Origin of the sequence: Paenibacillus rhizophilus (genome assembly GCF_003854965.1) — a bacterium.
Classification (GTDB): Bacteria; Bacillota; Bacilli; order Paenibacillales; family Paenibacillaceae; genus Paenibacillus_AQ; species Paenibacillus_AQ rhizophilus.
In genome coordinates, this window is the sequence record NZ_RQPI01000011.1 from 57,672 (window position 1) to 161,819 (window position 104,148).

Annotated in this window: 106 protein-coding genes, 2 pseudogenes and 1 riboswitch (1 of these 109 cut by a window edge); of the genes and pseudogenes, 91 read left to right on the top strand and 17 right to left on the bottom strand. The window is 53.4% G+C overall.

Translation table 11 applies throughout. The features are described from left to right. Positions 1 to 1,186, bottom strand: partial view of a beta-N-acetylhexosaminidase gene (locus EH198_RS17310; protein ID WP_124696778.1) — the 5' portion only. 752 nt of this gene lie to the left of the window's left edge; 1,186 of the gene's 1,938 nt are visible here — the first part of the coding sequence; its start codon is at positions 1,184 to 1,186; its stop codon lies beyond the left edge, outside the window. A 79-nt stretch (positions 1,187 to 1,265) separates the two neighbouring features. On the opposite strand from EH198_RS17310, the gene EH198_RS17315 reads away from it, so the two are divergent. The 26 genes and pseudogenes from EH198_RS17315 to EH198_RS17440 all read left to right on the top strand — a co-directional run bounded on the left by EH198_RS17315 (position 1,266) and on the right by EH198_RS17440 (position 32,186). Then, on the top strand, positions 1,266 to 2,117 hold the full coding sequence (locus EH198_RS17315; RefSeq protein WP_185702941.1) for an AraC family transcriptional regulator: 852 nt from the start codon (positions 1,266 to 1,268) through the stop codon (positions 2,115 to 2,117). Positions 2,118 to 2,392: 275 nt separating this feature from the next. Beyond that, positions 2,393 to 4,039, top strand: coding sequence for a sensor histidine kinase (locus tag EH198_RS17320; protein WP_124696780.1), 1,647 nt, complete (start codon positions 2,393 to 2,395; stop codon positions 4,037 to 4,039). Positions 4,040 to 4,062: 23 nt separating this feature from the next. Continuing rightward, entirely contained in the window at positions 4,063 to 4,698 is a 636-nt protein-coding gene (locus EH198_RS17325) for a response regulator (RefSeq protein ID WP_124696781.1), read from the top strand. A gap of 353 nt (positions 4,699 to 5,051) precedes the next feature. Beyond that, complete coding sequence (locus tag EH198_RS17330) at positions 5,052 to 5,792, top strand: YveK family protein (protein ID WP_124696782.1); 741 nt, start codon at positions 5,052 to 5,054, stop codon at positions 5,790 to 5,792. Then, on the top strand, positions 5,776 to 6,417 hold the full coding sequence (locus tag EH198_RS17335; protein WP_124696783.1) for a CpsD/CapB family tyrosine-protein kinase: 642 nt from the start codon (positions 5,776 to 5,778) through the stop codon (positions 6,415 to 6,417). The genes EH198_RS17330 and EH198_RS17335 overlap by 17 nt, the downstream gene beginning before the upstream one ends. A 133-nt stretch (positions 6,418 to 6,550) precedes the next feature. Next, positions 6,551 to 7,435 carry a UTP--glucose-1-phosphate uridylyltransferase GalU gene (gene galU / locus EH198_RS17340; RefSeq protein WP_179034338.1) on the top strand — a complete coding sequence of 295 codons (885 nt, stop codon included), beginning with the start codon at positions 6,551 to 6,553 and terminating at the stop codon, positions 7,433 to 7,435. 59 nt (positions 7,436 to 7,494) lie between these two features. Then, positions 7,495 to 8,184, top strand: coding sequence for a sugar transferase (locus EH198_RS17345; protein ID WP_124696785.1), 690 nt, complete (start codon positions 7,495 to 7,497; stop codon positions 8,182 to 8,184). A gap of 21 nt (positions 8,185 to 8,205) precedes the next feature. Continuing rightward, positions 8,206 to 9,150, top strand: coding sequence for a glycosyltransferase (locus EH198_RS17350; protein WP_124696786.1), 945 nt, complete (start codon positions 8,206 to 8,208; stop codon positions 9,148 to 9,150). A gap of 34 nt (positions 9,151 to 9,184) precedes the next feature. Continuing rightward, positions 9,185 to 10,504, top strand: coding sequence for an O-antigen ligase family protein (locus tag EH198_RS17355; RefSeq protein ID WP_246014389.1), 1,320 nt, complete (start codon positions 9,185 to 9,187; stop codon positions 10,502 to 10,504). Continuing rightward, positions 10,501 to 11,274, top strand: a complete 774-nt coding sequence (locus EH198_RS17360) for a WecB/TagA/CpsF family glycosyltransferase (RefSeq protein WP_124696787.1) — start codon at positions 10,501 to 10,503, stop codon at positions 11,272 to 11,274. The genes EH198_RS17355 and EH198_RS17360 overlap by 4 nt, the downstream gene beginning before the upstream one ends. Before the next feature lie 36 nt (positions 11,275 to 11,310). Beyond that, positions 11,311 to 12,927, top strand: a complete 1,617-nt coding sequence (locus EH198_RS17365) for an O-antigen ligase family protein (RefSeq protein ID WP_124696788.1) — start codon at positions 11,311 to 11,313, stop codon at positions 12,925 to 12,927. A gap of 18 nt (positions 12,928 to 12,945) precedes the next feature. Then, entirely contained in the window at positions 12,946 to 13,227 is a 282-nt protein-coding gene (locus EH198_RS17370; protein ID WP_124696789.1) for a hypothetical protein, read from the top strand. After that, positions 13,214 to 14,434: a glycosyltransferase family 4 protein gene (locus EH198_RS17375; protein ID WP_124696790.1), complete on the top strand. Its 1,221-nt coding sequence runs from the start codon at positions 13,214 to 13,216 to the stop codon at positions 14,432 to 14,434. Before EH198_RS17370 ends, EH198_RS17375 begins: the two co-directional genes overlap by 14 nt. Next, positions 14,400 to 15,539: a glycosyltransferase family 4 protein gene (locus EH198_RS17380; RefSeq protein WP_124696791.1), complete on the top strand. Its 1,140-nt coding sequence runs from the start codon at positions 14,400 to 14,402 to the stop codon at positions 15,537 to 15,539. Before EH198_RS17375 ends, EH198_RS17380 begins: the two co-directional genes overlap by 35 nt. A gap of 100 nt (positions 15,540 to 15,639) precedes the next feature. Next, the gene (locus EH198_RS17385; protein ID WP_124696792.1) at positions 15,640 to 16,740 is read left to right on the top strand and encodes a glycosyltransferase; all 1,101 of its coding nucleotides are present in this window, start codon (positions 15,640 to 15,642) and stop codon (positions 16,738 to 16,740) included. Between the two features lie 4 nt (positions 16,741 to 16,744). After that, entirely contained in the window at positions 16,745 to 18,085 is a 1,341-nt protein-coding gene (locus tag EH198_RS17390; RefSeq protein ID WP_124696793.1) for a UDP-glucose dehydrogenase family protein, read from the top strand. Positions 18,086 to 18,237: 152 nt separating this feature from the next. Then, entirely contained in the window at positions 18,238 to 19,611 is a 1,374-nt protein-coding gene (locus tag EH198_RS17395) for a sugar phosphate nucleotidyltransferase (RefSeq protein ID WP_124696794.1), read from the top strand. 150 nt (positions 19,612 to 19,761) lie between these two features. Further along, a riboswitch (cyclic di-GMP riboswitch) is annotated at positions 19,762 to 19,845 on the top strand. Between the two features lie 12 nt (positions 19,846 to 19,857). Then, a complete protein-coding gene (locus EH198_RS24760) occupies positions 19,858 to 21,690 on the top strand; it encodes a glycosyl hydrolase (RefSeq protein WP_185702942.1) in 1,833 nt (610 codons plus the stop codon). Positions 21,691 to 21,892: 202 nt separating this feature from the next. Beyond that, a complete protein-coding gene (locus EH198_RS17405) occupies positions 21,893 to 23,386 on the top strand; it encodes a glycosyl hydrolase (RefSeq protein WP_246014391.1) in 1,494 nt (497 codons plus the stop codon). Between the two features lie 52 nt (positions 23,387 to 23,438). Then, complete coding sequence (locus EH198_RS17410) at positions 23,439 to 26,105, top strand: discoidin domain-containing protein (protein ID WP_379309186.1); 2,667 nt, start codon at positions 23,439 to 23,441, stop codon at positions 26,103 to 26,105. 62 nt (positions 26,106 to 26,167) lie between these two features. After that, positions 26,168 to 27,337: pseudogene (locus EH198_RS17415) on the top strand (potassium/proton antiporter); the annotation flags it as partial. 114 nt (positions 27,338 to 27,451) lie between these two features. Then, positions 27,452 to 28,453, top strand: a complete 1,002-nt coding sequence (locus EH198_RS17420) for a LacI family DNA-binding transcriptional regulator (protein ID WP_124696795.1) — start codon at positions 27,452 to 27,454, stop codon at positions 28,451 to 28,453. A gap of 110 nt (positions 28,454 to 28,563) precedes the next feature. Continuing rightward, complete coding sequence (locus tag EH198_RS17425; protein ID WP_124696796.1) at positions 28,564 to 29,022, top strand: RpiB/LacA/LacB family sugar-phosphate isomerase; 459 nt, start codon at positions 28,564 to 28,566, stop codon at positions 29,020 to 29,022. 158 nt (positions 29,023 to 29,180) lie between these two features. Next, positions 29,181 to 30,467, top strand: a complete 1,287-nt coding sequence (locus tag EH198_RS17430; protein ID WP_124696797.1) for an MFS transporter — start codon at positions 29,181 to 29,183, stop codon at positions 30,465 to 30,467. Between the two features lie 40 nt (positions 30,468 to 30,507). After that, a complete protein-coding gene (gene rbsK, locus EH198_RS17435) occupies positions 30,508 to 31,452 on the top strand; it encodes a ribokinase (protein ID WP_124696798.1) in 945 nt (314 codons plus the stop codon). 278 nt (positions 31,453 to 31,730) lie between these two features. Continuing rightward, entirely contained in the window at positions 31,731 to 32,186 is a 456-nt protein-coding gene (locus tag EH198_RS17440; protein ID WP_124696799.1) for a Dps family protein, read from the top strand. Between the two features lie 142 nt (positions 32,187 to 32,328). Here the strand turns inward: EH198_RS17440 and EH198_RS17445 are convergent, their stop codons facing one another. Beyond that, positions 32,329 to 33,033: an AIM24 family protein gene (locus tag EH198_RS17445; RefSeq protein WP_124696800.1), complete on the bottom strand. Its 705-nt coding sequence runs from the start codon at positions 33,031 to 33,033 to the stop codon at positions 32,329 to 32,331. 51 nt (positions 33,034 to 33,084) lie between these two features. Further along, on the bottom strand, positions 33,085 to 33,570 hold the full coding sequence (locus EH198_RS17450; RefSeq protein ID WP_124696801.1) for a hypothetical protein: 486 nt from the start codon (positions 33,568 to 33,570) through the stop codon (positions 33,085 to 33,087). Between the two features lie 169 nt (positions 33,571 to 33,739). Between EH198_RS17450 and EH198_RS17455 the strand changes: the two genes are divergently transcribed. From EH198_RS17455 to modB, 10 genes are all read left to right on the top strand, one after another. Next, positions 33,740 to 34,441: a M50 family metallopeptidase gene (locus EH198_RS17455; RefSeq protein ID WP_124696802.1), complete on the top strand. Its 702-nt coding sequence runs from the start codon at positions 33,740 to 33,742 to the stop codon at positions 34,439 to 34,441. Between the two features lie 165 nt (positions 34,442 to 34,606). Beyond that, entirely contained in the window at positions 34,607 to 35,317 is a 711-nt protein-coding gene (locus EH198_RS17460) for a hypothetical protein (protein ID WP_148091509.1), read from the top strand. 223 nt (positions 35,318 to 35,540) lie between these two features. Next, positions 35,541 to 36,503, top strand: a complete 963-nt coding sequence (locus EH198_RS17465) for a helix-turn-helix transcriptional regulator (protein ID WP_124696804.1) — start codon at positions 35,541 to 35,543, stop codon at positions 36,501 to 36,503. Between the two features lie 394 nt (positions 36,504 to 36,897). Continuing rightward, on the top strand, positions 36,898 to 37,887 hold the full coding sequence (locus EH198_RS17470; protein WP_124696805.1) for an ABC transporter ATP-binding protein: 990 nt from the start codon (positions 36,898 to 36,900) through the stop codon (positions 37,885 to 37,887). Further along, positions 37,884 to 38,876: an ABC transporter ATP-binding protein gene (locus EH198_RS17475; RefSeq protein ID WP_124696806.1), complete on the top strand. Its 993-nt coding sequence runs from the start codon at positions 37,884 to 37,886 to the stop codon at positions 38,874 to 38,876. Before EH198_RS17470 ends, EH198_RS17475 begins: the two co-directional genes overlap by 4 nt. A gap of 127 nt (positions 38,877 to 39,003) precedes the next feature. Beyond that, positions 39,004 to 40,656, top strand: coding sequence for an ABC transporter substrate-binding protein (locus tag EH198_RS17480; protein WP_124696807.1), 1,653 nt, complete (start codon positions 39,004 to 39,006; stop codon positions 40,654 to 40,656). 68 nt (positions 40,657 to 40,724) lie between these two features. Beyond that, the gene (locus EH198_RS17485) at positions 40,725 to 41,729 is read left to right on the top strand and encodes an ABC transporter permease (RefSeq protein ID WP_124696808.1); all 1,005 of its coding nucleotides are present in this window, start codon (positions 40,725 to 40,727) and stop codon (positions 41,727 to 41,729) included. Between the two features lie 12 nt (positions 41,730 to 41,741). Further along, positions 41,742 to 42,635, top strand: a complete 894-nt coding sequence (nikC, locus tag EH198_RS17490; RefSeq protein WP_124696809.1) for a nickel transporter permease — start codon at positions 41,742 to 41,744, stop codon at positions 42,633 to 42,635. A gap of 316 nt (positions 42,636 to 42,951) precedes the next feature. Further along, positions 42,952 to 43,728, top strand: coding sequence for a molybdate ABC transporter substrate-binding protein (modA, locus tag EH198_RS17495; protein ID WP_124696810.1), 777 nt, complete (start codon positions 42,952 to 42,954; stop codon positions 43,726 to 43,728). 25 nt (positions 43,729 to 43,753) lie between these two features. After that, positions 43,754 to 44,416, top strand: coding sequence for a molybdate ABC transporter permease subunit (gene modB, locus EH198_RS17500; RefSeq protein WP_124696811.1), 663 nt, complete (start codon positions 43,754 to 43,756; stop codon positions 44,414 to 44,416). Positions 44,417 to 44,548: 132 nt separating this feature from the next. On the opposite strand, the gene EH198_RS17505 is transcribed toward modB, so the two are convergent. Then, on the bottom strand, positions 44,549 to 45,526 hold the full coding sequence (locus EH198_RS17505) for a helix-turn-helix transcriptional regulator (protein WP_124696812.1): 978 nt from the start codon (positions 45,524 to 45,526) through the stop codon (positions 44,549 to 44,551). A gap of 190 nt (positions 45,527 to 45,716) precedes the next feature. Next, complete coding sequence (locus EH198_RS17510; protein ID WP_124696813.1) at positions 45,717 to 45,920, bottom strand: TOBE domain-containing protein; 204 nt, start codon at positions 45,918 to 45,920, stop codon at positions 45,717 to 45,719. 362 nt (positions 45,921 to 46,282) lie between these two features. On the opposite strand from EH198_RS17510, the gene EH198_RS17515 reads away from it, so the two are divergent. Next, a complete protein-coding gene (locus tag EH198_RS17515; protein ID WP_124696814.1) occupies positions 46,283 to 47,698 on the top strand; it encodes a deoxyguanosinetriphosphate triphosphohydrolase family protein in 1,416 nt (471 codons plus the stop codon). Between the two features lie 109 nt (positions 47,699 to 47,807). Next, a complete protein-coding gene (locus tag EH198_RS17520) occupies positions 47,808 to 48,746 on the top strand; it encodes a TRM11 family SAM-dependent methyltransferase (RefSeq protein WP_124696815.1) in 939 nt (312 codons plus the stop codon). Here EH198_RS17520 and EH198_RS17525 read toward each other — a convergent pair. Next, complete coding sequence (locus tag EH198_RS17525; RefSeq protein WP_124696816.1) at positions 48,743 to 49,699, bottom strand: D-2-hydroxyacid dehydrogenase; 957 nt, start codon at positions 49,697 to 49,699, stop codon at positions 48,743 to 48,745. The genes EH198_RS17520 and EH198_RS17525 overlap by 4 nt on opposite strands. An 89-nt stretch (positions 49,700 to 49,788) precedes the next feature. Here EH198_RS17525 and thpR point away from each other — a divergent pair, with 89 nt between their 5' ends. The 3 genes from thpR (at position 49,789) to EH198_RS17540 (ending at position 52,161) form a co-directional block, all read left to right on the top strand. After that, positions 49,789 to 50,388 (top strand): RNA 2',3'-cyclic phosphodiesterase, encoded by a 600-nt coding sequence (gene thpR / locus EH198_RS17530; protein WP_185702943.1) that lies wholly within the window; start codon positions 49,789 to 49,791, stop codon positions 50,386 to 50,388. Between the two features lie 82 nt (positions 50,389 to 50,470). Continuing rightward, entirely contained in the window at positions 50,471 to 51,421 is a 951-nt protein-coding gene (locus EH198_RS17535) for a cell wall hydrolase (protein WP_246014393.1), read from the top strand. A gap of 56 nt (positions 51,422 to 51,477) precedes the next feature. Beyond that, positions 51,478 to 52,161 carry a metal-dependent hydrolase gene (locus EH198_RS17540; protein ID WP_124696818.1) on the top strand — a complete coding sequence of 228 codons (684 nt, stop codon included), beginning with the start codon at positions 51,478 to 51,480 and terminating at the stop codon, positions 52,159 to 52,161. A gap of 157 nt (positions 52,162 to 52,318) precedes the next feature. Here the strand turns inward: EH198_RS17540 and EH198_RS17545 are convergent, their stop codons facing one another. Then, positions 52,319 to 53,506, bottom strand: a complete 1,188-nt coding sequence (locus tag EH198_RS17545; protein WP_124696819.1) for an MGDG synthase family glycosyltransferase — start codon at positions 53,504 to 53,506, stop codon at positions 52,319 to 52,321. 280 nt (positions 53,507 to 53,786) lie between these two features. Here EH198_RS17545 and EH198_RS17550 point away from each other — a divergent pair, with 280 nt between their 5' ends. The 5 genes from EH198_RS17550 to EH198_RS17570 all read left to right on the top strand — a co-directional run bounded on the left by EH198_RS17550 (position 53,787) and on the right by EH198_RS17570 (position 63,753). Next, positions 53,787 to 54,371 (top strand): TetR/AcrR family transcriptional regulator, encoded by a 585-nt coding sequence (locus tag EH198_RS17550; RefSeq protein WP_124696880.1) that lies wholly within the window; start codon positions 53,787 to 53,789, stop codon positions 54,369 to 54,371. 178 nt (positions 54,372 to 54,549) lie between these two features. Beyond that, positions 54,550 to 56,904, top strand: coding sequence for a YhgE/Pip domain-containing protein (locus tag EH198_RS17555; protein WP_124696820.1), 2,355 nt, complete (start codon positions 54,550 to 54,552; stop codon positions 56,902 to 56,904). 346 nt (positions 56,905 to 57,250) lie between these two features. Next, positions 57,251 to 61,846 (top strand): glutamate synthase large subunit, encoded by a 4,596-nt coding sequence (gene gltB / locus EH198_RS17560; protein ID WP_124696821.1) that lies wholly within the window; start codon positions 57,251 to 57,253, stop codon positions 61,844 to 61,846. A 202-nt stretch (positions 61,847 to 62,048) separates the two neighbouring features. Further along, the gene (locus tag EH198_RS17565) at positions 62,049 to 62,978 is read left to right on the top strand and encodes an ABC transporter ATP-binding protein (protein WP_124696822.1); all 930 of its coding nucleotides are present in this window, start codon (positions 62,049 to 62,051) and stop codon (positions 62,976 to 62,978) included. Further along, a complete protein-coding gene (locus EH198_RS17570; protein ID WP_124696823.1) occupies positions 62,971 to 63,753 on the top strand; it encodes an ABC transporter permease in 783 nt (260 codons plus the stop codon). Before EH198_RS17565 ends, EH198_RS17570 begins: the two co-directional genes overlap by 8 nt. A gap of 49 nt (positions 63,754 to 63,802) precedes the next feature. Here EH198_RS17570 and EH198_RS17575 read toward each other — a convergent pair whose 3' ends face one another. Both EH198_RS17575 and EH198_RS25375 read right to left on the bottom strand, forming a co-directional pair. Beyond that, a complete protein-coding gene (locus tag EH198_RS17575) occupies positions 63,803 to 64,246 on the bottom strand; it encodes a bactofilin family protein (RefSeq protein ID WP_124696824.1) in 444 nt (147 codons plus the stop codon). A 35-nt stretch (positions 64,247 to 64,281) separates the two neighbouring features. Continuing rightward, positions 64,282 to 65,418 carry a M23 family metallopeptidase gene (locus EH198_RS25375; protein WP_281278018.1) on the bottom strand — a complete coding sequence of 379 codons (1,137 nt, stop codon included), beginning with the start codon at positions 65,416 to 65,418 and terminating at the stop codon, positions 64,282 to 64,284. A gap of 203 nt (positions 65,419 to 65,621) precedes the next feature. Here EH198_RS25375 and cls point away from each other — a divergent pair, with 203 nt between their 5' ends. After that, complete coding sequence (gene cls / locus EH198_RS17585; RefSeq protein WP_124696825.1) at positions 65,622 to 67,052, top strand: cardiolipin synthase; 1,431 nt, start codon at positions 65,622 to 65,624, stop codon at positions 67,050 to 67,052. A gap of 125 nt (positions 67,053 to 67,177) precedes the next feature. Continuing rightward, positions 67,178 to 68,086 carry a YitT family protein gene (locus tag EH198_RS17590; protein WP_124696826.1) on the top strand — a complete coding sequence of 303 codons (909 nt, stop codon included), beginning with the start codon at positions 67,178 to 67,180 and terminating at the stop codon, positions 68,084 to 68,086. A gap of 100 nt (positions 68,087 to 68,186) precedes the next feature. Here the strand turns inward: EH198_RS17590 and ligD are convergent, their stop codons facing one another. The 3 genes from ligD to ku are packed head-to-tail and all read right to left on the bottom strand — an operon-like array spanning position 68,187 to position 71,064. Beyond that, a complete protein-coding gene (ligD, locus tag EH198_RS17595) occupies positions 68,187 to 69,071 on the bottom strand; it encodes a non-homologous end-joining DNA ligase (RefSeq protein ID WP_124696827.1) in 885 nt (294 codons plus the stop codon). A 39-nt stretch (positions 69,072 to 69,110) separates the two neighbouring features. Beyond that, the gene (locus tag EH198_RS17600) at positions 69,111 to 70,055 is read right to left on the bottom strand and encodes an ATP-dependent DNA ligase (protein WP_124696828.1); all 945 of its coding nucleotides are present in this window, start codon (positions 70,053 to 70,055) and stop codon (positions 69,111 to 69,113) included. A 10-nt stretch (positions 70,056 to 70,065) separates the two neighbouring features. Beyond that, positions 70,066 to 71,064: a non-homologous end joining protein Ku gene (ku, locus tag EH198_RS17605; protein WP_124696829.1), complete on the bottom strand. Its 999-nt coding sequence runs from the start codon at positions 71,062 to 71,064 to the stop codon at positions 70,066 to 70,068. A 195-nt stretch (positions 71,065 to 71,259) separates the two neighbouring features. On the opposite strand from ku, the gene EH198_RS17610 reads away from it, so the two are divergent. Next, positions 71,260 to 71,469: a hypothetical protein gene (locus EH198_RS17610; protein WP_124696830.1), complete on the top strand. Its 210-nt coding sequence runs from the start codon at positions 71,260 to 71,262 to the stop codon at positions 71,467 to 71,469. Positions 71,470 to 71,501: 32 nt separating this feature from the next. Beyond that, complete coding sequence (locus EH198_RS17615; RefSeq protein WP_124696831.1) at positions 71,502 to 71,693, top strand: H-type small acid-soluble spore protein; 192 nt, start codon at positions 71,502 to 71,504, stop codon at positions 71,691 to 71,693. 118 nt (positions 71,694 to 71,811) lie between these two features. On the opposite strand, the gene EH198_RS17620 is transcribed toward EH198_RS17615, so the two are convergent. Further along, a complete protein-coding gene (locus EH198_RS17620) occupies positions 71,812 to 73,095 on the bottom strand; it encodes an MFS transporter (RefSeq protein ID WP_185702944.1) in 1,284 nt (427 codons plus the stop codon). A 50-nt stretch (positions 73,096 to 73,145) separates the two neighbouring features. Next, positions 73,146 to 73,292, bottom strand: a pseudogene (locus EH198_RS25435) (helix-turn-helix domain-containing protein); the annotation flags it as partial. Between the two features lie 84 nt (positions 73,293 to 73,376). Between EH198_RS25435 and EH198_RS17630 the strand changes: the two are divergent. From EH198_RS17630 to EH198_RS17660, 7 genes are all read left to right on the top strand, one after another. Further along, positions 73,377 to 74,372 (top strand): DMT family transporter, encoded by a 996-nt coding sequence (locus tag EH198_RS17630; protein WP_124696834.1) that lies wholly within the window; start codon positions 73,377 to 73,379, stop codon positions 74,370 to 74,372. Positions 74,373 to 74,480: 108 nt separating this feature from the next. Continuing rightward, positions 74,481 to 74,963, top strand: a complete 483-nt coding sequence (tsaE, locus tag EH198_RS17635; protein ID WP_124696835.1) for a tRNA (adenosine(37)-N6)-threonylcarbamoyltransferase complex ATPase subunit type 1 TsaE — start codon at positions 74,481 to 74,483, stop codon at positions 74,961 to 74,963. A 6-nt stretch (positions 74,964 to 74,969) separates the two neighbouring features. Then, a complete protein-coding gene (gene tsaB, locus EH198_RS17640) occupies positions 74,970 to 75,803 on the top strand; it encodes a tRNA (adenosine(37)-N6)-threonylcarbamoyltransferase complex dimerization subunit type 1 TsaB (RefSeq protein WP_124696836.1) in 834 nt (277 codons plus the stop codon). Beyond that, entirely contained in the window at positions 75,800 to 76,294 is a 495-nt protein-coding gene (rimI, locus tag EH198_RS17645) for a ribosomal protein S18-alanine N-acetyltransferase (RefSeq protein ID WP_124696837.1), read from the top strand. The genes tsaB and rimI overlap by 4 nt, the downstream gene beginning before the upstream one ends. Positions 76,295 to 76,331: 37 nt before the next feature. After that, a complete protein-coding gene (gene tsaD / locus EH198_RS17650) occupies positions 76,332 to 77,381 on the top strand; it encodes a tRNA (adenosine(37)-N6)-threonylcarbamoyltransferase complex transferase subunit TsaD (protein ID WP_124696838.1) in 1,050 nt (349 codons plus the stop codon). Positions 77,382 to 77,846: 465 nt separating this feature from the next. After that, the gene (locus tag EH198_RS17655) at positions 77,847 to 78,062 is read left to right on the top strand and encodes a hypothetical protein (RefSeq protein WP_124696839.1); all 216 of its coding nucleotides are present in this window, start codon (positions 77,847 to 77,849) and stop codon (positions 78,060 to 78,062) included. A gap of 206 nt (positions 78,063 to 78,268) precedes the next feature. Further along, positions 78,269 to 79,801: a 2-isopropylmalate synthase gene (locus EH198_RS17660; RefSeq protein WP_124696840.1), complete on the top strand. Its 1,533-nt coding sequence runs from the start codon at positions 78,269 to 78,271 to the stop codon at positions 79,799 to 79,801. Positions 79,802 to 80,239: 438 nt separating this feature from the next. Here the strand turns inward: EH198_RS17660 and EH198_RS17665 are convergent, their stop codons facing one another. After that, positions 80,240 to 82,198: an ABC-F family ATP-binding cassette domain-containing protein gene (locus EH198_RS17665; RefSeq protein ID WP_124696841.1), complete on the bottom strand. Its 1,959-nt coding sequence runs from the start codon at positions 82,196 to 82,198 to the stop codon at positions 80,240 to 80,242. A 314-nt stretch (positions 82,199 to 82,512) separates the two neighbouring features. Between EH198_RS17665 and EH198_RS17670 the strand changes: the two genes are divergently transcribed. From EH198_RS17670 to groL, 7 genes are all read left to right on the top strand, one after another. Beyond that, a complete protein-coding gene (locus tag EH198_RS17670) occupies positions 82,513 to 83,157 on the top strand; it encodes a 5-formyltetrahydrofolate cyclo-ligase (protein WP_246014399.1) in 645 nt (214 codons plus the stop codon). Next, positions 83,148 to 83,624, top strand: a complete 477-nt coding sequence (gene moaC, locus EH198_RS17675; protein WP_124696843.1) for a cyclic pyranopterin monophosphate synthase MoaC — start codon at positions 83,148 to 83,150, stop codon at positions 83,622 to 83,624. Before EH198_RS17670 ends, moaC begins: the two co-directional genes overlap by 10 nt. A gap of 42 nt (positions 83,625 to 83,666) precedes the next feature. Continuing rightward, the gene (locus tag EH198_RS17680; RefSeq protein WP_124696844.1) at positions 83,667 to 84,152 is read left to right on the top strand and encodes a MogA/MoaB family molybdenum cofactor biosynthesis protein; all 486 of its coding nucleotides are present in this window, start codon (positions 83,667 to 83,669) and stop codon (positions 84,150 to 84,152) included. A gap of 190 nt (positions 84,153 to 84,342) precedes the next feature. Next, on the top strand, positions 84,343 to 84,576 hold the full coding sequence (tatA, locus tag EH198_RS17685; protein ID WP_124696845.1) for a twin-arginine translocase TatA/TatE family subunit: 234 nt from the start codon (positions 84,343 to 84,345) through the stop codon (positions 84,574 to 84,576). Between the two features lie 130 nt (positions 84,577 to 84,706). Then, positions 84,707 to 85,456, top strand: a complete 750-nt coding sequence (gene tatC / locus EH198_RS17690; RefSeq protein WP_124696882.1) for a twin-arginine translocase subunit TatC — start codon at positions 84,707 to 84,709, stop codon at positions 85,454 to 85,456. 423 nt (positions 85,457 to 85,879) lie between these two features. Beyond that, positions 85,880 to 86,161: a co-chaperone GroES gene (gene groES / locus EH198_RS17695; protein ID WP_025688079.1), complete on the top strand. Its 282-nt coding sequence runs from the start codon at positions 85,880 to 85,882 to the stop codon at positions 86,159 to 86,161. Between the two features lie 65 nt (positions 86,162 to 86,226). Continuing rightward, entirely contained in the window at positions 86,227 to 87,855 is a 1,629-nt protein-coding gene (groL, locus tag EH198_RS17700; protein WP_124696846.1) for a chaperonin GroEL, read from the top strand. 68 nt (positions 87,856 to 87,923) lie between these two features. Here the strand turns inward: groL and EH198_RS17705 are convergent, their stop codons facing one another. Continuing rightward, a complete protein-coding gene (locus tag EH198_RS17705; protein WP_124696847.1) occupies positions 87,924 to 89,141 on the bottom strand; it encodes a site-specific integrase in 1,218 nt (405 codons plus the stop codon). A gap of 18 nt (positions 89,142 to 89,159) precedes the next feature. Further along, a complete protein-coding gene (locus EH198_RS17710) occupies positions 89,160 to 90,161 on the bottom strand; it encodes a LexA family protein (protein WP_124696848.1) in 1,002 nt (333 codons plus the stop codon). A 197-nt stretch (positions 90,162 to 90,358) separates the two neighbouring features. Between EH198_RS17710 and EH198_RS25510 the strand changes: the two genes are divergently transcribed. From EH198_RS25510 to EH198_RS17835, 27 genes are all read left to right on the top strand, one after another. Beyond that, entirely contained in the window at positions 90,359 to 90,553 is a 195-nt protein-coding gene (locus EH198_RS25510) for a helix-turn-helix domain-containing protein (protein ID WP_425464156.1), read from the top strand. Between the two features lie 12 nt (positions 90,554 to 90,565). Continuing rightward, complete coding sequence (locus EH198_RS17720; RefSeq protein WP_124696850.1) at positions 90,566 to 90,775, top strand: helix-turn-helix domain-containing protein; 210 nt, start codon at positions 90,566 to 90,568, stop codon at positions 90,773 to 90,775. 56 nt (positions 90,776 to 90,831) lie between these two features. Then, positions 90,832 to 91,017 (top strand): hypothetical protein, encoded by a 186-nt coding sequence (locus EH198_RS17725; RefSeq protein ID WP_124696851.1) that lies wholly within the window; start codon positions 90,832 to 90,834, stop codon positions 91,015 to 91,017. Continuing rightward, the gene (locus EH198_RS24765) at positions 91,014 to 91,169 is read left to right on the top strand and encodes a hypothetical protein (RefSeq protein ID WP_185702946.1); all 156 of its coding nucleotides are present in this window, start codon (positions 91,014 to 91,016) and stop codon (positions 91,167 to 91,169) included. The genes EH198_RS17725 and EH198_RS24765 overlap by 4 nt, the downstream gene beginning before the upstream one ends. A 334-nt stretch (positions 91,170 to 91,503) precedes the next feature. Next, the gene (locus EH198_RS17730) at positions 91,504 to 92,238 is read left to right on the top strand and encodes a Rha family transcriptional regulator (RefSeq protein WP_124696852.1); all 735 of its coding nucleotides are present in this window, start codon (positions 91,504 to 91,506) and stop codon (positions 92,236 to 92,238) included. Between the two features lie 11 nt (positions 92,239 to 92,249). Beyond that, positions 92,250 to 92,513, top strand: coding sequence for a hypothetical protein (locus EH198_RS17735; protein WP_124696853.1), 264 nt, complete (start codon positions 92,250 to 92,252; stop codon positions 92,511 to 92,513). Beyond that, complete coding sequence (locus EH198_RS17740) at positions 92,497 to 92,838, top strand: hypothetical protein (protein WP_124696854.1); 342 nt, start codon at positions 92,497 to 92,499, stop codon at positions 92,836 to 92,838. Before EH198_RS17735 ends, EH198_RS17740 begins: the two co-directional genes overlap by 17 nt. Further along, positions 92,828 to 93,220, top strand: a complete 393-nt coding sequence (locus EH198_RS17745; RefSeq protein ID WP_124696855.1) for a hypothetical protein — start codon at positions 92,828 to 92,830, stop codon at positions 93,218 to 93,220. Before EH198_RS17740 ends, EH198_RS17745 begins: the two co-directional genes overlap by 11 nt. Further along, on the top strand, positions 93,220 to 93,582 hold the full coding sequence (locus EH198_RS17750) for a hypothetical protein (protein ID WP_124696856.1): 363 nt from the start codon (positions 93,220 to 93,222) through the stop codon (positions 93,580 to 93,582). The genes EH198_RS17745 and EH198_RS17750 overlap by 1 nt, the downstream gene beginning before the upstream one ends. A 16-nt stretch (positions 93,583 to 93,598) precedes the next feature. Next, positions 93,599 to 94,573, top strand: coding sequence for a DUF4373 domain-containing protein (locus tag EH198_RS17755; protein WP_124696857.1), 975 nt, complete (start codon positions 93,599 to 93,601; stop codon positions 94,571 to 94,573). Continuing rightward, complete coding sequence (locus EH198_RS24770) at positions 94,503 to 95,360, top strand: ATP-binding protein (protein WP_281278019.1); 858 nt, start codon at positions 94,503 to 94,505, stop codon at positions 95,358 to 95,360. Before EH198_RS17755 ends, EH198_RS24770 begins: the two co-directional genes overlap by 71 nt. Further along, positions 95,357 to 95,689, top strand: a complete 333-nt coding sequence (locus EH198_RS17765) for a hypothetical protein (protein ID WP_124696859.1) — start codon at positions 95,357 to 95,359, stop codon at positions 95,687 to 95,689. Before EH198_RS24770 ends, EH198_RS17765 begins: the two co-directional genes overlap by 4 nt. Before the next feature lie 14 nt (positions 95,690 to 95,703). After that, the gene (locus EH198_RS17770) at positions 95,704 to 95,922 is read left to right on the top strand and encodes a hypothetical protein (RefSeq protein WP_148091511.1); all 219 of its coding nucleotides are present in this window, start codon (positions 95,704 to 95,706) and stop codon (positions 95,920 to 95,922) included. Further along, positions 95,891 to 96,439 carry a Holliday junction resolvase RecU gene (locus tag EH198_RS17775; protein WP_124696861.1) on the top strand — a complete coding sequence of 183 codons (549 nt, stop codon included), beginning with the start codon at positions 95,891 to 95,893 and terminating at the stop codon, positions 96,437 to 96,439. The genes EH198_RS17770 and EH198_RS17775 overlap by 32 nt, the downstream gene beginning before the upstream one ends. Before the next feature lie 91 nt (positions 96,440 to 96,530). After that, the gene (locus tag EH198_RS17780; protein WP_185702948.1) at positions 96,531 to 96,944 is read left to right on the top strand and encodes a replication terminator protein; all 414 of its coding nucleotides are present in this window, start codon (positions 96,531 to 96,533) and stop codon (positions 96,942 to 96,944) included. A gap of 2 nt (positions 96,945 to 96,946) precedes the next feature. Continuing rightward, the gene (locus EH198_RS17785; protein WP_124696862.1) at positions 96,947 to 97,654 is read left to right on the top strand and encodes a hypothetical protein; all 708 of its coding nucleotides are present in this window, start codon (positions 96,947 to 96,949) and stop codon (positions 97,652 to 97,654) included. Positions 97,655 to 97,708: 54 nt separating this feature from the next. Then, entirely contained in the window at positions 97,709 to 98,062 is a 354-nt protein-coding gene (locus EH198_RS17790; protein ID WP_124696863.1) for a hypothetical protein, read from the top strand. Next, positions 98,059 to 98,751, top strand: a complete 693-nt coding sequence (locus EH198_RS17795; RefSeq protein WP_246014395.1) for an HNH endonuclease — start codon at positions 98,059 to 98,061, stop codon at positions 98,749 to 98,751. Before EH198_RS17790 ends, EH198_RS17795 begins: the two co-directional genes overlap by 4 nt. 233 nt (positions 98,752 to 98,984) lie before the next feature. Continuing rightward, complete coding sequence (locus tag EH198_RS17800) at positions 98,985 to 99,230, top strand: hypothetical protein (protein ID WP_124696865.1); 246 nt, start codon at positions 98,985 to 98,987, stop codon at positions 99,228 to 99,230. A gap of 18 nt (positions 99,231 to 99,248) precedes the next feature. Next, on the top strand, positions 99,249 to 101,141 hold the full coding sequence (locus EH198_RS17805; RefSeq protein WP_124696866.1) for a DNA cytosine methyltransferase: 1,893 nt from the start codon (positions 99,249 to 99,251) through the stop codon (positions 101,139 to 101,141). Between the two features lie 77 nt (positions 101,142 to 101,218). Next, positions 101,219 to 101,584, top strand: a complete 366-nt coding sequence (locus tag EH198_RS17810; protein ID WP_124696867.1) for a hypothetical protein — start codon at positions 101,219 to 101,221, stop codon at positions 101,582 to 101,584. Beyond that, complete coding sequence (locus EH198_RS17815) at positions 101,581 to 101,985, top strand: YopX family protein (RefSeq protein ID WP_124696868.1); 405 nt, start codon at positions 101,581 to 101,583, stop codon at positions 101,983 to 101,985. Before EH198_RS17810 ends, EH198_RS17815 begins: the two co-directional genes overlap by 4 nt. Beyond that, a complete protein-coding gene (locus tag EH198_RS17820) occupies positions 101,982 to 102,266 on the top strand; it encodes a DUF3310 domain-containing protein (RefSeq protein ID WP_221621538.1) in 285 nt (94 codons plus the stop codon). The genes EH198_RS17815 and EH198_RS17820 overlap by 4 nt, the downstream gene beginning before the upstream one ends. Next, on the top strand, positions 102,263 to 102,670 hold the full coding sequence (locus tag EH198_RS17825; RefSeq protein WP_124696869.1) for a hypothetical protein: 408 nt from the start codon (positions 102,263 to 102,265) through the stop codon (positions 102,668 to 102,670). The genes EH198_RS17820 and EH198_RS17825 overlap by 4 nt, the downstream gene beginning before the upstream one ends. After that, the gene (locus EH198_RS24775) at positions 102,660 to 102,815 is read left to right on the top strand and encodes a hypothetical protein (RefSeq protein WP_185702949.1); all 156 of its coding nucleotides are present in this window, start codon (positions 102,660 to 102,662) and stop codon (positions 102,813 to 102,815) included. The genes EH198_RS17825 and EH198_RS24775 overlap by 11 nt, the downstream gene beginning before the upstream one ends. Continuing rightward, positions 102,812 to 103,240 (top strand): hypothetical protein, encoded by a 429-nt coding sequence (locus EH198_RS17830; RefSeq protein ID WP_124696870.1) that lies wholly within the window; start codon positions 102,812 to 102,814, stop codon positions 103,238 to 103,240. Before EH198_RS24775 ends, EH198_RS17830 begins: the two co-directional genes overlap by 4 nt. Before the next feature lie 70 nt (positions 103,241 to 103,310). Continuing rightward, positions 103,311 to 103,952 (top strand): DNA cytosine methyltransferase, encoded by a 642-nt coding sequence (locus tag EH198_RS17835; RefSeq protein ID WP_281278020.1) that lies wholly within the window; start codon positions 103,311 to 103,313, stop codon positions 103,950 to 103,952. Positions 103,953 to 104,148 lie beyond the last annotated feature (196 nt).

Consider the following 104,148-nt stretch of genomic DNA (forward strand, 5'->3'; position numbering starts at 1 on the left):
TGGTTCCGGGGCATACATAGAAGGGAATGCCCGCGGCGCTGAATTTTTGCGTATCGGCTTCGAACGGATGCTCTGCGGTGTACCCCCATTCCATGGCGATGATATCCTTCGGCAGATGGGGAATCAGTTCGGGGTGCTGGAGAATAATGTCTCCCCAGAACTGCATCGTTTTGCCGCGTTTTCGGACGAGCTCCGCGATTTTCAGCAGAAAGGACAAATACAGACGGCCTTTGCCCTGGGACTCCGCGGCGCTTTGGCTTCGCCCCGTGCCCAGCTCATAGGTTTCATCGCAGCCGACGTTGAACATGCCGGAGCTGAAGTAAGGCAGCAGATCGTCGTACATCTTTTCAAGCAGGCCGGTCGCTTCGGTCGCTTCAGTATAGAACGTTCCGGGTCTCATGGCGTGGCCGTTCGGGTACAGATCGGAGTCGTACATGCCTTCCGGCATCATGAAGCCTTCCGGAATTTCCGCCAGGTGGTTAAACTCCGGCCGGGACAGCCAGCCTTCCATATGGCCGAAGCTGTTCTGATTGGGAACCAGCTCAATGCAGCGCTCCCGGCAGTATTCATCAAGCTCCAGAATTTCTTCGCCGCTGATCGGGGTTTCCAGCTCCCAGACACCAGGGAAGGATTCGTATGAAAAAGGAGTTCCTTCTATATATAGCTGCAGTTGGTTCAGCTTCAGATCGGCCATAAGATCCACAATCCGCCGCAGCGTCTCCAACTTAGGAATTTTGTTGCGGCTGATATCGATCATAAGTCCTCTTGCCGGAAAATCGGGTTCGTCGGCAATGTGCAGACAAGGCAGAACGCCGCCTGTCTGCTGGATCAGCTGCTTCAGCGTGGCTGCGGCATAAAAGGCCGCTTGCGGCGAACTGTAAGTTATCAGGACTCCGGTCTCGGTCACGGACAGTTCATAGGTCTGGTCGCCCAGGTTGGGATTCTGGGTAAATATGCAGGCGCAGGGAGAGCCGGGGCGCACACCGATGGATATCTGGAGATATAGACCCAGATGCTTAGACACGGCATCCTGTACGGTTCGGGCAGCCGGAAGAGCCGGCTTGTCGGCGGGTCCGGCGAGCGCGATTTTGTCACCGCGGGACACCCGGTAAGAACCGGGCCGGAAGGTCATTTCCTTAGGGATGGGAAGCAGAACTAGGGATTGGAACGGTTTGGACAATGACATGGCACCTCGCTATCCTGTAGAATATGATCATCTTAGGCAATAAACATATCACTCCGAAAAGAGCGGAGGAATGCAAATCATGTCCATATACATGGATTATATGATCAGTCCTTATCCGATTAGAATTATCGATCCGAAAGTTGAGGCCTCCAAGCTGCGGCTGAACTCAATCCGTGTGGGCCAGGTCGGCCACCTGCCCGGAAGAACGCTGTTCCGTACGGGCGTAACGTTTACACATTGGGCCTTCGTCTATGTTGTTTCCGGCTCCGGCACCTATGCCGAGAACGGCGGTAAGCGGCAGCAGGTTCGGGACGGCAGCCTCTTCTTCTTCCAGCCGGGCCGCATCTATGATTTCGGTCCCCCGCCTTACGGGAGCTGGGACGAGTACTATATCAACTTTACGGGCAACCGGGTGAACGAATGGCGGGAGGCGGGACTTTTGACTGAAGGAATCGTCTTTCGCGCGGATGCGGCGCAGGATTTGGCGGCAGGATTTGAAAGAGTGCTGGAATGGATGGAGGGGGGAGACCCCCGGGACGCCGACAGGGCGGCGCTGCTGCTGGAAAGGATGCTTCTGGATTGCTGCGGCGCCGGCGACAGCCGCCGCCCCGATTCCGGAGACAGCATGCAGGCCATCCGCGAAGACTTGCACTCCTGCATTTATGGGGAGTTCGACGCTTCCCTGTTCGCCCGCAAGCACCATATCTCGGTGTCGACGTTAAGACGGCTTGTGCTCCGCAGCAGCGGATACCCCCTGCATGATTACATTCACCGGTTGAAGATGGGCGAAGCCAAAAAGCTCCTCCTCAACACCCCGCTGCAGGTTAAGGAAATTTCAGGTATGTTGCGTTATAACGACCCTTTTTACTTCTCGAGGCTATTTAAGAAATATATGGGAATTTCCCCTATGGAATGCCGGTGTAATGTGTAAGGCTGAAAGCTTGTCGTCAGCGGAAATTAAGCTGACATGGCTCTGACTTTAAAATGTAAAAAATTAGAAAAATATCTTTTACATACCCCGTTTTGGCACGGAATAAACAGGGAAAAATAAAAAAAATATACTAAAATTTTAATCGTGTAACCGTTAACATTGAAAAAGGTAACTTGTTATTGTCATTTTTCTTTTGTATGATGCATTTAACACAGCAGTTCCCATGGAGGTAAAAAGCTCGCATTTTCCACAAATTTGGAGAATAGGGTGGTGGGATGAATATCAAGTTATCTGCGGAAGATCGAATGATTACATTTTTCCGTTACTTTTCACTGTTCCTTACTTCACTGATGTTCTTGATAACGCGAACGGGTCTTTCACTGTTTTATAAAATTCCGATCATCATTGTTCTGGCCTTGCTGGCCCACGCGTTTACGATTTCCTTTCGGAGTTTGCGGCACAGGCCGCATGCCGTTATGGCTTCGGTGAGCATCGAGATGTCGCTGATTCTTCTGCTGGCGATTTGTACAGGCGGTTATAACAGCCCATTCAAGCTGTATTCGCTAAATCCCATTTTGATTGCCGCGGGTTCTTTGTCCTTTTATTTTTGTTGGAGTCTGCTGGCCGGCTATTTTGCCATTTTCTTTGGATTTTGCTATTTTTTTTATAAATCGGCGGAAGATACGTTTGCCTCTGTTTTGCTGGAGAACGGGAACCTGTTCCTGGCGCTTGCTCTAACGGTGACCTTTATGCAGCTGCTGTCGCGGTTCAGGCGTCAGCGGGAGGAGGCGAATGCCCGAACGGACGAAATGCTAGAGCATATCAAATCGCTGTATCACATTGTGGAAACCTCAAGCGAGCACGATTTTATGAATATCGGACAGGTCATCACCGACTATGCCGTCAAGCTGACGAAGCTGAACAAAGCGCTGTTCTGGTTTGCGGGCAATACTGGAGGACCATCTCCCGTAAGCCGCCAGACCGGCTGGCTGCCCGAGGAAGAAGATAAATTGTTCGGGGAGCTGAAGAAGCACGAGACGGAGTGGCGGCGTTTGAAGGAACCGATATTCAAGAGCTTTCCCGGTTTTGGGGATCTGCTGTTAATGCCAGTTCGGATGAGCACACGTTTTGTGGGTGTGATCGGAGTAAAGCTTGAAGCACACGAGGGGCTGGAGGGCCGAAGATGGTACATCCAGCAGCTGATGTTTCTGGCGGAGCTCAGCGCGATTACGCTGGAACGCCATGAGCTGAGCGTTACCGAGAACCGGCTTATTGTAACGAACGAACAGAACCGGATTGCGGACGAAATGCACGACAGCGTCTCTCAGAGCCTGTTCGGCATTGTATATGCGGCCCATTCCCTCAAGCAGTCCTGCAGAAAAATGACGCCCTCCCAGCTGGAGGAGCAAATCGAGCTGATCCATGATTCGGCGACCAAGGCGGCCAAGGAGCTGCGGATTACGATTTACAGCCTGAGCTCCAAGAAAAGCGGCGGCCCGACCTGGCTCGGCATGGTAAGATCGCATCTGAAGAGCTTGTCGAGACTGAATGATGTCGAGATTGATTTCAAGGTGAAGGGTGATGACTTCAGTCTGCCCTATACGTACCACAAAGCCCTCTTTCGGATTATCTCCGAAGCGACCGGCAACGCTATTCGCCACGGAGCCGCACATAAAGTCGAGGTTGAGCTGACCTTGAAGCCGAGGTGGATTGGACTGGCAATCCGCGACGATGGCGTAGGCTTCGATACCGATCTGCTATGGACCCATTCGGAGGAAAGCACCGGCGGACTGGGAATGAAGAACATGCAGCATCTGACCCGGTCTCTTGGCGGGGATTTTCAGTTGTCGAGCAATGAAAATGCAGGCACCCAAATTTTAATTTCAATTCCGGTAGGCGTAATTGAACTAAAGAACGCATAATAGATAACAGGAGGTCTTTGCATATGGAAATCGTGATAGTGGATGATCATCCCCTTGTGAGAAGAGGACTGGCAGCGGTCATTTCCATGCAGCCTAATGTGAAATTTGCGGGCGAAGCGACAAACGGCGAAGAGGCTCTGCGCGTACTGGAAGAACTCCGGCCCGATATGGTGCTGATTGATTTGAAGCTTGCCGACGAGTCGGGGCTTGATGTAATCAAGGCGGCGCGGAGCCGCGGAATTAAGAGCAAGTTTATACTGTTGACCTCATCGGCGAGCCGTGAGGATTTCCTCAAGGCGGAGGAAGTCCTGGTCGACGGATATGTATTGAAGGAGGCGCTCCCTGAAGAGCTTCTGTTCGCCATTCAACTGGTCCACAAAGGCAGAAAATATTACGATCCCGGCCTGATGGAAGACAAGATGAGGATGAGCGGCAAGAGCCCGACCGACGAATTGACGCCCAAAGAGCGGGAAGTTCTGATTGAGCTCGGTCAGGGCGCCTGCAACCGGGAAATCGCCTCCAGGCTGTTCATCAGCGAGTTCACGGTCAAGAAGCATGTCAGCCAAATTTTGGCCAAGCTTCAGGTCGCGGACCGCACTCAAGCGGCGCTTTACGCCAACGCGGTCGGTCTAACCAAATACGAGATGTCTGTCGAATAAACTCGGACAGAATCATTCATTTTCAGGAACACGGACAAGATGTCCGTGTTTTTTTGTGCGAAATCATAAACTTTGGAGCCCTAAAGACCCGGTTGCGCTCTGGGCCAATACCTCAATTTGCGGTTACTTATTTTATCGGTAACTGTTCCACAGCGGAATAGACACCTTAGTACCATATCGTATGGTACCAAAGTATACCATAGTTTGTCCTTAAGCGGTAATTTTCTTTATTCGAAAGTGAAATCGAAAGTAATGGCAGGGACCATGCCTCGAAAAATGAGGATTGATAGAATAAAAGTAAGTTATCTGAAACTTTCAGAAGTCTTTCAAAATCCTACGGAAGGAGGATCGCTGTGGAAAAGACGATTTTGGATTACCTGAATCTGATTAAGAAAAGGCTGTGGCTCATTGTATTGTTCGTGCTGATCTCCTGCAGTACCACCTATTATGTCAGCAAGAACTACGTGGTCCCCGTCTATTCCGCAACAGCGCAGCTGCTGGTGAACAACGCCGCAGATCTGTCGGAAGGCAATAATCTTAACAATCTGAATTTCAGTCTCAATCTGATCGGGAGTTACAAGGATGTCATCAAATCGCCGGCCATTATGGACCGCGTGGCCGCGGCGCATCCGGAGTTCGGGCTGACCGGAGATCAGCTGAGCTCCAAGGTTAGCATCAAATCTTCGGAAGGAAGCCAGGTCATCAATCTCGGCGTAAACGATGAAAGCTATGTCAAGGCCGCCGGAATCGTCAATGCGGTATCCCAGACTTTCATTCGTTCCCTGCCGGAGCTGATGAATCTGAGCAACGTCACCTTCCTCACACCCGCGGACCCTAAAGATGTTCCGGGGCCTGTAAACGGCGGCTTTACAATGAATTTGGTTATCAGCTTCGTCGTTTCGCTGATGGCGGCTCTTGGGATTATCCTGCTGATGGAGACGCTGAATGGCGCTCTTCGCTCCGAGAAGGAAGCGGAGCATGAGTTTGGCCTTCCGGTCATCGGCACCATCCCGGTTATCCGCAAACGCGACCTCGGCAAAGGCGGAGGCGACAAAGCAAGGGTAGGGGAGGGAGCTTATGCTGCGGTTAAGTAACAGTCTCATTGCCGAACGAAATCCGCAGTCGCATGTGTCCGAATCGTTCCGCTCGCTTCGCACCTACATCCGGCAGCTCGGGCTGCTGCAGGGCGGGGGAGGAAGAGCGCTGCTGTTCACATCCGGCGAAGCGGGAGAAGGAAAGACAACGGTTCTGGCCAATCTCGCGGTTTCCTTCGTCCAGGACGGCAAGAAAGTGGCGGTTGTGGATTGCAATCTTCGCAGCCCCGGTCTTCACACGGTGTTCGGGGTAGAGAATGGCGAAGGTTTGGCTGACTGTCTGAGCGGTCAGAAGGAGCCGGGCAAGATTAGCGTCTTCGGCAACCTTGCCAATCTGACCATCGTGACGGCAGGTTCTTCCACCATTAGCCCGCCCGATCTGCTGGGCAACGCGGCGATGGTGGAACTGCTGGAAGAACTCAAAGGAACTCATGACCTGGTTCTGCTGGACTCGCCTCCGGCGGTGGAATACAGCGATGCCCGCGTGCTCGCGCCGCTTACAGACGGCGTCGTCATCGTTGCCCGCTACGGCAAGTCCAAGCGGGATTCGATCCGCAGAGTCAAAACGCTGATGGAACAAGCCGGGACCGCAATTCTCGGCATTGCCATAAATCAAGCCAAGTAAGCTTTCGAAGCCAGTTTTGCGAAGTTGTTCGAGGATGCTTATGCTAACAAAACTTGGTGCATGCTTACGAAGCCAGTTTTGCGAAGTTGTTCAAGGATGCTTATGCTAACAAAACTTTTAGGAGGCATGGATGATGAAAAAAGTGAAAAAAGTGATTATCCCCGCAGCCGGTTTAGGAACCCGTTTTCTTCCCGCAACGAAAGCAATGCCCAAGGAAATGCTGCCCATCATCAACAAGCCTACTATTCAGTACATTGTGGAGGAAGCGATCGCTTCCGGCATCGAGGACATCATTATCGTAACCGGTAAAGGTAAACGGGCGATCGAAGACCACTTCGACAACGCCTTCGAGCTGGAATCGCGGCTGCTTGAGGATGGCAAGCTGGAACTGCTCAAGGAGGTACAACGTTCGTCCAAGGTTGAAATTCACTATATCCGGCAAAAGGAACCCAAAGGCCTGGGCCATGCGGTCTGGTGCGCAAGACGGTTTATCGGCGACGAGCCGTTCGGCGTAATGCTCGGGGACGATATCGTTACCGGACAGACGCCGTGCCTCAAACAGCTGATCGACCAGTACGAGGAAACGCAGAACTCGGTCATCGGCGTGCAGGAAATTCCCGACGAGTTCACCAATCGGTACGGCATTATCGAGCCGGATTTGCAGGACGGCCGTCTGTACCGCGTCCACAACTTTGTCGAGAAGCCGGCGCTGGGCACCGCTCCTTCCAACCTGGCCATTATGGGCCGGTACGTGTTCACACCGAAAATCTTTAAATATCTCGATTTGCAGGAGAAGGGCGCTGGCGGCGAAATCCAGTTGACCGACGCGATCCAAAAGCTGAATCAAAGCGAGCGGGTCTATGCCTACAATTTCGATGGAACGAGATACGACGTCGGGGAACGGCTGGGGTACATTTTGACAACAATGGAGTTCGCTTTGCAGAACAAGGATTTGCGCTATCCCCTCATGGATGCCATGGCCGAATGGTTAAGCAAGGCGGAACAAGCCACAAGTTGATAGATTAAAGTGTTACACATATTTTATGGGCCATTCTTTCAAGGAGGATTGAGAGGGAAATGAGCATGCAAAAAATGCCGGATGACGCTGAGCAGATTCTGTCGAGCCTTTATGTGCTGCATGCCGAAGAAGCGCAGGAAACCAATTCTTACCTGGTTATGAAACGGGTAATCGACATCCTTTTTTCCGCTCTGTGTCTCTTCTTGCTGCTGCCCCTGTTTGCCGTAGTCGCGATACTGATTAAGCTTGACGACCCGAAAGGGAAAGTGTTCTTCCGGCAGACTCGCATAGGCAAGGACGAGAAGCCGTTCGAGATGTACAAGTTCAGATCCATGATCGCGAATGCGGAGGAACTGAAAAAGAATCTGATGGCTTACAACGAGGTCAGCGGGGCGATGTTCAAAATGAAGAACGACCCCCGCATCACACGGATGGGCAGGTTTTTACGCAAAACCAGCATCGACGAGTTGCCTCAGCTGTGGAACGTGCTGGTCGGCAACATGAGTCTGGTCGGCCCCCGGCCTCCTCTTCCAGATGAAGTGGCGCAGTATACGGAGTACGACAAGCAGCGGCTGACCGTCACCCCGGGATGCACGGGCTACTGGCAGGTGCACGCTCGGAACAGCGTCGGATTCGAAGAAATGGTCCAGCTGGACCTTACGTACATTCGGATGCGGAGCACGGCGCTCGATCTTAAGATTATCGTCAAGACGGGCCTTATGCTGCTAGGATCGAAAAACGCTTATTAATTCAGAAATTAGGTGATGCCCATGTTAGAGCAAGGAGACGTACCCCGGCTGTCAATCATCATCTGCACTTACAATCGGGCCGGGCTGTTATCCAAAACGCTGGATTCCCTGCTCGGGCTCGAAATGCTGGATGAGGCGGAGGTCATTGTGGTCGATAATCGCTCGACCGACGATACGGCGTTCGTCGTGAAGCGGTTCATGGACAAGTATGAAAATATGATCCAAATGAGATATTTGCTGGAGCCGGTTCAAGGACTGTCGGCGGCCCGCAATTCGGGAATTCTGGCGGCGAAATCGACGCTGATCGCCTTTCTCGACGATGATGCGCTGCCTGTCCGGACTTGGGTTTCAACGATTGTAAACACCATGGAAAGCAAGCCGGCAGTGATGGCCATGGGCGGGAAGGTTGCTCCTATCTTTGAAAACGGGAGGCCGGAGTGGCTGATCAAGCCGTTTGAGTTCCCTTATACGATCATGGATTTGGGCAACCGGATCAAAGAGTATCCCGGCAAGTTCCACCCCTGCGGCGCCAACATGGCGATGAGGCGTGAAGTCTTCAATCTGAGCCTCTTCCCGCTGGAGCTTGGCCGCAAAGGGGAGTCGCTCTTGTCGGGCGAGGAAACCTGGCTGTTCGGGAGAATCCGGAAAGAAGGACAATCCATTCTTTATCATCCGCAGATGGCGGTGGACCATTTCGTTCCGGCGAGCCGCCTGACGGAGAACTGGATCATGAAACGGTATTACAGTCAGGGGCTGTCCAACGCTCTCGGAAGCAGCGGCCCGATGGGCACCCTGCTTCTTTGGGGGAAGACGGGGGCTAAACTTCTGTATATCGCCGTGGATTCCGTTTTGTCCGCGATATCCGGAAGCCAGGGAAGAAAGCTGCTGAACAAATGCAGGCTGGAGAGCGTCCGCGGTACGCTCCATATGCTGCGGAATCGAAATCGGGAATCGGCGACGGGGTGAATGGATGATGATAAGCGGCCACCGGGCTTCCAAATTGTATGCACTGCCGTACGGAATGCTCTTTCTCATGTCGGCTCTGTTTCTCGGTACGACAGTGATTTACAAGCCGGCTGTCGCGGTTGCCGCTGTCGGTTTGCTCCTTATGCTCGTCGTATCCCTGACCCGGCCGGATTATATCAGCTATTTCGTACTGCTGACCACGGCAATATCGATCAATTTTCTGTATGGCGGAAGCCTTTTCGGAATGGAAATATTGTCGCTGTATAAGCTGGCCATGCTGGCGCTGCTCGTGCCCTGCATCCTCGTCAACGGCCTGCGCTTCAAGCTCAGTTATCCGCTGTTGGCCTTGCTCGCGATGGTATTTATGACCTTTACGGTCTCCATCTGGCTTCCCCAGATGACATCTCAGATTGCGGTCAAGGCATTCATCGGACTGTCTCTGCCGTTCATGTTCCTGCTGATCAACTGGAAAAAAGAAGTGGCCCAGCGGCACATCTACTTGATCTGCCTGCTCCCGACGGTAAGCCTGGTGATCGGAGCGCTGCTGCAGGCGGCCCATCTTCACCCCATGCTGAATGTGGAATTCACCGGCGCGGTGCGGATTCAAGGGGCGAATATCCCGTCGCATCTGGCGATGCTCGCCTTTCTTGGAACGGTGATTCCGTTCATTGAGCTGAAGCGAAATCCGGGCCATGAGCGGTTTTATTACAGCATACTGGCCGTGAATTTCGTGACGCTGATCGGTACGGGAACAAGAGGGCCCCTCCTCGCGCTGCTCCCAATGGCTCTCTATTACTTCTTCGACATTTTCCGGCGCTATCTGAAAGGCAAAACCCGTTATTTGATTCCACTGCTGTGTTCGGTAGCGGTCATTGCCGGAGCCGTGTTCATGCAGTGGGACAATATCAAGAAGCGGTCCTTCGAAAGGCAGACCAGCGAGGGGATCGACCTGTCGGGACGGTCGGAAGCCTGGACTTACTTTTTGGATAAAGCGTCGGGTTCTCCTATTTCGGGAAGAGGCTTGGGCGCCGTGACGGTGGCCAATGACGGTACGTTGTTTATAGGCTTTGTCGTTCCCCACAACGAATATATCCGGTTTTACTTCGACGGGGGGTATATCGGCTCGATTCTGCTGTGGCTGTCGTTAATGGCTGTGTTCCTTCTGGTTTGCAGAGCTTTGGCGCCGCCGGTAAAAAAATATTACCTGCTCTTAATAGCAGCGTTTCTGGTTTATTCGTTTTCTGATAATACGCTGTCGACGGTCCAATTCATTATTCCGTTCTGTTGGTACCTGAACTGCCTGTATCGGGCTTCGCAGCCAACCGATTCCCCACAAAAAGAAGTGATACGATGAATCAAGTAAACATGTTCGATGTCAACTTTAACAATTATGATTTCATGGATCTGCTGGAGTATATCGATACCACGATCCGGGAACGAAACCATTCCTACATTCTGACCTGCAATGTGGATCATGTGATCAAGCTGCGCAAGGACCAGGAATTCCGGACGGTCTATTCCGAAGCGGGCGCTGTGGTCGCGGACGGGATGCCCCTCATATGGGCTTCCAAGATGCTGGGCAAGCCGCTTAAGCAGAAGGTCTCCGGAGCCGATCTGTTCAGCAGATTGGGGCATGCGTTTCAGCAGCGGAAATACCGGCTGTTCTTCCTTGGCTCCGCCGAAGGCGTGCCGGAACGGGCGACGAAGAACCTGAAGGCCGCATACCCGGACATCAACATCGTCGGCTGCTATTCTCCATCCTACGGCTTTGAGAACAACGAGGAAGAGAACAAGCGGATTATAGGGATGCTCAATGAAACCCGGCCGGACATCGTGTTCGTCGGCGTTGGAGCTCCCAAGCAGGAGAAATGGATCTACCGCAATTATCTGTCCTACCGAGCGCCGATTTCGATCGGTGTCGGAGCAACCTTCGACTTTCTGTCCGGATCGGTTAAGAGGGCCCCGGATTTCATGCAAAAAACGGGGCTGGAATGGTTCTGGAGGCTTAGCCAGGAGCCGGGACGGCTGTGGAAGCGGTATTTGGTCGACGATGCTCAGTTTCTGGTTCTTCTGCTGAAGGAACTGCGCAAACGGGAAAAAGCGAACGGACAGAGCTTCGAATAAAGGCATATCCGCAAGGAACTGGAGGTGTATGAGACGATGACAAGCCGCTATTCGGGCAGCAGCACCGGCCTTCCGCTGCCGGGGAATCTTCGCGCATTGGCAACAGCGGGCATCTTTACGGCGGTTTGTGCGGTTGTGCCGCTGATGATCGGCTTTGTCAGCGCGAAGCTCAGTTCCTCGAGCAGCTTGCAGCTGGCTATCGTGTCGGCACTCCTGTTTCCGGCCTTTCTGCTCGCCCTGCTGAAGCCGCGGCTGCTCGTTTCCTACACGCTGCTGGTCTGGGCCATCGCTCCCGAATTGCGCCGGCTCGCCGACTGGAGTGAAGGAGCCTACCATACCGTCTCATTGCTTAGCCTAGCCCCGCTGCTCGCGGGGGCGACGGTCGCCATACCGGTTATGCGCGAGATTCATACCATCAAGCGGCCCTTTATGCGGCTTATGCTGCTGTTCGCGGTTCCGCTCGGATACGCCACCCTGATCGGCTTGGCCAAGAACGGCGTCGGTTCGGCGTACGATCTCCTGAATTACCTGGTTCCGCTGCTGCTGCTGCCGTATTTTGCGGTAACGCCGTTTACGGCCCGTGATATCGACAAGCTGCTCGGCACCTACGCCAATCTCGCGGTTATGGTTGCCGTGTACGGCATCATTCAGTACTTGACGGTGCCCGCGTGGGATGCCTTCTGGATGCGGAATTCAGGCATGAATTCCATCGGTACGCCGCATCCGCTGGAGGTCAGAGTCTTCTCCACCCTGAACTCGCCGGGACCCGCCGCAACCTTTCTCGTGTTTGCGCTGGTGCCGATGATCCTTGAGAAGCGGTGGCGGGGGGCCTTCAGTTGGATCGGCGTTCTGCTTGTGGTCGTTTGTCTGCTGACCACGCTCGTCCGCGCATCCTGGCTTGTACTGCTGGTTATGCTTCTCGTCTATATCGCTTCCTCCTCTTCCAAAGGCAAGTGGAAGACACTGGTTCAGGTGCTCTTTGTGGCTCTCGCACTATTCTGGATCGTTCCGAAGCTTCCGGGAGCGGAGGGGCTGACCGCCCGAATGGAGACCCTCTCATCCATTAAAGAGGATCGCTCGTATAATGATCGGCTCAACCTGCTGGGAAGCATGATCCCGGCTATTAAATCGAATCCGGTAGGCCAGGGAATCGGCAGCGTCGGACAAAGTACGAAGCTTGGCAACAGCGGCGAGCTTGGCGAATACGGCATTATGGACAACGGCTTCATTGCCCTGATGCTCACCTTCGGCGCACCGGGCGGCCTGCTGTTTTTTATCGCACTTGGCGCGGTCGCCAAGCAGATATTCGGCAGAGTCGCCGGCACGAACCGGCTTCAGCTATATGGCAGGCTGGCCCTCGCGGCATGGGTCGGCGCAGTGGCCGGGCTTGTGTCGGACAACGGATTCTCCGGACTTAAGGGCTACCTGATCTGGATGCTGATCGCTCTTGGCCTCGGCGCCAGAGAGAGGATGAACAGCAGAAAGAAGGAAACGGCCCGAGCCGCGGCCGAACCTGAAGCCGTAAGCGCGCAGGTTCGGTGCGGAGAGGCAGGCTGCTTCGAAATGCCGGCCGTTCCGCAAGTCGTTACGGCTGAGACGAAGACGACAATGAATTCCTATATGGGCAAGAAAACAATGGATGCGAACGGTTAGAAAAAGGAGGAAACCTGCATGAATTCAGTGTCAAGCGTGCTTGCCGGCTGCGACCCGATTTCCGCGGTCAATACCGTCCGAAATGACGAAATCCGGAATGAACGCCGGCCGTTCGCCGAAGAGATTGTGTTCGATGAGGGAAGCGGGGATGGGGCGATGCAGATCGCGGACAGCCACGACATCCCGGATCATGTGCGAATTCATAGTCGGCTTCAAACCCTCCGGGCATTACGGACTTTAAGGTCAAGCCAGGCGGAGAAAGTACGGGAGAAGGGAGGAAGAAGCTATGTCTTATCATGACGGATTGAACATTATGTCGACCGGCCTTAGCTGGCCGTCGGTGCAGCCCGGAGGGCTCAACACGTACTTCAAATCTGTCTGTGAGCAGCTCTCTTCCCGCAACCGGGTGCAGGCGCTGATTTGCAGCAGGGAGAAGCCTGAAACTTCCGAGGAGCTGATTATTCACAACGCCGGCGATCCGAAAGAAGCGATTTGGAAGCGAAAAGACGCATTTCAGAGAAAGGCGTCGGAACTGTTTAGCGGCGATAAGGACCGGGTTGATATCCTGTACTCCCATTTTGCTCCTTACGGAGTCGGCCCGGCCGTCGAGGCGAAGAAGCGCGGCATCCCGGTAGTCATGACGTTCCACGGCCCCTGGAATGAGGAAATGAAAATCGAAGGCCAGGGCATCAAGCATCAAGTCAAGACCGCGATTGCCAAGTCCATCGAACGCAAGGCCTACCGGCTGGCGGATAAGTTCATCGTCCTCAGCGAGACGTTCCGCGATATTCTGCATTCGCTGCACGGTATTCCGCTTCACAAGATCGTCGTCATTCCCGGCGCGGCCAACATCGACCGTTTCATTCCATCCGGGAACCGGCTCGCGGTCCGGCGGATGCTGAACCTGCCGGAAGGCGCGACTACGGTGCTGACGGTCCGCAGATTGGTGAACCGGATGGGACTCTTGCAGCTGCTCGAAGCCTGGCGGTCCGTGTCGGAGCGCTTCCCGAACTCCATCCTGCTGATCGGCGGAAAAGGTCCCTTGAGGGCGGAGCTGGAAGAGCGGATCGCCGATTACGGGCTGTCGAGCAAGGTCAGACTGCTCGGTTATATCCCCGATCATGAGCTGGCTTCGTATTATCAGGCGGCCGACCTGTTCGTCGTTCCGTCGCAGGCTCTGGAGGGCTTCGGCCTGATTACGGCAGAGGCGCTGGCGAGCGGGCTACCGGTAATGGCGACGCCGATCGGCGGCAACCGGGAAATTCTGCAGAACTTCCGCCCGGAGCTGCTCTTCAAGAGCTCATCCGCCGCGGATATGGCTGAAGGGATTTCCCATATGCTGGGCAACCGCAGACTCCTTCCCAGCCGGGAAGAATGCAGGGAGCATGTGCTGGAAAAGTACACCTGGGAGCATGTCGCGGATCAAGTGGAGACAGTATTCAGAGAGGTTATGGGGAAGGGAGAGACGCTGAATGCTCAGAGTGGCGTATATCGATCACACGGCTAGATGGAGCGGCGGCGAAGTGGCGCTGTTCAACATTCTTACCCATATAGGTGAACAGGTTGACCCGCTCGTAATTCTGGCGGAGGAAGGCGCGCTGGCCGACCGCTTGCGCGACAAAGGAATCGACGTCCGGATCGTTCCGCTGGACGAGAGCATCCGAAGCCGCGGGCGCAACACCGTCAATCTTGGCGCGCCGGCCGCGGCCATGAAGCTGCTGGCCTATGGGCGGAGGCTCGCTCCGCTGCTGAAGAAAGAACGGGTTGCCTGCGTGCATACCAATTCCCTGAAATCGGCGCTGTACGGAACGGTTGCCGCCAAGATGGCCGGCGTACCGCTGATCTGGCATATCCGCGACCACATTGGCGCGCCTTACCTGAAGCCGGTTGTCGCCAAAGCCATCCGGCTGCTCTCGCGTCTGCTGCCCAACGGCGTCATCGCCAACTCGAAGTCCACGCTCAGCGCGCTTGAGCTGCCGCGTTCCAAGAAGACGCTGGTCGTCTATTCCGCCTTCGCCAAAGCGATCGGCGGCGTGGCCGGACGCGCGGACCAGAAGGACTTCAACGTCCTGCTGGTAGGGCGGCTGGCCGAATGGAAGGGGCAGCATATTTTGCTGGAAGCGGCGAAGAAGCTGCGGAGCAACGGGCGGGTCAAGTTCTGGCTGGCTGGCGACGCCCTCTTCGGCGAAGACGAATATAAGAAGAAGCTGATCGCGACGATCGAGCGCGAGGGGCTGAACAATGTAAGTCTCCTGGGACATGTCGAGGACATTCAGGGATTGATGCAACAAGCGGATCTGCTCGTGCACACTTCGATTACGCCGGAGCCTTTCGGCCAGGTGATCGTCGAAGGGATGGCGGCGGGTCTGCCGGTAATCGCGTCCAACGAGGGAGGACCGGTTGAAATCGTTGTGCCGGGAGAGACAGGACTGCTCATTGAGCCTGGAAACCCGGCCATCCTTGCGGAATCGATCAATTGGATGCTCGATCATCCCGAAGAGAGGGAGAGAATGGCGGAAGCCGGGATCAAGCGGGTAAAAGAACATTTCGTGATCGAGAACACGGTTAAAGAGATTGTCGCTTACTATAAAGGCCTGCTGGCGGGCACCTGACGAACATACGTAAGAGCGGATATCACCTGTGAAGCAAGCAGGCGGCATGGCAGCCGCTTCTTGACAAACATTGCTCCATCAAACGTTGAGGATGATTCACATGAAAATTGCGATAGCGCATGATTACTTAATCCAAATGGGCGGGGCGGAGAGAGTGGTGGAGGTTTTTCACCATATGTATCCGGAAGCTCCGATCTTCACGACGGTTTTTAACGGAAGCGGCCTGACCGAGAATCTCAAGGACGCGGATATCCGGGCCTCCTGGCTGCAAAAAATTCCGGGAGTGAAGGCCAATTTTAAAGGGGTGCTGCCGCTTTATCCCATGGCTATCCGCGATCTGGACTTCCGCGGGTTCGATATCGTTCTGAGTTCCAGCAGCGCGTTTATGAAGAGCATTCAGGTGCCCAAGCGCACATTTCATCTCTGCTACTGCCACACCCCGATGAGATTCGCCTGGGACTATGACACCTATATGGAACGGCAGTCGAATTCCGGTCTATTCAAAAGAGTGCTGAAGCTCTACATCCAACAGCTCAAAATGTGGGACCAGCGGACTTCCAAAAATGTGAACCAGTTCGTTGCCAACTCTTCCGTCGTCAAGAGCCGGATACAGAACTACTACCACCGGGACGCCGATGTTATCTTCCCGCCCATTAATACATCCCGCTTTACCAGCTCAAGCTCCATCGGCGATTACTATCTGATCGTCTCCAGGCTGGTATCCTACAAGCGGATCGATCTGGCAGTCGAAGCCTTCAACCGCAACGGGCTGAAGCTGCTCATTGTCGGCGACGGCCCCGACCGGAAGCGGCTGGAGGGGATGGCCAAGAGCAACGTGAAATTCCTCGGCCGGCTTGAAGACGACCAGGTCACCGGGCTGATGTCGCAGTGCCGGGCGTATATTTTTCCCGGGGAAGAGGACTTTGGCATAACGCCGCTGGAGGCGAACGCCGCGGGAAGACCGGTTATCGCTTATCAGGCGGGTGGAGCGCTGGACACGATTGTGCCTTATGTAAACGGTGTGTTTTTCAAACGGCAGGAGGTTGATGATTTGCTTCGGGCGATTTCCGAAGTGGAATCGTATGCGTGGGATGTCGGAAAAATTGTGAAGCACGCGCAAAAATTCGATGAACAAACTTTTATGGTGCAGTTCAAGCAGTATGTCGAACAGGCGTATGTGAACTTTCTAAAAGGAGGATGAAGATATGAATCTGGCGGTAATCGGCACCGGCTATGTCGGCCTTGTATCCGGCGTATGCTTTACACTTGGGGGTAACCATGTCATTTGCGTCGACAAGGATGAGGACAAAATAGCCAGATTGGGACAGATGAAGTCGCCCATCTACGAACCGGGAATTGAGGCGCTGATCGAAATGAACCTGAAAGAGGGGAGATTGCACTTCTCTTCCGATCTTCAGGAATCGGTACGCCGCTCTGATATCGTCATCCTCGCTGTCGGCACGCCGTCACTTCCAAACGGCGAAGCGGATCTGCAGTACATCGAAAACGCGGCGGCGGATATCGGACGGGCGATGGAAGGCTATAAAATCATCATGACGAAATCCACCGTTCCCGTGGGAACCAACGAGAAAATCCGTCAGATCATCGCCGCGAGCACCGGTTATCCGTTTGATATCGTATCGGCGCCTGAATTCCTGCGGGAAGGCTCGGCCATCCAGGATACGCTGCATCCCGACCGGATCATCATCGGCCTTGACAACCCTGCCCTTGAGCCTGTCATGCGAGAGCTTCATCAGGGCTTCACCGACAATATTGTCGTCACCGACATCCGCAGCGCGGAGATGATCAAATACGCTTCGAACGCTTTTCTGGCAACCAAAATCTCGTTCATCAACGAAATCGCCAATATTTGCGAAAAGGTCGGCGCGGATGTGACCGAGGTGGCCGAGGGAATGGGCCTCGACCGGCGGATCGGCTCCTCCTTCCTCCAGGCCGGCATCGGGTACGGCGGCTCCTGCTTCCCCAAAGATACGAAGGCGCTCATCCAGATTGCGGGGAACGTCGACTACGAATTCAAGCTGCTGAAATCGGTGGTCGAAGTCAATCAGGGGCAGCGGTTCATGATTCTTGCCAAGCTCCATGAATCGCTCGGCAGCCTGCAGGGCGCGAGCATCGGCATTTGGGGACTCGCCTTCAAGCCGAACACCGACGATGTGCGTGAATCGCCGGCAAGGGAAATCATCGAGGCGCTGGTTAAGGAAGGGGCGCATGTGAAGGTGTACGATCCGATCGCCGCAGACAATTTCCGGCAGCAGTATAATCACCCGCTGATTCACTGGTGCGCCGTGCCGGAGGAAGCGGCGTCCGGCAGCGACGCGCTCTGCCTGCTGACGGATTGGGCCGTGTTCAAGGATATCGATCTGCACCTTCTGGCCGCAGGAATGCACAAGCCGATCCTGATCGACGGGCGCAACGTCTACTCCAAAGAACAAATCGAAGGAACCGGACTGGAATATTATTCGGTGGGACGCCCGCGTATGGGCGGACTCAGCGGCTTTTCCCCAAGTGTGGCAGGCGCGGTGTAATGGTGATTGTGGATGGCCCGCGGTGGCCTGAGCCAAACGGCGAGGCCGCAGAGGAAGCAAGTTAACCGCGGCGCCGCCGCTCCAAAGGATGTCCCGTTAGGAAGCAGGCAGTTCACGGCTATATCATGACCATTTTGAGGGAGGGTATCATTATGAAACTGGTATTATTGTCAGGCGGTTCGGGAAAACGGCTGTGGCCTCTGTCCAACGACTCTCGGTCGAAACAGTTTCTGAAGGTGCTGGAAAGCCCGCTCGGCGAGCCGGAATCGATGGTCCAGCGGGTATGGCGGCAGCTGGGAGAAGCGGGACTCGCGGAATCGTCGTATTTGGCGACAGGCCGCGGACAGGTGGAAATGATACAGAGCCAGCTCGGCGGGGACGTCAAGATCATCGTTGAGCCCGAGCGCCGCGATACCTTTCCGGCCATTGCGCTCACGGCTGTCTATCTGTATTCGGTAGAGGGCGTTCTTCCGGATGAGACCGTGGCGATTCTGCCGGTCGATCCGTATGTGGAGGGCTCCTTCTTCGGCGCGGTTTCAGAGCTGGAACAGGCGCTTGACGCCACCGGCGCGAACCTGGCGCTGATCGGTGTCGTGCCGGAGCATCCTTCGGAGAAATACGGCTACATTATTCCTTCGGGCGGTGAAGCCCAGGAGAACGGGGTTATGCCAGTGAGCGGTTTCCTTGAGAAGCCGGATCGCCTGCGGGCCGAGGAATTGATCGGCCAGGGCGCTTTGTGGAACTGCGGCGTGTTCGCCTTCCGGCTGGGGTATCTGCTTAATATTTTGCAGCAAAAAGGGCTGCCTTTAACTTACGAGGAGCTGCAGAAGCAGTACAAGCTGCTCTCTTCCATCAGCTTCGATTACGAAGTGGTTGAACAGGAAGACAAGATCGTCGTCCAGCCGTATGACGGGTTCTGGAAGGACTTGGGCACCTGGAATACGCTGACCGAGGAAATGGCGAGCAACCAAATGGGCAGGGGCGTTATGACCGAGGATTCCTCGACCAGCTGCCTTGTCAACGAGCTTGATATTCCGATTACGGTAATCGGTCTACAGGATGTGATTATCGCGGCGAGTCCCGACGGCATTCTCGTCACCCACAAATCGGAAAGTCCGCGCATCAAGGAAGTGCTGAAGGGCACCGAGCAGAGACCGATGTACGAGGAACGCCGCTGGGGCCACTACCGGGTCATCGATTATGTGAAATACGAGGAAAGCAATGAAGTGCTGACCAAGCGGATATTTATCGGCGAAGGAAAAAACATCAGCTACCAATACCATCTCAAACGCAGTGAAATCTGGACATTCATCAGCGGGGAAGCGAGCATTATCCTTAACGAGAAAATGCACAAGGTAAAAGCGGGCGACGTTGTGCGCATACCGGCAGGAACGAAGCACAGCATTCTCGCTTTGACTGATGTTGAATTCATCGAAGTACAGACCGGCTCGGAGCTGGTGGAAGAGGATAATATTCGCATAACACTGGATTGGAAGGATATTGAACTGCAGCAATTTATCTCTTAAAAGGGTCCGATTGATTAATAACCTACTTATTAACCATATTAGCAGGTCTTTAAACAGGTCTTTCGACTCATTTATTAAATAAATATGAAAATCAGTCTTCATCAATAATTGCATATCGTCGATATGTACGGTAGAAGGTTAAGCCTTCCAATACGACAAAGGCAAACCTATCGCGAGGTAGGGACGCAAAGCCACAGGGCCTCTTCATTTTAGAGAGGTAGCCTGGCCACCGAAAGGAAGATCGAATTGAAAGTTCACCGCACGTATCGACTGTTCTGCATGCTGGTATCTCTGTCTTTGCTCCTGACATTTGTTCCGTTTATGGGCGGAGGAAGTGCTTCGACCGTCTCAGCGGCGGCTGCGCCCGCAGCGCCTGTCAACCCGGATGCATCACCCGAAGCGGTCAGGCTGCTGAGTTACCTGAATTCCATTTCCGGTACCCGCATCATCACCGGCCAGCACGACTACCTGGAAAGCCCGGACGAATTCAGCAACAAGCTTCAAGTAACGAGCAGCAGATATGCGGCTCTCCACGGATATGAGCTTGGCGCGATCAACGGCCAAACGGACGGCGCCGTAACATGGCTCCGGCAAAATGTCGTGAGCAGCGCAATCAAATGGCACAAGGCCGGCGGCATCGTCGCCATGACGTTCCACGAGAATCTGCCCGGAACGACATACGATTGGGCCAATGTGCAGAAGTCGTTGTCCCAGGCCGATTTCGACAAGTATGTCACGCCTGGAACCACGCAGTACCAAAGCTTGATTACTGAACTCGACAAAGTGGCGGTATCGCTGAAAACCCTGCGCGATGCGGGAGTGCCCGTTCTGTGGCGGCCTTATCACGAAATGAATGGGGGCTGGTTCTGGTGGGGCCAGAAGAGCAATTTCACCGCCCTCTGGAATATTATGTATGACCGTTTTGTCAATGTTCATAAACTGAACAACCTGTTGTGGGTGTGGAGCCCGAATGCTCCGAACAGCTGGGCCGATCCTTACGTTAAGACCTATCCCGGAGCGGATAAAGTGGATATTCTGGCGGCGGACATTTACAACAAGGATTTCAGACAGAGTTATTATGACGACCTGCTCAGTTTGGCTGCCGGCAAGCCGATTGGCATTGGCGAAAATGGTGAAATGCCCGATCCAGCGATGCTGCCCAAATATCAGAGCAAATGGGTCTTTATGATGACTTGGGGCAAAATGCTTTACGATAACAACAGCACGACTATAATCAAGAGCTTTCTGAACAACGGATTTACTTTAACCCGCGATGAGATTATTACGGCTATGGCTTCGTATACGGTGCCAACGCTGTTGCCAAGCGCAACGCCGAGTCCGACACCGTCGCCAAGCCCGACACCGACGCCAACACCGTCGCCGAGCCCAACTCCGACGCCAAGCCCGACACCGACGCCAACACTGTCGCCGAGCCCAACTCCGACGCCAACACCGTCGCCGAGCCCGACGCCAACACCGTCGCCGAGCCCAACGCCGACGCCAACACCGTCGCCGAGCCCAACGCCGACGCCAACACCCACGCCGAGTCCGACGCCGACGCCAACAAATCAGCTGACCGGCGGAGGTTCGGGTACAGGAAGCTCGACGCTGTCGGACGACTCTGACCAGACTGCGCCGCTGCCCCGCAACGGTCTGCTGGGCGAATATTTTGCCAACGAGCAGCTTTCCGGTACGCCTGCGCTGGTGCGGGAAGAATCGGCCATCGATTTCAACTGGGGATACGGAACGCCGGACAGTTCGGTCGGCCCCGACCATTTTTCCGTCCGCTGGAGCGGTAAAATCAAGCCTCTTTACAGTGAGAACTATTCCTTCTATACAAGCTCGGATGATGGGATTAAAGTATGGGTCAACGGAGTTGCCGTCATTACCAGCTGGTCCGCTCAGTACGGAGTAGAGCGGAAGGGAAGAATCGACCTGGAAGCCGGGAAACTGTACGACATTAAAGTTGAATATTACGATAATACGGGAGGCGCCAAAGCGCGTCTGATGTGGGAGAGCAGCAGCCAGATTAAGGAAACCGTTCCTTCCAGCGCGTTTTACCTTTCTGAATCTCTTTGATATATCTTTTACGGCCGTCTTCGCGGGGGGCCGCCGATACTTATAAATTACATTGCATTCTATTCATTTGAGCCTTGTCAGGCCCTGCTTTTTACAGCAGGGCTTCTAAGCTATAAGCCCCATTTGGGGAATCACCGTCTTTCCCTCATTTGGGAAGACGGCTTCTCCGGCGGCATTCCTGGCTTAAGAAAGGAAGATCGAATTGAAAAAATCCTCTAAGTATCGGTTGTTCGTTTCGGTTGTGCCTTTGATCCTGATTATGTCTCTGCTGCCGTGGATAAATTCCGAAAGCCCGCCCAAGTCAGTAATCCAGACACCGCCCGTGCCCGTTAATCCGTCTGCTTCGGACGAAGCGCGGGATCTGCTTGATTACCTGGCGGGCTTAAGCGGCAAGAGCCTGATATCCGGCCAGCACGATTATCTGGAAAGCCCGGATGAATTCAATAGCAAGCTCGAGAAGGCTACCGGCAAATATGCCGTGCTTCACGGTTACGAGCTTGGAGCCATCAACGGCCAGTCGCAGGGCACGATCGACCGCCAGCGGAATGCGGTTGTGCAAAGCGCCATCAACTGGTATAAAAGCGGCGGGATCGTAGCCATGACCTTTCATGAAAATCTTCCCGGCACCTCTCCAGCCTGGTCCAATGTCTCCATGAGTCTGAGCCAAAGCGAGTTCGACGCCTATGTTACTCCCGGCACGGCCCAGTATAACAGCCTCATTGCAGACCTGGATCAAACCGCCGTGTATTTGAAGCAATTGCAGAGCGCAGGAGTCCCCGTTTTGTGGAGACCTTACCATGAAATGAACGGCGGCTGGTTCTGGTGGGGAAAGAAAAATAATTTTTCAGCGCTCTGGGATATTATGTATGACCGATTTGTGGGTAAACATAAATTAAACAATCTGCTCTGGGTATGGAATCCGAATGCGCCCAATGGGTATGCCGACGCTTACGCGTCCTATTATCCGGGTGCGGACAAAGTCGATATCCTGGCAGCGGATATTTACAATAACGATTTTCAGCAGACCTATTACGACAGTCTGCTGAAGCTTGCGGACGGCAAGCCGATTGCCATCGGCGAGAGCGGCGAGCTTCCCGATCCTCAGGTGCTTGCCAAGAGCCAGAGCAAATGGGTCTATGTGATGACCTGGGGGAAAATGCTGACCGAGAATAACAGCCAGCAAGAAATTAACAGCTTCATGAACGCCGATTACACGTTGTCCAGAGATGATTTTATCAAATTGTTGGATAAGGAGACTGTAGCCGCTGGCAACGGGCTGCGGGGAGATTACTTTTCCAACAAGGAACTGGAAGGCAAGCCGGTTATTAGCAAGACCGACGCCAATTTGGACTTGAGCTGGCAGGATGGGGCGCCCGGGGAAACTGTGGACACGAACTTCTTCTCCGTGAGATGGCAAGGCCGCCTCAAAGCTCCGGGCACCGGAACCTATTCGATCAAAGCGGTGTCTGACGACGGTGTGCGAATTTGGATCGGAGGCAAGCTTATCATCGACAGCTGGGTGCCTCAGAACGATGTTGCCCGAGCAGGAACTATCAAATTGAAGGAGAACACTTTTTACGACATCAAAGTGGAGTACTTCGAGAATAAAGGCAAAGCCGATATCAAGCTGCTCTGGCAAGGACCGGGGCGGCCGGAAGAGGTCATTCCCCCGAAAGTGCTTTTTCTACCCGACTGAACAATGATTCCCAACCGGGAAGTCGGACTTCTTGAGAAAGCGAGGACAGGAAATGAGAGAACCAGGAAAAGCTCAACCCTTAGCCGTACTTCTAAAGCTTGCAGGATTTATCATCTTATTTCTGCTGTCTGTCTCTTTTTTTGGGAACGAAGGCGCGGAAGAAACCGGTATGCCCAAGCTTTCCACCGATTATAAGACGGCGCCCGTTGCCCCGCCGGGGAAAACAATCTGGCAGCTGGGCAGCCGGAATGAATCGGCCGGCGAGTTCTCGCCTAAGGATTCTTCGTCCGCGGCGAGCACCGTCAGCATGGATACGTCAACGCTTGACACGAGGGAGCTTAAAAAAGTTCCATCCGGTCTTAACGGCAAAAGCTTGCCCGAACTGCGCATATCTTATAGCTTGAACAAAATTCCCGCAAACGGGGTATTGTTTCAGGTCAGCATTCTCGACGCCTATAAATCGGTTCCGCAGATGGCGGCTTTCTCCAACAGCCAGCTGTCGGGGATTATTCAGATCGCGGGCGTGGCGGGAACGGGCAGCGGATACGATTTTCGTAAAACATACGAATTGTATATTCCGAAGGAACAGCTGAAGGTCGGCAATAATGAGCTCAAGCTGAAAGCGGCCCGTTCCCTGTATGCGTCGAATGCAGAGGACCAATATTCATGGTGGACGTGGGACGATCTCAGCCTGCGGTCGCTGGATTCCCCGATCAGCGAGCCGATTCACGGCAGTTATGTGCTTACAGGCACGATGGTCGCCAACAAGCAGTTTTATTTTGATACAGGCGCCACTACTCATCTGCCGTACATTATGAAATGGCTGGGCGTGGCCTATAGCGGCAATATTATGAGGACGGGCGGCGCCAGCGATGTAAGCTTTTCCCGTTCCGATTTGGAGAATTACTATAAAGTGCTTAAGGATTACAATATGCAGTCGGTTGCGCTGTACTTGTACACCGGGGATATCAAGCTAAATGCGGACGGCTCATTGCCGGAAAGCGCGAAGAAGAAGCTGACCGATTATTTTCACCAATACGGCTCCTATTTTCAGTATTACGAGGTGGACAACGAACCCGGATTGTTTAACCGCTCCAAAGCGGTCAATTTGGCGATTGCCGATTGGCTGAACAAGGAGGGCAAACAAATCGCGCCCCATCTGAAGACGGTTGCTCCGGGCTGGGCGTATTGGCCGACATACAGGGAAGATTCCTGCGGAAACCAGAGGGGAGACGTCAAGCAATGCGGCGATCCGGACGGCTGGGAACGCGATTCGGCGCAGCGGCTGGAGCTGGAGAAGGTTACCGATCTGACGAACGGACATTCTTACGGGGACTCTTACGTCGCCAAGAACGGCGGCAGCTTTACCGAGAACCTGAAGACGTTCCAAGGCTCGAATGACGGACTTCCCAAAAAAATGCTGGTCACAGAGTTCGGCACCTCCGACACCCATGTGGACGATTATCATTACGGGGCGAAGGAGCGGACGTCAGCGGTATTCGACCGGATTATGAGAGCCCATATCGGCTATACGGATATGTTCGTGCAGCACGCCGCCTTTTTCTACAACTTCAGCCTGTTTCAGTTCAAAAACGTCAATCTGAAAACTCACGATCCGGCCAAGACGGAGATTTATTACACGAAAGAAGGCGAGGATTCCCGCGTCCGCATCATGCGCAGAATGAGCTTGGCCTATGCGACTCACGGAGCCCCGCTTACCTACAGTCTTCTGAACAAAAGCATGCTCGCCGACAAACTGGTATACGTCCGGGCCGTGGATACATCCAAGCTGGCTCCGCTCGCAGGGAGCAACGCGACCTCGAACAAAGTGCTGGTGAACTTCGTCAACTTCGAGAACACGCCGCAGACCGTAAGCGTCAAAGTCAACATGCCCAAGCAAACGGCGTACGAGGGAGAACGTTTCGGAGACGGCGACACGTATGAAGAAGCGCGCCGCTACGTGACCGGGCTGCATGCGGGACCTGGTCTGACTTTTACAGAAACGCTGGCGCCGGGAGAAGCGGTTCAATATATTTTGCAGCCTTCCTCGGCAGTAGGAGAAGAGGCGCCCAAAAGCCTGACTGCCACCGCGGTCAGAGGGACCTCCGTACAGCTGAACTGGCTGGAATCTCCCGGAACCGGCTATGATGTCCTCCGCGCGGAGGGTGCGGAAAGTGAACTGAAACAGATCGCCTCTAAGATTACAGCCACTTCTTACATCGACCGTGCGCTGAAAGAGGGAGTTCTTTATACTTACGGGGTGCGGGTAACGGGCAAAACGCTGCTGTCGGCGAAGGCGCAAATTACGGCTACCGGACTTGTGCCGCTGGACCGGACCGGGTGGCAGGTCTCGGACAATTTGAACCAGAGCCCAAAAAAGCGTTTTTATATGATCGACGGAGATCCGAGTACCCGTTGGGATAGCGGAAAAAATATGACTTCCGGCGAAACGATTCAGATTGACATGGGAACCTCACATACCATGGAGGCCGTCCAAATGGACACCTCCAAGTCGCCTTACGATTATCCGAGGGTATACACCATTTATGTATCGGAAGATGCGCAAAACTGGCAGCAGATTGCTTCGGGTAGGGGAAGAAAGGACAACAGCATGTATCCTTTTGCTCCGGCAAGGGGAAGGTACGTCAGAATCGTTCAGACCGGAGCCGGCGGGAATTTCTGGTCCATCCATGAATTGCAAATATATTCGAGAGAGTAGGCGAAGACGCCGGAGCTTGAATTGGCGGTGCCGATATTCCTGGAAAGGGCGTGATCGACAAGATGACCCATCAGGCCGATTCCATCATTATGTTGCTGGCCGCCCTCATGCTGGTAGGGGTGTTGTCAACCAAATTTTCTTCGCGTTTCGGGTTGCCGTCTCTGGTTCTGTTTATCGCCGTCGGTATGATCCTCAGCCGATTTGTATACTACAATAATGTGCCATTAACTCAGTTTGCGGGCCTGTTCGCTCTCGTCGTCATTTTGTTTGAGGGCGGCATGCAGACCCGTTTCAAGGATATAAGGCCGGTTATCGGCCCCTCTTTGGCGCTTTCCACCTTGGGTGTGCTGGTGACGACCGCAGTAGTAGGGCTGTTCGCCACATGGGTCCTTGATGTTTCCTGGGCGGAAGGGCTGTTGTTCGGGGCCATCGTCGGATCGACGGATGCCGCGGCGGTCTTCTCCGTGCTGGGCGGCAAAAATATTGACAAGCGTCTAACTTCGACGCTGGAGGCGGAGTCGGGCAGCAACGACCCGATGGCGGTCTTTCTTACCGTGTCGCTGATCGAATGGATACACCAGCCGGATACCGCGGTATGGAGTTTGCTGCTGTCTTTTATATGGGAGATGGGGATCGGCCTGTTCGTAGGCCTGGCGATGGGCAAAATCACCGTTCAGGCAATCAACCGGATCAACCTGGATTCCTCCGGGCTTTATCCCGTTATGGCCTTCGGGTTTGCAGTGCTAACCTACGGCTCGGCCGCTCTGCTGCACAGCAGCGGTTTGCTTGCGGTATATACGATGGGACTTGTCCTCGGAAATTCCGAGCTTACCTATCACCGTACCATTATGAGCTTCAATCACGGATTTGGCTGGATGATGCAGATTTTCATGTTCATTCTGCTCGGCTTGCTGGTGTTCCCCCAGGAACTGGCGAATATCGCCTGGGAGGGCCTGCTGCTGTCGTTTATTTTGATGCTGGTGGCAAGACCGGTCGGCGTATTTTTAAGCCTTGTCTTCTTTAAATACTCCGTTCCCGAAAAAACGCTCATCTCCTGGGCAGGACTGCGGGGCGCCATTCCAATCGTTCTCGCCATGTACCCTCTGCTGGCAGGGCTTGAGCACGGCAGGATGTTTTTTAACGTAGTCTTTTTCGTCGTATTGACTTCGGCCGTCATTCAGGGAACGACCATCTCGCCGCTCGCAATGAAGCTTAAGCTGGCCGGTTCACAAGCGAAAGGCCCTCGCTGACGGAACAGGCGGAATATTCATATTGACAAAATAAAGATTGCTGGTATTATGGAAATGTAAGCGGTTAAACGATTAACAGAGAGTTGGAAGAGATGCGTGAAAGCGACACTTAAAGAAGTTGCAAAATTAGCCGGGGTATCCACCGCCACCGTCTCCAATGTGATCAATGAAACGAAATATGTAAGCGATGAAGTGAAGAAGCAGGTTTTTGCCGCGATGAAGGAACTGAGCTATGTTCCGAATGATGTGGCTAAAAGTCTTCGGGTTAAAGAATCGCGGCTGATCGGATTAATGATTTCGGATATTACCAATCCTTTTTTCTCATTGGTTGTAAGAGGCATTGAAGATACGCTGGCCAAGGAAGGTTACAATGTTCTGCTGTGCAATACCGATTCAAATATCGATAAGGAAAAAGAATACTTGAAGGTTCTGCTTGGCAAGAGAATCGACGGATTAATTGTGTCTTCTTCAGGCGATACCGAGCAATTTTTCAGAGAAATGGCCGATATCGATGTTCCGCTTGTTTTTCTGAACCGCTGCCCGGCTCCGTTAATTTCGGATGTCGTCACAACGGATAATGTCAAAGGGGCTTATCTTGCGACTGAGCATTTAATTGGACACGGCTACCGCAGAATCGGAATCATTACGGGACCTCTGTGCATAAGCACCGGAAGAGACCGTTTAAAGGGATTCAAGCAGGCGATGAACGAGTACGGTTTGGAAGTGGATAATAAATTGATTAAAGAAGGTCTTTTCAATGTGCAAAGCGGATACAGTTTAATTAAGGATTTCATGAGCGAGAGCGTGAAGCCCGAAGCTGTATTCATATCAAATAACTTCATGACGCTTGGCGCCTATCATTACTTTCATGATGCCGGCATAAGCGTGCCGGGCGATTTGGCCGTTGTCGGTTTCGATGATCCCGATTGGGCCCGGATCGCAAATCCCCCGTTAACCGCAATCCGGCAGCCGGACTACGAGCAGGGGGAGCGTGTCGCTCAGCTGATTATGCAAAGAATTAAAACCGGAAACCAGAGCGAACCACAAGAGATTTATTTAAATCCTTCACTCATAGCTAGGAAGTCTTGTGGATGTTGAACCAAGGGAGGAATGAGTATGGACGGATAAGGCTTCCTAAAGAAAAAAGATGATTAAATTTTAATGATCAGTTAAACGATTAACTAAAAAATCAAGGAGATGAAGAATAAATGAAAATAGCAGTAGGCGGCGACCATGCAGGTTTCTCTTTGAAAAGCAGCATTATAAGCGCAATACAATCGTTGGGCCATGAAGTTACGGATTACGGCTGTTATGATGAAAATCCTATTGATTTTCCCGATATTACACGGGAGGTATGCGGGGTAGTCCTCGAAGGAAAAGCGGATAGAGCCGTATTGGTATGCGGAACAGGCGTTGGGGCCAGTATAGCGGCGAATAAAATACCCGGAATACGCGCGGCGGTATGCCATGACATCCATTCCGCACATCAATCCGTCGAACATGATGATGTTAATGTGATGTGCATCGGCGCCAAAATCGTCGGCCCGTGGTTGGCCGCGGATCTAGTTGAGCATTTTTTGAAAGCGGAGTTCAGTACGGATGAGGACTGCCGAAGACGTGTTCAGAAGCTTCACGATATGGAAAAGTCGCTTTTCAGCGGCAATTAGTTAATCGTTTAACTGGTTATTGCAAAGAGAAAGCGATCCGGCGGTTTTCGATTATAATATATAAATGGGAATGGAATAGGACGCGTTTTCTTAAAAACCATATTTGTAAGCGCTTTTAATTAATTGAAGATTACAGAAATACAAGGGAGGACTTCAATATGGTTTATCCAAGCATACCCGCTCAGCGGTGGAAGCGAATCATTCCGATTGCCTTCTTAATGTATACCATAGCCTTTCTGGACCGGAACAATATCAGCTTCGCCTTCTTTGGAATGGAGAAGGATCTAGGCATCGGCTCAACCTATGCCGGACTTTCGGCAGGCGTGTTTTTCTTCGGGTACATGTTTCTACAGGTGCCGGGCGCACTGCTGGCCCAAAAATGGAGCGCCAAAAAATTCATCATGATTTCGCTCCTGGTATGGGGTCTCTTATCCGTAATGACGGGTTTTGTTCAGAATTTATCGCAGCTGTTGATCATAAGATTTCTTCTGGGCTTTGCCGAGGGCGGCGTTTCACCGGCAACGATGATCCTGCTGACCAAGTGGTTTCCTTTAAGCGAAAGAGCAAGGGCGAACGGTTACTGGTACCTGTGTATTCCTGCGGCATCGATCATCGCGGCTCCTCTGTCCGGTGTGATTCTTACTTATTTGGACTGGAGATGGTTGTTTATACTGGAAGGTTTGCCGCCGATCATTTTTGCACTCATATGGTGGTTCTTTATTGATGAATCGCCGAGCAAGGCGAAGTGGATTTCGAGAGAAGAACGCGAATACCTGGAGAAGACACTGGAAAGTGAAAAACAGGAGATTAAGAAAACGACAGGCAGCTTTAAGGAGGCCATCAAAAACCGGAACGTGATTGTACTGCTGCTCGTATTCTGCCTGCTGCAAATCGGGTTCTACGGGTTTGGACTCTGGCTGCCGAAATTGATTAAGTCGGTTTCCGACGGAAGCATGATGAAAACGAGTCTCCTTACGGCCATCCCTTGGATTTGCGCGATGTTCGGTTCAATCCTGAACTCCCGGCATTCCGATAAGACGAGAGACTATAAATGGCACATCGCGATCCCGATTTTATCCGGCGGCATTTGTTTGCTGTTTTCCATACTGGCCGGCAGTAACCATCCCGTCCTGTCGATTGCTTTTCTGAGTCTGTGTCTGGGCTTCATGTTCTGCTATGGCGTCTACTGGTCAGCCGTCACCTCATATTTAACCGATTCCGTATTGTCCGTTGCAGTCGGCACGTTCAATGCGATTGGAAATCTGGGCGGGTTCATCGGCCCGTATATTGTCGGCTATCTGATCTCCACCACGGGCAGCTTCATCATGGGAGAAGTATTCCTGGTTATCTGTCTGGTGTCATCGGGCTTGCTGGCCATGCTGCTTAAGACGAAAGCAACCAAAGAGATACCGGTCTCGACAAACCCGGCGGAAGTTAACGCTTAATACGGAGAGGGGATAAAAGAATGGACGGCGGTGAAAACGGATGGGCGATATTCTTGTAGTAGGCAGTATTAATATGGATATCATTAACAAAGTGGAAAGGCATCCTTCAGTCGGCGAAACCATCTCCGCACTGGAGACGGAGACCGGACCCGGCGGAAAAGGGGCGAATCAGGCGGTTGCCGCATCCCGAATGGGGAGTCAAGTCACCCTGGCCGGCGCAGTCGGAACCGACTCCTATGGCGAGGAACTGTTGGCCTTGCTAAACGGCGAGAATGTGAATACGGAACGGATCATGGTAAAGGAAGGTTTAACAGGGCTGGCGTTTATAACGGTCAATGGTGCCGGCCATAATCATATTATTGTGTCACCGGGGGCCAATGAGAAATTAAGCGAGGCCGATCTGCTGCCGCTCATGCCGGAACTGAATCAGGCAAAGGCACTAATCGTGCAAAACGAAATCCCATGGGCGGTTTCCGCCTACATTATCAAAGAAGCGCGGGCCAGAAATGTGAAAGTCTTGGTCAATCCGGCGCCCGTTGAGCATTTTCCGGTAACGATCCTTCCCTCCATTGATCTTCTGATTGTAAATCAGCATGAATCGGAAGCGCTTACAGGGCTACAGGCCAAGGATCACGTACAGGCGGTTCAGGCCGCACAGCGCCTTCTCGATCTGGGCGCAAACGCTGTAGTACTGACTTTGGGTGAACAAGGGGTCATTTATCTGGACCGGAACGGCGAGTATTTTAGAGAAGCGTTCCAAGTTAGCGCTGTCGATACAACAGCGGCGGGGGATACCTTCATCGGCGCGCTGGCCTCATCCATCGTTAAAGGTAAAGCTACCCAGGAAGCGGTCGATTGGGCATGCGCCGCCGCCGCGATATGCGTGACGCGCAAAGGAGCCATACCGTCTATACCTTATTGGGAGGAGGTTCGGGCTCTTATCGAAGAAGCCAATGCCATAGAGCGCGGGCAATCGGTAAAATAAATGAAAACCGGCAAACTTTTCGCGGTATTCATATAAAGGATGATGAAAGAAAGGGGGTTCCTCACGGGGCCCCTTTTCCTGTTGCCGCCTGTAAGGCAACAGGAAAAGGGAAACGGGTGTGACCGAATTAACAGTTCCTTCCAAGATAAGCATGGTAAAATATGCACCAATTAAATACGGTTAACGGATTGCAAAACGGAGAGATCTATGTTAAATTAAATATAGATTTAGAATAAGTCTAAATATTAAAATATTTTAAAGACCGGGAGGAATGAATCATGAGTACTGATCTGAAAACTCAAACCGAACTGCATGCCACATTGAACCGTCAAACTGCCAACTGGACACTGCTGGGAATTAAGCTTCATCATTACCACTGGTTTGTTACCGGTACGGACTTCTTCACGCTTCACAGCCAATTCGAAGAGTATTATAACGAAGCTGCTGAATATGTGGATACTGTGGCGGAACGTCTGCTGGCGATCGGCGGCAAGCCCGCTTCCACAATGAAAGAATATTTGGCTCTGTCCAGTCTGCAGGAAGCGACCGGCGGCGAGAGCGCCAAGGAAATGGTGGCGGCTCTGGCCAAAGATTACGCGCTTCTCGCACAAGAGCTGAGCGCCGGCATTACACTGGCAGAGGAGTCCGGCGATCAACCGACAGGCGATCTGTTCATCGGTATCCGGACAAATGTCGAGAAGCATGTATGGATGCTGAACGCTTACCTCGGCTAAGAACGTATAACGACCGGCTTCGCGCTGGAAGATTCAAGTATTCCCCATCCTCTTAACAGCGCCAAATGGCCGGTTCCAGTCAGAATCTGACTGGAACCGGCCATTTTATTTTGCAGCCTTCCGTATGCGGCGGGATTACGGATTACTTGATGAATACGCCGCCGAAGGGTAGAACTTCCCTCAGGAACCGTTTGAGAATGCCGTCCTCATGGTTCTCCCGTTCAAACCTCCGGTTCTGCCGGCCGGCCTGAAAGAGGACAGGGCCGCTGCCGGTCATTTTCCAGTGATAGCTCATATGCTGGCTGGCAAGATGATTTCCGTAGACGGTCAGTTCCAGCCGGGCATTCTCGGGATAAGCGATCACGCTGCCCGCATCGACATACAAAGGCTCCACCGGGTCCAGAGCCGCTTCGCATACGGTTCCTTCCGTCAGAATGCCGATGCTGCCATTTCCGGAGAATTTGACCTTGACGATATCCCGGGTCACGATCATATTTTTTACGCTAAGGACACGGGTCTGCATGGTGATTCCTTTACTATAATAGAACAGGTGCTTGAAGTCATAGAGCAGGTCGTCTTTGCCGTCCAGCTTGACCGTTTTGATCCGGTAACCTGGCGGCAGCGCCGCCGTGAACCGGCAAGGACCGGTCATATCCGCCCGGATCAGCTTGCGTTTGCGGTACATTCCCTTTACATCCATAAACCGGTCGGCCCGTCCGGATGAAGGCCCTTGATAGGCTATGATCTGCTGCGGGTGCAGCACATGAATTTCCTCATTCTCCTCCAGCGTGAACGTCAAAGCCTGGCCGCTAGAGGAATTTCCTTTCTCTTGGACTTCCGCGTTCACCGCCCGCACCCCTTCCTAATCGTCATAGGCATCTTTCGCCGGACCTGTGCATTAACGCATTCTGTCTCCTCTGCTGGAACGGCTGCGCATGCCGAGGCGAATGGCCCTGGTCAGTATAAAATAACCCGCAATCAGTCCGAGCCCTGTAAGTACGGTCACTTTAAGACGGTGCACATAGCTTTCACGGGCGGCGCGCTCGTCTCTCAGCTCATCGACTAACGCGGTAAGCTGCCGATTCTGTTCTTGCAGAGCTGCATTTTCGCTGCGGTACGTTTGCAGTTGATTTTGAGTTTGATCCAGCTGATCTATAGTTTGTCCAAGCTGATCCTTCGTCTGCTCCAGCTCGTTTACAGTCTGATGATAGCTTTCCTGCAGCTCGTCAACCTGATCCGGCAGCTCGGAGAATTGCTCCAGCCCGCGGTACAAATCGCCGAATACATTCGCTTGGGCGGCTGATGCCGGAAGGGTATAAAAAATGGAAGCTATTAGAATAAAGGCGGCCAGCAGGCGCGGCAGCGAGGGAAACTTTGATTTCATAAGTTGATCACCGCCTGACATGTAATTAGGTTTCTTCTATACTACTATACTGATTATAGCATGTCAGCATCCGGGCAGATTGCGGCAAAAGACGCCTTCCGCCCATCGTTTTGTTGTAGGGAAGCGGTATTTGCCTTATACTTTGGACCTGTAAAGGGGTTGATCTCATTTGAATAATTGGCTGAAGACCATTTTGTTTCTGGCCGGTTCGGCCCTGCTGACAAGATGGATTCCTTTTTCCAGCCTGTTTCGAAATCTGGATACGATGATCCACGAATTCGGCCATGCGCTCATTACACTGCTCCTGTCGGGGCGGGTGCTGCGGATTGAGTTGTACGCGGATCACAGCGGGGTTACTTACTCGGCCGTTCAGGCGGGATTCCGCTCTGTTTTGGTGTCGCTCGCCGGTTATCCTTCCGCTTCGCTGTTTGCGCTTCTGCTCTTTTATTTGTATGCAAGAGGCAGAAAGGAATGGGGACTTATATTGGCGACCGGCATCGCGCTTGTCATGCTTGCGCTCTATGTGCGGAGCGGCTTTGGCATGCTATGGCTGGCCGGATTTGCCGGGCTTAATATCGTAATGCTGTTCCTTGGCAAAGGGGTTCGCAAGTTCTACTATCTGCTTCTGGCTTTTCTGACGCTGGAGGAATCCGTTGCCGGCACGCTCTATTTGGTTTCCGCAGGCATCTATTCGCCATCGCGGGCGGGAGACGCCGCCAATCTGGCCCATCTTACCGGAATGCCGGCTGTGATTTGGGCGGCTTTGTTTTTTCTCTTTGCGCTGCTTTGCGCCAAGCGGGCGCTGGGTTCGTTTTTTCGTTCCGCGCGTCCTGGGCGGGAAAGAGAAAACCTTCAGGGTAGAATGAAATAATTCATGCATTTATGCAATTTATAGCGGTTGTTCTCCAAGAGCGGTTTACTTTCGGGTGAATTTGCTCTTTTTTTGTCGATAATATCAAACCGAACATACATTCCATGACAAGGAGTTGTCCGCCAATATTGGTACATTATATAGAAGACCCAAAAAAAGAAAGAGGTGGAAATCATGCATGCCAGCATTCAACCGGTTTACACGTGGAGCCGCGATTGCATTTTTTCCGGCAAATCGCAAAAAGCCATTTTGCTCATCGAATGGCGCGGCGCCGCACAGCCGATTACCGGGCGGAAGAAGTCTCATACAGTGGCCGCGCGAGATATTGAGCTGCAAATATGGCTTGAGCCCCATGTCAGCCTGACCGGGTTGCACGGCTGCCGTAAGGCGGACAGCGGAGACCGGGCGCTCCTCCTCCCGCTGGGGACAATCCGTGCCGGGCAGACTAAGTATATCGCTCTGGATTTTGATTTGGAACCCCGAGCGGCCGGGCGGTATGAAATGCTCTGGCTCCAGTGGCGGTACCGGCAGAAGACAGGTGAACGCGGACGCGAACTGCCTGTACAGAAGCTGACGCTGGAATACAGCCGCCACACCGGATGCATGGATGAGGTCTGCTCTTTTTACGTGGAGAAGCACAGGGAACTGCTGATGGTGGAGGAGTCCATTGCGGAAGCTCTGTCTCTGAGCGCTGACGGGCGGCAGACTGAAGCCCGGGAGAAGCTGCGACGTCATGCGGACAAGCTGCTGCTGCTGGCTGTACGTTCCGGAGATACCGCTCTTATGCGGGAAGCCGAGTCGCTCTATATGCAGAGCGAACGGAAGACGAGTCCATGCCTGGAAGAAAACAGCCCATCTCAATATGCAAACGGCTGAATTAATAATGAATATAGGGATTAATACCTAATCTATTATTGAGTCTTTATACTTATTATTTTTAGGTATAAACTTAGAAATACACTATTATTTGTGTTAAAATAGTAAAATAGTTCTATTACATATCCCATTATATGGAATTTGTTTGATTGGTATAGTGCATATATCCGAATCTGGCTTAAAGACGAATTTATTTTACTAATGTTGGCAAGGAGTAGTTAATATGACAGACCGATTAATTCGTCTGATGCGTGTTATTACGCTCGTTCAGGCCAAGCCCGGCATTCTGGCGCGCGAACTGGCTGAGCGCTGCGGCACCAGTGAGAGAACGATTTATCGGGATATGGATGCCTTGAGCGCCATGCATATTCCAATTACCCATATGGGCCACGGGAAGGGATATGCTTTTATCGGTAATTTTGCGCTGTATCCCCTGGACTGGTCATCGAAAGAAGCGGCCGCCTTTTCGCAGCTTCGCGTCAATATAGATAAGATTAAACCTTGGCTGCCCGAAGGCTTCGAGAGCGCCTATGAAAAGCTGATGGCGGCCGAATATAAATACAGAGCAGATAGGGAAGAGAATATGGAAAGCGCCAAAACAGAAGCCGGTTCTCTCTGGCTGGAGCGGTACGATGCCGGTACGGAACAGCCCCATTTGATTCATATTCTGAACGCTGTGCTGAAACAAAAAAGCATTCGCGTCGATTACTGCGATAATTCACAAGAGGAGAACGGACTTGAGATCGATCCGTACTACCTGGTCCCGCTGGACAATCGTTTTCATCTCATCGGGTACTGTCACAGCTTCAAGGGCATTCGCAGCTTTCACACCCATGATTTGACGAATGTTAAACTGCTGGACAGAGCTTTTTCCAAAGAGTCGTTCAATTTACAGGCGTTCACGAAGCAGAAGTGGTCCGTAGATGAAGACAGCCTTCGGGTGGAGTTCAAGGTTAGATTTTCTGACAGTGCTCTGGAAGAAATCAAGCGGGGCAAGCCGGAAATCGCACCTGTAACAATGAAACCCCAGGGCAAATACGCCTGTTTTGAAGTGTCGCTTGAGCGGGACAGGGAGTTCATTGAATGGGTTGCAAATTTTAAAGAGGAAGCGGAAATTATCGAGCCCTCCCATTACCGCGAGGTTTTCCGCTATCGAATTGAGAAGTGGCTGTCGCTGTATAAATAGCGCAGTCTTTTTTTAAAATATAAGAATTTATAAGCCGGGCGCTTATCATTTGTCTCTTATATTTCTACGAGAAACGCACTTGCGTCCTTCGGGACGCCGTCAGGCGTTTCTTCTTGAGTGTTTTTTTATGTAACTGCATGTAAGTTTATGCAAAATGAAAAAGAAGGATACGCCAAGTTTCCAAAATTTATTCTTGTCGGGGCAGATTATATATAGTAAAGTCATTAAATATAACAACTGTATTGATTTAAAGCAGCATTTCTTTCATGTGATGTTAGGTTAATGCTTTCATGCAATGTTAGTTTTTGATGCTCTCTATAGACTATTGGAGAGTTTTTATTTTATTTAAATTTGACCTTTGTTCAATTTTTCACGGGAAAAGAGGTAAGCTTCTTTGATTCAGCCTATATTGAAAATCGAGAATCTGCATACGCATTTCTTTACGGAAAAAGGGGAAGTGCCTGCGGTCGACGGCGTCGATCTCTACATCAATCCCGGAGAGGTGCTGGGCGTGGTGGGAGAATCGGGCTGCGGAAAAAGCGTCACCTCCCTGTCCGTGCTGAAGCTTGTGCCGAGTCCGCCGGGCCGCATTGTGGACGGCCGCATTGTATTCAAGGGGACGGATATCGTGCCGCTCAAAGAAAAGGAAATGCGGAAAATCCGCGGCAACGCCGTGTCCATGATTTTTCAGGAGCCGATGACCTCTCTCAATCCGCTGTTCACCGTCGGCCAGCAAATTATTGAAACGGTGCGTCTGCACCGGGGACTGTCCAAAAAAGAAGCCCGGGAGCATGCGGTGGAAATGCTGCGCAAGGTCGGCATTCCAAGACCGGAAGCCATTATTGACGAATATCCGCATCAATTGTCGGGAGGCATGCGCCAGCGGGTGATGATCGCGATGTCGATCTCCTGCAGTCCGGAGCTGCTGATTGCGGACGAGCCGACAACCGCGCTTGATGTGACGATTCAGGCTCAGATTCTGGATCTGATCCGCCGTCTCAACGAGGAGCAGGGCACGGCCGTTATGATGATTACCCACGATTTGGGCGTCGTTGCGGAAATGTGCCACCGGGTGGCGGTCATGTACGCCGGCAAAGTTGTGGAGGAAGGCTCGGTGCACGATATTTTCAAAAATCCGCTGCATCCTTACACCCAGGGACTCATCGCTTCTGTGCCGAGAATGGACGAGACCCGCGAGCGACTGTATTCCATACCGGGCAATGTGCCTATTTTGAGCAAAAATATGCAGGGCTGCCGGTTTGCACCGCGCTGTTCCCGTGTTATGGATATATGCCGCCAGTCTCTGCCGGATCTTACGCTTCAGGAGAACCGGCACAGCTGCAGATGCTGGCTGCATGACGGTAGTCAGGAGGATGCGGTATGAGTGAACACTTGCTGGAAGTTAAGGGACTCAAGAAATACTACCCGATTAATAAAGGGTTTCTGAATAAAACGCAAGGCTACGTCAAGGCGGTAGACGATATTTCGTTCGCGGTCCGCAGAGGCGAGACATTCGGCCTGGTGGGAGAGAGCGGCTGCGGCAAATCAACGACCGGACGCTCGCTGCTTCGGCTGATCGAACCGACGGCCGGGGAGATCATTTTTGAGGGGCAGGACATCCGCAAGCTTTCTGTGGAAGAATTGCGCAAACGGCGCCGGGATATGCAGATTGTATTCCAGGACCCGTTCTCTTCGCTGGACCCGCGCAACACCGTGGAGCGGATTCTGGAAGAGCCAATGATCGTGCATGGCGTCGGCGACGCCAAAGAGCGCAAGGCCGCCGTTCAGAGGCTGGCCGACGTCGTCGGCCTGTCGAAGGCGCATCTTCAGCGTTTCCCGCATCAGTTCTCCGGAGGACAGCGGCAGCGGATCGGCATCGCCCGGGCGCTTGCCCTTCAGCCGAAGCTGATCGTGGCGGACGAGCCCGTCTCCGCGCTGGATGTATCCATCCAGTCGCAGGTGATTAACCTGATGCAGGATTTACAGCGCGAATTCGGATTAACTTACATATTCATCGCGCATGATCTCAGCGTTGTAAAGCATATTTGCGACCGAGTCGCAGTGATGTACCTTGGGCGGATAGTGGAGATTACCGACAAGGATAAGCTATATTCCCATCCCCAGCATCCATATACGCAGGCGCTGCTGTCGGCGGTTCCCGAGCCTGATCCTGATTTGCGGAAGGAGCGCATCATCCTTCAGGGCGAGGTGCCGAGTCCGGCGAACGCGCCGGTCGGCTGCGCCTTTGGTACAAGATGTCCGTATGTGATGGATATATGCCGGAATACGCGCCCGCAGCTTGCGGAGACGGAAGCCGGACACCTGACCGCCTGTTATCTGTACGACAGGGAAGCTAAAACGCAATTGGTATAGGAGAAGGAAACGTCAGGACTTTGCGGGAATTCTGCCTTCTGGGCAGAGACACGGTTTATGGCCGCCCTTTCAGAGCGGCTCAATATAAACGCATTATATATATTTGTGGAGAGGGGTATTAACGAACATGAAGAAATGGGGCAGTCTGGCTTTAACACTTACGCTTGGCGCGGGACTCGTGCTCAGCGGCTGCGGCGGCGGCAACAACGCAAGCTCGAATAACAGCGCGGCGACCAGTTCGCCGGCAAGCACGGCGACCGCCGGCGCATCGACTCAGGATACGCTTGTTGTGGGACGCGGCGGCGACTCTGTTTCGCTTGATCCTGCTATTATAACCGACGGAGAATCTTTGAAAATCGATCATCAGGTATTCGATTCCCTGCTGGAGTACAAGCCGGGAACCTCTGAAGTTGAGCCTTCCCTGGCCGACAGTTGGGAGGTGTCGCCGGACGGTCTGACCTATACGTTCAAGCTGCATCCTGGAGTAAAGTTCCATGACGGAACGGACTTCAATGCCGAGGCGGTTGTATTTAACTTCCAGCGCTGGAGCGACCCGAAGAGCGAGTATAAATTCGAAGGCGATTCCTTCGATTACTATGATTCCATGTTCGGACCGGACGGCTCGCGCGTCATTAAAGAAGTTAAGGCTGTCGACGATCTGACCGTACAGTTTACACTGAATCAGCCGCAAGCTCCTTTCCTGCAAAACCTTGCGATGACTTCCTTCGGCATCGCGAGCCCGTCGGCGATCAAAGAAAAGAAAGCGAACTTCAAGAACGAGCCGGTTGGTACGGGTCCGTTCGTCTTCAAGGAATGGAAGCATAACGATTCCATTACGCTGGACAAGAACACAAGCTACTGGAAGGAAGGACTTCCGAAGCTGAACAAGGTTATCGTTCGTTCCATTCCGGACAACTCCGCACGCTTCAATGCGCTGCAAAACGGAGAAATCGACCTGATGGAGGATTTGAGCCCGGACGATTTGTCGACGCTGGAAGGCAATAGTGATCTGCAAAAGATCGAACGTCCTCCGTTTAACGTGGCCTACCTCGGCTTCAACTTCAAGAAGAAGCCTTTCGACAACGTAAAAGTAAGACAGGCTCTGAGCTATGCCGTCAATAAACAAGCGATCATCGATGCGTTCTTTGCAGGTCAGGCGGAGCCGGCCATCAATCCGATGCCGCCGTCCCTGTGGGGCTATAATGACCAGGTGAAGGATTATGAGTATGACCTGGACAAAGCGAAGCAACTTCTAGCGGAAGCCGGTTATCCGAACGGCCTGCCGGATACGGTAACGCTGTACGCTATGCCGGTATCCCGTCCTTACATGCCGGACGGCAAGAAGGTCGCCGAAGCGATTCAGGCGGACTGGGAGAAAATCGGCGTGAAGACCGTCATCGAGTCTCCGGAGTGGGCGACTTATCTGGACGACACGAAAGCCGGCGAGAAAGATGACATCTACATGCTCGGCTGGACGGGCGACAACGGCGACCCTGACAACTTCATTTACACTTTGCTTGACAAGGATTCCATTCCTGGCAACAACCGCGACTTTTATGTGAACGAAGATCTGCACAAGATTCTGATTGAAGCGCAAAAAGAAACCGATCAAAACAAACGTGCCGACCTGTACAAGCAGGCTCAGGTTATCATCAAAGAAGACGCTCCTTGGATTCCGCTCGTGCATACCACTCCGCTGCTTGCAGCCAAAGCAAACCTGAAAGGCTTCGTACCTGATCCGACAGGCACGGAATATTACAGCGAAGTTTACTTCGAATAGCTTCATAGCACACGATCTTGCCGCCGCGAATAGCGGCGGTAAGCCCGTGTAAGGAAGGTGATCCGTTCTTGAGTTCCTACTTATTAAAACGTGTCATGGTGCTGATTCCCGTCTTGATCGGCATGACGATTATCGTATTTTCCATCATACATGCCATCCCGGGAGATCCGGCGGAGACGATTCTGGGCCAGAAGGCGACAGAGCAGTCCAAACAGGCGCTGCGGGAACAACTCGGTCTCGACAAGCCCTGGATCAATCAATACGTCGATTATATGGGCGATCTGTTGAAAGGCGATTTGGGGACCTCAATCCGCACCAAGACGCCCATTGCCAAAGAAATCGTACCTTATCTGGCGGCAACGCTGGAGCTTACAGCGGCTGCTATGCTGTTCGCCACTTTTGTCGGCGTAAATGCCGGCATTTTGAGCGCCTGGAAACAGAACTCATGGTTTGACTATACCGCGATGATTATCGCGCTGATTGGGGTGTCCATGCCGATATTCTGGCTTGGCCTCATGGAACAACTTGTTTTTGCGTTGAAGCTTCACTGGCTACCCTCGATCGGAAGGATGAATCAGCGGGACCCGGTGGAGAGCATCACCAATCTATATGTAATCGACAGCATTTTGGCGGGACGCTGGGATCAGCTCTGGACCGTCATCAAGCATTTGATTCTCCCGAGCATCGCGCTCGGAACGATTCCGATGGCGATTATCGCCCGGATGACACGCTCCAGTATGCTGGAGGTCATGAATTCCGACTATATCCGCACGGCCAAAGCCAAGGGGCTGTCACAGTTCCTCGTCGTGTACAAGCACGCCCTGAAAAATTCGCTGATTCCCGTGCTGACCGTCGTCGGTCTGCAGACGGGAGCTCTGCTCGGCGGCGCGGTACTGACAGAGACGATCTTCGCCTGGCCGGGCGTGGGACGGTATATATTTGAAGCGATCAGTTCGCGCGATTATCCGGTCATTCAGTCCGGAATTCTCATCATCGCTTTCATTTTCGTTATCATCAATCTGCTTGTGGATTTGCTGTATGCCGCCATCGATCAGCGCATTCAATACAAGTAAGGAGGGAACCTTTTGTCACAGGCATCATTAAACGTAAATTCGGAAGCCGCTTCTGCCGAAAAGGTCTCCGGCCCTTGGCGCGACGCATGGAAGGCATTCCGCAGAAATAAAACGGCGATGCTCGGGCTCGGCATTATCGTATTCTTCATCTTGATCGCGCTGCTGGCGCCGTTCATCGCCCCGTATGATTACAAGGAACAGGTGCTGATGGACCGGCTGAAGGCTCCGTCCGCCGCTCACTGGTTCGGAACGGACGACCTCGGCAGAGATATGTTCACCCGTATCCTCTACGGCGCGCGCATTTCGCTTTGGGTGGGCTTTTTCTCCGTCATCGGCTCCATTATCGTAGGCACACTGCTCGGCGTGCTTGCCGGCTATTATGGCAGATGGATCGATATGCTCATTTCGCGTCTGTTCGATATCCTGCTGGCGTTTCCGAGCATTCTGCTGGCGATCGCCATCGTGGCCATTCTCGGGCCGTCGCTGCAGAACGCCCTTTACGCCATCGCCATCGTCAACATTCCGACTTACGGGCGGCTTGTGCGCGCGAAGGTGCTCAGCCTGAAGTCAGAGGAGTATATTACGGCGGCGCGGGCAATCGGTATGAAGAACACCCGCATTCTGCTCACGCACATTCTGCCGAACAGCCTGACGCCGATTATCGTGCAGGGGACGCTCGGCATCGCCACCGCGATTATCGAAGCGGCCGCGCTCGGCTTTCTCGGGCTCGGCGCCCAGCCTCCGGAACCCGAATGGGGCAAAATGCTGTCGGATTCCCGCCAGTTTATCCAGAAGGCGCCCTGGACGGTCGTCTTTCCGGGTCTGTCCATCATGCTGACCGTGCTAGGCTTCAATCTGATGGGTGACGGTTTGCGCGATGTGCTCGATCCCCGGATGAAAAATTAACGTATTCTTGTTTTTCCATACCCTTCAGATCCGACGTGCAGCTTTAAGCGAAGCCGCCGGGGTCTGGAGGGTATTTTTTTGGGAGATCAGAAGGATTAACTGCGCTCTCTGCAAGTGGAGGAAGGGACGTGCGGGAGGAAGGAGAGCTGCAAGGTGTAAGCGTTAGCTTATCTCGCATCATTCGACATTTAATAATGAATTATTTTCAAACTTAACAAAAACATATATATTATAACAAAACATATAGTCGATTATCGAAATGTGTGTTAGAATAGCTCCTAAATCATATGAATACATACAATGGAGGAATGGGAGAATGTTAAAGAAGCTTGCAATGTTAGTAATGGCGGTGGCAATATTTGCTGCCTTGCCTACGGCAGTTACAGGTAAGGTTGAAGCCGCAAGCAAGACACAAATTATCGTATCCGCCGCGGCGAGTCTTCAGGATAGTCTGGATAAAATCGCCGTTCAATACGAAAAATCTCATCCGAATATCGATCTGGTCTTTAACTATGCGGCATCCGGCACGCTGCAAAAGCAAATCGAGCAAGGCGCTCCGGCAGACCTCTTCTTCTCGGCAGGCGATAAGCAAATGAAGGCTCTTGTTGACGGAGGGCTCATCTCCAAGAACAAGGGGTTGCTGAAGAACCAACTGGTAGTTGTGGTTCCTGCCAGCTCGAAGGCGAAGCTTACCACGATCTCGCAGCTTACGGGCTCCTCGTTCAAGAAGGTGGCCGTAGGCCAGCCGGAATCCGTACCGGCCGGACAATATGCGCAGCAATCGCTGACTTTCAAACAAATTTGGGACACGCTGCAAAGCAAACTGGTCTTCGGCAAAGACGTGCGCGCCGTGCTCTCTTATGTTGAAACAGGCAATGTGGATGCGGGCTTTGTCTACAAAACCGATGCTTTGACCTCCAGCAAAGTTAAAATCGCCCTTACGGTGGCCTCTTTCGCCCATAAACCGATCAACTATCCGCTCGGCATCGTGAAGAGTACAGAACATAAGGCTGAAGCAGAAGCTTTCTATGCTTATCTTCAAACAAGCGCAGCAACCAGTGTATTTAAATCTTACGGATTTTCGCTCTATTAATAATTGAAGACTGCGGGTTGAGTACATGGACATCAATTGGACCGACTTTATGGCCCCTGTGTGGCTATCGATTAAAATTGCGGTAATTACCAGCTTGATTGTATTTATCCTGGCGGCGGCCATCGCCAAAGCGATGGCGAACCGGAAATTTCCGGGGCACAGCCTGATCGAAACCGTGATTTTGCTGCCGCTGGTTCTTCCGCCTACCGTTGTAGGTTTTGTGCTGCTGGTCGTTCTGGGAAGAAGAAGCTGGCTCGGTGAATGGTATGAACAGATGACCGGGGGAACGATACTGTTTACCTGGGGCGCCGCGGTGATTGCGTCCGTCGTTGTCGCTTTTCCGCTCGTTTACCGCACGCTGAAGGCCGGTTTTGAGGGCGTCGACCGCGACCTTGAAGACGCGGCGCGCGCGCAGGGAGCTGGAGAGCTTCAAGTGCTCCGGTATGTTACGTTTCCACTCGCGATCCGAACGCTCGCGGCAGGCTATGTTCTCGGCTTCGCCCGCGGACTCGGCGAGTTCGGAGCAACCATTATGGTGGCCGGCAATATTCCTAATCGTACCCAGACGATTCCGACAGCCATTTATGTGGCCGTGGACGGAGGGGACATGACGCTTGCCTGGCTGTGGGTCATTTCCATTATCGGCATCTCGGCAATCATGCTGATGTTTGTCAACCGGTATTCCTGAAAGGGGACGGAAACACAAGTAAACCCTCCTTAATCGGCAGCATTAGCGGCTTGCGGATAAAGGAGGGTTTGTCATTAAGAGGAGAAAACGTTCGAAGATCAAGGAAGGCTGGCGCTGTCCAGCCGTAAGGGCTTACGTTTCGTAAATGATGTTCCCGGTTTCGGATAAATCATATCCGTACAGCGAGCCAAGCTCATTGTGCAGCGCTTTGGAGCGGCATATTTCGAGCACCGCCGAGATCCACTCCCGGTTCTCCGGACGTTTCAGCATAACCAGATCGTACTTTTCCTGGATTAGCGGAATAAAATCCACGCCTTCGACCATACGGGCGGCTTTTTCATTTCCGACGCCGACATCGGCTTCGCCGCGGGCAATCTTGCCGGCAACCGTCAAGTGGCTGATTTCTTCGGTTGAATAACCGTCGATGTTCGCACCGTTCACGCCGTTCAGGCGCAATTGTTCATCCAGCAGCACCCGCGCGCCCGATCCTCTTTCCCGGTTAACGAGCCGCAGACCAGGCTGTCCCAAGTCTTTCCAGGCATGAAGTCCCTTGGGATTGCCCTTCTTTACATACAGACCGGCTGCTCTTCCCAACAAGCGGACGACAAGGAAGCTGGAACCTACGAGAAGCTTGCGGATATAAGGAATATTATATTCACCCGAATCGCCGTCAAGCAGATGGGTGCTAACGATATCCGATTCCCCGCGGTACATGGAAATCAGACTGTCAAGGCTTCCCGCGTATGAACGCAGCGGGCGCAGTGAGGGAGAGAACTTTTCCAAATGCTGTGCAATAATATCAAGACTGATATCCTGACCGGTAATGACGATATCACGCGCGGATGAACGGAATCCGCCCGGAAGAGCGAGGTTATGGGCAGGGGGCGCGCTCTGAATCGGCGCCTGCGCCGAAGCGAGCATGGAAGCCTGGCGTCCGATTCCTCTGGACTGCTGCTTGTACATTTCAAGATCCGAGGCGTCCACACGCATTTGTTTGCCGACCCGATAAGAAGAAAGTTCGCCTTTTTTAATAAGGTCATAGACCTTAAGTTTCGATATTTTAAGCATCTGGGCAACCTCTTCGGTTGTATAGGATGTATTGTCGGACATAAAATAAAGCCTCCTAAAAAGTAGGCTGCGCCGGCAGCCGTCGCACTGTGAGTGCATTAACACAAGACTACCTTATTTTTTACCCGGACGCAATTACTACGGGGCGAGAATAGAAAAGAACCGGACGCACATCAAAGGAGATGTACATCCGGTTCTTTGGCGTCTGATTGTCTAAAAGCGGACAGCCGCCTTAGGCCATCAACAAAACGGAAGAAGCCTTGAAAAGGGCTGTAACGGTAGAGCCTTCTTTGATTCCGAGTTCTTCAAGAGCATCCAGAGAGATAATGGAAGTAATCGTTTGTCCGCCGGCATCAATAACAACCTCTGCATTGATAGGACCTGATTTTACCAACGTTACGCGGCCTTCCAATTGGTTTCTAGCGCTAAGTTTCATTATGCATTCTCCTCTCAATTTGGGAAAATAAAGAGATATATAGAAAGTAATTCTTGATGTCTAATTATCAATGATTATATCAAAACATAACCAAAACAAACTTGATATAACAAAATTATACTACATAACACTTGGAAAAACAAGGTATTCTGAGTATGGATGATATATTTTGAGAAATCATATCACTTTAGCGGAAAAAAGCGGAAATTTTCCTGAATAAGAGCGCAAAAGACCGGATAACGGCATTGGGGTTTTTCTGGCCTCCAACCGGCAAAAATATAAGCGGGATTAGTGAAACTTTTACCGAAAATGAACTATAATGAAGTATTAAAGACAGATCGCCATAAAAAGGGGTGGGGGATATGACACTAGTTGAACAAAGAGAACACCGCCAATATCCGGAGATCACCCGGCAGGAGACGTCGCGGGCCGTTTACGAACGCGATTATTCCCGGCTGATCCATTCGCCTACCTTCCGCAGGCTTCAAGGGAAATCCCAAGTATTCGGCGCAGGCACCGGTGATTATTACCGGACGCGTTTGACCCATTCGCTTGAAGTAGCGCAAATTGCCCGGGAAGCGGCGAAAAGTCTGCTGCGTTCTTATCCGGAAGTGGAGACGGGACAAGCCGAAAATCCGGGACTGGTCATTGATCCGGAGGTGGTCGAATGTGCGGCGATTGCCCATGACTTCGGTCATCCGCCGTTCGGTCATAAAGGGGAAGAAGTGCTCGACAGCATACTGGACCGTATGATTGAGGAGAAGACGACGCAGAAGGCGCTGGTGACAGGAGCGGCGGCGGACCCGGTCCGCAAACTCGAAATCTATAACAAAATGAGAACCAAATATGAGCATTTTGAAGGCAACGCGCACAATTTCCGGCTTATCATGTTTCTGGAAAAGCGCGAAAATATCGACGGACTTAATCTGTCGGATGCCGTACTGCTCGGAATCAACAAGTATCCTTTTCCGGGAACGGCGCTTAAAAAAGGAATGTACCTTCATGAATGGAATTATATTTCGCATATCCGCTCGGAATGGGGCATTCCGGAAGGCAAGAAGACCCTTGAAGCCCAGCTGATGGATTTATGCGACGATATCGCTTATTCCGCCCATGACCTTGAGGACGGCATTAAGGCCGGGAAGATCGAAGTTCATGAGTTTTTCATGCATGATCCGTATATTTTAAGGCTGATTGTCGAAAAAATCATGACGCTTGAGGATTCCTTCTGGCACGGATGGACGGAGGAAGCGATACGGCCCAAGGTGGAAGAGGTGCTGAATTCGTTCCTGCGCATCTGGAAGGAGAAAATGCCGACCTGCGAAAATGATTATTCCAGGACCCGCCGTGAAGTCAAAGCCTACTGGGTCAGCACTTTTGTCGGCAGCCTCGGCGTCATTTCGGACGGTGATTGGAAGAAGGTTACCTTTATTAAGGAAGGAAAAGAAGATGAAGACCTGCTGCGTACGGTAAGCGTCCTGAAAAGTTTTGCCTGGGTGACGATGATCCGAGACCTGCGCGTACAGCGGCTGCAGAAGCGCAGCGAGTGGATTGTACGGAAGCTGTGGGGCGCTTTTGTCGACCCCGATACATCGAAGGCGATTATCCCGACCGATTGGCTGCAGCGTTTTGAAAAGGACCAGCGCCGCCCCAGACCGATCTGGACCTGGGAGCATATGGTGATCGACTATATTGCCGGAATGACGGATGCTTTTGCCGAGAAAATTTATAACGAGCTGTTCGGGCTTAAAGTCGGCTCGATCTACGACCTGGATTAAAGAGATGCTCACAATTGATTTGCTTTTGACGCCTGGCTCTGCGAAAGACAGAGAGGGCGTTTTTTATGCATATTAAGGGAATGAACGGGAAAGGCGGGACAGGTACCGGATGGATTACAAGCGGACGCCTTATTTGTATATGTACCGCAGTCATGAGAACGAGAGCGGGCTGTGTTCACTGGAGCTGGATGTTTTATTGCAGGGAGATGTTCTGTCCCCGGGGCTAATTATTGCCCGGGAAAAGATCGACCCTGGCCGAAGTCCGTTTATTTCGGGCAGAATCGACATTTTATGCGCTTCGGATTCGATGGAGACCATCGCGGCGTTTGCCGGGGGAATCGAGTTTGAAGCAGGAGAGACCTTTAAGCTGTTCTGTCCGAAGGAAGGGGGCGGAACTTATGAAGAACGCAGAGAGCTGGAGAGAACAGTCGGTCGTCATATGACCGGCGCGGCCGATATGCGGTCGCCGGACCGCGTATTCGGTTTGGTCATGCATGAGGGCTTCATTATGCTTGGCGAGTACCATGAGAGCGACAGGAGCTGGCAGCGGCGAAAACTTAAGCCGCATAACTATTCGACGGGGCTTGGCGTGGCGCTGTCCCGGTCGGCCGCCAACATCGCGGCACCGCGTCCGGAAGGTCTGCGGATTCTCGATCCCTGCTGCGGGATGGGGAACGTCCTGATCGAAGGTCTGTCCATGGGTATGGACATGACCGGCTGCGATCTAAATCCGCTCGCCGTTCGGGGGGCGAGGGGGAATCTTCGCCATTTTGGCTACCCGGAGCATATCGTAACGCTCGGCGATATGAGAGATCTGTCCGGCCGCTATGACGCGGCCGTGCTGGACATGCCTTATAATCTGTGCTCGGTTCTTTCGCTGGCGGACACAAGAGAGATGCTGGAAGCGCTCCGCCGGTTGACCGGCCGCGCGGTCATTATTTCCACGCAGCCGGTAGAGGAGAGTATCGCCGCGGCCGGTTTTGAACTAAAGGGCGGCTGCACGGTGTCCAAAGGCACCTTCAAGCGTTCGCTGTGGCTGTGCCGTTAATATTGGCGGCGGTAGTCGACCACATTGCTCAACGGAGCGCCGGAAACCAAATAAGATTTCATATTTTCGGTAAAAATATCGACGAGGCGGTCGCTGTAATGATCGGTCAAGCCGGCGACATGAGGAGTAATGATAACCTGTTTCATGTCCCACAGGGGATGATCTTCCGGCAGCGGTTCCGTTTCGAATACATCCAGTCCCGCTCCGCGAAGCGGTCCGTTCTCCAGCGCTTCGATCAATGCCTCCGTATCGGTGGTGCCTCCACGGCCAATATTAATATAGTAGGAGCCTTCCTTAAATGCGGAGAACACGGAGGCATCGAACAAATAGCGCGTCTCATCGGTGAGCGGGAGTGTGTTAATTACAAAATCGCCCCTGGTCACAGCCTCTTTCAATCGGCTGGTCGTGTACATGGCGTCGAAGCCGGGCAGCGGATCGTCAATCCGGCGCACGCCTACGGTTCTCATCCCGAACGCCTTGGCGATTTGGGCCGTTTCGCCTCCGATTTCTCCGGTGCCGACGATGACTGCCGTCTTGCCCGTTAGTTCGGTTTCGGTACCGTCCGAATTCCAGATGTGGCGGTCCTGATTGCGAATGGCCGTATGCAGGTTGCGTACGAACATCAGCATAAATCCGAAGATGACCTGGGAGATGGGTTCGGCGTGTACGCCGCTGGCGTTGGTCAGCACAATTCCCCGTTGTTCCAGCCGGTCAAGCGGCAGCTTCTCGACGCCGGCAGACCAGGCTTGAACCCAGCGGAGCGGCGTGCCTTCGCGTAGCAGGCAATCGGAGATTCCTTTCGCCCAGCCGATAACGATCTCCGCCTCGGCAAGAGCGTCAAGGTCCGGCTGCTTGGCGTCGCTGTGCACATAGGTAAAGCCGGGAGCGGCCTTGCGGATCGCTTCCTCTTGTTCATTCGTCAAAGACTGCAGACATACAATCGATTTTGCCAAAATGGTTCCCTCCCGACAAAGAATTTCTATATTCAAGCAACAAAGTATTCTATAACAATATCAAAACCGCGAAGAAAGGTGAAATGACCATGAATGATGGAATAAAGGACGGCAAAAGTGACTTGGCTCCCGAGAGGCTGTTCACAGCGGTGAGATTGTCCCCCGAACTTCGCGGAGCCGTGGGCGGCATGTGCCGCAGGCTGTCCAGGGAGCTTTCCTTTGCCAAGTGGGTCCATGAAGAGGACTACCATATTACGCTCCAGTTTCTGGGCGATACCGACCCGCGTGCCATTCCCGCGCTGGTATCGGCGCTGAGGAAGGCCGCCGCGAACTTCGGGCCGTTCACCTTGTCGCTGAGTGAAGCGGGCGTCTTCGGAGCGACGGCTGCACCGCGCGTCTTGTGGGCGGGATTAGGCGGCGAGACGGATCAGCTGCGGGAGCTGCAAGGCCGGATTGTGGAGGCCACGCTGCCGCTGGGATTTCGCGCGGAGGAGCGCGCTTACAAGCCCCATGTGACGCTGGCTCGCAAATACAGGGGAGAAGGGGCTTTCGACCCCGGACAGCTTGATGCGCTCACACGGGAAGAGGCGGCTTTGCATGCGTCCTGGAGAGTTGATCAATGGGTTCTTTTTGCAACGCGGATGCATAACAAACCGATGTATGAAATTGTCGAAACGATAAACTTTTAAAAAAAACAGAAAAAAACTTGTTCAAACCTCTCATTTTCGGTTACATATAGAAGGAATGTGCCGTAAAACTAGGAGGAATAAAATGCCAATATTTAAACAAAACCGCTGGATGATGCCGCTGTTCGGTGTTATTCTGGTGTGTTTCTCTGCGATAATTTTGCTTGTGCCCGGACTGAGCCGGAGCGGAGAGCGGGACAAGGTCCATCTGGGCCGCTTGCAGTCGCCGCGGTTTTCGTCTGCGGCGGAGACCGGCGATATGGCCGTGAAAACGGCTAACAGGACCAAGCCGGCGGCGGAATCGGACCTTGCGCCCGAAGCCGCTAAAGTCCGGCAGGTCCAGCTCAAGCTGTCCGCCGTATATCGGGCACCCCGGTCCGCCTGGAAACCGGCGCTCGCCGCTGAATGGCTGAGCGCGAAAGAATGGAACCGGAAGGATCAAGCCGCCTCGGCCGTAACGGCAAAAGGCGGGACCTTCGCAGCCGCCGCAATGAGAATCCCGCAGAGCGTCCGCGAAGCGAAGTGGAAGGCGGCGTCCGGGGCCGCGGCGGGTCAATCCGCGGTCAAGAAGGCAGTCGTATCTCAGCAACATCCCCCCGCAATACTTTACTTCTCACGGAGCAGGCTGTTAAGCCGGGAAGAGCGCCACCAGGCGACCCGGAGCTACGCGGTATCCGAAGAAGATGTGCTTCTGCTGCAGAGAATTGTAATGGCAGAGGCGGAAGGCGAACCGTACAAGGGCAAGGTGGCAGTCGCCAACGTTGTTCTGAACCGGCTGCGGTCAGCCAATTTTCCCAACACTATTAAAGAAGTGATTTACCAAAAATTTCAGTTCAGTCCGGTAGCCAACGGGCGGCTGAACCGGGTCAAGCCGAACCGTGAATCGGTCAGGGCGGTGGCTGATGCGCTTTCCGGAGTCAAGGCGGTCACCGACGATACCTATTATTTTCTTTCGCTTAAGCTGGCCCAGGATCTCACCGTGCACCATTCCCGCACTTTTTCCAAGAAAATCGGAAATCATAGCTTCTATAGATAGTTCATCTTCTTGTTACTGGGTAATCTTACTATATGAACAGAGGAGGGGGAAAAATCATGAAAGTTACCTACTACGGCCATTCCGCGCTGCTGGTTGAAGCTGCCGACGCCAAGATTATCATTGATCCGTTCCTGTCGGGAAATCCCCATTCGGGAATCGCGCCCGGGGATATCCAAGTGGACGCCGTGCTGCTGACCCACGGTCACTCCGATCATCTCGGGGATGCGGTGGAGATTGCCAAGAACAACGATTGCCCGATATTCGCGGTGTATGAGCTTGCCGAATACTGCCGGATTAAAGGCGCTAAAGTCAAGCACCTGAATATAGGCGGCGCACATACGTATTCGGGATTCACCGTAAAATATACCCCTGCTTTCCACTCCTCCTCCATACAGGAGGGCGACTACTGGATTTATCTTGGCCAGCCTGCGGGAATTCTGCTGAACCTTGAAGGCAAGACGCTGTTCCATGCCGGGGATACCGCGCTGTTCGGAGATATGAGGCTGATCGGAGAGCGCAATGCCATCGACATCGCTGCGCTTCCGATTGGGGATATGCTGACGATGGGACCGGACGATGCGCTGCTGGCTGCGCGCTGGCTGCGGGCCGCCAAGGTCATTCCGGTGCATTACAACACGTTTCCGGCTATCGAGCAAGACGGAACGCAGTTCTGCGACCGGCTGAAGCAGGAGGGCATTGACGGCTATCCGCTCAAAGCCGGTGAAAGCCTGGAGGTGTAGGAAGAAGACGCGGGCGGCGCGCAGATTTTCTTTTATCGGGCGCTGCCCTGCCGGGGGCTGAGGCATGTACCCGCTAGGGCGTCTCGGGCCGTTTAAACGGCAAAAAAGGATGACCGTCGCAAAGCCCGGTCATCCTTTTTCAATTTCGTCCCGAGGGTCAAGGCGTCAAATATACCGCTTCTTCGGTGCACGGCTGAGAGAGGGCGCTCCGGCTCCCGGCCAGATCCTTCGAATTTCCGAGCATTTCCAGCACCGTTACCGCGCAGTCCCGCGGCTGGTAGCGGTCGGGCGAGAGCCGGAGGCGGCGCTGTTCCTCAAGCTCCGCGTACTCGCGCCGCAGGAGCCGGAACCACTTATCGACGACCCTCTCGGAGTCCAGCACCTCGGCAAGCCCGAGTTCGACGAAGTATTGGGAGTTTTTCTCTTCCTGCCCGGGAATGGCCTGGTAGAACAGCATCGGAATGCCTTTGGCCAGCGCTTCGGTGCAGGTCATGCCGCCCGGCTTCGTAATCAGCAGATCGGCGGCTTCCATCAGCTTGTTGACGTCGCTGCTGTATCCGAGAATGGTAACGTTCGGATGCCGGAGCCGGGGATCGCTGCGCATTTTTTCCACCATTTTATCATTGCTGCCCATGCAGAAGACGAGCTGAATCTGATCCATCTTGGCCGTCAGCGCGTTCATGATCTCTTCGCCGAACATCAGGCCCCAGCCGCCGCCCATAACAAGCACCGTAGGCATATCTGCGAGTCCAAGCTCCTGGCGGAGCGTCTCTTTGCTCGATCGTTCCCAGAACTTGGGGTGGACGGGGATGCCCGTTACCGTTACCTGGTCGGACGGAATGCCGCGCCCCGTCAAGATCGACTTGACCCGCGAGGTGGAGACGAGATAGCGGTTCACCTCCGCGTTGACCCAGCTGCCGTGCGCGTCGTAGTCGGTAATCAGCGTGTATAGCGGCACGTTCAGCCCCAGACGCTTCAGCCTGGAAACGACGGCGGCGGGAAGAGGGTGAGTACATATAATAAGATCGGGCTTAAGCTGCTCGATGACTTGCCGGGCATGAGTATAAAAAACCCGGTGCAGCGCCAATTTGGTGAATCGGTTCAGTGATCTGTGATATTGCGTCTTGTACAGCATGCCGACCAGCTTCGGCTGGCTGCTGACAGTCTTGCGGTAGGCGGAAAGAATCCACGGAGCCACCGTCGGGTTCAAAAATTTGCCCAGCTCGATGACCCGGCACTGGACTGCCGGATTGAGGCGCTTAATTCCTTCAGCCAGAGCATAGGCTGCCCCTGTATGGCCAGTGCCAAAGCCTTCCGAAAACAGCAGTACTCTTTTCTTTCGCATAATGTCACCCGCTACTTTCCATATCAATAGAATTGCAAAGTCTGTTACATCCACTATACGCTATATTCGCTCAGAAATTCTGTTCTCTTTTCACATTATACAAATAAGACGTAAATAGAAAGTTAAAACACTGCAAAAAATTAAAAATAAAACATTTGGGAACGTATTGCAATCCGGCGGTCAAAGTGGTAAATTAATCAGTGACTAAATGACCATATTCGTAAAATGGTCAGAATGATTGAACAGCATTTCGCAAAGCGGCGGAAAGGACGTGCAAAGAGTGGCAGTGGTGGACCGAAGGCAGCAGGTGATCAAGGCGGCGGCGAAATCTTTTTCACTATTCGGGTACAAGGCGACAACGATGGATCAGGTGGCGAAAATCGCGAACGTCGGCAAGGGCACCATCTATACTTTTTTTTCGAACAAGGAGCAGTTGTTTGACGAGATTCTTCACACGGTTATCCTCGAAATGAAAAATATCGCCGAACGGGAGATTAGGCGCGACAAGCCTTTCTTCGATAACCTGCAGCGGGTGCTGGACGCCCTGCTTGAATTCCGAAGCGAGCATGAGCTGTTTATCAAGCTTTCCCAGGAAAAGCGCGAATTCGGCACGCCGCAGGCGCAGGAAGGCCTCGACAAGCTTGAGAGTGTCATCCTCAGTTATATAGAACGGGAGGTGGAGTACGCCATCGGGCTGGGAGAAGTGAAGCCGTGCGATCCCAAGGTCGTATCGGTGGTTATGCTGAAGCTGTATATCGTGCTGACCTCCGAGTTAAACAAACTGCGCGAGCCTCTGGACAAGGAGCAGATCAAATCGTATTTCCGGCTGTTTCTGGCCGAAGGGCTGGAACAGAAGCAATCGTAAGAGGGGGCGGAAGGCTGCCGGGGCGCTTTTCGCTGCCGCATCGGTTTCGCCGGACTCACTATTGAAAAAGCCGAGAGGGCTTTTTTTATCCCTTTTGTTGACCAATCGGGGAAAATAGTCAGTGGTTATTACAGCAATACAGCAAAATATAAAGAAATTTCATAAGGAGAGGACCGGAGTGAAATCATTATCTGTTTTTATCAAAGACCTGCGCACGGCCTTCAAGAAGCCGATGACGCTGATTACCCTGCTGGTCGTGCTGTTCATTCCGATACTGTACAGCGGAGTGTATCTGAAGGCATTCTGGGACCCGTACGGCAATCTGGATAAGATGCCCATTGCGATCGTCAATGAAGACAAGGGCGCCAACTACGAAGGAACCAGGCTGAATGCCGGGCATGATCTGGTGGAGGAGCTTAAGAAAAGCAAAGATTTCGACTGGAGTTTTGTCAGCCGCGAGCAGGCGGCGGAGGGACTTAAGAAAGACGAGTATTATGTGGCGATCATTGTGCCGGAAAATTTCTCAGCCAATGCGACGACGCTGCTGGATGATCATCCGACGCCTGCACAGCTCATTTACGAGCCGAAGCAGGGCGAGAACTTCACGGCAAGCACCATCGCGGGTTCGGCGGCCAAGGAGCTAAAAGCCAAAGTATCCGCGAAGATTACGGAGGCGTATGCGGATTCCGTCTTCGACAAAATCACCGATATCTCAAGCGGGCTTGGCGAAGCCAGCAACGGCGCGTCCAAAATCGCCGATGGCGCCGGCAAGCTGGACGACGGCGCGTCCAAGCTGAAGAATAATCTGCTTGTCCTGAACGATGGCGCGGGCAAGCTGCTCAGCGGCGTCCAGCCGCTGAAGCAGGGCGTCGCGGCGATCAAGACCGGGGCCGCCCAGCTACAAACGGGCGGCAGTTCCCTGGCCGGCGGGCTGAACCGGCTGTCCGCCGGCCATAAGCAGCTTGCGGCTGGCGCAGCGCAGTCGGCGGCAGGCGCCAAGCAGTTGAGCGGCGGGCTGCAGCAGTCGGCCCAAGGCGCGGCGAAGCTTCAGACCGGAGCGGAATCCGTCGCGGCCGGCAGCGCGAAGCTCCAAAGCGGAGCGGAGTCCGTCGCGGGCGGCAGCGGGAAGCTGCAAGCCGGCCTGGCTTCTTCAGTCGACGGCAGCGCGAAGCTGGCGGACGGACTCAAGGCCTCGGCCGAAGGCAGCGCGAAGGTGAGCGCCGGGGCCAAGAGCGTCTCGGATGGGCTCCAGCAGCTGGCAGCGGCCAATCCGCAGCTCGCGTCGAGCGCCGATGTGCAGAAGCTGATCGCCGCAAGCAAGGCGGTTGCCGAAGGCAGCGCGCAGCTTCAGCAGAACCAGGCGCAGCTCGCGCAGGGCGCAAGCGATTTGCACAGCGGCCAGGAGCAGCTGGCGCAGGGCGCCGCGCAGGTGCATGACGGAGCGCAGCGGCTCGCGGCCGGTGCGGGCGAGCTGAACAGCGGAGCGCAGCAGCTGAGCGCCGGCGCCTCGCAGCTGGCCAAGGGGCAGCTGCAGCTCGCTCAAGGCGCTTCGGCGCTTGCAGCTGGCGGCGGCAAGTTGTCGGCCGGCATGCAGCAGTTCGGGGCCAAGCTCGGCGAAGCGGCCCAGGGCGGCAGCAAGCTGGCGGAAGGCGGCGCCAAGCTGGAATCAGGCGCGTCGGCGCTTGCGGCCGGAGTCGCCAAGCTTGGCGGCGGCATCGGCTCGGTGGCCGAAGGCTCTCAGAAATTGGCCGACGGCGCGGGAGATTTGAAGGACGGCACGACCGACCTGAAGTCCGGATCGGCGGAGCTTGCGGGCAAACTGGACGATGCGGCGGATAAGACGGGCACCGTCAAGAGAACTGACGAGACCGTCGGCATGTTCGCCGAGCCGGTCGAGCTGAATCAGGAAACGCTGAGCGAAGTGCCGAACTACGGTACCGGGCTCGCTCCTTATTTCCTGTCCCTGGGCCTGTTCGTCGGAGCGCTGATCTGCACGATCGTCATCTCGCTCCGTACCACTACGGTTGAGGAGGCAAGCCGGTTTAACCGGTTTGCCAGCCGCACGCTTATTTTCTCCACTATGAGTCTTCTGCAGTCCCTGTTGGCGGCGTCGATCCTCCTCTACGGGCTTGGACTCGAGGTTCAGAGCGTGCCGAGGTTCTATGCGTTTACGTTTATCGTCAGCATCTCGTTCATGTGGCTCATCCAGGCTCTGGTGACCTGGCTGGATCAGCCCGGCAGATTCGTCGCGATTGTGCTGCTGATCTTTCAGCTCACGACAAGCGCGGGCACCTTCCCGCTTGAGGTCATTCCGAAATGGATGCAGTCGATCCATCCGCTGCTTCCGATGAGTTACAGCGTGCAGGGCTTCAGATCGGTCATCTCTACAGGCGATTATGGCAGAATGTGGAGCGATGCGGGTACGCTGGCTATTTATGGCGTCGGCTTCCTTCTTCTGACACTTTTGTACTTTATGACCCGCGGACGCGATTCACAAGTTGAATTAAATAGTGAACAAGTTTTGTCTGTATAACGCCATAATGGAACCGCCGGAAGCGGTTTTCACCGGAGCGCCCTTTTAGGGCGCTTTTTGGTTTATACAGGTAAAAAAAACGCTTTCCCATTAATATTACAAAAGGATTACATGTGTATAGCGCTTTCAATTTATAAGCCCATATTCAATTATTATGTATAAATATTCATCAGGGAGATTAATTGGGCTTTATTTCGCTAAAGCTGTGACGCAAAAGCTAATCTTAATCAGTATAATAAAAAAGTTTAAATTGCGCTCATGTGAGGTCGATGATAAAATAATATAACCACTCTGCGTTGAATAATTATTAATAATGCCCCACTTTATTATAGAAAGGTTGCGTAAGATGAGACACACAGAACTGCCCCCTAAACAGGGCCTTTACGATCCCCAGTTCGAGAAAGATGCCTGCGGCATGGGTTTTGTCGCCCATATCAAAGGAAAGCCTTCTCATGAGATTGTCAGCAACGCCTTAACCATGCTCGCCAATATGGAGCATCGCGGAGGCCAGGGAAGTGAGCCGAATTCCGGCGATGGCGCGGGTATTATGCTGCAAATTCCGCACCGGTTCTTCTCCGAAGAAGCGAAAGCGCTCGGCTTTGAACTGCCGGAGGCGGGCCTTTACGGTGTCGGCATGCTTTTTGTGTCTCATAACGAAAGCATCCGCACCGCACACGAGCGCATCCTGAGCGACATTATCGCCGAAGAAGGGCAGACGCTGCTCGGCTTCCGCGACGTTCCTACCTGCGACGACATGCTGGGCAAGACGGCAAAGGCCGCCAAGCCTTATGTACGCCAGGTATTTATCGGACGTTCCGGCGATATTCAAGGCGATCTTGCCTTCGAACGCAAACTGTACGTTATCCGCAAACGGGCGGAGCTGGCTGTCCGCTACGGCGGATTGGAAGAGGGAGATTCCTTCTACCTGCCAAGCTTGTCCTGCCGCAAAATCGTTTACAAAGGAATGCTGACCACCGAGCAGGTTGGACAGTTCTATCTCGATCTTCAGAACGAAAAGCTGGAATCGGCGATCGCGCTTGTCCACTCCCGGTTCAGCACCAACACGTTCCCGAGCTGGGAGCGCGCGCATCCGTACCGCTTCATGATTCACAACGGCGAAATCAACACGCTGCGCGGCAACGTGAACTGGATGCATGCACGGCAGTCCTTGTTCAAGAGCGAAGTGTTCGGCAGCGATCTGGACAAAATCAAGCCGATCATCAACCCGGACGGGTCCGACACGGGGATGTTCGACAACACGTTTGAATTCTTGTACCTGAGCGGACGTTCCTTGCCTCATGTGGCCATGATGATGGTTCCTGAGCCGTGGAGCAACCACGACAGCATGGACGAGAAGAAAAAGGCGTTCTATGAATACCACAGCACCCTGATGGAGCCATGGGACGGGCCTGCCGCCATGGGCTTCACCGATGGCGTGCAAATCGGCGCGATCCTTGACCGCAACGGTCTGCGGCCTTCGCGCTATTATGTAACGAAGGACGATTTGATTATTCTGTCCTCCGAAGCGGGCGTACTGGATATCCCGCCGGAAAATGTGCTGTACAAGGACCGGCTGAGACCGGGCCGCATGCTGCTGGTCGATACGCAGGAAGGCCGCATTATTTCCGACGAAGAAGTGAAGGCGTCCATCGCTTCCGAGCATCCGTACCGCGACTGGCTCGACGAGCATCTGATCGGCCTCAGCGAGCTTCCGGATGCTCCGGAGCTGCCGAATCCGAAGCATGACAACGTTCAGCAGCTGCAGCAGTCTTTCGGCTATACGTTCGAGGATCTGCGCAAGGTGCTTGAGCCGATGGCGTCTAGCGGCGCCGAAGCGGTCGGCTCCATGGGCTACGATGCTCCGCTGGCGGTGCTGTCCGACCGTCCGCAACGGCTTTATAACTACTTTAAACAAATGTTCGCCCAGGTAACCAACCCGCCGATCGACGCTATCCGCGAAGAGCTGGTTACTTCGACGACAACGACAATCGGACCGGAGCGCAACCTGCTTAAACCAGAACCGGAAAGCTGTCGACAGATCGCGCTTGAGACACCGATTCTGTCCAATGAGGATTTCGCGAAGATCCGACATGTACGCCGCGCCGGCTTCAAGGCGATGACTATTCCGATTCTGTTCCCGGCGGAGCTGGGGGCCGAAGGGCTGCGTACCGCGCTTGACCGTCTGAGCGAAGCCGCTGACCGGGTTATCGATAAGGGCCACAATATTCTTATTCTGTCCGACCGCGGAGTAGACCGCGAGAATGCGGCCATTCCGGCTCTGCTTGCCGTATCGAGCCTGCATCACCATCTGATCCGTCAAGGCACGCGGACCAAAGTTACGATTTTGCTGGAATCCGGCGAACCGCGCGAAGTGCATCATTATGCGCTTCTGCTCGGCTACGGCGTGAGCGCGGTAAATCCGTACCTGGCGTTCGAGAGCTTGGACGACATGATTGCCCAGGGCCTGCTGAGAGGCGTTTCGCATGAGAAGGCCGTAAAGAACTACATTAAAGCCGCGACCAAGAGCGTCGTCAAAATCCTGTCCAAGATGGGCATTTCCACGATCCAGTCCTACCGTGGCGCCCAAATCTTTGAGGCGGTCGGCCTGAATTCCGAGTTCGTTGACCGCTACTTCACCTGGACTCCATCCCGCATCGGCGGCATCGGTCTGGAAGAAGTGGCTGCGGAGACTCTGGTGCATCACAACCGCGCCTTCTCCGATAAGGACGGCAAGGACAAAGTGCTGGATTCCGGCGGTGAATACCAATGGCGCAGCGACGGGGAGGATCATCTGTTCAACCCGCAGACAATCCACATGCTTCAGCATTCCGTCCGCAGCGGCGATTACGATATGTACAAGAAATACTCCGCCCTTGTTCAGGGCGAGAGCAAGAAGCATCAGACGCTTCGTTCCCTGCTTGAATTCAAGCCGGTAGGAGAGCCGATTCCGCTGGAAGAAGTGGAACCGGTGGAATCGATCATGAAACGCTTCAAGACCGGAGCCATGTCCTTTGGCTCGATCAGCAAGGAAGCGCATGAGACGCTGGCGATTGCGATGAACCGCATCGGCGGTAAGAGCAATACCGGCGAAGGCGGGGAAGATCCGGCGCGCTTCATTCCGGATGCCAATGGGGATTCCCGCCGCAGCGCGATCAAGCAGGTCGCATCCGGACGGTTCGGCGTAACGTCGAATTACCTGGTGAACGCCGACGAGATTCAAATCAAGATGGCGCAGGGCGCGAAGCCGGGCGAAGGCGGACAGCTTCCGGGACGCAAGGTGTATCCTTGGGTTGCCGAGGTTCGCGGTTCCACGGCGGGCGTGGGTCTGATCTCGCCTCCTCCTCACCATGATATTTATTCCATCGAGGATTTGGCGGAGCTGATCTACGACCTGAAGAACGCCAACCCGCGCGCGAATATCAATGTGAAGCTCGTATCCGAGGTTGGTGTCGGAACGATTGCCGCAGGTGTGGCAAAAGGCCGCGCCGACGTGATCCTGATCAGCGGATACGACGGAGGCACCGGCGCGTCGCCGATGAACTCCATCCGTCATGCCGGCCTTCCGTGGGAACTGGGCCTTGCGGAAACGCATCAGACGCTGATGCTGAACAATCTGCGTGACCGTATCGTCCTGGAGGCGGACGGCAAAATGCTGAGCGGCCGTGATCTGGCCGTGGCCGCGCTCCTTGGCGCCGAAGAATACGGATTTGCCACTGCGCCGCTGGTGGCTGTGGGCTGCATCATGATGCGGGTCTGCCAGATGGACACCTGTCCGGTTGGCGTCGCAACACAGAATCCGGATCTGCGCAAGAACTTTGCCGGCGATCCGCAGCATGTCGTTAACTTTATGACTTTCGTCGCGCAGGATCTGCGCGAAATTATGGCCAGCCTCGGCTTCCGCACCATTCAAGAAATGGTCGGACGCACCGACTGTCTGGATGCTGTTCAAGCTTCGTATCATTGGAAGAAGAAGGGCGTCGATCTCAGCGGATTGCTGCATACGCCTGAACTGCCTGAAGGCAGCACGCGTTTCAACAGCAAGAAACAGAGTCACGGGCTGGAAGAGACGCTGGACGTATCCACGCTGCTTTCTCTTGCGGCTCCGGCCATCGAGAACGGAACGGTTGTGGAGGCATCCCTGCCGATTACGAACGTCAACCGCGCCGTCGGCACGATTCTCGGCAGCGAATTGACGCGCAAATACGGTGCGGCCGGCTTGCCGGACGACACGATTCGCCTGAACTTCACCGGCTCTGCTGGACAAAGCCTTGGGGCATTCATGCCGAAGGGCATTACCATCACGGTTGAGGGCGACACGAACGACTACATCGGCAAAGGCCTTTCCGGAGGCAAGCTGATCGTTAAGCCGTCTCCGAAAGCGACGTTTGCCGCCGAGGAGAACATCATTGTCGGCAACACCGGCTTCTACGGAGCGACAAGCGGCGAAGCCTATATCAGCGGCATTGCCGGCGAACGCTTCGCGGTCCGTAACTCCGGCGCCAAGGTTGTCGTTGAAGGCGTGGGCGACCACGGCTGCGAATACATGACCGGTGGACGCGTAGTCGTCTTGGGCGGAACCGGACGCAACTTCGCGGCGGGAATGTCGGGCGGCATCGCCTATGTATACGATCCTGACAATACGTTTATCAACCGCTGCAACCTGGAAATGGTTCTGCTGGAGCGCGTTGAGGAGAGCGAAGAGATCGAAGATCTGCATGGCATGATCGTCCGTCATACGGAGCTGACGAACAGTGCTCTTGGACAGCGTGTGCTGGATAGCTGGCAGGATAATCTGCCGAAATTCGTCCGTGTCATTCCGAAGGATTACAAACGGATGATGGAGCAAATCCGCAAGGTGGAAGAAACCGGCCTGACCGGCGAAGCCGCATTGATGGCTGCTTTTGAAGCGAACATGCGCGAGTTGGCACGGGTTGGCGGCTAAGCGGCAAGCTAACACTTTCTTATATTTTTAAATAACGATAACGCAATGCAAGCGGCAGTTTGGAGCAGGGCTCCGAGCTGCCGCTTTTTTTGCTAATCAGAGAAAGATACAGAAAAGTTTTTGCAGTATGTTTACTGTCGGAGTCGTCTAACCTAATATAGGGAATTTTTTGCGAAATTTATAACGGAAGGATGGTGCAATAATGACGGCAAATATAGCGGTTCAGGAACCGGTCGCCAGGCTCCTTGGCGTGACCAAACAAATCGGCAAGAAAACGCTGGTCAGCGACTTGACGCTCGATATTCCGGCGGGACAAATCTTCGGCTTTCTGGGCCCGAATGGCGCGGGCAAGACAACAACCATAAGGATGATGGTTGGGCTGATCTCGATTAGCCGGGGCGATATTATGATTGGCGGAAGAAGCATCAGGACGAATTTTGAAGAGGCGGTGGCGCAGGTCGGAGCGATTGTGGAAAATCCGGAAATGTACAAGTTTTTGACCGGATACCAGAATTTGCGGCAGTATGCGCGTATGGTCAGTGGAGTAACGAAGCAGCGCATTGATGAAGTCATCCAGCTCGTCGGACTGAACAATCGTATTCATGACAAAGTGAAGAGCTATTCGCTCGGCATGCGCCAGCGTCTCGGGGTAGCCCAGGCTTTACTTCACCGTCCCAAGCTGCTCATTCTGGACGAGCCGACTAACGGTCTTGATCCCCAGGGCATCCGCGAACTGCGTGATTATCTGCGGCGGCTGTGCCGGGACGAAGGAACAAGCGTGTTTGTCTCCAGCCACTTGCTGTCCGAAATGGAACTGATGTGCGACAGCGTGGCGGTCATTCAGAACGGCAAACTGGTCGACGTACGTCAGCTTAAGAGTGTAGGAGATGCTAAGGCAGGGCCGCAGAGCAGGGAGATCTTGTTCGAAGTGAATGATCCGGGAGCCGCACAGGCGCTTATCGGCGGAACTGTGGAGGCGGAAGGCCTTGTCGTGAGAGCTCTCCGGAGCGATATTCCCGGGCTGAACGAACGGCTGATAGGCGGCGGAATTCAAGTATACGGCATAAAAGAAGTTGTCGTTTCGCTTGAGGACCAATTCCTGAAGATGACAGGAGGTGAAGGCATTGAGTAGTTTCTCGGCGCTTGTACATAACGAGAATATTAAAATATACAGCCGCATCCGTACCTGGATCATGCTGTTTCTGCTCGTTGTTTTGAGTATCCTGGTGCCGGTGCTTACGTACGTAACCAGCGAGCCGCAATACCGGCCGACCATGTGGAACAGCTTTCAAATGACGATAAGCGTAATGTTCTTCTTGAATACGATTTTTACCGTTGTCATCGCTTCGGATGCCGTGGCGGGCGAATTCTCTTGGGGAACGATCAAGCTGCTGCTGATCCGGCCCTGGAGCCGCTCGAAAATCCTGCTTTCAAAATATATTGCGATGGTGCTGTTCAGCATCCTCACGACGGTTCTGCTGGCGGTTTGTGCGTTCGGAGCGTCGCGCATTCTGTTTTCCGCGGAAGGAACGTCCATGCCGATTGGCGGCTGGAGTCCGGAAGCTTATAGCCTGTTGGATATCGGCTGCCGGTATATCGAGCTGTTCCTGACCGCGGCGATTGCCTTCATGGTCTCCAGCGTGTTCCGCGCAAGCGGCCTGGCGATCGGCCTGTCGCTGTTTATTATGTTCGCCAAGGATGTATTTACCGCTATTTTCAATCCCGAACGGTATGAATGGGCGAAGTATTTGCTCTTTACCCATATGGACTTAAGCGCCTATCTGGTGGCGGACAAAGGACCCGGAGGCGTGACCCTGGGCTTCTCCATTGCGGTGCTTGCCGTCTATTATGCCGTTTTCCTGCTGTTGTCCTGGGTTGTGTTCAGCCGCAGAGACGTTGCCGGTTGACCGGAAAAAAACAAGAAGCCGGGCCTGGCCATATCATGGAGGTCAGCTCCTAAGAGGCGTGTCCGTCATGCTGTAAATCGTCTTCTGCATTTGCGGCGCATTCTGCGGTCCATACTGAACCGTTCGCTCCTTCCGGAGAGGACGGTTCTTCCATTTCTACCAACCCGTTCAGGATTCCGCCCTCCATTATGGAGAGCTTGCCTGCCGCCGCACTGCCGTGCAGACTGCCTGTCGAGGTCAGAATCAGGCTGTGCTTCGCGGTTACATCCCCGAATACTTTACCTGCGATAAATACATCGGCGGCGGTAATGCTGGCATGGACGCGTCCTTGCTCGCCGATCGTTAACGTGCCGCTGCAGCGGATTTCTCCCGTAAAACCGCCGTCAATGCGCAAATTGGTGTCACATTGGATTTTTCCTTCCAGCGTTCCTCCATGGCCGAACAGGGAATCTGTTGAAGCGCCGGGCTTTCCTTTTCCTTTTTTATTCCACATGCTTCATTCCTCCATTTCTTCATCGCGGGTTCATTTCAATTCGGTTGGACATAGGACAAGGGGTTGACGGTCTTGTTCTGTTTGCTGACCTGGAAATGCAGATGAGGGCCGGTGCTTCTTCCGGTGCTGCCGACCTGTCCGATTCGCTGGCCTTTGACGACCTTGTCTCCGGCGGACACTGCCGAGCTGCTGAGATGCATATAGGAGGTCTGCAGCCCGTTTCCGTGGTCAATCACGATGTAATTGCCGCGCGCAGCCGACCATTCTGCGGCAAGGATTGTACCGCTCTGAGCTGCAAATATAAAATCGCCTGTCTGAGCCGCGATGTCGATTCCGGCGTGGAAAGAAGAACTTCCTTTGAAAGGATCGGTACGATAGCCGAAGCTGGAGGAGACGGTCCGGGAGGAAGTGGGCCACAGGAAAGAATGCATCTGGCGCGCGTTATGCCGAAGCTTCTGCTGCTGCAGATCCGCCTCCGCTTTTTGGGCATCCAGTACCGTACGGGAAAGGCTCCGGACCATCTCTTCGAGCATGCCGCTGAGTTCCGTAAGCTCGTCCTTTGTCTCCAGGAGGGTACGGATCTCCCCGTTCCCGTAGGAGGCGACATATTCGCCTCCTACGCGTAAGGCGGGGGTGTCATCGATGGCGGCGGTAAAGGCTCCGATACGGATGGTGATAGCTGAAGGAGAAGCGGAATGGGCCGGCGCGGCGAATATGGCCTTTGACCCGGAGTCTGCGCCGGACGCGGAACCCGTCCCTTGAACGGACATGTCCGCTGTCGATTCCTTACCGTGAGAATCCTCCTTTTGTTGATTAATCAGGTTTTGCAGTTCCTGTTCCAGCGCATCTACGCTTTTTAGCCGTTCCTTGATCGCTTTGGCTTCTTTCGAGAGCCCGGCGGCTTCACTTTGGACCTGCTGCAGCGTTTTTTCCTTATCCGCGATCTTCGCTTCCAGACGAACATTCTGCGAGGACAGGGCGGCGGCTTCGGCCTCAAGTTCCTGCATGGAGCGGGAGGCATGATAATGCATGGAGCTGATCAGACTCGACAAGGACAGAACGGCCGCGGCCGGAAGGGCCATAGCCATCGGTCTGGAAAGCTGAAGCTGTCTGACCGGACGCCCGGCATCCCTGACAACGAGAAGGGTAATCTTATCTGATTGACTTTTCATAACATCTCCTTCCTGCGCCCAGACCGTAAGGCTCGCGGCCGGAAGCTTTGTTGTTCACGTTGTCCATATTACTCTATGTATTCCGGACCGCACGGGATCATGACATGTGATTAATTGAATAAAGCGGGGGAGTTTCGGCAAAACCTGTACTTATGCAGCTTACACGGTCTGTCGCGTACGACAGCAAAGGAGAATAGGACGGCATGAAAATATTCGTTGCAGTGCTGTGTTTGTTTATTGTACAGATCATTGTGATTCTGTTTCTCGAATACCGCCGTCCTCAAAGAGCGGTCGCCTGGCTGTTTCTGCTCTTTTGCTGTCCGCCGCTCGGTCTGCTGGTCTATTACTTTTTAGGCCGGGATTACAAACAGGGCCGCAGGCTTAAAGCTTGCGCCGCAGAAACGCGCTGCGGACTCCACGGGCACGCCGAAGAACGGAGCCGGCCCATAACCCGCGTGGAGGATACCGGTAACCCGGAGCTGGCCGGCCGAAAAGAGCTGCTGCGCTTGCTTTCCGGGCTGTCGGAAAGTCCGGTAACCGGCAGAAACGCCACCCGGATTCTGGTTAACGCGGGCGAAACCTACGCTTCCATGCTTGAAGCGATGGAAGCGGCTTCCGAGCATATCCATCTGGAGGTATATATTTTTCGCGATGACGGTATCGGGGAGAGATTCCAGGATGTCATGATCCGCAAAGCCCGGCAGGGTGTAAAAGTCCGTTTGCTGTGCGACGGGCTCGGCAGCCACAAGCTGAGCCGGCGCTTTCTTCGCGCGTTATCCGGCGCCGGGGTAGAGACGCATTTGTTTCTGCCGCCGCTCGCGTCGCTGCTCGGCGGGCGCTTCAATTACCGCAACCATCGTAAAATCCTTGTGGTGGACGGTCTTGTCGGCTTCACCGGCGGGATCAACATCGGCGACGAATACTTGGGCAAAGACCCGAAAATGGGATTTTGGCGCGATACCCATCTGAAGCTGGAGGGAGACGCCGTCTACTTTATCCAGCGTATTTTCCTGAAAGATTGGCGGCTGGCTTCCGGTGAACGTTTAAGCCATCCGCGTCTGTTCCCCATCCATGCCTGTGAAGGCAAAGAGGGAGTTCAAATCATCGGCAGCGGTCCGGACGGCGCAATCGACTCCGCACAGACTATGATTTTTGCCGCGCTCAGCGCGGCGGAGAAGCGGATTTGGATCGAGACGCCTTATTTTATACCCGATCCGGCAATTTTACGGGCGCTTAAAACCGCCGTTTTGCGAGGAGCGGATGTGCGGATTATCATTCCGGGCAAACCCGACAATGCGTTTGTCTATAACGCCTCTCTTTCGTACTTGGATGATTTGCTGGATGCTGGCGTGAAATTTTACCGTTACCGCAAGGGCTTTATGCATGCAAAGGTATGGATCGCCGACGGTCTGCTGGCTTCTGTTGGCAGTGTCAACCTGGATATGCGGAGCTTCTATTCCAATTTCGAGCTGTCTGCTGTGCTGCTTCAGCCGCAGCGCATCGAAGAACTGGCCGATCAGTTTCGGCGCGACCTGGAGGACAGCGAGGCGGTTGATCCGGATGTTTTCAGCAAACGGGGCAATGCCGCCCGGAGAAAAGAAGAAATTTGCAGCCTGCTTTCTCCGCTTCTGTGAAAGGAAATAGGGCAGGAGATCAAATTCAGCAAGGGTTATTTGGGTTGTCCATTCATTATCGGGTATTGCAATGTGATATAATATAATGACTATTGAAAAATTACGGCAAAGACAGGGGGAGTTCTATGGGTACGAGTCCACACATTCTAGTTAAAGAGGAACCGAATAAACCCCGGAAATCCGGGACAATCAAGACAGCCAGACTGGCGCAGCGTACCGTGATGATGGTAATTGGGGCAGGCATGATGGCCGTGGCGCTAGAAATTTTCCTCGTTCCGAATCAGATGGTCGATGGCGGCATAACAGGCATTTCGATTATGCTGTCGCATATTTTTGATATTCCCCTCGGGATTTTACTGACACTTCTCAATCTTCCTTTTCTTATCGTCGGCTATAAGCAAATCGGCAAGACGTTCGCATTATCCACACTGTTTGCGGTCGTCGTAATGTCGATCGGCACTCAATTGCTTCATCCTGTGCAGCCGATTACGGTGGAGCCGCTGCTTGCAGCGGTATTTGGCGGCGTTATTCTCGGCGTCGGCGTCGGACTTGTGGTGCGTTATGGAGGATCGCTGGACGGCACGGAAATTGTGGCGATTCTGGTTGCCAAAAGACTGCCATTTTCAGTGGGCGAGGTCGTTATGTTCTTCAATCTGTTTATTTTGACTGGAGCGGGCTTTGTGTTCGGTTGGAATAATGCCATGTTCTCGCTGATTGCCTACTATATTGCGTTCAAAATGATTGATGTCACCCTCGAAGGTTTGGATCAGTCGAAGTCGGTCTGGATCATCAGCGATAAATACCGCGATATTGGCGAAGCGCTGACGGAGCGGCTCGGCCGGGGCGTAACTTACCTGCAGGGGGAAGGCGGATTTTCGGGCGAGGACAAGAAAGTTATTTTCGTCGTGATCACCCGGCTGGAAGAAGCCAAGATGAAGGCAATTGTCGAAGACTGGGATTCCGAGGCTTTTGTTGCAGTCGGGAATATCCATGATGTCAAAGGCGGACGCTTTAAAAAGAAATCCATTCACTAAGCACTCATACTCGAAAAAATACGCATACTCAAAACCTCCGCATCGCAGCCTGCGAAAGACGGAGGTTTTGCCGTTTATGGCGCCGAAGATGGACAATCGCTTACCGCAGGCCGGCGATAACAAGCTCCACCGGCTGCGGTGGCAGCTTCGCGATCAGATCGCCCTTGGCGCGCAGGCGTTCTTCAATATTGAGCAGATGATAATCCTCTGGCGAGACATTGCGTTCAACCTCGTCCCATGTCAGGGGCGTGGATACGGTAGCGAGCGGACGGGCGCGGGGGGTATAAGGGGCGGCGAGCGTCTTGCCGCCGTAATGCTGGAGGTAATCGAAGTAGATTTTATCTCCGCGCTGTTTCTTGAGCCGCTCCAGTGTGAACAACTTAGGATGCTTCTCGGTAACATACCGGCCGACAAAATGCCCGACCTTCCGAAGCTCATCAAACGTAACCCCCTGCTTGATCGGGACGATAATCTGCACGCCGGTCGCTCCCGACGTCTTCGGCACCGAAGCCAGCCCGAGCGAATTCAGCACCTTCCCGACAATCGCTGCCGCTTCCATAATCCTGGGCTCCACCTCACGGGAAGGATCAAGGTCGATCATCCATTCGCAAGGAAGGCTGCTGCCGGCATAATGCAGTGAGGGATGAAATTCCAGGGCGGCCAAATTGCCCAGCCAGAGCAGCCCGGGAAGCCCGTCCAGCGAGATGTAGTTAATCTCTTCATGCCTAACGGTGCGGACAAAGGGCGGGAGCGGGTCCGGAGCGTTCTTTTGGTAAAAGGACTTGCCCGGGACTCCATGCGGGTAGCGGATTACCGTCAGCAGCCGGTTCTTGAGATAGCGCAGTAAATACGGCGACAGGGCGGCAAGCTTCTCCAGATAGATGCGCTTGGTTATTCCCCGCTCCGGCCACAGCGGTTTATCGGGATTGGTGATGGGGACCGTTTGTCCTTCGATGGTAATGGAGCCTTTGACGGCGGCTGGCATACGGCATTCCTCCAAAAATGAATGAATACAGGGCGGCAATTAACGATTCGGCAGCAGGCACTCTGAGGGAGAGAGATCGAGCCTGGCTTGAATGCTGGGATGGCGAAGTGTACCGGATTCAGTCCATTCCAGAAAGTGAATTTTAAATACCAGTTCCGGACGAATCCAGAACGCTCCTTTGACCCGCTGCGGGATGGAAGCAAACGGCATGTAGTTCACGGCTAGACTGTGTGAAAGAACGGTTAACTCTTGCCAGTCCTTAACTTTCATCTTCCCGGTGCCCGCGTGTCCGATATAATGCAGACGTCCGTCATCGCCATATAAGCCGAGCAGCAGAGCATTGACCGTGCCGTCCCGGAATGTGACGCCTCCGGCGACGGCATTGAGATCGGAAATGATCTTGCACTTGAGCCAGCGCTTGTCTTTCCCGCCCGGTGTGTAGACGCCGTTCACATCCTTGCAGACTATGCCCTCAAGTCCCTTTGCGCGAGCGGCAGCCAGCAACCCGGCGGAATCGCTGTAGCTCGGTACGGCCTGAACATGCGGGTGAGGCAGCAGCATTTCTTCAAGCAGGCTCCGGCGCTCGGAGAAGGGCCGGTCCATAGTCCATAACCCGTTGCAGTACAAAATGTCGAATACCATATACAGAACCGGAATTTGCCTGACCGTCGAAGCAATGGCGGAATCGTTCTTCAGGCTGTCGCGGCGCATCACTTCGTGAAAAGAAGGTTTTCCTTCACTAAGCGCAATAACCTCACCGTCCAGTATGACGGAATCCGCTTTGCAGTAGCTTGCCGCTGCCGCGATTTCCGGGTACTGCCTTGTGCGGTTATTTTTCCGCCGATTGATCAGCTCCGTGGAACTCCCGTCATAATAGGAGAGCATGCGGACGCCGTCCCATTTAATCTGGGCAGTCCACTGCTCTCCTGCAGGCGGCCGGTCTGTAATCATCGGTTCAAACGGAATGATGGGCGTGAATTTCATCGGCGCAGCCCTAGGATACCGTTTGCTTGCTCTTCGCGCTGCGGCGCTTCGGCTTGGGCGCGATAACAGGCGCCGGGGAAGAAGCGGCGGCCGCTCCGTCGGACGGTATCGCGCTTCCGGCTGCCGCGGCGCCCTCTGCCGTGCCGCCGCCGGCCTTGGGAGCTGCTTTCTTCCGCCCACCCGCCGTTTTGCGGGGTTTGGCCGCAGGAGCGCCCGCCGGGCTGCCCGGATCGGACGGAATATGCTGCACGGCCTCTATGCTGGCCTGAAGCGCGGCCATCAGATCGATCACATTCGTCTCCTGACGCGCCGGAGCGATGCGGATTTCCTCGCCGGCCACTTTGCTTGAGATCAGGTCCAGCATCCGCTGGCGGTAATCGTCCGTATATTTTCCCGGCTCGAACGGCGTCGACAGCTGAGATATAAGCAGTTTGGCCATATCCAGCTCCTTGTCGTTCACCGCACCGGCCTCCGGCAGACTCGGTACCTGGGACACCGGCCGGATCTCGTCCGGGTAGAACATCGTTTCAATCGACAGGCAATTTTCCAGCACCCGAATCGCGGCAAGACTGCTTTTGGAGCGGATGGATATTTTGGCGACGCCGATTTTTCCCGTCTGGCGCATCGCTTCCATCAGCAGGCGATAAGCGCCTGCCCCGGCTTGGTCGGGAGAAAGGTAATACGTTTTCTGAAAATAAATCGGATCGATATCCTTCAAATCCACAAAGTCGAGGATTGTAATATTTTTGGTGCTTTCCTCCGTCAGTGTGTCCAGCTCGTCTTTGTCAAAGACGACGAATTTCCCCTTTTCATACTCATAACCTTTGCCGATTTCTTCCCAGGCCACTTCCTTGTCGCACACCGGACATTTTCGCACATAGGACAAGGGACTGCCGCAAGCCTTATGGATATAGCGCAAGGAGACATCCTTATCCTCAGTGGCCGAGAACATTTTGACCGGAACATGTACAAGTCCGAAGCTGATGGCGCCTTTCCAAACGGTATGCATTGAATAACACCTCATTTTCTAAAAAAATTCCGCTTTGACTTAGTATGAACGGCATCTGTCTTTTTACACCTTGAAGAATTTCGGTTGTGCCGTCCGCCGGATAGAATAGATCTTTTTGCTGCCGGGGAACATAACACTGTCCGGTTTCGGCAAATTCATGGCATGGCGTTATCGCGAATGGAGGCGGGAAGATCGATGTTTCCGGAAAACGGATGGCAGGAGCAAGAGGAATATCCCGACAGATGCGGGACGGCCGTGAACTGGGAAGAGCTTACCGTGCGGCGCCGGGAAGAGGAGATTGTTCCGGGCACGGACAATCTGGATGCGGACCGGACAATCGGAGGACTGACGGAGGACAATCCGGACGATCTGGATGATCGGGATGAGAAGATCAGGATGAGCTGAAACAGGGTTTTGTATAAAAGGGAGGAACAAACATGGACATACAGCGTGCGCAGGATATTTTCGCTTCCAAGGATAACATTTCCGTACATCTGGACGGTGAATCGGTATGGATCGAGCATGTAGATGCGGCAAACGGCATGGCGACCGTTCAGGTCGGCTCGCGGCCAACCAATGTGCATACGGTCGGCGTGGACCGGCTGGAAGAGCAGAAGCCGAAGCACTAGCAGTTTCTATTTCCTTGAATCTTGTGAACTCAAACCAAGAGCCCACGCGGAATGCGCGGGCTCTGATTGTTGTAGGACTGCCGCTGCTTTTCGCCATCCGCTGCTTGTCAGGGCCATTTCATTGCCTAATGAACAATGCGCTGACAGCCCCTGCCGCAGCCAAGGCTACGCAGATATAGAGCGCTATGATGCCGCTGCCCGCCGCTTCGCTGAAGTAGGCCAGAATGGGCGCGGCCACGGCGCCGCCGCCGTTGCCGAATATCGTGTACATGGAGCTGGACCGAATAGCCGCTTTCGAATCGACCAGTTCGGAAGGCAGCGACCAGAAGGGACCGCTGACAATGGACGTCGAGGCGAACGCCAGAATAAGCATGAAGCCCAGCCACTTGATGGAAGTATGCGGTACCGCAACAATCGTGACGACCGACAGCAGGGCTCCGATCAACAGAACGGGATAACGCCGTCCTTTAAACACAAAGTCGGAAATAATCCCGCCCAGAGGCGCGGCCACGAAGGTAACGAAAAAAGTGGCTCCCAGCATCGCTGACGCGGTCTTTTCCGGAATCTCCAAATCGACGGACAGCAGGCGCGGCAGGAAAGAGCTCAGACCGTAAATAAGCCAGCCGTTGACGAATACATAGACGGCAGCCGCCCAAACCCTTGACCGGCGCAGCGCTTCTTTCATGGTTTTAGGCTTGATATACTTCAAATTTCCCGTCGCCGTTCTTGGGTTCTGCTGCGGAACGTTATTTCCGCCCAGCAAATGATCGATCGAAGTCACGCCGGGATAGACCTCATTCAAGCCTTTTACAGTGAAATACACCACAGCAGCCAGGATCACTCCCGGCACGCAGACCATTATCGCGCTTGCCATCTGCCATGACATGCCTGTATCGGTCAGCATCGGGCCGACAATCGAGGGAACGGAAAAGCCTACGCCCTGAAACCCGAACAAAATGCCTGAAGCGATGCCTCTCTGCCTGGTAGGAAACCATACGGAAGTCCCGCCGACGATTGCGCCGATGATTAGCCCGCCCGAAATGCCCTGAAAGAAACGCAGCGCCAATATGGCCGTATAGCTGTCTCCCGCCACCGGAAAGAGCAAAGTGACGGCGGTATTGATCAGAATACCGGCCGTAACGGTTTTACGCGGACCCCATTTTGCGCCCCATGCCCCTCCGATGAGAGGAAAGAGTGTATAAGCGATCATGGAGGATGTGATCAGAAGGGTAACCTCCGTCACCGTAATCTTCCATTCCCTTTGAATGGTAATTCCGAATACGGAAATCAATTGCAGACTCATAAAAAAATGTGCGAAAACAATCACATGGATAATTAATACGTACCAGCGATAGACAGGGGGAGCATCGAGTTTCTTAACTGGATTCTTCGATTGTCTCATATGCTCATCTCCTTTCTCAATATCGGACCGTAACAACATAATGATGATATTTAAAAATTCTCGTTCAGGTGCAAAAATGCTGTTATAATTTTGTTGAACCAGAGAGACCGAAAACTTTCCGGCCGCATTTTGGTGAACCGTGGCAGTCGCCAAGACAAGAAATGATTAAACACAAACCGACAGCACCCAAACATCTGTTAAAGAAGGGCTTGCTGCTCCTTAGTTGGTTAAACTTGGTATTTATAAGCTTAGCTTTATACAAAAAGAAATGAGTTGATCACTTGAAACCTTTGCTTTACGGCGTCTGTTCGGCGCTGTTCTTTGCCATCACCTTTGTACTAAACCGCCGGATGGAGCTGTCCGGAGGAAGCTGGGCATGGAGTTCCTCGCTCAGGTATTTGTTCACCCTGCCTTTTTTGCTGGCCCTCGTGGCCGGACGCCGCAGATTGAAGCCGCTTCTTCGAGAGATGGCTGACAAGCCCTGGTCCTGGCTGCTGTGGGGCACGGTCGGCTTCGGCCTGTTCTATGCCCCGATTACCTTTGCGGCGGCTTACGCCCCGGGCTGGCTGACGGCCGGAACGTGGCAGATTACGATTATTTCCGGCTCCTTGCTCGCGCCGCTGTTTGTTACCCGGATACAAGGACCTCAAGGATTTGTGGCCGGAAGGGGCAAAATTCCGCTTCGCGGACTTGGCCTTTCCGTAATCATTCTCGCGGGCGTTGCGGTGCTTCAACTGGAGCATGCCCAGAAGCTGTCGGTGTCTCAAGTGCTGCTCGGCATCGTGCCCGTGCTCGTCGCTTCCTTTGCCTATCCGCTCGGCAACCGCAAGACGATGGAGCTGTGCGGCGGCAGGCTGGACGTATTCCAGCGCATTCTTGGAATGACTCTTGCCAGCATGCCCTTCTGGATATTGGTCGCGCTGTTCGGCTGGAAGGAGTCTGGCCTTCCTTCCCAGGGCCAACTGGTCCAGTCAGCCATTATCGCGCTTTCATCGGGCGTTGTGGCGACGGTGCTGTTCTTCCGGGCCACCGATATGGTCAGACACAGCATGACGGGACTGGCGGCGGTGGAGGCAACACAGTCGCTTGAGGTACTGTTTGCTCTGCTTGGGGAGATGCTTATACTGTCCGCTCCCGCTCCGACCGTTCTGTCATGGGCCGGAATTGCCGTTATTATTATTGGCATGATCTTGCATAGCTTATTCTCCCATTCCAAACCGGAGAAGGAACGCACCGAAAAGCAAACTGAACGAGAGAGCGTTTCTGCGGCGCAGTGAGACCCGGGCGTGTTGCGGTAAGGCTGTGGGACCGATATAATAAAATGTATTCAAAATTTCGGACGATAGCTGCGGATACGCCGCTCTGTCAAAGGATGGTTGTTGCAGTTGGAAAATAATCCGGAAGCGGTATTTACCTTCCGTTCACGCAGCCTGCGGGAGACGGAAGCACTGGCGGCGGAGCTGGCCGCAGCGGCAGCGCCGGGCTGGGTCATCGGACTCGACGGCGATTTGGGCGCCGGCAAGACGGCGTTCTCGCAGAGCTTTGCCCGGCATTTGGAAGTCCCGGGCATTGTCAGCAGTCCTACGTTTACCATTATCAAGGAATATGCGGGCCGTGTCCCGCTGTACCATATGGATGTGTACCGGCTGTCTCTTGAGGAGGCGGACGAGCTTGGCTTGGACGAATATTTTTTTGGACAGGGAATTTGTCTGGTGGAATGGAGCAGCATTATTGCGGAGCTGATGCCTGAACGGCATATGCATATCCGCCTGGAGTCGACCGGGCCGGAGGAACGCGTGATTACAGTGGCCGGAACCGGAGAGCCTTATGCGGGCGTCTGCCGCGGACTGATACAGAAGTGGGGTTAAGAAAGAATGACGAGTGCAAATGAACAGCCGCGCAAGCGGTTTTTGGCGTTGGATACGGCGACGGCATCGCTGGGCGTGGCGGTGACCGAAAGCGGCAGAGTGGTTCATGAAATCAATGCGTCGGGAGAACGAAACCATTCCGTGCATCTTCTGCCGATCATCGGGGAGGCGCTGCAGGCTTCGGGCGGCGCCGGCATGCTGGAAGGCATCACCGTCGGCGTGGGCCCGGGCTCCTATACGGGAACCCGGATTGCCGTGACGGCGGCCAAATCGCTGGCGTGGAGCTGGAAGCTCCCCGTCTGCGGCGTGTCCACCCTTCAGGCGCTGGCCTGGGGCGGCTGGAATGCCGGTTCGGGAAGCCCTGATGAAGCCGCCGCCGAAAGCGTGCGGCCAGAAGACCGCTTCGGGCCGGACTGGATTGTTCCGCTGCTCGACGCGCGGCGCGGGCAGGCTTATACAGCGCTGTTCGCCGCAGACGGCGGAAACGCGCCGCGGCGACTGGCGCCGGACTCAATCCGCTTGATGGCGGACTGGGTGCAGTCCCTTGCGGAGCGCCTGGAGGAAGCGAAGGCGCAGGGGGAACGTCCCCGCCGCGTATGGTTTGTCGGCGAGGCGGCGGCGCATGGCGGCGCGGATTCGCTGAAGCCGCTGGAGGGCGCCGCCGAGCTGCGCGTTCTGCCTTATGATCTGGAAGGGCGCTGGATCGGATTTTTGGGGGAAGCTCGGCACGCTTCGGGAGACATCGACGATGTGCACAGCCTGATCCCGAATTATACGCAGCTTGCGGAAGCGGAAGCGAGTTTGCTTAAAGCCGGCAAAGGGGGCGTGAAATCGAAATGATGGAAGCTGAACCGGCAAAAGGGCGGGAAGAAGGCCTTGTTTTTCGGCTCATGAAAGTGGAGGATATCCCGGATATTCTCGTAATTGAACGGGAAGCCTTTACGATGCCCTGGACGGAAGAAGCCTTCCGCAATGAGCTGACGCATAACCATTTTGCCAAATACATGATTATGGAATTTGACGGCCGCATTATCGGCTACGCGGGAATGTGGGCGATTGTGGATGAAGCGCATGTCACGAATATCGCGCTGCTGGAGGCGTACCGGGGGCGCAAATGGGGCGAAAGGCTGCTGGACGAGCTGATGAAGACCGCCTCCTATCTCGGGATGAAATCGATCACCCTGGAAGTGCGGGTATCAAACGAAGTCGCCCAGAATTTGTACCGCAAAAAGGGTTTCCGGCCCGCCGGACTCCGCAAAGGATATTACTCCGACAACCGCGAGGATGCAATGATAATGTGGGCGGATCTGCCCTCATATCTGGATATGTAATAGCGTACAGGGTTATGGAAGGAAGAGTGGGAATGGAATGAAGGACGAAACGGGAGCTGAAAAGCCTGTCTATATATTGGCGATCGAAACGAGCTGCGACGAGACGTCGGCGGCTGTCGTAAAGAACGGCTGCGAGGTGCTGTCAAACATCATTTCCAGCCAAATTGAAACCCACCGCGCTTTCGGTGGGGTAGTGCCCGAAGTGGCCTCCCGCAAGCATGTGGAGGTTATTACCCTGATCGTTGAAGAGGCGCTTGCCCGGGCGGAAATAACGCCGGATAGGCTGAACGCGGTGGCGGTAACGCAGGGCCCGGGCCTGGTCGGAGCTTTGCTGGTCGGCGTTGTGGCCGCCAAAGCGCTCGCGCTGGCCTGGAATAAGCCGCTGATCGGGACGCATCATATTGCCGGACATATTTACGCGGGCCGGCTGGTGAAGGAACTGAAGTACCCGTGCATGGCGCTGGTAGCTTCAGGAGGGCATACGGAGCTGGTCAGTCTGGAATCCGAAGGGCGTTTCCGGATTATCGGGCGTACACGCGACGACGCGGTCGGCGAGGCTTACGACAAGGTAGCCCGGGCGCTCGGGTTCCCTTATCCCGGAGGCCCGCATGTGGATAAGCTGGCGCATGAAGCGGCGGAAGCTGCGGCGCTCCCCCGGGTATGGCTGGAGCCGGATTCCTACGATTTCAGCCTCAGCGGCTTGAAGTCGGCGGTTCTGAATCTCGTGAACCAGAGCCGGATGAAAGGGCAGGAGCCCGATGCAGCGGCTATCGCCCGGGGATTTCAGGAGTCCGTCGTCGAGGTGCTGGTCGAAAAAGCCGTCCGCGCCGTCCGCGCCACCCATGCGCGGCAGCTGCTGCTCTGCGGCGGGGTCGCCGCGAACCGGGGTCTGCGTGAAGCGCTGACGGCCCGCTGCGAAGAAGAGGGCATCGAACTGATCATCCCTCCCGCCGTCTACTGTACGGATAACGCCGCCATGATTGGCGCCGCGGCTTACACCAAGTGGCTTCATGACGGCGGCACTCCGCTGGACATGGTAGCCGATCCCGGCTTCTCTCTTGAAAATTGGTCGGTACAGACCTATTGACAGCAGGGAAGGCCCGCGCGTATAATCGTGGCAATCATAATGACAAACGCAATGATCGGAAACAGTAAGGTAATTCCGGGGATAAAGAGAGCTGCGGGGCGGTGCGACGCAGCCGAAGGAGACCTGAACTCGTCCGGGAGCGGAGTGGCGGAATAAATGCATGTCTGGCTGGAATCATCATTTGCCAGGCATCAACCCGGCAGTGCACGGCCGGTGGGAAGTACGCCGTTACGGGTCGTCCCCGTGAAAGGACGGTCATACAGAAAGGAAGAAGCCTCCAGGCTTTACCGGACCGTATGACAGCAAAGTGGATATCTCGATGAAGCCCGCCTGTGCGCGCCGAGCCGAAATATCAACAAGAGTGGTACCGCGAAGGCACAGCCTGTCGTCTCTTGAAGAGACGGCGGGCTTTTTTTGTTATTATCAGACAGTATAACGCAATGAACGGGAGCAGTAGAAGGGAAGATGGCGCGCAGAGAGCTGCGGTTCGGTGCGAAGCAGCGGCCATCCCCTTTGAATCTCGCCCGGGAGCGTAAGCGGCGGAAACCGCAGCTTGCAGCCCTGCCGATTTGGAATCCGGGAATGGCCATCCGGGTATTCTGGCAGCAGGTCAAGCAGCGGCGGGTACGCGGCTTACGGATAGTCCCCGTTACCGGACATTCTCTGCAAGACGCCGCTTGAGTGGTGCGGCGCTTCAAGAGAAGATAAGCTGGACGCAGCCAGGGAAAATGCACGGATTCCCGTTTAGGCGCGTCAAGAAGAGTGGTACCGCGGAGGGGAAACCCGCCGTCTCTTTGAAGGAGACGGCGGGTTTTTTGCGTTCTCAACACAACAAGAATGTAACGCTTAAAGCAGGGCTAAAACTTTAAATTCGGGAGGAATTCACAATGATAGTACAGCCGCGAAAGAAGATTCACATTTTCGATACGACGCTCAGGGACGGGGAGCAGGCGCCGGGCGCAAGCCTGACCCCGGAGCACAAAATGGTGCTCGCCGGCAAGCTCGCCGAGCTTGGGGTGGATGTGCTGGAGCCGGGATTTCCGGTATCCAGCCCCGGAGATTTTGCGGCGGTGCAGGCGATTTCCCGCCAAATCCGGAATGTTGAAATTTGCGGCTTTGCCAGGGCCGTCAGAGGTGATATCGATGCGGCCGTCAAGGCGACGCAGGATGCGGAGAGACGGCGCATCCATCTGTTTATTTCCTCGTCTGATATCCATTTGCGCCATCAGCTGCGCAAGACCCGGGCCGAGGTCGTTGCGACGGCGCGGGAAATGACCGCATACGCCCGCCAGTTCTGCGATGCCGTGGAGTTCACAGCCATGGACGCCGCGCGCACGGGCATCGACGAGCTGATTGAAATGGTCGAGGCGGTCATTGAGGAAGGCGCGACGATAATCAATCTGCCGGATACCGTCGGCTATGCTCTGCCGCAGGAATACGGCGAGATGTTCCGCCGGGTGCGGCAGGGAGCCAGAGGCGGCGATAAGGTCAGCTACAGCGCCCACTGCCATAACGACCTGGGCCTGGCGGTTGCCAACAGCCTTGCCGCGATTGCCGGCGGCGCGACACAAATCGAAGTTACCGTCAATGGGATCGGAGAGCGGACGGGCAACTGCGCAATGGAGGAACTGGCGATGGCGCTGGAAACCCGGGGAGAGGCGCTGAACGCGGCTACGGGGCTGGCCTTGGACAAGCTGTACGAAACTTCGCGCCTTGTCAGCGAGACGATGCATTTTCCGCTTGCTTATAACAAGCCGGTCGTCGGCCGGAACGCCTTCCAGCATGAATCGGGCATCCATCAGGACGGGCTGCTCAAAGACCGCAGCACCTATGAAATTATGGACCCGGAACGTCTCGGCATTCCCCGCAGCATGATCATTCTGGGCAAGCATTCCGGCCGGCATGCCCTGAAGGACCGGGTCGCCAAATACGGCATCACCCTGCAGCCTGCCGAACTGGAGGAATTGTACGAATCCTTCAAGGTGACTGCCGACCGCCAAAAGACCGTCAGTGACGACCAACTGCTGCAAATGGTAAGCCAATCCACCGGCCATCAGGCTCAAAGGTATGAACTGGGCGAGGTTCAAGTGCTCGCCGGCAGCGCGCCGCGCCGGGTCGCCGCTGTGACGGTTCGCCATCTGCGGTCCGGTTTGGAGAGATCGCATACGAGCATTGGCGACGGTCCGCTGGAGGCGGTGATCGCGGCTATTTCCCAGGGAATTGACGAAAAGCTGGATTTTGCGGGACTGGAGCTGCATTCGCTCGGAAGCGGGGAAGACGCCTACGCCGAGGCCGAGGTGTATGTGGAGTGGAACAATGCGAGATTCAGGGGAACGGCGATCCATCAAGATATCGTTATGGCTGCCGGTCTTGCCTATGTTGCCGCGTGCAACGCCGCCCTGCTGTCATCCGTGGTCTAACGGACGGCGTGTCCTCCGCAAGCATTCCGTGAACCGAAAGCGTATCTTTTACCGCGGCCGGCGCAGCTGCAAGCCGGCGCAGCCCGCTGCCCTCACAGGGCGGCGGGTTCTTTTTTTGCATAAATCGCGGATCGTTCCATAGAGGGACGTTTTTTGTCAAGCTGTGGACAAGGTTATCCACATATTCCGCCGAATCTGTGTAAAAATCGTGTAAAGTCAGCATTCAAGCCAGTTTTTTTAACTCCTAAGGCAGGGTATAATTTCTCAACAGAAAGCAGTGAAAAATGTGGATAATGTGGATAATGCGGTGGATAAAAAAGTCTTGACAGCACAAATAGCGATTTGACGCATAAAAAAAGACCCGAAGGTCCTTTTTTTGGTAATAGTTATGCACGATATCTGGGGACAACCCTGTGGATAATTATTTAGGATCTGATCCTAATTCGTATCGTCGGCCAGAACTTCCCATTCGCTAAAAAATTCGGCGAGCCGCTGTTTTTTTTCATTTAAATCCCGTTCATGCTCCTGCAGCGCCATATAGTCCTGGTAGATCTCCGGCTTCGTCATATCCGTTTCGATTGCTGCGATGTCTTCCTCCAGTTTGGCAATGGCGTTCTCCAATTCGGCCAGCCGCCGCTGACGGCCCCGTTCCTCGCGTTTGGCCTGTTTGTCGGTTTCGTATGAGGCGGCGCCTCCTTTATCGGCAGCGGATACCCCTTTTTCAGCGCTAGTTGAAGGAGAAGAAGGCACACTCCCGGCATCCTCGCTGGCGAGATCCTCCAGTTCTCCTTTTTTCGCGATATAGTCGTCGTAATTTCCGAGATAAGGGTTTATTCCGTCCGGATGAAGTTCCAGCACACGCTCGGTCATTTTATTCAGGAAATAACGGTCATGGGAGATAAAGAGCAGGGTTCCTTCAAAATCGATCAGCGCGGATTCGAGCACCTCGCGGCTGACAAGGTCGAGATGGTTGGTCGGTTCGTCGAGAATAAGCATGTTCGCGCCCCGCAGCATCAGCTTGGAGAGCGCCACCCGCGCTTTCTCGCCGCCGCTAAGCGCGGCTATTTTCTTCTGCACATCCTCGCCGCTGAACAGGAAATTGCCGAGAATCGTCCGGATTCGCGCCTCCTCCAGCATCGGATATTCACTCCAGAGCTCCTCCAGTACGGTATTCTTCGGATTCAGCCGGGTCTGCTCCTGGTCGTAGTAGCCGATCTTCACCTTGGCTCCCCAGTTCACGCTTCCGGCGGACGGCTCGCGGGTGCCGATCAGGCATTGCAGCAGAGTCGACTTGCCGATGCCGTTCGGACCGATCAGGGCGGCTGTCTCGCCGCGGCGAAGCTCGAAGGACGCATGCTTGAACAGAGGATTGCCCTCTCCGAAGGCTACAGCGACTTCCCTGACCTGCAGCACTTCCCTGCCGGAATGAAACGCCGGTTCGAAGGAAAAGTTCGCTTTTTTCAGGTCGCCGAGCGGCCGATCGATCCGGTCCATTTTTTCCAGCGCCTTGCGCCGGCTCTGCGCCCGTTTCGTTGTGGAGGCCCGCACGATGTTGCGCTGCACGAATTCCTCCATCTTGGTGATCTCGTCCTGCTGCTTCTCGTACTGTTTGAGCCTGCTCTCATACTCGGCGGCCTTGAGATCCACATAGCGGCTGTAATTGCCCGTATACCGGCGGGACTCATGCCGTTCGATTTCCACAATGGCCGTCACCAGCCGGTCAAGAAAATAGCGGTCATGGGATACGACCAGTATGCCGCCAGAGTACCCGCGCAGATAGTCCTCCAGCCAGGTCAGCGTTTCGATGTCGAGATGGTTGGTCGGTTCGTCCAGCATCAGCAGGTCGGGAGCCTGGAGCAGGATGCGGGCGAGCGCCAGGCGGGTCTTCTGCCCTCCGCTTAAGGTCGAAATCGGCGTGTCGGTAGGGAAGTCCCCGAAGCCCATTCCGTGGAGTACGCTGCGGATGCGTGTATTCATTTCATAGCCGCCGTGGTCCTTGAACCAGTCCGACCGGACGGCATACCGTTCAAGCAGCTCCTCATAGCGCTTCTCGTTCTCCGCCGCTGCCGGATCGGCAATTTGCTCCTCAAGCTGACGCAGTTCGGCCTCCGCCTCGATTAGGGGCGCGAATACGGCCAGCATTTCCTCATGAATGGTGCGGTCAGACTGCAGCCCGCTGTTCTGGGCCAGATACCCGACCGTCGTTTCCTTGGATTTATAAATTTGACCGCCGTCATGGGACAGCTCTCCGGCCAAAATTTTAAGCAGGGTCGACTTGCCGGCTCCGTTGACACCGACGAGCCCGACCCGTTCCTTCTCGTTTACCTGCAGGTTGATGCCTTCCAGCACGGGCTGGATGCCATATAATTTCGTGATTCCTGACGCTTGAAGAAGCATGACAAATGAAACCTCCACCCTATAAGACTTCGCTGCGGCCAGCGATTCTGGCACTGTGCCGCTTTTGGACCTATATTCCTAATATTAGTGTACATGAAAAGACTTTTTTGCGCGAGGTCAAAGGGTTCCGGGGGCGTCTTGGCGAATTCGGAGCAACAGTGGTAAACTGGAGGTAAGGATTTGCCCTGTAATGTAAGACATTTATTCCGCTTCCGGCCGAGGGATACGGCTTCACGTTAAGCGGGAATCTATAAATCTTGACCAACCAAGGATAACGGCAAGACGATTATTAAGGAGGCAGAAGGTTGAAAGACGTGGACTTGCAGCTTCCCGCCTACAAGCGCGCGCTGCGCCGAAGCGCCGCCTCTGTCCGTGACGGAATACCTCCGCGGCGAAGAGAGGAGTTGTCCTCGCTCGTATGCCGCCATGCATGGAGATGGCTGGAAGAGACTTGCGCGGACTCGCTTATGGTCTACGTTCCGTTCCGCTCCGAGCTGGATACGCGCCCTTTGATTGAGCGGTGCTGGAAGGAGGGGCGCAGAGTCATTCTCCCCCGGGTCCATGGCGATTCCGGGAAGCTGTCCCTGCACGGCGTAGAATCATGGAGCGAGCTTGCCCAGGGAATGTTCGGCATTCCGGAGCCCGCGGAGACCTATTCTGTAATCGAGGAAGGAAGCGAGCCGCCGGTAGTTTTCGTTCCGGGTCTGGCCTTTGATGCCAGGGGAGGGCGGCTTGGATACGGCTGCGGCTATTATGACCGGCTGCGGGCCCGCCTTTCCGGAGCCTCGGCCCCCGGCACGCAGAGGAGTTCGGTGTGGATCGGCCTCGCTTACGGCGCGCAGATCTTGCCCGAGGTGCCCATGGAAGCCCATGACGCTTTTATGGACATGCTGATTACCGAGAAAGGAATACTGCATTGCACTGCTGAAGGAAAGGGGATTGACGCAAGATGGAGTTGACGCATTTCAACGGGCAGGGCAGAGCCCGCATGGTTGACGTGAGCGACAAGGAAGTGACCAAGCGCGAGGCGACCGCGCAGAGCAGGGTGACGATGGCTCCGGAAACGCTGGACGCCATCAAAGCCGGATCCGTCGGCAAAGGCGATGTGCTTGCCGTCGCCCAGGTCGCCGGCATCATGGCCGCCAAGAAGACGGCCGACTGGATACCGATGTGCCATCCGCTGCCTTTGACGGGCATCGATATCCGCTTTTCGGACAACACCAAAGATGAACTATATATAGAAGCGACAGTCAAGACCACCGGCAGGACGGGAGTTGAAATGGAGGCGCTGACAGCCGTCTCTGCCGCCGCGCTGACGGTATACGACATGTGCAAGGCCCTGCAAAAGGACATGATCATCGGGCCGACGCTGCTTGCGTCCAAGACCGGCGGCAAGAACGGCGACTATGCACGGGAAGAAGCGTAGTTCATATCAGTACATAATGAACATAGAGAGGAAGGAGAACCTATGGCGTGGAAGACAGCAATCCTGACGGCCAGCGACAAGGGAGCCCGGGGCGAGCGGGAGGATACGAGCGCCCAAGTCATCCGCGAACTGGTGGAGGAGGAGCTTGGAGGAGAGATCGTAGAGTACCGGATTGTTCCCGATGAGCCGGATGAAATTATTGCGGCTCTCATCGAATTGACCGATTACTTTCAGGCCGATCTGGTGCTGACCACAGGCGGCACCGAGCTGGCGATCCGGGACGTAACGCCGGAAGCGACGCGTCGGGTTATTGAACGGGAAGTGCCGGGTATGTCGGAGGCGATGCGCAGTACGGTGATGCAGAAGAACCGCGCCGCCATGCTGTTCCGGGGGATCTGCGGCATCCGCGGCCGAACGCTGATCGTCAATCTTCCAGGCACGCCGAAGGGTGTGCATGAGCATTTGGCCGCCATTATGGATCAACTGCCGGAGGCGCTGCTGATGGTGACCGGACAATTCCGGCAGTAACGCTTTCGAATCGTAGAATCGCAGGATTACTTACAGATCGTAGGGTTGCTTACTATGCCATCTTCTCCAAACAACTGCTTCCGTTTGGGTTTCGACACAGATTACAGATGCAAGTGTGATCTAAGTTATGGTATTATATAGTTGTCGAAAACGGTATCACGAACGGAATAGGGAACAAGGAGGAATGAACATGTTAAACGGTATTGGGGCTCCGGGTATTATACTGCTTGTCATTCTGGCGCTGCTGCTCTTTGGTCCGAACAAGCTGCCCGAACTGGGCCGTGCAGTCGGAAGAACCTTCCGTGAGTTCAAGGAAGGGACCCGTGATATGATTGCCAACTCCGAGCCGGAGGTCAAGAGCGAAGCTCCTGCACCGGCGGCGCAGAAGGCACCCGTTTCCCTGGAGAAGCGTTTGCCGGAATAACATCAACATGCGCAAGGTTAAATGATAAGACTACACGCGGAGGCGCCCTTAAGTCCCCGGACTTTACGGGGCGTCTCTTTTTTTGAACTTGCTGCAGGAAGAGGGGGGCCTGTCTTTGGAACCCGGAGAAATGACGGTAGTCGAGCATCTCACGGAGCTGCGCAGAAGAATCGTATATGTGTTGGTCGTCTTTGTAATCGGCCTGGCGGGCGGGCTGTTCTGCGCGAAGCCGGTCTATGAGTATCTGATCCATGCCGACATGGCTCAGGGCTTCGTGCTGCACGCATTCGCTTTCTGGGACGGCATCGGCATGTACATGAAGATTGCCATGGCCGTGTCGCTAACGGTATCCGTACCGTTCATCGTCTATCAATTATGGGCGTTCGTCAGTCCCGCTCTGCGGCCGGCGGAACGGAGCGCAGCCCTGCGGTATGTGCCGTATGCGCTTGTTCTGTTTGTGGCCGGTCTTCTCTTCGCTTATTATATCGTGTTCCCGATGGCGCTTTCCTTCACCGTCTCGGTTACACGCGATCTGGGACTGGAGGAGACTTACGGCATTGCGCAGTATTTCAATTTTATGTTCAGCCTGGTGCTGCCGATGGCGCTGCTGTTCGAACTGCCGCTGATCGTCATGTTCCTGACCAAGATCCGGCTTCTGAACCCGCTCCGGCTGCGCAAAATGCGGCGCTATGCCTATTTTGCGCTGGTCTTTATCGCCGTGGTCATCACGCCGCCCGATTTCATCTCGGATTTTCTGGTCACCGTTCCTCTGCTCGTTCTCTACGAATTCAGCGTGTTTCTGTCCTCGGTTGTTTACCGCAAGCAGCTGGCCGCTGACGCGGCGCTGGAGGCAAGATACGCCGCGGGCGATCATGCCTGACGGCGTCTGCCCCGTACCTTTCGTACCGCCGGATGAAAGCGGCAGAGGCGATTTTTAGTGTTGGTGTCCTATTATGGAAGAATCAGCTGCGATATGCCGTTTGCCCAAAGAAGCAGGCATATTTTGCCGTGCTATGGATAGAATGAAAGAGGGTATGGCCTGGGACAACCTGGCTGACCGGCTTTTTTCCAAATTCGTGTAGAAAAAAGAGCAAAAGGACTTGAAATCCGCAGTCAAGTTGAGTAATATAAAAATTGTTGTTAGCACTACTGGCTGTCGAGTGCTAACAAACCCAAAAGATATGCTGAGCCGGGCTGCCGACTCTCACATTTCATGAATGCGACGGAATCTTGTTTCCGGCAACGTCATTCTCAAACCCTGTGTTCAAGCATAACAACATAATCTAAAAGGAGGCTATTTTTCATGATCAAACCTTTAGGTGAACGCGTATTGGTGGAACCGATCGAGCAGGAGGAAACGACTTCGTTCGGAATCGTGCTTCCGGACTCGGCCAAGGAGAAGCCGCAGGAAGGCAAAATCGTGGCCGTGGGCAGCGGCGCTCTGAAAGACGGAGTTCGTGTACCGCTGGAAGTGAAGGAAGGCGACCGCGTTATTTTCTCGAAGTATGCAGGAACCGAAATCAAGTATGAAGGCAAAGAGTATTTGATTATGAAAGAAAGCGACATTCACGCGATTCTGGGTTAATTCCCGAGAACCGTCTATAAGATTTCAATACCGATACTTACAATTCATAGGGAGGTAATTTGACAATGGCAAAAGATATCAAGTTCAGTGAAGACGCCCGCCGCGCGATGCTGCGTGGGGTAGATGCTTTGGCAAACGCGGTTAAAGTAACGCTCGGACCAAAAGGCCGCAACGTGGTGCTGGAGAAGAAATTCGGCAGCCCGCTGATCACGAACGACGGCGTCACGATCGCCAAGGAAATCGAACTGGAAGACGCATTCGAGAACATGGGCGCTCAACTGGTTAAAGAAGTTGCTACCAAAACTAACGACGTAGCCGGTGACGGTACGACTACTGCTACCGTGCTTGCTCAAGCCCTGATCCGCGAAGGTCTGAAGAACGTGACTGCCGGCGCCAGCCCAATCGGTCTGCGCAAAGGTATCGACAAAGCGGTTCGCGCTGCAGTGGAAGAACTGCAAAAGATCTCCAAACCTATCGAAAACAAACAATCCATCGCCCAAGTTGCGGCTATCTCCGCAGCCGACGAAGAAGTAGGCCAACTGATTGCTGAAGCGATGGAAAAAGTGGGCAAGGACGGCGTTATCACCGTTGAAGAATCCCGCGGCTTCCTGACCGAGCTTGAAGTGGTGGAAGGCATGCAGTTCGACCGCGGCTACATCTCCCCGTACATGATTACCGATACGGATAAAATGGAAGCTGTACTGGATAACCCTTACGTCCTCATCACCGACAAAAAAATCAGCAGCACGCAAGAAATCCTGCCGCTGCTTGAAAAAATCGTTCAACAAGCGAGACCGCTCGTTATTATCGCCGAAGATATCGAAGGCGAAGCTCAAGCGATGCTGATCGTGAACAAACTGCGCGGAACGTTCAACGCCGTTGCCGTTAAAGCCCCTGGCTTTGGCGACCGCCGCGAAGCGATGCTGCAGGACATTGCCGCTCTGACCGGAGGCCAAGTCATCACCGAGAAGCTCGGTCTTGACCTGAAGAGCACGACTGTCGAGCAGCTGGGCAACGCCCGTCAAGTGCGCGTAACCAAAGAGAACACAACAATCGTTGACGGAAGCGGCGCGAAGGAAGACATTCAAGCCCGCGTCAGCCAAATCCGTTCCCAACTGGAAGAAACAACTTCCGAGTTCGACAAGGAGAAGCTGCAAGAGCGTCTGGCGAAGCTGTCCGGCGGCGTAGCCGTTGTCAAAGTCGGCGCCGCTACCGAAACCGAGCTGAAAGAGCGCAAGCTGCGCATTGAAGACGCTCTGAACGCTACCCGCGCTGCCGTTGAAGAAGGTATCGTATCCGGTGGCGGTACAGCCCTGATCAACGTATACGGCGCCGTAGCCGCTGTCGAAGCGACAGGCGACGAGAAGACCGGCGTGAACATCGTGCTCCGCTCCCTGGAAGAGCCAATCCGCACGATCGCCGCGAATGCGGGCCAAGAAGGCTCCGTTATCGTTGAGCGTCTGAAGAAGGAAGAGATCGGCATCGGCTACAACGCCGCTACCGACGAGTGGGTCAACATGATCGAAGCCGGTATCGTCGACCCTGCGAAGGTAACCCGCTACGCGCTGCAGCATGCTGCATCCGTAGCTGGCCTGTTCCTGACCACCGAAGCCGTTATCGCCGACAAGCCTGAGCCTGAAAAAGGCGGCGCGCCTGACATGGGCGGCATGGGCGGTATGGGCGGCATGATGTAATATAGACACGCAAACCCTTGCCCTACAAGGAGTATAATGCGTGGTCTATACGATAATTTAACGATTATTTAACGAAGGCTTCTCATGAGTTCGCTGAACTTTTGGGAAGCCTCTTTTTTTCTTGGCTTCGTGACGTGCAGATAAATAAGTTTAGTCACTTCATCATCGCCATGGCCGAGCCTGTCCATTATTTGCTCTAGACTCACTCCGGCTTCAGCTAAAAGAGAGGTGTGGGTGTGTCGAAGCGAGTGAGGGGTTAGGTCTTGGTTCAATCCAGACAACTTAAGAAGCCGATCCATCCTAATATCAACTTGTTTGACCAACTCCGGATACCCCTTGTGCTTGTTTACAGTAGCAAAAACAAACCCGCCTTCATGATAGATGTCTTTATACCTCATTCTGAATTCATTCTGCCACGCTCGATAATTTTTTAATATGGACATTACTTCTTCGTCCATTTCAATTGTGCGGATGGAGTTTTTTGTTTTCGGGGGATGCAGCTTGTATAAAACATGGTTGTTCCTAGGGTTATATGTCGTTTTCGTAATCGAGATCCGATTCTCTTCGAAATCAACATCACTCCATTTCAAAGCGCATAATTCACCTGCTCTCATTCCGCTATAAGCTAAGACTGTGAAAATTTCAAAGTCCCTCTCCAGGCCTTTTTCTTTCGCTGTCTCAAGTAGCTTGGCCAAAGATTCTTTTTCAAGATACTTCGGGATCTCTTCTCTGCCTTCAATTTGTTCAATAGTTTTCTTCGAGCGAGGAATTGCCGCATACTCCGTTGGATCGTTTGTTAACATATCAAATTTCATTGCGTACTTGAAAATCATCCTACCCGTTGAGTGAGCACCGGATACGGTTGTATTTGCGAATTTTTTTGCGAGTTTATTTAACGCTAGTTGATAATCCCTCTTTGTAATATCTTTAATTTTTAGATATTCAAAATAGTCATTAAGGCGAGCGATTTCATGACGGCGCACCCTAATAGTGCTTTCCTTCACCGATCCGTTTACACTGTAATATTCTAACCATTCTTCAGCGACATCTTTAAAAAGCGCGTTGGTTGGGTCCTTAAATCCATGTCGAGCTAATTCGCTCAAAAAATCAGCCAAAGCTTTCTCGGCATCTGCCCTTCGGCTAAAACCGCCTTTAAACTTCTGTTTGCGCTTTCCTGTTTTAGGGTTTGTTCCAACATCAACAATAAACCCCCACAATGCGCCGCAGCTGCATTTCTTTTGATCTTTAGGGCATTTACAATTAGGCTTGTAAACATGTCCCTTCATGATCATTCCTCCCCTGGATCAATATCTACGCTTCGTTTCTTTGACTTTCCCGACTATTCGAACTAGAGATAATTCTTGACCGGTAATGATTCTTGGCTGGTGCATAGGGTTTGCGGACTGGAGTATCATTCCGCCTTCGGTTTTATAAATACGTTTGAGAGTTCCTTCTTCGCCATTGACTATCACGACAGCCAAATCCCCATTTTCAACTTCTGGCGTTTCTCTAACCAAGGCCAGATCACCAGGCAGTATGCCTTCCCCGATCATCGAATCTCCACGAACCCTAAGATAGAAATATTCACCTCCTTGAACGCCGTCCTCATCCGCCCACTCTTCACCATGGAAGTCATCGTAAGCCAGTCCGTTCGGCCCGGCTGTGACCGTGCCGATAACAGGGATTTTAATCCTCGACCCAACATGAATTTTATCGACTTGGTCATTAACTGAATAAAAATCAAGCAAATTACCGCTGCTTCCTTGGGTCGATTCTTTAAGTTTTTCAAATATTACTTTTGGGGAATTCGAAAGTTTATTAACGGATTCCAAAAATTCCGTAACCAAATCTTGATTATTTCTAGGATCTGATAGAAATTCGCTAAGCTCTTCTCTGTCAAGAAGATTTGTACCATGTGGCGCTTCCTCAAAAAGTTCGTTAAACGTAAAAATCATATCCATGTCAGTGTGCAAAAATGGGTAGATAACTCCGTTTTTATCGCTGATCTTGTCAAGAGTGAAGTTAATCAGCATCTGGTTTTTTATATATGTTTCGTATGCCTCTTTCTGAGCATCCGTGAGTTTTCCTAGATTAGCTTCAGCGAGTAATTTATCCGGGTCTCCGCCAGTTGATTTTGCCAGAGCTCTTGTTATCTCCTCGGATGGAGCAGGTCTTTTTCCTAATCTTAATTTGCTGATGTATGTAGGGTGAACCGTAACGCCTTCTTTTGCGCAGTCACTAGAGATTTGATCTAATGTTTTTCCTGATTTTTTAATGTACTCGTTTAATATGCTTGCGTAGGACAACTGAATCTCCCCTTCATCTAATGGCTTGAAATTAGTATATATTAACTAGACAAGTCTGTCAAACAAATAAACACAGACTGACTTGGAAGGCTTGACAGGAACATTTCACCAAGTTATATTTTACCTAGACAAAAAAGTCTATCGATTGTGAGGTGAGTGTTTTGGCCAAAAGAAGATTTGTTACAAACATTCAGGAGGTGAGGAAAGAAAGGGGGATGACACAGCAGGAAGTAGGGCAAGGTTTTCGCAAACCCGTTGATATTACAATGATTTCTCGTTGGGAACGCGGTGTAGTTAGACCCACTGCAACCAATCTTTTGGAGTTGGCTCGCGTCCTTAAGATTAATCCAGCGAAATTACACTTCGTCGAAGACAGACAAGACAGTCTATAAAAGGGGTGCATCATGTTTCAGACAATTGAGAGTCTCCCGGATATCATCACTGCTCAGCACATTTCGGATTACCTTCATATTTCTCGCCGAAGAGTTTATGAATTGCTGGAAATTCCAGAATCACAAGGAGGGATACGCTGTTTTAGTATCGGAATTTCTAAAAGGGTAGACAAGCGAGATTTTCTAGCTTGGATCGAGCGGCAAAAAAAACCTGTTTCATAAATTAATTTCTACCCGCTTTTTGGAGATTTATACGCACTCATCCAAAAGGAGGTTCCATGAAAGCAGAAAAAGCAAAAATTCAAGGGGCTTTACAAACCTGTCTCGATGCCGGGGCACCATTGGAATTCCTTCGGCAAATGATTTCCTTATTCCGGCGCAAATGGACAGGCAGTAAGATCATGCAAAAGTTTATCGATGATATGGAAGTAAGGTATATCACATCAATGGAGGTGGAGGAATGAACCCAGCAGATGAAGATCGCGTAAGGGAAATCATCAGAGAGGAACTGTATGCCCTGTTAAACAAAGGGGCCGGCATCCTTAAGCCGTACCCCGGGAAAACGGTTATGGACGCCAGATGGCTCAGAGAAGAAGGTCAGTCGCCCAAGAAATGACCCTTTCGTCGAGGCTGTGGTGAAAGTTGTTGCTTTCAGCCAATTCGTAAATGATGTACCGGTCATCTTTCGCAAAGACGTTCTCCAAATGGAGATAAAGATCCCGGGCGCCAAAATCGCATCGCACTAACCATGTGTCCGGCAAAATTTCAGCGAATGACGCACGGCCAACGGATAACGAAAGCTCGCCTTGCAGTAAAAAACTCTTTTCGGCTGACAAGCCAGGTGAAGATAAGATGTAATTTCGCAAAATCATTCTCCTTCCTTCAAATTTGGTAAGTCTGGACAACTTCCATTTTAGGTGAGAAGAGGAGATACGGAAAGGAGCAATGTCATGGACCAATTATTGCCTCGCGCATTCACGATAGACAGCAGAGAAGTCGCAGAAATGTTAAATATTCGTCACGCCGACCTTCTCGAAAAGATCGAGGCTTATATCCTTATATTGGAAAACGGAAAATTCCGTTCTGCTGATTTCTTTATTGAATCGTCATATACAATCTCTGGAAGTTCTCGGTTGTACAAATGCTTTGATGTAACTAAAAAAGGTTGCGATATGGTCGCCAATAAAACGACCGGAGAAAAGGGGGTTCTGTTTACAGCAGCTTATGTCACCAGGTTTGAGGAATACGAGAAGAACGCCACCGGGACGAACATTTCCGAATTGAGTCCGCTGCTGCAGATATTGATTCAGACGGAGCAGCGCCAAAAGCAAATCGAGCAACGCCAGGACAATACTGACCGACAGCTAGAGATTGTTAAAGAAACATTTCTCCAGCGCGATGAAAACTGGCGCGGGAAAATCAAAGGTCTTCTGAACGGAGCTGCTTACCGCCGCGGCAAAGCATATCGGGAGATACGATCACTCAGCTACGAAATGCTTGAAGATCGGGCGCACTGTGATCTGGCCCGCAGGCTAACCAACTTGAAAGAGCGGCTTCGCGAATCCGGGGCGACAAAAACCAAGATCGACGAGGCGAACCGCCTGGACGTCATCGAAGCAGAGCCGCGGCTTAAGGAAATCTATTACACCATCGTCAAGGAATTAAGCATCGGCACGATGCAATAGGAGGATAAACAATGAAATTGACTAAAAACCAACTGCGTAACGTAATGGCCTATTTCCTGACACTTCGAGATTGCGCGAAAGAGGAAGGATTAAAGCAAAACGAGGATTGGGCGGACAAGCAATACCGGGCCTATCGCGAATTGTACATGGGAATCGTCGAAAACGAAAAACGGCCCATCGGGGTAGGAGCCGATAAGCCGTTCATGACTTTTAAAATAATTATTAAGAGCAGATTACCATTGTTTGAGGGGAATTGCAATGGAAAATGCGGCTAACAACGTAAAAAAGCTGTCTGCGGCCGAGTTCCTTTCTCTCTATGACAACAAAATCACTCGGATGAAGGCTGAATATGAGCAATTGAAGCACTATGCCCGGGGGCGCCCGATATTCGTCAGCAATCCAAAATTGGAGAAGTATCGCAAGCTTAAAAAGCTGCTGGAGCAGGCAGAGCCCCGGGAAGTAATTATCGGATACCAGAGAACGTGCCAGGGATGTGGTCGAATGATCGGTGCGCAAGAGAAGGTCTTACAGGTACATTCCGGAATCGTCTGTGACCGGACTTGTCACGGCCTCCAGCTGGAAAAGCAATATGGACATTGATAACTATATCCAGCAGATCAAGACCCTTCGTGCTGAGGCTGATCTGCTGGAAGAGGACGCACCAGGAGCTGTTATGCGCAAGATCAACCTACTTACTCATGCTCATATGCTCATGGGCCGGGTATCTGCCCATATGGACGGTGATTATGCCAAGGTGTATGCCTACCGCAAGATTAAGTATGCACAAGCCCAAGCTGAAGCCAAGAAGGGTCAGAAAGGCTATGCCGGAGAACTGGCTGTTGCTGATCTACGAATGGCCGAGGCACAGGCGCAAGCCCTAAAGACCTTTTGGAACAATGAATTCCGCTCACTCCGGGAGTATATTTACGAGCTCCGGCTGCGGGTGAGAGTAGACATGAATACGTTAGGAGGCGGAGATTAATGGGCGCTACACGCGTGAATGATGATGCCCTCAGATCCGAACTGCGGAAGCAGCTTAAACAAAAATATATGGAACAAGATCAAGAGATTAATCTACATCAGAGAGCATCCGTCCGAATCGATTCGGAAATCTATGATCTTAAACTGCGTCTTTCGCAAATTGATCGGGAATCAGTAGAGGAAGAACGCAACAGCGTTAGCAAACCGATACGGCCAGCTTCATTTAGAAAATCTGCTGGAATGTGTATTAATCCGAAATGCCAAAAGCGGATTCACATTGGGCAGCCGGCCGTGAAATTCGGTCACTATGGCCTTTGTTGCAACTGGAAGTGTTTCTCCGAAGCGCTGGTAAGTAAGACCTAAGAATGCGGGTGAATCAATGAAAGACGCCTACTATTTTTCACACGACAGCAACGCGCGGCATGATCCTAAAATATCAGCCATGATCGGCGTCTACGGAGCGGAGGGATACGGCTGGTACTGGATGCTGATTGAAATGATGCGGGAGTCCAGCGATTACAAACTGGACATGCAAGCGAAGTACGCATTCAATGCATATGCATCACAAATGCATTCCGATTGCACTAAGATTGCACAATTAGTGCATGACTGCATCCATGAATTCAAGCTGTTTTCAAGCGACGGAGAGTGCTTCTGGAGTGATTCTCTCAACCGACGGATGGCGAAGCGCGATGAGGTTTCTCGCAAGAAGTCAGAAGCGGCAAAATCCAGATGGGGCAAGGGAAAATCAGCTCAACATCCTATTCCGGAAAATGCAGAAGAAATGCATATGCATAGCGGATGCAATGCTGACGGAATGCAAGGAAAGGAAAGTAAAGAAAAGGAAAGTAAAGAAAAGGAAAATATAAAACCATTGTGTGATTCGCCTGCGGCGGAACCACACGCTGATCCGTATCACCCAGATTTCGAAAGGTTCTGGAAAGTGTTTCCCACGACCAGGAGAAAAGATAAGGCTAAGGCGTTTGCGACATGGAAGAAGAAGGTCAAGCCATCCGAAAGAGAAGCGCTTATTTCTTGCACGATCCTTTATTCCAAAGATTTCAAAACGATAGGCCTGCATTCCGAGTTTGCGAAGATGCCGACAACCTATCTTAATGCCGGTACTTATAAAGATTACCTATCAGGAGGTGAAGACGATGGACCCGAAGGATTTGGATCTTCCGGAAGAGGACAAGCAGCTTATCCAGAATACGATGAGCTCGGTCCGCCGCCTCCCGAACCGGAAGATATCGACGCCACCTATTACGGCGATGCTCCGCGAGATGGAAGAATCCGCAGCGAGGGAAAACGCCCTTCGGCCCCTTCGGACGACGACATCTTTGTTCGCAGATAGCGAGCATGAGGGGACATACAGTTGCCTTGGCTGCCGTCAGACAATCGGTCGGACCTACCTTCCATTTAACGGGAAATGGGGTTTGAAAAAAGCATGTGCATGCGTGGTTGCTGAAAACGAGGCGCGGGAGAAGGAACAGGAACGGAAGCTGCGGCGGGCCAACATGGAACGAATATACGCCCGCAGCATCATGAACGAAGACTTGAAAAGAGCATCATTCGATAATTTCACAAAAAGACCTGGAACAGACGGAGTGTTGCGCGCGGCGATCAGTTTTACAAACGGGTTCGAAGGACGGTCAACCGGCCTTATGCTCTATGGGCGCCCCGGGAATGGGAAAAGTCATTTAGCTGCAGCGATCAATCACGAGTTGAACCGGCGCGGGTGGGTGTGTCTCTTCCTGGATGTTCCACAGCTTTTCAACTTAGCGAAGGACACGAACCGAAAGGGCTCAAAAATCAGCTTGACGGACATTATTTCCGGAGCGATTGCCGCCGATCTCCTTACACTGGACGAGCTGGGCAGCGGGTACCTGACGGAATATGAATTCAATGACATTCTGTTCCCGATCCTCAATGGCCGGCAGGGAAAGCCAACGAATTTCACCACAAATCTTGATTTAGGCCGGCTTCAGCGGTGGTTCGAAAAAGATAAGCTCGGCGCGCCCCTCGATGAAGACGGACGGATATATGACCGCATTCTTGGATCAACAGACATTTACGAAAATCAAGGGACCTCAAAACGCCGGGAAGATGCCATCAGGCGAGCGAATGGAGGAAGATCATGAACTTTCTGAACTGGAGGACTGAAGCGGAGCTGCGGCAGATCATCACAGACGAATCTCTTGACTACGACATCCGGATCAAAGCCGAAGAAGAACGGCTCCGCCGGAAATATCCATCCTGCAAGATACCGGGATGCCACAGCATAGCAAAAACGACATGGGCGACCGTACCGGTCTGTGAATGCCATAAAGCTACCTTGACCACGGAGCAGCTTGATTATTACGCCGAAGTGATCAAAAAGGGAGAACGGACGCTAATCTATACAATCGGGCCGTACTTGCCTTGGAAACGGGGTGCGGCATGGCCGGGACAGGGAAGCGCCTGTATCTGAGCAAGCAACAGAAAATGGACGAGGTCTTTGAATCGTTTGAGCTCAGGCTTTTCGACAAACTGGATGGCGCTGATCATATCATCGCTCGGATTTATACGGAGGGCGGTCTACTCGGTGTAGATGCCGAATTCCGGCAGCAATACATTCGCGAGCGGGTAACGGACATAATCGACCAAATCGCAGAGAAGAGGGAGGCAAAAGATGGGCGAAAGAGCAAAAAGCAAGGCAAGTAACTACGGGAACCGCGGCATGGCCTTTGAAGGCTTCCTCGAATACAGCAATGAGTTATACAGCAAGCGGGATATCGCCATCATTAAGAAGCGTCCGACACCAATCAAGGTCATTCAAATGCGGGGCGGGAGAATCACCGATGCTGTCTTTGAGAAAAAATCATCGGTTGATTTTGATGGAATCTACCGCAGTCGGCGGCTGGATTTTGAAGCTAAGGACGTTGAGGATTTAGTCCGATTCGACTTGAGTCGGGTGGAGGATCACCAGTACGAACACCTGGAGAGATCGCATAGGCACGGATCGCTAACCTTTATCCTTGTTCATTTCGGGCGGAACCGAGTGACCTACCTCCTGCCATTTACGGCGCTTCGGAAGTATAAACGAGCTGCAGCCGGAGGCGGACGGAAGAGCATTAGCCTAGATGACTTTGAGATTGAAGGATACGAGGTGCGATCCGGTAGAGTGCCGGTAGATTACTTGGCTGTAGTAGACAAGCTTTGGTTCTCAGCAGAAACTTAGGCCCCTGATATGACAGGGGATCGGGCACCACCGCAGCCATTAGTCGAACTGGTGTACCCATTTACTTCAAATACAGAACTGGAGGATGAATATGAGCAACGAAATCAATTTGGATAACCTGGCCGGCGGCGCCGTAAGCGAACGGCTGAACATCGAACTGAAAAAGGCAGCAGACAACATCATGGACCCTAACACCGACTGGAAAAAAGCCCGTAAGGTCACCATGACTATTACGCTCAAACCGGACGAGGAGCGCGATATCGCCTTGGTAAGCATCGATACTAAAACTGTTCTCGCGCCGGCGCATGGCGTTGCGACAAAGCTGGTATTCGGCAAAGACAATGCCGGGCAAGCCGTTGTCGAGGAACTCGTCTCTGGTACGAAAAATCAAATGATGATGGACAACGACGGCGATCTTGCGGACGACCGTGGCAAAAAATTAGCAACCGAAGAAGCCGGCAATAATGTTTCATACCTACAACGTAAAGCCCAAGGAGGCAAATAATCATGATCAAAGAAGCCCTGCAATACATCACTGGATTGGCGAGCCAGAAGACACTTGAAATCAACGGCCAGCAATATTCCAATCATTCACTGACCCTTTTGAAGCAACCCACTCCGTCGGCACTGGTGATTCGTAGTCTCTCCGGCTTCGTGGATTACCTCAAATCTCAATACGATGCTCCGGGAAAACTCATGATTCACGTTGAGAGCCCAACTAGAGTGTCAGCATTCGGCACATTCAATGACGATTTCGTCCGCTCCACGTTCGCCGTAGCGGATGCCCTGCTGCCGTCCATTCGCTTTGACAGCTTTATGGATGTGGAAACCTTCAATATCATGCTGCAGTCGCTCTTCGTACCGTCGGAAACTAGGGCTTCTCTTCTCAAGATTGTCGGAAACGTAAAGGAAGAGACCGTACAGAACACCGGTGATGATGGAGTCGCCCAACAGATTACGGCAAAAACGGGTGTAGCTACCGTGGGAACCGTAACCGTGCCGAATCCAGTAACATTACTGCCGTATCGTACTTTCGTCGAAGTGAAGCAGCCTGAATCTCTGTTCGTGTTCCGCATGCGGAGCGGCCCGACTGCTGCTCTGATTGAAGCGGATGGCGGAGCATGGAAGGTTGAAGCTATGGATACGATTAAGGATTATCTCGCGGAAGCACTGAAAGATGAAATTGCTGATGGTGACTTCGTAATTATTGCGTAATTCCATTCTATCAGGGCGGCTTCGGCTGCCCTTCTCTATAAGGAGTTATGCCGGATGCCCAATAAAAAGGGATGGCTCACGAAAAATGAAATGATGGATACCGGTCAGCCTTGTTTTATCCCGGACGCCGCCGGCGCATTAACAGGCCGCTGGTTTGGCACTCCTCCACTAGGAGGGATTCTCCTTACTGCAACACGCTGCAAGCAGCTAGGATGCCCAGTAAAAACCAATGAATATGCCGTTGCTTACTTTTATAGCGCCGCGGCGCCAGACCACTTCCGATATGTGCCGTTTTTCCACCGCCAAGCGGAAGAACTGAACTCAAAGAAAATAACCGCATTGGAGGAGCGAGTACTCCAGCGTGAATTTTATCTAATTAAAGCAGATAACAACGAAATTCAGACATGACTGAAGGTGATAACATGCCGCATCAGACCTTCTGGAAACCTCCGAAGGAGGAGAAGTCAAAGAAGACAAGCAGCCTGGGACGCGGCCGGAAGGAAAAGAAGCTGCTGCCGGAGTGGAAGCAGAATCTATTTTCGGACCATACTCCCGGCAAGAGTAGTGCAGACCGAGCGGAGTTCCCGCCCAAAGTGATCAAAGAGTTGATTGCTGAAGCGGACGGGCAGTGCCAGCACTGCAAGACAGCGCCCGACACCACTACTCATCATGTTTGGCCAAGAGGCAGAGGCCATAATCGCGGAAGAGGCGTCAAGACCAACGGCCTCCGCTTGTGCGGCCCGTGTCATGACATGATCCAAACGAACGAGGGGCTTTTGCAAGAGTGGATCACTATCTACCGCGAGAAATACGGCGACTACTTCTGGTACGACGAACAAGATTGGGAAGAACATAACCGTAAACTCGCTGCCCAAGAGCAAGCCGAACGTGAACGAGACGAGCGTATGCGGCAGATTGAGCCCGTGGCAGACTTGGTTGCTTCGGCAGCCGGACGGCCTCTCAGAGCCAAGGAATTGAGACTCATAGAGTCATTCGATACCAAGGCCTTGCAGGTCTTTACCGGAATGGTGACGGATGCCTTGAATGGTTACGCTGCCGCTGGGCATTACCGTCCAACAGATCGGTTCGAAGACTGAGTTATCAACAAGATTATGCACATAACAACGAAAATACATCATAAGGGAGCGCTCCTTATGAACTGGAAAAGCGCAACTCGTGAAGAACTCTACACCGTTTTGCAAGACCAATACGCCCTCCCTTGGGAACGGCAGGCGGCCGAGGAAGAAATCCTACGCCGCTGCCGCCCCGCTTGGTGCCGGGTTCAATACAAGATTAAGACTATCCCGAGAAAATGAAAGGATGAAAATGCATGAACCAAGCTCTTTTAGAAGTGAGTAAACCCATAAATCTATCACAGATCGATATTTTGGAGATACGAACCGTATTAAATGGTTTTGGCCGCGCCGAGTTGCTTCGGACGGCAGGAGATTATGCGATCCGGGCTGCGTATCGTAAACAACCATGCCCGGCAACTCCATCTGAGGTGCTGGAAATGACAGATTCTGAGCTGCGGAAATTTATTTTCGAGACAGATTATCCCGGATACAAATGGTGATAGAAAGGACGGGAATGCATGAGAGAAATCATCGTCGATAACTTCGCCGGCGGCGGGGGCGCGTCGACAGGCATAGAACTTGCAACCGGCCGCAGCGTGGACATCGCCATCAACCACGATCCCGCGGCGATCGCTATGCACCGCGCCAATCACCCAGAAACGGAGCACTACTGTGAATCGGTTTGGGATGTTGATCCACGGGAGGTCACCGGCGGGCGTCCGGTCGGACTGGTCTGGCTGAGCCCGGACTGCAAACATTTTTCCAAAGCCAAAGGTGGAAAGCCGGTTGAAAAGGGTATCCGCGGGCTCGCGTGGGTCGCGGTCCGCTGGGCGGCCACAGTCCGGCCCCGGGTGATTATGCTCGAAAATGTCGAGGAATTCAAGACATGGGGTCCACTGTTGAAAGATGGCTACCCTGACCCAGCGCAGAAGGGACGGACGTTCAACTGCTTCGTGAACGCACTCCGCCGGCAGGGTTACCGCGTAGAATGGCGCGAGCTGCGGGCTTGCGACTACGGGGCTCCGACGATCAGAAAGCGGCTGTTCCTGGTGGCCCGGCGGGATGGCCGTCCGATCGTTTGGCCGGAGTCAACACACGGGGACCCAACAAGCGAGGCGGTCAAGTCCGGCAAACTTAAGCCATGGCGGACGGCGGCGGAGATCATCGACTGGTCTATACCGTGCCCGAGCATCTTCGAGCGGAAGAAGCCACTGGCGGAGAATACAGAACGGCGGATCGCCCGGGGCATTCAGCGGTTTATCTTGGACAATCCTAACCCATTCATCGCCCCTTATGTGATCAAAGTCAATCACAAATACGACCAGTTTCGGGGACAAAGCATTGACGAGCCCTTTCAAACGGTGACAGCGGTAAACGGCTGGGGCGTTGTAACACCATACATCGCCCGCATCGGACAGACCGGATATGGCGGAGACCGGCTGCAATATGAGCTCGACGATCCACTAACGACGGTAACAACCAAGGCTGAGCATTTACTTGTGACTCCTGTGCTAGGGGTTAATACTTCCGGGCATCCGGGCAGCTCGCCAGAAGTGCCGTTACGTACAATCACGACGGGCAATCATCACATGCTTGTCAGCCCTACGTTGATTGAGATTGGATACGGAGAGGGGCCGGGGCAGGCGCCGCGCGTCCCGGGGCTGCACAAACCACTGGGTACGGTGGTGGCCGGCGGTCGTAAGCACGCCATGGTCGCGGCATTTCTTGCGAAGCACTACGGCGGCAATTACACAGGGCCTGGCGCTGACATAGAAGAACCGCTGCCAACCGTTACGACCGTTGATCATAACGCACTGGTGACGGCGCACGTCGTCCGGCACTTTGGCGAATCTGTCGGCAGTACCGCGGACGCACCACTCGGCACAGTGACTGCCGGGGGCGGCGGAAAGAGTGGGATTGTTACCTCACACCTGGTCAAGCTGCGCGGGACCTGCGCGGACGGCCAGCCAGTCACGGAGCCCATGCCTACGGTCACCGCCGGAGGGCTGCATGTTGGCGAAGTCAGAGCATTCCTGCTCAAATACAACTTTAAAGACGTTGGCCAATCGCTAAAAGAGCCGCTGCACACGATTATGACGCATGACCGATTCGGCATTGTCACGATTAAGGGCGTCGAATATCAGATCGTAGATATCGGCATGCGGATGCTGGAGCCACACGAACTATTCGCGGCGCAGGGCTTTCCGGCAAACTACATCATCGACGTGGACGCTGACGGCAAGCGGTATTCTAAGAGCGCGCAGGTTGCCCGCTGCGGAAACGCCGTTCCGCCTCCATTCGCCGCGGCACTGGTAAGGGCGAACCTACCAGATATGTGCGTCGGCTCCGGCCGTACGCTGGCGCTGGAGCGGTACAAGCCGGCTGCCGGGCAACTGGAATTTAGCTTGTAGTTAAGCCAATACAGGGGAAAAGCCCACATATCGGGGGGGAGGCTACACCCTTTCCCCACCAAAGGAGACGATTAGCAATGAGTGTAAATAAACAAGCGATTCTGGATGTACTGAACAGTTTGGAAGTGGTCGAACAGCAGGGCGGAGACGATTGCTATATTCTTGTCGCCGACAGCGAAGAGAACCGTTCCCGACTGATGGCCGTCGGAGTTCAGTCCGAAACTATTGACCGATACGCCGAAGGAGGAACCTTCTGCATTTTGGCAATGGCCTTCAGCGAGAAATACGCAGACGATTATGAAAACGGGAAGCTGGTTGTATGGGGACCGCTGGACGACGAATTCCGCTACCGCGTCCTCAATGGCGAGGGTACAGCAGCCGACGCCGAACGATTGCTCAGAATGGTAGAGCCGGGATTGACTGAGGGAGAGGTGCAGTCATGAGCAGAGAAATCAAATACAAATTCTTTTATAAGCCCGAGCAGAAATTCGTTAGTCTTTGGGCCGCCGGATGGAGATTTGAGCCTGAAAACGGCCAAATCTACAGCGGAGACATGAACATTACTGACCGCTTTGAAATCGTGCAAAACACCGGACTAAAGGACCGAAACTTACGGGAGCTTTATGATGGGGATGTTTTTGACGGTAGCTATAAAAATCCGATGTCGGGAGAGGTGGTTAAACGACATTTTAAAGTGGCTTACAGAAAAGGAGCCTTCTATGCCGAAATGATTGGGCATCATCCATTCGGCACAACAATGCTTTACTTCGAAAACGAGAACGGGATAATCATCGGAAACATCTACGAGAACCCTGAACTATTGGGAGAGGCGGCGAAAGCATGAACGAGGATAGATTGCCAGCAGCGACACGGGCTCAGCGGTCCGGATTCATCGGACACGACCCGGTTAATCGCCCAAAGCACTATACATCAGGAAAAGTGGAATGTATTGATGCCATTGAGTCGGCTATTGCTGGTCTTGACGCAAACGAAGCTTTTCTTACCGGACAGGTGCTCAAGTATATGTGGCGATGGAAGTATAAAAACGGCGCTGAGGACCTGAATAAAGCAAATTGGTATTTGCAACGGCTGATTCAAAGTCAATCTGGAGGTGAGAAGGCATGACCGAAGGAAAAGTTTCCTTACCCAGACACACGCCGGAACAGATGCGCGCCGCGTTGCAGCGGCTCATAAAAGGAGAGCACAGCCTGCATATCCCACCGCAGTCGGACGATGAGGATTTTGTCATTGCCGGAGCGATTGATGAGCTTGTAGAGGCCCGGGCTGCTCTGGAAGAGGCACAACAACAACTAGCAGAAGAAAAGAAATGGCGTGCGGTAGAACATGAAGTAGCTGGTGGATATCATCGTGAGCTGGTTGAGGCACAGCAGACCATAGCCCGGCAGACCAACATATTCAACATGATAAATTCTCTGTCTTATATCAACAATGATGCATATTCAGCGATCAAGGCATATGTCAATTTGGCACTGGGAAATAAGGAAGGGGAGAAGACGGATGATCATTGATTTCGGACTCGGCGATATTGCCGAATGCCCACGTTGCGGCCGTGAATTCGAGATTAATAATCTGGATGACGAGGAACTGGACGATGCAGACCGCTATTTCGAACATGTGACAACCTGCGATGGGGAAGGGGATAGCGAGTCATGACACAAGTACAGAATATGACCGACCAGCAGCTTAACCGGGCGCTAGCGGTGTTGATGTATAACGCTCGTGTATGTGGTCGTGATACAGATTCCCGCGTTGTAATAATGGGAGACTTCGGGGAGTACAACACTCACCCGCTAACTGGAGGATGGAGAACGGCGGTCTGGAGGGCAACAGAAGAAGAGGCATGGGCAGATATACCTAATTACTCTGGCGACCCTGCCGCCTCTCTGGAGGTACAGGCAGCGGCGATTGCCAAAGATGTGGACGCCTACCTTAGCAATCTATTCGACGAGACGTGCGACCCGGATAAGCCGATATGGACGTCAAAGGTCGTGGGAAGGATGATGACAGCCAGCCACAGAGAGCGGGCTATGGCGGCATACCAAGTGTTAAAGGATCATACGGCTACCGGATATGCTTAAGAACATTCGATGTAAGCCGTAGTAGACGCATACGGCGCAGGAAGGAAGTGAGGGTTTGAAGGCACTTGACTTGTTCTGCTGCGGTGGTGGTGCCGGTAGGGGGTTGCACCAGGCAGGATTCGAAGTAACCGGTGTTGATATCGAGCCACAGAAAAGGTACCCGTTCAGATTTATTCAATCCGATGTAATGACATTATCCATAGATTTTCTGAGAGAGTTCGATTTCATTTGGGCTTCACCGCCATGCCAGCAGTACACGCTTGCAGGCACACAGTGGCGTAGGGAAGGCAAAGAGTACCCGGACATGATTGATGCCACCCGGGATATGATGGTCGAATCTGGGGTGCCGTGGGTGATCGAAAATGTACCTGAAGCGCCTTTGCGAAACCCGGTTATTCTATGCGGGACAATGTTCGGTCTGCGGACGTACAGGCACCGATTATTTGAATCAAGCTTTACGATCCAACAGCCGGAGCATCCGGAGCATGTAGCCCGCAGCACGAAAATGGGCAGGCCGCCAAAGGATGGAGAGTTTCTACAGATCGTCGGTCACTTCAGCGGTGTGCCGTTGGCCCGGGAGATTATGGGGCTGCCAGGACTTAATCAATACGAGCTGGCGCAGGCGATACCACCGGCATATTCCCGGTATATCGCGAATGAGTTCTTACGATCAATTGGAATCGCTGAAGGGCAGATAGAAATGAGCTTTTGATGCGTAGTACGAGAAAATAGCACATCTGGCCGGCAGGCCATCGACGCGACCGAATCACCCAGCCTTTAGGCGGGGGCCGAATACAGGGTTAGAGGGGCTTAACCACCCCTCTCCAAGGGAGGGATAAGCAATGAATAAGTATAGAGGTCAATCAACTTATACAGGTGAATGGGTATATGGTTCACTGGTAAATAAC

Coding starts and splice junctions, on each gene's coding strand:
- EH198_RS17390 (WP_124696793.1), top strand. CDS start 16,745: ATGAATCTGGCGGTAATCGGCACCGGCTATGTCGGCCTTGTATCCGGC.
- tsaB (WP_124696836.1), top strand. CDS start 74,970: ATGACGAGTGCAAATGAACAGCCGCGCAAGCGGTTTTTGGCGTTGGAT.
- EH198_RS24765 (WP_185702946.1), top strand. CDS start 91,014: ATGAACCCAGCAGATGAAGATCGCGTAAGGGAAATCATCAGAGAGGAA.
- EH198_RS17740 (WP_124696854.1), top strand. CDS start 92,497: ATGGAAAATGCGGCTAACAACGTAAAAAAGCTGTCTGCGGCCGAGTTC.
- EH198_RS17725 (WP_124696851.1), top strand. CDS start 90,832: ATGAAAGCAGAAAAAGCAAAAATTCAAGGGGCTTTACAAACCTGTCTC.
- EH198_RS17410 (WP_379309186.1), top strand. CDS start 23,439: ATGAGAGAACCAGGAAAAGCTCAACCCTTAGCCGTACTTCTAAAGCTT.
- groL (WP_124696846.1), top strand. CDS start 86,227: ATGGCAAAAGATATCAAGTTCAGTGAAGACGCCCGCCGCGCGATGCTG.
- gltB (WP_124696821.1), top strand. CDS start 57,251: ATGAGACACACAGAACTGCCCCCTAAACAGGGCCTTTACGATCCCCAG.
- EH198_RS17540 (WP_124696818.1), top strand. CDS start 51,478: ATGAAAGTTACCTACTACGGCCATTCCGCGCTGCTGGTTGAAGCTGCC.
- EH198_RS17480 (WP_124696807.1), top strand. CDS start 39,004: ATGAAGAAATGGGGCAGTCTGGCTTTAACACTTACGCTTGGCGCGGGA.
- EH198_RS17475 (WP_124696806.1), top strand. CDS start 37,884: ATGAGTGAACACTTGCTGGAAGTTAAGGGACTCAAGAAATACTACCCG.
- rbsK (WP_124696798.1), top strand. CDS start 30,508: ATGGGCGATATTCTTGTAGTAGGCAGTATTAATATGGATATCATTAAC.
- EH198_RS17425 (WP_124696796.1), top strand. CDS start 28,564: ATGAAAATAGCAGTAGGCGGCGACCATGCAGGTTTCTCTTTGAAAAGC.
- EH198_RS17440 (WP_124696799.1), top strand. CDS start 31,731: ATGAGTACTGATCTGAAAACTCAAACCGAACTGCATGCCACATTGAAC.
- EH198_RS17795 (WP_246014395.1), top strand. CDS start 98,059: ATGACTGAAGGTGATAACATGCCGCATCAGACCTTCTGGAAACCTCCG.
- EH198_RS17660 (WP_124696840.1), top strand. CDS start 78,269: ATGATAGTACAGCCGCGAAAGAAGATTCACATTTTCGATACGACGCTC.
- EH198_RS17370 (WP_124696789.1), top strand. CDS start 12,946: ATGAATTCAGTGTCAAGCGTGCTTGCCGGCTGCGACCCGATTTCCGCG.
- EH198_RS17815 (WP_124696868.1), top strand. CDS start 101,581: ATGAGCAGAGAAATCAAATACAAATTCTTTTATAAGCCCGAGCAGAAA.
- cls (WP_124696825.1), top strand. CDS start 65,622: ATGAAAATATTCGTTGCAGTGCTGTGTTTGTTTATTGTACAGATCATT.
- EH198_RS17610 (WP_124696830.1), top strand. CDS start 71,260: ATGTTTCCGGAAAACGGATGGCAGGAGCAAGAGGAATATCCCGACAGA.
- EH198_RS17620 (WP_185702944.1), bottom strand. CDS start 73,095: ATGAGACAATCGAAGAATCCAGTTAAGAAACTCGATGCTCCCCCTGTC.
- tatC (WP_124696882.1), top strand. CDS start 84,707: ATGACGGTAGTCGAGCATCTCACGGAGCTGCGCAGAAGAATCGTATAT.
- EH198_RS17430 (WP_124696797.1), top strand. CDS start 29,181: ATGGTTTATCCAAGCATACCCGCTCAGCGGTGGAAGCGAATCATTCCG.
- EH198_RS24770 (WP_281278019.1), top strand. CDS start 94,503: ATGGAAGAATCCGCAGCGAGGGAAAACGCCCTTCGGCCCCTTCGGACG.
- EH198_RS17385 (WP_124696792.1), top strand. CDS start 15,640: ATGAAAATTGCGATAGCGCATGATTACTTAATCCAAATGGGCGGGGCG.
- EH198_RS17655 (WP_124696839.1), top strand. CDS start 77,847: ATGGCGCGCAGAGAGCTGCGGTTCGGTGCGAAGCAGCGGCCATCCCCT.
- EH198_RS17575 (WP_124696824.1), bottom strand. CDS start 64,246: ATGTGGAATAAAAAAGGAAAAGGAAAGCCCGGCGCTTCAACAGATTCC.
- EH198_RS17730 (WP_124696852.1), top strand. CDS start 91,504: ATGGACCAATTATTGCCTCGCGCATTCACGATAGACAGCAGAGAAGTC.
- ku (WP_124696829.1), bottom strand. CDS start 71,064: ATGCATACCGTTTGGAAAGGCGCCATCAGCTTCGGACTTGTACATGTT.
- tatA (WP_124696845.1), top strand. CDS start 84,343: ATGTTAAACGGTATTGGGGCTCCGGGTATTATACTGCTTGTCATTCTG.
- EH198_RS17545 (WP_124696819.1), bottom strand. CDS start 53,506: ATGCGAAAGAAAAGAGTACTGCTGTTTTCGGAAGGCTTTGGCACTGGC.
- EH198_RS17820 (WP_221621538.1), top strand. CDS start 101,982: ATGAACGAGGATAGATTGCCAGCAGCGACACGGGCTCAGCGGTCCGGA.
- EH198_RS17520 (WP_124696815.1), top strand. CDS start 47,808: ATGGATTACAAGCGGACGCCTTATTTGTATATGTACCGCAGTCATGAG.
- EH198_RS17505 (WP_124696812.1), bottom strand. CDS start 45,526: ATGTCCGACAATACATCCTATACAACCGAAGAGGTTGCCCAGATGCTT.
- EH198_RS17465 (WP_124696804.1), top strand. CDS start 35,541: ATGACAGACCGATTAATTCGTCTGATGCGTGTTATTACGCTCGTTCAG.
- EH198_RS17395 (WP_124696794.1), top strand. CDS start 18,238: ATGAAACTGGTATTATTGTCAGGCGGTTCGGGAAAACGGCTGTGGCCT.
- thpR (WP_185702943.1), top strand. CDS start 49,789: ATGAATGATGGAATAAAGGACGGCAAAAGTGACTTGGCTCCCGAGAGG.
- EH198_RS17360 (WP_124696787.1), top strand. CDS start 10,501: ATGAATCAAGTAAACATGTTCGATGTCAACTTTAACAATTATGATTTC.
- EH198_RS17325 (WP_124696781.1), top strand. CDS start 4,063: ATGGAAATCGTGATAGTGGATGATCATCCCCTTGTGAGAAGAGGACTG.
- EH198_RS17825 (WP_124696869.1), top strand. CDS start 102,263: ATGACCGAAGGAAAAGTTTCCTTACCCAGACACACGCCGGAACAGATG.
- EH198_RS17350 (WP_124696786.1), top strand. CDS start 8,206: ATGTTAGAGCAAGGAGACGTACCCCGGCTGTCAATCATCATCTGCACT.
- EH198_RS17320 (WP_124696780.1), top strand. CDS start 2,393: ATGAATATCAAGTTATCTGCGGAAGATCGAATGATTACATTTTTCCGT.
- EH198_RS17380 (WP_124696791.1), top strand. CDS start 14,400: ATGCTCAGAGTGGCGTATATCGATCACACGGCTAGATGGAGCGGCGGC.
- EH198_RS17775 (WP_124696861.1), top strand. CDS start 95,891: ATGGGCGAAAGAGCAAAAAGCAAGGCAAGTAACTACGGGAACCGCGGC.
- EH198_RS17810 (WP_124696867.1), top strand. CDS start 101,219: ATGAGTGTAAATAAACAAGCGATTCTGGATGTACTGAACAGTTTGGAA.
- EH198_RS17665 (WP_124696841.1), bottom strand. CDS start 82,198: ATGCTTCTTCAAGCGTCAGGAATCACGAAATTATATGGCATCCAGCCC.
- EH198_RS17720 (WP_124696850.1), top strand. CDS start 90,566: ATGTTTCAGACAATTGAGAGTCTCCCGGATATCATCACTGCTCAGCAC.
- moaC (WP_124696843.1), top strand. CDS start 83,148: ATGGAGTTGACGCATTTCAACGGGCAGGGCAGAGCCCGCATGGTTGAC.
- EH198_RS17830 (WP_124696870.1), top strand. CDS start 102,812: ATGACACAAGTACAGAATATGACCGACCAGCAGCTTAACCGGGCGCTA.
- EH198_RS17750 (WP_124696856.1), top strand. CDS start 93,220: ATGGGCGCTACACGCGTGAATGATGATGCCCTCAGATCCGAACTGCGG.
- rimI (WP_124696837.1), top strand. CDS start 75,800: ATGATGGAAGCTGAACCGGCAAAAGGGCGGGAAGAAGGCCTTGTTTTT.
- EH198_RS17535 (WP_246014393.1), top strand. CDS start 50,471: ATGCCAATATTTAAACAAAACCGCTGGATGATGCCGCTGTTCGGTGTT.
- EH198_RS17335 (WP_124696783.1), top strand. CDS start 5,776: ATGCTGCGGTTAAGTAACAGTCTCATTGCCGAACGAAATCCGCAGTCG.
- EH198_RS17510 (WP_124696813.1), bottom strand. CDS start 45,920: ATGAAACTTAGCGCTAGAAACCAATTGGAAGGCCGCGTAACGTTGGTA.
- galU (WP_179034338.1), top strand. CDS start 6,551: ATGAAAAAAGTGAAAAAAGTGATTATCCCCGCAGCCGGTTTAGGAACC.
- EH198_RS17755 (WP_124696857.1), top strand. CDS start 93,599: ATGAAAGACGCCTACTATTTTTCACACGACAGCAACGCGCGGCATGAT.
- EH198_RS17515 (WP_124696814.1), top strand. CDS start 46,283: ATGACACTAGTTGAACAAAGAGAACACCGCCAATATCCGGAGATCACC.
- EH198_RS17315 (WP_185702941.1), top strand. CDS start 1,266: ATGTCCATATACATGGATTATATGATCAGTCCTTATCCGATTAGAATT.
- EH198_RS17590 (WP_124696826.1), top strand. CDS start 67,178: ATGGGTACGAGTCCACACATTCTAGTTAAAGAGGAACCGAATAAACCC.
- EH198_RS17735 (WP_124696853.1), top strand. CDS start 92,250: ATGAAATTGACTAAAAACCAACTGCGTAACGTAATGGCCTATTTCCTG.
- EH198_RS17565 (WP_124696822.1), top strand. CDS start 62,049: ATGACGGCAAATATAGCGGTTCAGGAACCGGTCGCCAGGCTCCTTGGC.
- EH198_RS17615 (WP_124696831.1), top strand. CDS start 71,502: ATGGACATACAGCGTGCGCAGGATATTTTCGCTTCCAAGGATAACATT.
- EH198_RS17770 (WP_148091511.1), top strand. CDS start 95,704: ATGGACGAGGTCTTTGAATCGTTTGAGCTCAGGCTTTTCGACAAACTG.
- modB (WP_124696811.1), top strand. CDS start 43,754: ATGGACATCAATTGGACCGACTTTATGGCCCCTGTGTGGCTATCGATT.
- EH198_RS17780 (WP_185702948.1), top strand. CDS start 96,531: ATGAGCAACGAAATCAATTTGGATAACCTGGCCGGCGGCGCCGTAAGC.
- EH198_RS25375 (WP_281278018.1), bottom strand. CDS start 65,418: ATGAAAAGTCAATCAGATAAGATTACCCTTCTCGTTGTCAGGGATGCC.
- EH198_RS17790 (WP_124696863.1), top strand. CDS start 97,709: ATGCCCAATAAAAAGGGATGGCTCACGAAAAATGAAATGATGGATACC.
- EH198_RS17365 (WP_124696788.1), top strand. CDS start 11,311: ATGACAAGCCGCTATTCGGGCAGCAGCACCGGCCTTCCGCTGCCGGGG.
- EH198_RS17745 (WP_124696855.1), top strand. CDS start 92,828: ATGGACATTGATAACTATATCCAGCAGATCAAGACCCTTCGTGCTGAG.
- EH198_RS17705 (WP_124696847.1), bottom strand. CDS start 89,141: ATGAAGGGACATGTTTACAAGCCTAATTGTAAATGCCCTAAAGATCAA.
- EH198_RS17375 (WP_124696790.1), top strand. CDS start 13,214: ATGTCTTATCATGACGGATTGAACATTATGTCGACCGGCCTTAGCTGG.
- tsaD (WP_124696838.1), top strand. CDS start 76,332: ATGAAGGACGAAACGGGAGCTGAAAAGCCTGTCTATATATTGGCGATC.
- EH198_RS24775 (WP_185702949.1), top strand. CDS start 102,660: ATGATCATTGATTTCGGACTCGGCGATATTGCCGAATGCCCACGTTGC.
- EH198_RS17785 (WP_124696862.1), top strand. CDS start 96,947: ATGATCAAAGAAGCCCTGCAATACATCACTGGATTGGCGAGCCAGAAG.
- modA (WP_124696810.1), top strand. CDS start 42,952: ATGTTAAAGAAGCTTGCAATGTTAGTAATGGCGGTGGCAATATTTGCT.
- EH198_RS17805 (WP_124696866.1), top strand. CDS start 99,249: ATGAGAGAAATCATCGTCGATAACTTCGCCGGCGGCGGGGGCGCGTCG.
- EH198_RS17800 (WP_124696865.1), top strand. CDS start 98,985: ATGAACCAAGCTCTTTTAGAAGTGAGTAAACCCATAAATCTATCACAG.
- EH198_RS17345 (WP_124696785.1), top strand. CDS start 7,495: ATGAGCATGCAAAAAATGCCGGATGACGCTGAGCAGATTCTGTCGAGC.
- EH198_RS17680 (WP_124696844.1), top strand. CDS start 83,667: ATGGCGTGGAAGACAGCAATCCTGACGGCCAGCGACAAGGGAGCCCGG.
- EH198_RS17765 (WP_124696859.1), top strand. CDS start 95,357: ATGAACTTTCTGAACTGGAGGACTGAAGCGGAGCTGCGGCAGATCATC.
- EH198_RS17600 (WP_124696828.1), bottom strand. CDS start 70,055: ATGAAATTCACGCCCATCATTCCGTTTGAACCGATGATTACAGACCGG.
- EH198_RS17450 (WP_124696801.1), bottom strand. CDS start 33,570: ATGAAATCAAAGTTTCCCTCGCTGCCGCGCCTGCTGGCCGCCTTTATT.
- groES (WP_025688079.1), top strand. CDS start 85,880: ATGATCAAACCTTTAGGTGAACGCGTATTGGTGGAACCGATCGAGCAG.
- ligD (WP_124696827.1), bottom strand. CDS start 69,071: ATGCCAGCCGCCGTCAAAGGCTCCATTACCATCGAAGGACAAACGGTC.